Raw genomic sequence first — 115343 nt, 5'->3', positions numbered from 1 at the left:
CAGATCCTGCTGGCCGGCTCCGGCGCGACCGATGCAGCGCTCGCCTTCGGCCTGCCAGACGCGGGTGGCCGGGCGTTCGCCCAGGCTGGCAGCGAGACGGCGGCCCAGTTCGCCGCCACCGGTGCGGCTGTCGGGCAACAACCAGTGACGCGGTGCGAACTGGCTGTTGGCCGACCGCAGCGCCAGCACACATTGTTCCGGAGCGTAACCGTCGTATTCGTTGCCCTCGATCTGCAGCAGGCGGTCGACGCCGGCGGTGTCGAAGGCGGTTTCCTTGTGCTCGCCGAACACCACGGCCAGCACCGCACCGTCGCTGCCGGCCAGCTTGCGGGCCAGGCCGAGCAGGTCACGGTCGTGGCTGGAGAGGCGGCCGCCCACCATGTCCGGTACCACGGCAATCAGGAAGGCCGGCTGCTCGATGATCACCAGCGGCAGTTGCACCACCTCCGGCGCGCTGCTGCGCTTGCCGCCTGCCGTGCCTTGCTGGCTGCCGGAGCGGTCGATGCGCTTGACGCCATTGGGGCCGATGAAGCCGACAGCGTGGGGATTCTTGCGCACCACGCCGTTCGGCCCCATCCAGCGGCTCTCGCCACCCTGAGCCGATTGCATGGCCGCGTGCAGCGGGTGCAGGCGGTTGCGGGCGATCCACTCGGCGCGCGGGTCGCGGCGGATGATGTCGCTCATGCTCAATGCTCCGGGCTGGGGTAGGGCGAATAACGCGCAGCGTTATCCGCCGAAGTGGCCGAGGCGGCGGATAAAGCCTTCGGCTTTATGCGCCCTACGGGGCTACGCAGGACGTTCACAGGTGCACCTCCACCGCTTCTTCACGGCGCGCCAGCGAGGGCTTTTTTGCCGGCACCTCGGTGGCCTCGATGAGGACCTCGGCGACCAGTTCGGCGATGTCCTTGATCTCCGGGCGTGGCGCGACCACGCCTTCGAGCATGGCGGTGCATTGCGGGCAGCCCACGGCCACCAGCTCGGCGCCGGTTTCCTTGATGTCGACCATGCGCATGTCGGGAATCCGCTGCTTGCCGGGGATGTCGGTGATCGGCGCGCCGCCGCCACCGCCGCAGCAGCGCGAACGGAAGCCGGAGCGGGCCATTTCCTTGACCTCGATACCGATGGCCTTGAGCACGGCGCGCGGCGCTTCGTACTCGCCGTTGTAGCGGCCGAGGTAGCACGGGTCGTGGAAGGTCACGCTGCCGGCCTTGCTCTGGCCGAGGTTCAGCGCGCCCTTCTGCACCAGTTCATCGATGAAGGTCGTGTGGTGCAGCACCTGGTAGTTGCCGCCCAGCGCGCCGTACTCGTTCTTCAGCACGTGGAAGCTGTGCGGGTCGCAGCTGACGATGCGCTTGAAACGGTACTTGGCCAGGGTGGCGATGTTGCGTTGGGCCAGGGTCTGGAAGGTGGCTTCGTCACCCAGGCGGCGTGCCACATCGCCGCTGTCGCGCTCCTCCAGGCCGAGCACGGCGAAGTCGACGTTGGCGGCCTTGAGGACCTTCACGAAGGCACGCAGGGTGCGCTGGTTGCGCATATCGAAGGCGCCGTCGCCGACCCAGAACAGCACGTCGGCCTGCTGCTTGTCGGCCAGCAGTGGCAGGTTCAGGTCCGCCGCCCAGTTCAGCCGGCCGCCGGGGGCGAAGCCGCCGGGGTTGTCGGTGGCGATGAGGTTTTCCAGCACCTCGGCGCCCTTGTTCGGGGTCGCGCCCTTTTCCAGGGTGAGGTGGCGGCGCATGTCGACGATGGCGTCGACGTGCTCGATCATCATCGGGCATTCCTCGACGCAGGCGCGGCAGGTGGTGCAGGACCAGAGCGTCTCGGCATCCACCAGCGCCTTGCCGTCCAGCGCGACGATCGGCTGGTGCGGGCCGCCGCTGTGTTCGCCCAATGGCTTACCGGGATAGGGGGAGCCGGCGAAGTTGGCGTCACTGCCACCGGCCAGGCCGATGACCATGTCCTGGATGAGTTTCTTCGGGTTCAGCGGCTGGCCGGCGGCAAAGGCCGGGCACATGGCCTCGCACTTGCCGCACTGCACGCAGGCGTCGAAGCCGAGCAACTGGTTCCAGGTGAAATCGGTGGGCTTCTCGACTCCCAGCGGTGCCATGGGATCGTCCAGGTCCAGCGGTTTGAGGCCAGTGGAGCGGCCGCCACGCCCATCTTTACTGGAGAACCGTTCGGCGCGGCGATGCCACGCCAGGTGCAGGGCGCCGGCGAAGGCGTGCTTCATCGGCCCGCCCCAGGTCATGCCGAAGAACAGCTCGGACACACCCCAGACCACGCCAATGGCGAGGATGGCCGCGAGGAACCAACCGCCGAAACCCTCCGGCAGGATGCCGGCCACCGGCAGGGTGGCGATGAAGAAGCTCGCCGAGAACATCAGCAGGCTTTTCGGCAGGCGCATCCACGGGCCTTTCGACAGGCGCGACGGCGGGTCAAGGCGGCGCTTGGCGACGAACAGCGCACCACAGAACATCAGCGCGGTGGCCGCCAGCAGGGCGAAGCCAAGAATGCGGCTGTGCAGGCCGAAACCGTGCACGAGGATGGCCAGCAGCGCGGCCAGCACGAAGCCGCCAGCGGTGGCGACGTGGGTCTTCGACATGTACTTGTCGCGCTCGACCACGTGGTGCAGGTCGACCAGGTAGCGACGCGGCATCTTCAGCAGGCCGCCGATCCAGTCGACCTGCGCGGGCCGGCCACGGCGCCACATCGCGAAGCGCTTCACGGCGCCCAGCACGGTGAGGCCGAGGGCGGCGAAGAGCAGGATGGGGAGGATGATGTTAAGCATTGTCATTGGTCTCCTCGCAGGGACCGGAGTCGGTGCGGGACGACCGTAGGATGGGTGGAGCGCAGCGATACCCATGCTGCCTCGACAATCGATGGGTATCGCAAGCTCCACCCATCCTACGGGGGCGTTAGAAGTCCTTGCACAGCCTCAAGGCGTCGTAGATCGCCGCATGGGTGTTGCGCTGGGCCACGCAGTCGCCGATGCGGAACAGCAGATAGCCCTCTCCCGGCTCGCTGAGACACGGCTGCGGCTTGATCGCGAACAGCGCCTCGACGTCGATCTGGCCCTTGTTGCGCGAGCCCTGCTTGAGCGCGTAGTACAGGCTCTCGTCCGGGCGCACGCCGTTCTCGACGACGATCTGGTCGACCACCCGCTCTTCCTTCGCGCCGGTGTATTCGTTCTCCAGCACCGCTACCAGCTTGTCGCCCTCGCGGTAGACCTTTTCCAGCATCAGGTCGCCGGTCATGATCACTTCCTTGGGGTACATGCTGCGGTAGTAGGTCGGGAAGGTGGTGCCGCCGATGGCCACGCCGGGCTTGATGTCGTCGGTGACGATCTCAACCTGGGCGCCCTTGTCGGCGAGGAAATCCGCCACCGACATGCCGCTGAACTCGCAGATGGTGTCGTAGACCAGCACGTTCTTGCCCGGCGCGACCTTGCCGTCGAGTACGTCCCAGCTGCTGACCACCAGCCCGTCGGCGGCGCCCCAGTGTTCGTTCTGCTCGAGGAACGGATGGCCGCCGTTGGCCAGCACCACCACGTCGGGGCGCAGGTCGAGGATGGTGTCGGCATCCGCGCCGGTGCCCAGGCGCAGGTCGACGTTCAGCCGCGCCAGCTCCAGCTGGTACCAGCGGGTGATGCCGGCGATCTGGTCGCGCTGCGGGGCCTTCGAGGCGGTGGTGATCTGCCCGCCGAGCTGGTCCTTCTTCTCGAACAGGGTGACGTCGTGGCCGCGCTCGGCGGCAACGCGCGCCGCCTCCATCCCTGCCGGGCCGCCACCGACGACCACGACCTTGCGCTTCACGCCAGTGGTCTTCTCGATGATGTGCGGCACGCCCATGTACTCACGGGACGTGGCGGCGTTCTGGATGCACAGCACGTCGAGGCCCTGGTACTGGCGGTCGATGCAGTAGTTGGCGCCGACGCACTGCTTGATCTGGTCGATCTGGCCCATCTTGATCTTGGCGATCAGGTGCGGGTCGGCGATGTGCGCGCGGGTCATGCCGACCATGTCCACGTAGCCGCCTTCGAGGATGCGCGTGGCCTGGTTCGGGTCCTTGATGTTCTGCGCGTGCAGCACCGGCACGTTGACTACTTCCTTGATCCCGGCCGCCAGGTGCAGGAACGGCTCCGGCGGGAAGGTCATGTTCGGGATGACGTTGGCCAGGGTGTTGTGGGTGTCGCAGCCCGAGCCGACCACGCCGATGAAGTCGAGCATGCCGGTGTCGCTGTAGTACTTGGCGATCTGCTTCATGTCCTCGTGGGACAGGCCATCCGGGTGGAACTCGTCGCCGCAGATGCGCATGCCGACGCAGAAATCGTCGCCGACTTCGGCACGCACGGCCTTGAGCACTTCCAGGCCGAATTTCATGCGGCCCTCGAAGCTGCCGCCCCATTCGTCGGTGCGCTTGTTGACCCGCGGGCTCCAGAACTGGTCGATCATGTGCTGGTGCACGGCGGACAGCTCGACGCCGTCCAGGCCGCCGGCCTTGGCACGGCGGGCCGCTTGCGCGTAGTTGCCGATCACCCGCCAGATCTCTTCCGGCTCGATGGTCTTGCAGGTGGCACGGTGCACCGGCTCGCGCACGCCGGAGGGCGACATCAGGGTCGGCCAGTTGAAGCCGTCCCAGCGCGAGCGGCGGCCCATGTGGGTAATCTGGATCATGATCTTGGCCCCATGCTTGTGCATGGCGTCGGCCAGGTTCTGGAAGTGCGGGATGATGCGGTCGGTGGAAAGGTTCACCGAGCTCCACCATTCCTGCGGGCTGTCGATGGCGACCACGGAGGAACCGCCGCAGATGGCCAGGCCGATACCGCCCTTGGCCTTCTCCTCGTAGTACTTCACGTAGCGCTCGGTGGTCATGCCGCCGTCGGTGGCATACACCTCGGCGTGAGCGGTGGAGAGTACGCGGTTGCGGATGGTCAGCTTGCCGATCTGGATCGGCTGGAACATTGCCTCGAAAGCCATTGCGGCATCCTCACGGGATCAGAGGTTTCTTGTTGTCTGGCGGCCTTGCGGCTGCTTGTTCGCGAGCAAGCTCGCTCCTACAGGGAGCGAAAGATCAGAGGGGTTTGACGACGAACAGGCCGTCGTCGTGGCCTTCCTCGGCGCCGCTGTAGACCTGCTCGGCGACGGTGCGGATATCGCTGCCGCGCGCCTGGAGAATCTGGTCCATGGCGCCGGCGAACCAGCCGGTGAACATGTAGTCGACCTTGCGGTTGACCTTGCCGTAGACGTAGACGAAGGCCGAGTGCTTCAGGCGAACCTGGGCGGTGCCCTTGTCGAGGTCGATCTGCTCGATCTGGAACAGGCCCCAGCCGCGCTGGGACAGGCGCTTCATGTAGTGCTCGAAGACTTCCACGCCGACCAGGCCGTGGCACTCCGCTTCCTTCTCGCACCAGTGCCAGGCGGACTTGTAGCCGGCCTTGTAGAGGATTTCGGCGTAGCGCTCGGCGCCCAGCTCTTCCTCGATGCCCATGTGGTTGTTGACGAAGAAGTGCCGCGGTACGTAGAGCATCGGCAGGGCGTCGGTGGTCCAGACACCGGTTTCGCTGTCGACTTCGATGGGCAGTTCGGGGGCGTGTTTGGCCATGGTGGCAAGACTCCAGAATTCGTGTGTGCGGTTGCCCTCTCCCCAGCCCTCTCCCTTAAGGGAGAGGGAGCTATCCGTGCATGCGGAGGATCAGGTGCATGCCGGCGGCTCTGCTCCCCTCTCCCGCTTGCGGGAGAGGGGCTGAGGGAGAGGGCGCTGTTGAGGTTGAATCACTCGCCCCAGACGTCTTTGAGGACGCGCACCCAGTTCTCACCCATGACCTTGCGCACCACGCGCTCGGGCATGCCGCGCTTGAGCAGGGTTTCGGTGAGATTGGGGAATTCGCCCACGGTGCGGATGCCCAGCGGGTTGACGATCTTCCCGAAGTTGGTGAGGCGGCGGGCGTAACCCTTGTCGTGGGTCAGCCACTCGAAGAAGTCCTGGCCGTGGCCCTGGGTGAAGTCGGTGCCGATGCCGATGGCGTCCTCGCCGACGAGGTTCATCACGTACTCGATGGCTTCGGCATAGTCGTCGATGGTCGAGTCGATGCCCTTGGCGAGGAAGGGCGCGAACATGGTCACGCCGACGAAGCCGCCGTGGTCGGCGATGAACTTCAGCTCGGCGTCGGACTTGTTGCGCGGATGTTCCTTCAGGCCCGACGGCAGGCAGTGGGAATAGGTGACGGGCTTCTTCGACTCGAGGATGACTTCCTCGGACGTCTTCGAGCCGACGTGGGACAGGTCGCACATGATGCCGACGCGGTTCATCTCCGCAACGATCTCGCGGCCGAAGCCGGAGAGGCCGCCGTCCCGCTCGTAGCAGCCGGTGCCGACCAGGTTCTGGGTGTTGTAGCACATCTGCACGATGCCCACGCCCAGTTGCTTGAACACCTCCACATAGCCGATCTGGTCCTCGAACGCATGGGCGTTCTGGAAGCCGAAGAGGATGCCGGTCTTGCCCTGCTCCTTGGCCTTGCGGATGTCGGCGGTGGTGCGCACCGGGATGACCAGGTCGCTGTTCTCGCGGATCAGCTTCTGGCTGGCGACGATATTGTTCACCGTGGCCTGGAAGCCTTCCCACACGGAGACGGTGCAGTTAGCGGCGGTCAGGCCGCCCTTGCGCATGTCCTCGAACAGCTCGCGGCTCCACTTGGCGATGATCAGGCCATCGATGATGATGCTGTCGGCGTGGACTTCGGCTGGGCTCATCTTGGCGTACCTCTTCTCAGGCTTGGCGCGCCGGGGCTTGTGCCGACGCTTTGCAGGCAGGATATCCCTGCCCCCCGAGGCGACCCGGTTCGAAAACGACCAGGGTCGACCCGAAAGCGTCAACCTCACGACATGGGCGACAGCGTTTGCGTCGCGCTGGGGAATGTGTGGTGCGGAACCCCATGTGCTGCAGGGTTCGCAGTACCTGTAGGAGCGAGCTTGCTCGCGAATGCTCTTCGTTGCGGGACGCGGCGTGAGAGCTGAAAGCGCCCTCTCCCCAGCCCTCTCCCTGAAGGGAGAGGGAGCGGTCCTGATTTCGCGGAAAGACCAGCGTCAACCAGCGAGCACTTGATCTGCCCGCTGCACGAACAGTCCCCTCTCCCTTCAGGGGGAGGGTTAGGGAGGGGGTATTTCGTCGGCGGCACCTGGCCCGCCGGGGGACATTCGCGAGCAAGCTCGCTCCTACAAGTAACGCTGCACCAGGGCGATTTCAGCGCTTGCGCCAACAGGCGAAGAGGTTCCACGCCACCAGGCCGGTGACGAAGGCGGAGCTGCTGTAGAAGAGCATGGCGTCCAAGTGGATTCCTCTTCAACGGCAGCGCCCCCGCAAAGGGGGCGCTGGGTGGCGGGGGCTTACTTCTCGGCGACCAGGCGCGCGTGGGCGGATTCCTCGCCCAGGTTGTTGAGCATCCGCTCGCTGTACCAGTCGAGGAAGTTGATCACGCCGAACTCGTAGGTCTTGGAGTACGGCCCCGGCTGGTAGGCGGTGGAGTTGATGCCACGCTGGTTCTCTTCGGCCAGGCGCCGGTCCTGGTCGTTGGTGGCGTCCCAGACTTCGCGCAGGCGCGCCACGTCGTAGTCGACACCTTCCACCGCATCCTTGTGCACCAGCCACTTGGTGGTGACCACGGTCTCCTGCGCACTGATCGGCCAAACGGTGAAGACGATCAGGTGGTCACCCATGCAGTGGTTCCAGGAATGCGGCAGGTGCAGGATGCGCATAGAGCCCAGGTCCGGGTTCTGGATGCGGCCCATGAGCTTCTTGCTGCCCTGCTTGCCATCCATGGTCATGGACACGGTGCCCTGCAGCAGCGGCATGCGCACGATGCGGTTGCGCAGGCCGAAGCTGGCGTGGGCGTAGGGAATCTTCTCGGCATCCCAGGCGGTGGTGCAGGCCGCGACCTGGTCCTTGAACGCCTGGCTGGCGCGCGGGTCGGTAACGTCGTCCCACTCCAGCAGGGTGTTCAGCAGCTCCGGGTGCGAGCCGTTGCAGTGATAGCACTCGCGGTTGTTTTCCAGCACCAGCTTCCAGTTGGCCTTTTCCCGCAGCGTGGTCTGCACCGCTACCTTGGTGTTCTCCATGTCGTACGGCTCCATGTAGTGGTCGAGCGTACGCAGGAAGTCATCGATGGCCGGCGGGTTCTCCGACAGCGAGATGAAGATGTAGCCGCCGGCGGTCTTCACATTCACCGGCTTCAGGCTGTAGTCCTTCATGTCGAAGTCCGCGCCCATCTCGGTGCCGGCGAACAGCAGGCGGCCGTCCAGTTCGTAGGTCCACTGGTGATAGGGGCAGACCAGCTTGGCGACCTTGCCCTTGTCGCTGACGCACAGGCGCGAACCACGGTGGCGGCAGACGTTGTGGAAGGCGTGGATCTTGCCCTCGGCGCCGCGCAGCACGATGACCGGGTTGTCGCCGATCTGCAGGGTGAGGAAGTTGCCCTTGGCGGGGATCTCGCAGGTCATCCCGGCGATCAGCCACTCCTTGTGGAAGATCTCCTGCATGTCCAGCTGGAACAGGCGCTCGTCGTTGTAGAAGGGTTGCGGCAGCGAGAAGCTGTGGTCGCGAGTGCGCAGCATCTCGGCGGTGGCCTTGCGGGCCGGTTCCAGCGGATCGCCCAGACTCAGGGTAGTAGTGACGTCCATTGCTAGGTCCTCATGCCGCAGCCTGTTTGGCTGCCGGCGGAAATAAGTGGCTGATACGGTGTGCCACGCAGGGCATTTGCGGCAGGTGTCAGGCGCGCCGAGTGCGCCGTTTCCCGCCGTCTCGCTCAACCTGGGGGGTTGCTCGGCATGGAGCTGAGTGTGGGGCCGCGCCCCGTAGGAACCCTTATCCATGGGCGACACGGCCACATCATTTCCCGACGCGCAACGGCACGTCCCAGGCGGCAGGTCGCGATAAGCATGCAAATGTCGCTGGCAGGTAAATGCACCGGCCATCCTCGTGCACACAATCCGCCCTATCAGGCATGCCGACAGGCCCCGTGCTTGCTGCGTCCCTCGACGCCGGCAAGCGGGCCCCGGCGCTGCCCCATCAGGCCCAGCACGGCCCGCGTGCGCGGAGAGACAGCATGTCGACGAACACCTTCCTCAACCCGGTCAACACCCAGACCTGGGCCAACGGCCGCCACCTGGTGCGCTGCGTGAAAGCCATCCAGGAAACCTGGGATGTGCGCACCTTCTGCTTCATGGCCGACGCGCCGATCATGTTCTTCTTCAAGCCCGGCCAGTTCGTCACCCTGGAACTGGAGATCGACGGCCAGCCGATCATGCGTTCCTACACCATCTCCAGCTCGCCCTCGGTGCCGTACAGCTTCTCCATCACCATCAAGCGCGTGCCCGGCGGCAAGGTCTCGAACTGGCTGCACGACAACCTGAAGGAAGGCGACCAGATCCCGGTGCACGGTCCGGTGGGCAACTTCAACGCCATCGATTTTCCCGCGGAGAAGGTGCTGTTCCTCTCCGGCGGCGTCGGCATCACCCCGGTGATGTCCATGTCGCGCTGGTTCTTCGACACCAACGCCAACGTCGACATGGTCTTCGTGCACAGCGCGCGCACGCCCAAGGACATCATCTACCACCGCGAGCTGGAGCACATGAACTCGCGGATCAACAACTTCAAGCTGTACCTGGTCTGCGAGAAGTACGAGATGGGCGAGTCCTGGGCCGGCTACCGGGGCTTCCTGAACAAGGCGATGCTGCAGCTGATGGCGCCGGACTACCTCGAACGCGAGGTCTTCTGCTGCGGCCCCACCCCCTACATGCACGCGATCAAGCGCCTGCTCGAAGCCGAAGGCTACGACATGTCGCGCTACCACGAGGAAGCCTTCGGCCCGACCCCACCGGAAGTGCGCGCCGACGTGAAGGAACTGGCCGCCGAGGCCGCCGAAGCGCCAGCCGTGCCGCTGGCCGAGCAGAACCTCGTGGAATTCTGCGAAACCGGCAAAAGCATCCGCGTGGCGCCGGGCGAGACCGTCCACGCCGCCGCTGCCCAGCTCGGCCTGCACATTCCCAAGGCCTGCGGCATGGGCATCTGCGGCACCTGCAAAGTAATGAAGCGCTCCGGCGAGGTGGAGATGGAGCACAACGGCGGGATCACCGACGAAGACGTCGCCGAAGGCTACATCCTGTCCTGCTGCAGCGTGCCCAAGGGCGATGTGGTGATCGAGTACTGATCACAGGCTGCCCCCATCCGTCCCACACGTTACCCACCGAGTTATCCACAGGACAGAGGTGTCCCGGCGCAAGCCTGGAGACACCTCCGGCCGACCCGAATGGCCGCCTCGATCCCGCCTGCAACCCGCATGCCACGTGGCTTACAGCAGACTGGCGAAGCCATTGTGGCGACGCGTGAAAGCGCACAGGCACGGGCCTTTGCGGCGCCCGCCTGCGACAACTATCCACATTCGTTCAGTCTTCTTCCGGGGTTGCCTTGTAGCCACTGGACAGGCGCTGCTGCACGTCCTGTGGGACAGCGCTGTAATGGCTGGAGGAAAGGCTGTAGAGCCCCTGCCCGGCGGTAATGGATTTCAAGCGATTGGCGTAGCCGTCCATCTCCGCCAGCGGGACCTGGCCACGCACCAGCGCGACGCTGGCCGACAGCGACTCGGTACCCAGCACCTGGCCCCGGCGGCCGGTGAGATCGGCGGTGATATCGCCCAGATGCGACTCGGGCGTCGTCACCTCGATCTGCATCACCGGCTCCAGCACGATGCCCCCGGCATTGCGCAATGCATCGAGCATGGCCTTGCGCCCCGCGGCCTGAAAGGCGATGTCCTTGGAATCCACCGAATGGCTCTTGCCGTCGAACACCGTGACCTTGACGTCTTCCACCGGGAAGCCGGCCAGCGGCCCGGCTGCCAGCGCCGAGCGCACGCCCTTTTCCACCGAGGGGATGAAGTTGCCGGGGATCACCCCGCCCTTGATCGCATCGACGAAGGCGAAGCCCTCGCCGCGCGGCAGCGGCTCGATGCGCAGGTACACCTCGCCGAACTGCCCCGCTCCGCCCGTCTGCTTCTTGTGCCGGCTGTGGCCCTCTGCCGCTCGCGTGGCGGTCTCGCGGTAAGGGACGGCCGGCGCGCGGGTCTGCACCTCCAGCTTGTATTGCCCGGCCATGCGTTCCAGCAGGTAGCGCAGGTGCATCTCGCCCATGCCGCGCAGCACGGTCTGCTGAGTCGAGGCGTTGTAATCCAGGCGCACACAGGGGTCTTCGGCCTGCAGGCGCTGGAGGATTTCCGCCAGGCGCTGCTCGTCGCCGCGGCGGCTCGCCTCGATGGCCAGGCCCTGCATCGGCTCGGGAAAGTCCAGGGGCTTGAGGTGGATATGGTCCTCATCGTGGGAATCGTGCAGCACCACCCCGTACTCCAGTTCGTCGACCTTGGTCAGCGCGCCGAAGTCCCCCGGGATCAACCACGGCGCCTCCTCGTGCTTCTTCCCCTGCAGGCGCAACAGGTGTCCGACCTTGAACGGTTTGCGCCCGTCGCCGGCGAACAACTGCATTTCCCGGCGCACCGTGCCTTGGTGCACGCGGAATACGGCCAAGCGGCCGACGAAGGGATCGATCACCACCTTGAACACGTGGGCCAGCACATGGGCCTTGGGGTCCGGTTGGCAGGTCACCGGGTGTTCCTTGCCCTTGTCGTCGGTGCGCAGGAACAGCGGCGGGTTGCCTTCGCCGGGGTTGGGCGCGAGGCGCGCGAGCATGTCGGCCAGCTCCGGCACACCGGCACCGGTGCGGGCGGAAACGAAGCACAGGGGAATCAGGTGCCCTTCTCGCAGCGCGCGCTCGAAGGGTTCGTGCAGCGCCTCGGGCGCCACCTCACCCTCCTCCAGGTAATGCGCCATCAGCGCCTCATCCACCTCCACCACCTGGTCCACCAGCGCCTGGTGCGCCTCGGTCACGGAGGAGAAGTCAGCCTCGCCGTCGGGATTGAAGAAGCAATCCACAACCCGCGTGCCGCCCTCGGCGGGCAGGTTGAGGGGCAGTACTTCCTTGCCGAACGACTCGCGCAAACCCGCCAACAGGGCCGGCAGGTCAACGCGTTCGGCGTCGATCTTGTTCACTACCAGCATCCGGCACAGGCCGCGTTCGCCGGCCCAGTCCATCATCCGCCGCGTGGACAGCTCGATGCCGTTCTGCGCATTCACCACCACCAGCGCAGTTTCCACCGCAGCGAGCGCCGGCAGCGCGTGGCCGATGAAGTCGGGATAACCGGGGGTGTCGACCAGGCGGATGTGTGCGCCCGCGTGCTCGAAGTGCGCCAGTGCGGCGGCCAGGGAGTGGTGGTATTCGCGCTCCATGGGGTCGGAGTCGCAGAGGGTGTCGCCGCGCTCCAGCGAACCCATGCTGGGGATTGCGCCGGCATGCTGCAGCAGCGCCTCGGCAAGCAGGGTCTTGCCGCTGTCACCGTGGCCGACCAGGGCCACGGTGCGGATCTGTTCCACCGAGTAACTGGACATGCTGAATCTCCCGCCCCCAGGGTTTCTGCCCGCCGTGGCTAAATTATAGGCAGCCTCCCCCAGGGCCCTGGACAAATATTGATCAACCCCCGCGGGAGCCATAGGGAGCGGGGCTCGCAGCGATCCATCCACAACCCGCCCACAAGTTCCTGGCAGAACGCTGCACAGCCGATGTGGAAAACTCGTCCGAAAATCCGCTGAAAGCCAGTAACGACGCCACTTTCGCCATTTGATCAAAAAACGTACTGAGACGAGGACGGCGCGCCGTGCGCGGCCTCCAGCGATCTGGGTACAGCTTGTCCACAGCTTCCTCGAGATTCGCCCCACAGCCATTGTGGAAAGTTTTACGCCGCTCCCGCCGGCCGGGAAAAGTCGCTGTGGATCAATTGCTTGCCCCCTGGCTGGTCAATCCTTGAGCAAGGCGGTGAAACCCACGGCAGGCGTGGCACGGAGGATGTTTTCCACAGGAGGCACACAAACGGGTCAACACAAACCGGGGATAGCGGAGGAAAGATCGTGCACAGACTATTTGCCGAAATCGATACACAGGCTCCCAAGTGGTTGAAAAGAAGGAGTTGATCAGAAAACAGCCAGATCCAGGCAAGCCAGGCACCACCAGCTCCGCAGGCACCTCCCAACAGGTTTTCCACAGGTTGGGCAAGCGTGCCTCCACAGCAGCTGTGGAGATCTCCCCAACGCTCACTTCTACCTCTGCAAGCCACGAATAGCGGGCACCTTGCGAAAATGAGCGACGATTTTCCAGTCTTCACGAAAGTGCCACGGGACTGTCATTTTCCACCAGGTTGTCCACAGCTTTATCACAAGGTTTCCCCGGTATCTTCGCCAAATGCTGAAACACAGCCGGCGCGGCCTTCCCCAGGGTGCAGGGCTATGCTGGATTTCCCCAGCAGAGGAGCCAATCCCATGATCCTGACCACCACACCCACCATCGAGGGCAAGACCATCCAGGAATACCGCGGCATCGTGGTCGGCGAGGCGATCCTCGGCGCCAACGTGTTCCGCGATCTGTTCGCCGGCCTGCGCGACATCATCGGCGGCCGCTCCGGAGCGTACGAGAAGGAGTTGGGGCGGGCGCGGGAGATCGCCTTCGAGGAGCTGCAGGAACGCGCCGAGGAGCTGGGTGCCAATGCTGTGGTCGGCATCGACCTGGATTACGAGGTGGTGGGCCAGAACGGCAGCATGCTGATGGTCAGCGTGAGCGGGACGGCGGTGAAGATATAGAAACCCTGCTTGTGCTCCGGGAGGTCCGTGCCTTGCATTCCCCTCACCCCAGCCCTCTCCCTCAGGGAGAGGGGGCAATCCGTGCCGGCTGAGACCACCGTCTCATCCTGTGCCAATCGCTCCGTGGAGAGTGAGCCCCCTTGTAGGAGCGAGCTTGCTCGCGAACCGCAGTCCGCCTGATTCCACGGTGTGAAGCGAGGCTACGGATGTTCGCGAGCAAGCTCGCTCTTACCATCAACCCGCGCCGCTCAAATATTGACCAGACCTGTGCAGGCCAGTCCGCCCGCGGCCTGCAAGCATTCATCCACAGGTTGGGGACAGGTTGCCCGTGCAACCGTCCCCAGCGCCTGGGGACAACTCCGGCGCCCTTCAGCCTGCCGCCATGACCTTGCGAATGTCAGCGGCCAGTTCCTCGACCCGCTCGATCTCGGTGTCCCACGAACACATGAAGCGCGCGCCGCCGGCACCGATGAAGGTGTAGAAGCGCCAGCCGAGCTGACGCAGGGCTTCCAGCGCCGGTTCGGACATCTGCAGGAACACGCCGTTGGCCTCCACCGGGAACATCAGCTGCACGCCCGGCACGTCGGCGACGCGCTCGGCCAGCAGTTGTGCACAGCGGTTGGCATGGCTGGCGTAATGCATCCAGGCGTCGTCCTGCAGCACGCCCACCCAGGGCGCGGCGAGGAAGCGCATCTTCGAGGCCAGTTGGCCGGCCTGCTTGCAGCGGTAGTCGAAGCCTTCGGCCAGCTCGCGGTTGAAGAACAGGATGGCCTCGCCCACCGCCATGCCGTTCTTGGTACCGCCGAAGCACAACACCTCGACACCGGCCTTCCAGGTCAGCTCGGCCGGGGTCGCGCCGAGGAAGGCGCAGGCATTGGAGAAGCGCGCGCCGTCCATGTGCAGGTGCAGGCCCAGCTCGCGGCAGGTGGCACTGAGCGCCTGCAGCTCATCCGGGCGGTAGACGGTGCCGACCTCGGTGGCCTGGGTGATGGTGACCACGCGCGGCTTGGGATAGTGGATGTCCTGGCGCTTGAGTGCGATCTCGCGGATCGCTGCCGGGGTCAGCTTGCCCTGGGCGTCGGTGCGCGCCAGCAGCAGCTTGGAGCCGTTGGAGAAGAACTCCGGCGCACCGCACTCATCGGTCTCGACGTGGGCGGTCTCGGCGCAGATCACACTGTGGTAGCTCTGGCACAGGGCCGCCAGGGCCAGGGAGTTGGCGGCGGTGCCGTTGAAGGCGAAGAAAACTTCGCAGTCGGTCTCGAACAGCTCGCGGAAATAGTCGGAGGCACGGGCGGTCCACTGGTCGTCGCCGTAGGCGCGCTCGTGGCCGCGGTTGGCCTCGGCCATCGCCGCCCAGGCCTCGGGGCAGATGCCGGAATAGTTGTCGCTGGCGAACTGTTGGGTGTTGTCGGTCATGGGGCTGCCTCGGGACTGCGCAGAAATGTCAGTCAGCAGCGTAGCGAAAACCCCGCCTCTCGTGCAGCCGGACTCTTACAGCCGCTGGTTCACGTAGGCGCTGACGAACTGCTTGGCATCCTGGGTCGCCGACAGCTGCTGGTCGTAGCAGACTTTCCGGGCATTGCTTTCGCCGGGGAGCATCACTTCACCGCAGTCGCCACGCAGCACCAGGGCGATAGGTTCCCTGTCCTGGGAATGCAGCTTGAACAGGGATTCGTCGAGCAGGCTGAGGCCATCCATTCGATGGATGCGCATGTTCCATGCGTGGGCCACCCCGCCGATGCGCACCAGGAACATATTGGCCTTGCGCGGGCCAATCTGTTCAAGCCAGACCTTGACGCCGCCCGCACCGCTGTAGGCCTTGACCTCGGGTGCGGGTTGCGCAGGCATCTGCGTCGCATGGCCGGCCAGCGAAAACGCTGCTGCCAGCAGCAGGGGCAGGTTTCTCAATCTGCAGTTCATGGTCCTCCACCTCGGCCTCTGGCGATCGGTAATGAGCGATGCCGAGAATCTTCCTAAGAACTAGGTGAGATGGAGGATCAGAAACCGGGATGACTTCCTGTCAGATATCTCTCTATCTGTCAGGGCAGCTTGGTCAGCGCCATCTGCTCGGAAACCGGCATGAACAGCTCGCGCAGGGACTGGGCGGTGCCGCCGTTGGGCTTGTCCGGCGAGGTCATGTTGAGCACGTAGCGGCCCTTGATCAGCCCCGTCAGGCTCGATTCGCCGGCCTTGTCGTCCGGGCCCGGCACGCTGATGGCGAGCGGGTCGCCCATGCGGGTGCTGTCGATCACCGGCAGGTACTGCTCGCCGCCGAACTGCGCGGCGGTGCCGTTCTGCAGCGCGGCCTGGCGCGCCTGGTTGAGCAGCGAGACGTTCTTCGCGGTGGTGTCGCGCAGCTTGGCCTGGGCGGCCAGGTACTGCTTGGCGGCCTCACCCTGCTGGTCGGCGCCCGGCGCCGGCAGGCCGGTGTCGGTCAGGGTCACGACCAGTTGCTGGCTGCCATCGGCCTTGCCGTAGACGATGGTGGCACTGTCATAGCCGCATTCGCGGGACAGGTAGGGATAGCCGTAGACGGCCTTGGTCGGCGGCAATGCGCGCTCCAGTTCATGGCCGGAACAGCTGTCGCCAGCCGGGGTGGCGGCAGCGGCGGTGCTGGCAGCCTCGGGCGCTTCGGCCTTGGCGGGTTTGCTGTCGTCACCACAGCCCTGCAGCGTCGCGGTGAGCAGCAGGGCGGAAAGCAGAGTCAGGGAACGGTTCATGGCGTCCTCGCATTTCGTGAGGGCCGCAGTTTAGTCCCTTGGCCGGGCGGTTCCTATCCGCAGCTTCATTGCGCGGGTTTGCAGAGCCAGCGACCGGCTCTCTCGTCGAAGCCCGCGTCAATGACTGCGAGCCCATCGCCGCGCGACTCCAGGCAGAAGGTCTTCATGAACGTCGCCCGTGCGCCGTCCCCGCGGCTGTCGTGCCCACCAACGGTGACGCTGTACATGCCTGCTTCCAGGGGCCGGGCCGGAGTTTTCTCGGTGAAGCCGGGGATCGCCTGGCCGTAGGCGAAGCAGGTGTCGCTGCGCAGCGGCACGCCCTGGGCCGGCTCGATACTGGAAGACGCCCAGAACGGCTCGTAAGGCTCGCGGGAGACCTCGATGTAGTGCACCGCTACCTGTCGCTCATCCACCTTCAGCGTGCGGTTGAAGAACAAACCGGGCGACTTGAACGCCGCGCCGCCGAAGCACAGCGTCCCGCCCTGCATCCAGACATTGGCGTCGCCGTCGAACAGGCGCGACATGCCCCAGGCCGAACCCATCGACACCAGCAGGGCAAGGCCCAGCGACCCCCATAGAAAGAAGCGCTTCATCCGCATGACTCCACCAGCCACGCCGCCCTGGCGCAGGCATGTCGCATTCTGACCAGCCGCCGCGAGCAATTCCACGCACCCGGTCGCTTTTGCGCCTGTCGCGGCATGTCGCAAACGCACCTACCCGCGACGTGCGCAGGCATCTGGACCGGCTGGGCCAGTCATACCATCGCTGCCATGGGGGCCACTCGGCTCCGTACCGGCCATGGCGCTTCCGGGCGCCGCAGGGAGACCAGCGATGTTCAGCAAGCACGACCAGATCCAGGGCTATGACGACGAACTGCTCGCGGCGATGAATGCCGAGGAGTCCCGCCAGGAGGACCACCTCGAACTGATCGCCTCGGAGAACTACACCAGCAAGCGCGTCATGCAGGCCCAGGGCAGCGGGCTGACCAACAAGTACGCCGAAGGCTATCCGGGCAAGCGCTACTACGGTGGCTGCGAGCATGTGGATAAGGTCGAGCAACTGGCCATCGACCGCGCCAAGCAGCTGTTCGGCGCCGACTACGCCAACGTGCAGCCGCACTCCGGCTCCTCGGCCAACTCTGCCGTGTACCTCGCGCTGATCAACGCCGGCGACACCATCCTGGGCATGAGCCTGGCCCATGGCGGCCACCTGACCCACGGCGCCAAGGTGTCGTCCTCCGGCAAGCTCTACAACGCCGTGCAGTACGGCCTGAACACCGACACCGGGCTGATCGACTACGACGAAGTCGAGCGCCTGGCCGTGGAGCACAAGCCGAAGATGATCGTCGCCGGCTTCTCCGCCTACTCCAAGACGCTGGACTTCCCGCGCTTCCGCGCCATCGCCGACAAGGTTGGGGCGCTGCTGTTCGTCGACATGGCCCACGTTGCCGGCCTGGTCGCCGCAGGCCTGTATCCGAACCCGCTGCCCTACGCCGACGTGGTCACCACCACCACCCACAAGACCCTGCGCGGCCCGCGCGGCGGCCTGATCCTGGCGAAGTCCAACGAAGAGATCGAGAAGAAGCTCAACTCCGCCGTCTTCCCCGGTGCCCAGGGCGGCCCGCTGATGCACGTGATCGCCGCCAAGGCGGTGTGCTTCAAGGAGGCGCTGGAGCCCGGCTTCAAAGACTACCAGGCGCAGGTGATCAGGAACGCCCAGGCCATGGCCAAGGTATTCATCGAGCGTGGCTACGACGTGGTCTCCGGCGGCACCGACAACCACCTGATGCTGATCAGCCTGGTGAAGCAGGGCCTGACCGGCAAGGAAGCCGACGCCGCCCTCGGCCGCGTCGGCATCACCGTGAACAAGAACGCCGTGCCGAACGACCCGCAGAGCCCGTTCGTCACTTCCGGCATCCGCATCGGTACGCCCGCCGTCACCACCCGTGGCCTGAAGGAAGAACAGTGCCGCGAGCTGGCCGGCTGGATCAGCGACGTGCTGGACCACCTGGGTGACGCCGACGTCGAGGCCAAGGTGGCGACCCAGGTCGCCGGGCTGTGCGCGGACTTCCCGGTCTACCGTTGAGATTCCCGGCAGGGCTCTTGTAGGAGCGAGCTTGCTCGCGAACGGCCTCACAGCGGGGCTGGTTCGCGAGCAAGCTCGCTCCTACAGGGGCGGCACGGCGACTAGAGATTTTAGGAGCACCCCATGCAACGCTACTCCGGCTTCGGCCTGTTCAAGCACTCCCTGAGCCACCACGAGAACTGGCAGCGCATGTGGCGCACGCCCACGCCCAAGCCGGTGTATGACGTGGTCATCGTCGGCGGTGGCGGGCACGGCCTGGCGACGGCCTACTACCTGGCCAAGGAGCACGGCATCACCAACGTCGCGGTGGTCGAGAAGGGCTGGCTGGGTGGCGGCAACACCGCGCGCAACACCACCATCGTGCGTTCCAACTACCTGTGGGACGAGTCGGCGCTGCTCTACGAACACGCCATGAAGCTATGGGAAGGCCTGTCCCAGGACCTGAACTACAACGTCATGTTCTCCCAGCGCGGGGTCTACAACCTCTGCCACACCCTGCAGGACATGCGCGACGGCGAGCGCCGCGTCAGCGCCAACCGACTCAACGGCGTGGACGGCGAGTTGCTCAATGCGCAGCAGGTGGCCGAAGAGATTCCCTACCTGAACTGCACCAAAAGCGCCCGCTACCCGGTCATGGGCTCCACCGTGCAACGCCGTGGCGGCGTGGCCCGTCACGACGCCGTGGCCTGGGGCTTCGCCCGCGCCGCCGACGCCCTGGGCGTGGACCTGATCCAGCAGACCGAAGTGATCGGCTTCCGCAAGCAGGATGGTGCAGTGATCGGTGTCGAGACCAACCGCGGCTTCATCGGCGCCAAGCGCGTCGGCGTGGTCACCGCCGGCAACTCCGGGCACATGGCGATGCTCGCCGGCTTCCGCCTGCCGATCGAATCGCACCCGCTGCAGGCGCTGGTCTCCGAGCCGCTGAAACCCATCATCGACAGCGTGATCATGTCCAACGCCGTGCACGGCTACATCAGCCAGTCGGACAAGGGCGACCTGGTCATCGGCGCCGGCATCGACGGCTACAACGGCTACGGCCAGCGCGGCTCCTACCCGGTTATCGAGCACACCCTGCAGGCCATCGTCGAGATGTTCCCGGTGCTGTCGCGCGTGCGCATGAACCGCCAGTGGGGCGGCATCGTCGACACCACCCCGGATGCCTGCCCGATCATCGGCAAGGCCCCGGTGAAGAACCTGTTCTTCAACTGCGGCTGGGGCACCGGCGGCTTCAAGGCTACCCCCGGCTCGGGCAACGTCTTCGCCGCCACCCTTGCCAAGGGCGAGCCGCACCCGCTGGCCGCGCCCTTCTCCATCGAACGTTTCCACACCGGCGCACTGATCGACGAACACGGCGCTGCGGCCGTAGCTCACTAAGAGGGCACAACCATGCTGAACATCTTCTGCCCCCATTGCGGCGAGCTGCGTTCCGAAGAGGAATTCCACGCCAAGGGCCAGGCGCACATCCCGCGCCCGCTCGATCCCGCCGCCTGCACCGATGCCGAGTGGGGCGAGTACATGTTCTTCCGCGACAACCCGCGCGGCATCCACCACGAGCTGTGGGTGCACGCCGCCGGCTGCCGCCAGTACTTCAACGTCACCCGCCACACCGTGACCTACGAAATCCTCGAAACCTACAAGATCGGCGAAAAACCCAGCGTCACCGCCGCCGATGCTGACACCGAGAAGCAAGCCGCCGTCCAGCCCGCCGTGGAGAAGGCCTAATGAGCCAGATCAATCGCCTGTCCCGTGGCGGTCGCATCGACCGCAACAAGCCGCTGACCTTCAGCTTCAACGGCCAGAGCTACCAGGGCTTCGCCGGTGACACCCTGGCCGCTGCGCTGCTGGCCAACGGCGTCGACATCCTCGGCCGCAGCTTCAAGTACTCGCGCCCGCGCGGCATCGTCGCCGCCGGTGCCGAAGAGCCCAACGCCATCCTGCAGATCGGCTCGCGCGAATCCACTCAGGTGCCCAACGTACGCGCCACCCAGCAGGCGCTGTACAGCGGCCTGGTGGCGACCGCCACCAACGGCTGGCCGAACGTGCAGAACGACCTCATGGGGATCTTCGGCAAGGTCGGCGGCAAGCTGATGCCGCCCGGCTTCTACTACAAGACCTTCATGTACCCGCAGTCCATGTGGCTGACCTACGAGAAGTACATCCGCAAGGCCGCCGGCCTGGGCCGCGCGCCCACCGAAGTGGACCCGGACAGCTACGACTGGATGAACCACCACGCCGACGTGCTGATCGTCGGCGCCGGCCCCGCCGGCCTCGCCGCCGCCCTGGCCGCTTCGCGCAGCGGTGCACGGGTGATCCTCGCCGACGAACAGGAAGAGTTCGGCGGCAGCCTGCTCGACACCCGCGAGACCCTCGACGGCAAACCGGCCGAGGAATGGGTGGCCAAGGCCATCGCCGAGCTGGAAGGCAACCCGGACGTGATCCTGCTGCCGCGTTCCACGGTCAACGGCTACCACGACCACAACTTCCTCACCGTCCACGAGCGCCGCACCGATCACATCGGCGAGACCGCCCCACTGGGCCAGGTGCGCATGCGCGTGCACCGCGTTCGCGCCAACCGCGTGGTGCTGGCCGCCGGCGCCCACGAGCGCCCGCTGGTCTACGGCAACAACGACGTACCGGGCAACATGCTCGCGGGCGCCGTCTCCACCTATGTGCGCCGCTATGGCGTCGCACCGGGCAAGAAACTGGTGCTGTCCACCAACAACGACTACGCCTACCGCGTCGCCCTGGACTGGCAGGAAGCCGGTCTGCAGGTGGTCGCCATCGCCGACGCCCGCCCCAATCCGCGTGGCGAATGGGTCGAGGAAGCGCGCAAGCGCGGTATGCGGGTCATCACCGGCAGCGCAGTGATCGAGGCACGCGGCAGCAAACGCGTGAGCGGCGCGAAGGTGGCGTCCATCGACACCTTCCGCCACACCGTCAACGCACCCGGCGAATGGCTGGACTGCGACCTGATCGCCAGCTCCGGCGGCTACAGCCCGGTGGTGCACCTGGCCTCGCACCTGGGCGGCAAGCCGGAGTGGCGCGAGGACATCCTCGCCTTCGTGCCCGGCCTGGCCTTCCAGAAGCGCATCTGTGCCGGCGCGGTGAACGGCGTATTCCGCCTCGCCGATGCCCTGGCCGATGGCTACCAGGCCGGCAGCCAGGCCGCTGTCGACGGCGGCTTCAAGTCCGTAGAAGGCGAGTTGCCGGTGGTCGCCGAGCGCGCCGAAGACGCCACCCTCGCGCTGTTCCAGGTGCCCCACGAGAAATCCACGGCGCGCGCACCCAAGCAATTCGTCGACACCCAGAACGACGTCACCGCCGCCGCCATCGAACTGGCCTGCCGCGAGGGCTTCGAGTCCATCGAGCACGTCAAGCGCTACACCGCGCTGGGCTTCGGCACCGACCAGGGCAAGCTGGGCAATATCAACGGCCTGGCCATCGCCGCCCGTGCCCAGGGCAAGAGCATCGCCGACACCGGCACCACCATGTTCCGCCCGAACTACACCCCGGTGACCTTCGGCGCCGTCGCCGGCCGGCACTGCGGCCACCTGTTCGAGCCGGTGCGCTTCACCGCCCTGCACGCCTGGCACGTGAAGAACGGCGCCGAGTTCGAGGACGTCGGCCAGTGGAAGCGTCCGTGGTACTTCCCCAAGCGCGGCGAAGACATGCACGCCGCCGTGGCCCGCGAATGCCGCGCCGTGCGTGAGTCGGTCGGCCTGCTCGACGCCTCGACCCTGGGCAAGATCGACATCCAGGGCCCGGACGCCCGCGAGTTCCTCAACCGCGTCTACACCAACGCCTGGACCAAGCTGGACGTGGGCAAGGCCCGCTACGGCCTGATGTGCAAGGAAGACGGCATGGTCTTCGACGATGGCGTGACCGCCTGCCTGGCCGACAACCACTTCGTCATGACCACCACCACCGGCGGCGCGGCGCGCGTGCTGGAGTGGCTGGAGCTGTACCACCAGACCGAATGGCCGGAGCTGAAGGTGTACTTCACCTCGGTCACCGACCACTGGGCCACCCTCACCCTGTCCGGCCCCAACAGCCGCAAGCTGCTGGCCGAAGTCACCGACATCGACCTCGACAAGGACGCCTTCCCCTTCATGACCTGGAAGGAAGGCAAGGTCGCCGGCGTCCCGGCGCGGGTGTTCCGCATCTCCTTCACCGGCGAGCTGTCCTACGAGGTGAACATCCAGGCCAACTACGCCATGGGCGTGCTGGAGGCCATCATCGCCGCCGGCGCCAAGTACAACCTGACGCCGTACGGCACGGAGACCATGCACGTCCTGCGTGCCGAGAAGGGCTTCATCATCGTCGGCCAGGACACCGATGCCTCGGTCACCCCGGACGACCTGAACATGGGTTGGGCGGTCGGTCGTACCAAGCCGTTCTCCTGGATCGGCTGGCGCGGCATGAACCGCGCCGACTGCCAGCGCGAAGACCGCAAGCAGCTTGTGGGCCTGAAGCCGACCAACCCGATGGACCTGCTGCCCGAGGGCGCGCAGCTGCTGTTCACCCCGCAGCACACGGTGCCGGCGACCATGGTCGGCCATGTCACCTCCAGCTACATGAGCAGCAGCCTGGGCTACAGCTTTGCCCTGGCAGTGGTGAAGGGCGGCATCAAGCGCCTGGGCGAGAAGGTCTACGCCCCGCTGGCCGATGGCCGGGTGATCGAGGCGGAAATCTGCAGCTCGGTGTTCTACGACCCGAAAGGCGAACGGCAGAACGTGGATTGATTGAAAGCAGCCTCAGGCCGCAAGCCACGAGCTGCAAGCAAAAGCCGATCCGCCCCCTCTCCCTTCAGGGAGAGGGTTGGGGAGAGGGAAAGCGCCAGAATCCCAAGGTGAACAGAACATGAGCAAAGCCAACCTCTACCAGCAACGCCCCGCAGACGGTATCCAGGCCGAATCGCCCCTGCACCACGCCGAGCTGGACAAGCTCGCCGCGCGCAAGGTGGCCAACGCCGGTGTGACCCTGCGCGAGAAGAAATTCCTCGGCCACCTGACCCTGCGCGGCGACGCCCACGACCCGGCCTTCGCCGGCGGCGTGCACAAGGCCCTGGGCCTGGAACTGCCGGTCGCCCTGGGCCTGGTGGCCAAGGGCGAAACCTCGCTGCAGTGGCTCGGCCCGGACGAGTGGCTGCTGATCGTGCCCGGCGGCGAGGAATTCGCCGTCGAGCAGCGCCTGCGCGAGGCGCTGGGCGAAGAGCTGCACTACTCGGTGATCAACGTCAGCGGCGGCCAGACCCTGCTGGAACTCGAAGGCGCCAAGGTCCGCGAAGTGCTGATGAAGTCCACCGGCTATGACGTGCACCCGAGCAACTTCCCGGTGGGCAAGGCGGTGGGCACCAATTTCGCCAAGTCCCAGCTGGTGATCCGCCACACCGGCGAGCACACCTGGGAACTGGTGGTGCGCCGCAGCTTCTCCGACTACATCTGGCTGTGGCTGCAGGACGCCTGCGCCGAGTACGGGCTGCAGGTGGCGGCATAAGAAACGCTCTTCCCCCTCTCCCCCTGGGAGAGGGCCGGGGTGAGGGAAACCCCACTCCAACCTCTGCAACCAGAGGAAAACTTCGGAGCCAGACCATGAGCCGCACCCCCGATACCTGGATCCTCACCGCCGATAGCCCGAGCCTGCTGGGCACGGTGGACGTGGTTACGCGCTACCTGTTCGAGCAGCACTGCTACGTCACCGAACACCACTCCTTCGACGACCGCCTGGCCCAGCGCTTCTTCATCCGCATCGAATTCCGCGCTGGCGACGGCTTCGACGAAGCGGCCTTCCGCGCCGGCCTCGCCGACCGCGTCTCACCCTTCCAGATGAATGTGGAGCTGACCCCGCCGGGCTATCGCAGCAAGGTGGTGATCATGGTCTCCAAGGCCGACCACTGCCTGAACGACCTGCTCTACCGCCAGCGCATCGGCCAGCTGCCGATGGACGTGGTGGCGGTGGTCTCCAACCACCCGGACCTGGAACCGCTGGCGCGCTGGCACGGCATCCCCTACCACCACTTCACCCTCGACCCTAACGACAAGGGCGCGCAGGAGGCAAAGGTCTGGCAGGTGATCGAGGAAAGCGGCGCCGAACTGGTCATCCTCGCCCGCTACATGCAGGTGCTCTCGCCTGAGCTGTGCCGCCGCCTGGACGGCTGGGCGATCAACATCCACCACTCCCTGCTGCCCGGCTTCAAGGGCGCCAAGCCTTATCACCAGGCCTACCAGAAAGGCGTGAAGCTGGTCGGCGCCACCGCCCACTACATCAACAACGACCTCGACGAGGGCCCGATCATCGCCCAGGGCGTCGAGCCCGTGGACCACTCCCACTACCCCGAGGACCTGATCGCCAAGGGCCGCGACGTGGAGTGCCTGACCCTGGCCAAGGCCGTGGGTTATCACATCGAGCGGAGGGTGTTCCTGAACGCCAATCGGACGGTGGTGCTGTAACCACGGCACTCCCGTAGGGCGCATAACGCCACCGGCGTTATCCGCCATGACGCCTGCAACGGCGGATGGATGGAGCTCATCCGCCCTACGTTTCACCTCGGAGTGTGGCCCTCAGGCCCACTGCCAAGCAACGAGCAACACCGACAGCCCAGCCGGCTGCCAGCAATACCTACCGGCCCTGTCGCGCAACACACGACATCCCAGTGCAGAACCGCGCGCCGAAAGGCCCGCTTTTGTACCCACAAACACAATGAGGAATGCGTATGTCTGGCAATCGTGGTGTGGTTTATCTCGGCCCAGGAAAGGTCGAGGTCCAGAACATCCCCTATCCGAAGATGCAGGACCCGCAAGGCAAGCAGATCGACCACGGGGTAATCCTGCGCGTGGTCTCCACCAACATCTGCGGCTCCGACCAGCACATGGTCCGTGGCCGCACCACCGCGCCGGAAGGCCTGGTGCTGGGCCACGAGATCACCGGTGAAGTCGTCGAGATCGGCCGTGGCGTGGAAACCATGAAGATCGGCGACCTGGTCTCGGTGCCCTTCAACGTCGCCTGCGGCCACTGCCGCACCTGCAAGGAGCAGCACACCGGCGTCTGCCTGACGGTCAACCCGGCCCGCGCCGGCGGCGCCTACGGCTACGTCGACATGGGCGGCTGGGTCGGCGGCCAGGCGGAATACGTACTGGTGCCCTACGCCGACTTCAACCTGCTGAAACTGCCCAACCGCGACGCGGCGATGGAGAAGATCCGCGACCTGACCTGCCTTTCCGACATCCTGCCCACCGGCTACCACGGCGCAGTGACTGCCGGCGTCGGTCCGGGCAGCACCGTCTACATCGCCGGTGCCGGTCCGGTCGGCCTCGCCGCCGCTGCGTCGGCGCGCCTGCTGGGCGCCGCCGTGGTGATCGTCGGTGACGTCAACCCGACCCGCCTGGCCCACGCCAAGGCCCAGGGCTTCGAGATTGCCGACCTGTCCAAGGACACCCCGCTGCACGAGCAGATCGCCGACCTGCTGGGCGAGCCGGAAGTGGACTGCGCGGTCGACGCGGTGGGCTTCGAGGCTCGTGGCCACGGCCATTCGGGTTCGCAGCACGAGGCTCCGGCCACCGTACTGAACTCGCTGATGGGCGTGGTTCGGGTGGCCGGCAAGATCGGTATTCCGGGCCTCTACGTCACCGAGGACCCGGGCGCAGTGGACGACGCGGCCAAGCACGGCGCGTTGAGCATCCGCTTTGGCCTGGGCTGGGCCAAGTCGCACAGCTTCCACACCGGCCAGACCCCGGTGATGAAGTACAACCGTCAGCTGATGCAGGCGATCATGTGGGACCGCATCAAGATCGCCGACATCGTCGGGGTGGAAGTCATCACCCTGGACGACGCGCCGAAAGGCTACGGCGAGTTCGATGCCGGGGTGCCGAAGAAATTCGTCATCGACCCGCACAACCTGTTCCGCGCCGCCTGACGGCGTAACCGCTCCACGGCCGCGAACCACTTCCGCGGCCGTCTCTCCAGGGGAGCCGCAAGGCTCCCTTTTTTTGTGCCGCGCTCCTCGCAGCAGCGGACTCCGTCCGCGATGGCCAGTCTCGGCACCACATCGAATGAATCGCGGTGGGCCTGATCTGTAGGAGCGAGGGGGACGCCTAGTTCTTGCTCGCGAACCCGCCCAGCACCGGCGCAACCGGGACATCTGTTCGCGAGCAAGCTCGCTCCTACAGAAAGCCGGAAGCTACTCACCTCCATGGAGCCCGTAGGATGGGTGGAGCGCAGCGATACCCGTCAATCCGGCTGACCAACAGCATGGGTATCGCTCCGCTCCACCCATCCTACAAATCAGCTCACCGCTTGGGAGCGGGGCAGTTGAAGTCGCCTTCCTGGCAGTCGGACAGCGCCTGCAGCTCCTTGATGCGGTTATCGGTCATGGCCTTCAGGCAGTTGCTGTAGGCCATCGGGTAACCGGAGCCGCCCTCGACGCTGGACGTCTCGAACTTGCAGCTCAGGTCGCGGTAGTTCAGCCAGGCTTTCTGCGCGGCGGTGAGCGCTTTCTTCTGTCCGGCATCCAGGCGCTGGCGGTACTGCCCGTAGAGGTCGTTGAGGCGTTTGTCGCTGGCTTTGTACGCGGAGCCGATGCAGGCGTTGATATCCGCCTGGGTCTGGGCGTCGGCGCAGTCGGCAGCGGCCTGGGCGAGGGAGGAGAAGGCCAGCAGGCCGAGGGGAAGGAGCAGGAACTTCATGGGGACGCGATCCGTTGTTTTGGATGGAATCCCCACTCTAGCCGCTCGGGCAGGAAAACGTTGTAGGACGCAGGCCCAAGTTCGACCCAGGACCGGCGGCGGATAACGCCTGGGGCGTTATTCGCCCTACCTGGGGCCGAACCCCTGTCGTAGGGCGAATAACCGCTCGCGGTTATCCGCCGTTTCGTCGCCAGGCCCCATGCTAGCAACATCAGCCCAGCAGCTTCGCCGCCATCCGCTCCAGCGCCTGGCGCTGGAAGGCGCGGAAGTCGGCGTCCGGCTGCTGGCCTTCAAGCATCGGCAGGAAGGGGTCGACCACCTCGGTGCGCACGCCAACCATTTCCTCGATCACCGCGTGACCGCAGAACGGCACGTAGGCTTCCGCGTAGCCGCCCTCGTGCACCACCACCAGCTTGCCATCGCACAAGCGCTCGGCAGCGTCACGCACGGCGGCAGTCATGAAGCGGAAGGTCTCGCTGTGGGCGAGCATCCGCGCCAGTGGGTCCACGCCGTTGGCGTCGAAGCCGCTGGCGACCACGATCAGCTCGGGCTGGAAGCGTTCCAGCGCCGGCACGATGATGGTTTCCATGGTCGCGCGGTAGGCGTCGTCGCCGCTGCCCGGATAGAGCGGCACGTTGAGGTTGTAGCCCTTGCCCGCGCCTTCGCCGAAGTCGTCGACCGCGCCAGTCCCAGTGGGGTAGCAGTCGGCCTGGTGGATCGACAGCGTCAGCACGTCGTCACGGCCGTAGAAGATCGCCTCGGTGCCGTTGCCGTGGTGCACGTCCCAGTCCAGCACCGCCACGCGCTGGATGCCGTGGCGCGCCTTGGCTGTCTCCACCGCCACGGCGATGTTCGCCAGGTAGCAGAAGCCCATGCCGCGATCGGGCAGGCAGTGGTGGCCCGGCGGGCGGGACAGCGCATAGGCGTTGTCCAGCTCGCCGCGCAGCACCGCGTCGACGGCGGCGATAGTCAGGCCGGCGGATTGCCGGGCGATGTCGTAGGTGCCATGGCTGACCATGGTTTCCTCGCCCATATCGCCGTGGCCGGCTTCGCTGTACGCCTTGAAGCGCTCCAGGTAGCTCGCCGGGTGCACACGCAGCAGGTCTTCCTCGCTGGCCAGCGGCGCGCTGGAAAGCTTGAGCTGGTTGCTCAGGCCGGAAACGTCCATCAGGCTTTTCAGCCGGCGCTTGCTCTCCGGCGACTCGGCGTGGCCGGCGCCCACCGGCGGCTGCAGCCAGCCGCCGACCGTGAGGATCAGTGCGTGCAGCCCGGTCGCGTGCCAGAAGCAGCGCTCGTCGAAGAAGAACCCGGTACGACGGCTCATGCGCGGGCCGCCTTCAGGGCGCGCTGGCGCTTGCGGCTGAACAGCCAGTAGACCGGCGAGACCACACCCAGGCCGACGACCCAGGAGATGTCCGCGCCGTTCATGGCCTGCGCCGCAGCGCCGGTGTAGAGCGCGGTGGACATGAACGGAACCTGCACCAGGATGCCGAGGATGTAGCAGTTCACCGCGGTCCAGTTGAAGGTGCCGTAGATCCCGCCGTCACGACGGAAGAACGACAGCACGTCGTACTCACCGTGGGCGATCAGGTAGTAATCGACCAGGTTGATCGCGCTCCAGGGCACCAGCACGTAGAGCAGCAGCAGGATGAAGTTGGTGTAGTTGGCCATGAAGTTGTCCTGGCCGAGCAGGGCGATGGTCAGCGAGCCGCCGAACAGCGCCAGGGCGATCACCGCGCGCCAGCCGGCCTTGGCCGACCAGGCGGGAATCAGCGTCTGGCCGACAGTGATGGCCGAGAGCGTGCCGCAGTACAGGTTCATCGAGTTGGTGGCGGCGATGCCGATGGAGAACACCGCGACCATGATGGCGCTGAAGCCGCCGGTCATCTCGATCAAGCCGGCGATGACGTCGCCCTCGCCCACGGACAGGCCAACCAGCACGCCCAGCAGCATCGGCAGGATCGAGCCCAGGCAGCAGCCCCAGTAGCTGGACCAGAACGCGGTGCGCGAACCGGTGCCCTGCGGCATGTAGCGCGAGTAGTCGGAAACGTAGGGCGCGTAGGCCAGTTGCCAGAGCGCAGCGATGGACAGCGCGCCGAGGAAGCCGGGGATGTTGTTCTCGTTGCGCTGCAGCAGGTCCGCCGGCAGGCCGTGGACGAACACCAGCCAGACGAAGCTGACCAGCAGCACCGCGCCGGACAGCCAGGACATCACACGGGTGTAGCCGTGGATCAGGCGGTAGCCGAACACCGTGGCGATCACGCTGATCGCGCCCACCAGCAGGATGCCGGTGTTGGTGCCGATCACCTCGAAGCGCGCATGCAGCGCCTGACCACCGAGCACCAGGTTCGAAGCGAAGAAGCCCAGGTACATGATCACCACCAGGGCGACCACCAGCAACGAGCCGAAGGAGCCGAACTGGCCGCGGGTCTGCACCATCTGCGGCACGCCCAGCTGTGGGCCCTGGGCCGAGTGCAGGGCCATGAACACGCCGCCCACCAGGTTGCCCAGCACCAGCGCCAGCACGGCGGCGAAGAATGGCAGCTTGAACACGGTGACCGCCAGGGCGCCGGTGACCACGGTCAGCAGCATGATGTTGCTGCCGAACCAGATGGTGAAGAGGTCGCGGGCGCGGCCGTGTCGTTCGTGCGCGGCGATGGGCTGGATGGTGCTCAGCTCCAGCGTCGTCGCCTGGTTTTGCGTCGTTGTCATTGTGTTTCTCACGCGTCGTTGGCAAGGCAGGCCCGGCGCAAGCGCCGGGCGCGGATCAGGAAAGGGAAATCAGCGAGCAGCCCAGGCGTTGAAGCGCTGTTCCAGCTCTTCGCCGTGGTCGACCCAGAAGGCCGCGTCCACCGAGCGGGCGCCTTCGAGGTTGGCCGGCGCGGTGGGCAGCGCGTCGCGCACGTCCGCCGGCAGCAGGTCGAGGGTGCCTTTGTGCACGGGGCCGTAGGGGATGTTCTCGGAGAAGGTCTTCTGGGTCTGGGGCTGACTGGCGAAGGCGATGAACTTCTCGGCCAGCGCCTTGTTCGGCGTGCCTTTCACCACGGCCCAGTATTCCGGGTCGTACAGGCTGCCCGGCCAGACGATGCCGAGCTTCACGCCTTCCTTCTGCGCGGCGGCGATGCGGCCGTTGTAGGCGGCGCTCATCACCACGTCGCCGGCGGCCAGCCACTGCGGCGGTTGCGCGCCGGCTTCCCACCACTGGATGTTGCCCTTGAGCTGGTCGAGCTTGGCGAAGGCTCGATCAACGCCTTCCTTCGTGCCGAGCACCTTGTAGATATCTTCCTGCTTCACGCCGTCGGCCAGCAGGGCGATTTCCAGGGTGTACTTGGCGCCCTTGCGCAGGCCGCGCTTGCCTGGATATTCGGCGGTGTTCCAGAAGTCGGCCCAGGACTGCGGGGCCTTGGCGACCTTCGCGCCGTTGTAGGCCATGACCATGGACCAGACGTAGGTGGCCACGCCGCACTCGCTGAGGGTGCCGGGGACGAAGTTCTTCTCGTCGCCGATGGCCGCCGGGTCGATGCGCTCGAACAGGCCTTCCTCGCAGCCGCGCAGCAGCTCGGGGCTTTCCACCTCGACCACGTCCCAGGTGACTTTGCCGACATCGACCATGGCCTTCACCTTGGCCATCTCGCCGTTGTATTCGCCGGCAACGATCTTGCCGGCGCCACTGGCCTCGAAGGGCTTGAAGTAGGCCTGCTCCTGGGCCGCCTTGGTGGCGCCGCCGAAGGAGATGACGGTGATGCTTTGGGGCCCTGTTGAAGCTTGGGCATTGACGCTGCCGACAGCAGCGGCGAGGGCACAGGTGATGGAGATGCGCGTGAGCAAGGACACTTTCATGGAACGACTCCCACAGCCGGATTGGCGTTGTTGTGTTGCTGGGCAGTACCCCCGGCCAGAAGCCGGGCAAAAGGGTTCCATCGCGCGGGCGTCTTTGCGCTCGCGGCGTTGTTGTTGGTGTTCTTTTTTGTAGGAGCGAGCTTGCTCGCGAACCAGCCCCGCTGCGGGCTCTGTTCGCGAGCAAGCTCGCTCCTACAGGGAAAGCGGCTTACAGCACGCCGATTTCCTGGGCCGTGCGATCCACCGCGCGGCGGGTCTTGTCGACCAGCTCGTCGATCTCGGCACGGCCGGCGACCAGCGCCGGGGCCATGATCATGCGGCCGAGGGTGGAACGGATGATCACGCCTTCCTCGAAGCCGATGGTGCGGCAGCGCCAGGCGATGTCGTTCTCGTTGTCGAAGCGCTTGCGGGTAGCCTTGTCCTCGACGAACTGCAGCGCGGCGACAAAGCCGGTGCCCTGGATGTCGCCCACCAGCGGGTGGTTGCCGAAGACTTCGCGCAGGCACTGCTGCAGGTACGGGCCGGTGTCGTTCTTCACCGCAGTCACCCAGCCCTCGTCACGCAGCGCGCGCAGGTTGGCAACCGCCACCGCTGCCGCCACCGGGTGGCCGGAGTAGGTCAGGCCGTGGGCGAACACGCCGCCCTCTTCCACCAGCGCCTGGGCGATGCGCTTGCTCAGCACCAGGCCGCCCATGGGGATGTAGCCGGAGGTCAGGCCCTTGGCGATGGACAGGGTGTCGGGCTGGAAGCCGAAGTGCTGGTGGGCGAACCACTCGCCGGTACGGCCGAAGCCGCCGATCACTTCGTCGGCGCACAGCAGCACGTCGTACTGACGGCAGATGCGCTGGATTTCCGGCCAGTAGCTTTCCGGCGGGAAGATCATGCCGCCGGCGCCCTGGAACGGCTCGGCGATGAAGCCGGCGACGTTGTCGGCACCCAGTTCGAGGATCTTCTCTTCCAGTTGCAGCGCGCAGCGACGGCCGAACTCGGCCGGGGTCAGGTCACCGCCGGCAGCGAAGAAGTAGGGTTCGTCGATGTGCGCGATGTCCGGGATCAGGCCGCCCATTTCGTGCATGAACTTCATGCCGCCCAGCGCGGTGGCCGCCAGGGTCGAGCCGTGGTAGCCGTTCCAGCGGCCGATCATGATCTTCTTCTGCGGCTTGCCTTCGATCTGCCAGAAGCGGCGCACGGTACGGATCAGCACCTCGTTGGCCTCGGAGCCGGAGTTGGTGTAGATCGCGTGGCTGTAGTGGTCGGGCAGCAGGCTGAAGAGCGTCTCGGAGAGTTCGATCACCGCCGGGTGGGTGGTGTGGAAGAACATGTTGTAGTACGGCAGCTCGTCCAGCTGGGCGGTGGCGGCGGCGGTCAGGTCCTTGCGGCCGTAGCCCAGGTTGGTGCACCACAGGCCGGACATGCCGTCGATGTACTTGTTGCCGTCGTTGTCCCACAGATGCAGGCCTTCGCCACGCACCATCACGCGCGGGCCTTCGGCGTTCAGCGCCTTCTGGTCGAGGAAGGCATGGATGTGGTGCGCCGCATCCGCTTTCTGGTATTCACGGGTGTCGCGCGGGGCGCGGGTGTTGTCGGTCATCGACTTTCTCCTCTATCCCTCGGCGGTGCTCCGGCAGCCGGCCTGAGGGGTCTTCAGGGGATCGAGGGCGACGGACTTACCTGGGCAGTCTCACCGGCCGTCTCGAACGGTTCGGTTAGCAATCGGGGTGTTGCTCAAGCGCCGGGGTCGACCCCCGGCGGCCTGTGTTGTCTTCAGTCGCGCAGCTGGAACCAGGTGGTTTTCAACTGGGTGTACTTGTCGAACGAGTGCAGCGAGAGGTCGCGGCCAAAACCGGACTGCTTGCCGCCACCGAAGGGAATCGCCGGGTCCAGCGCGTCCACGGTGTTCACCGACACGGTGCCGGCGTTCAGCTTGCGGGCTACGCGGTGGGCGCGGTGCAGGTCGTCGCTCCACAGGGAGGCGGCGAGGCCGTAGATGCTGTCGTTGGCCATACGCACGGCTTCCTCTTCGCTGTCGAAGGGGATGACTGCAAGCACCGGGCCGAACACTTCGTCGCGGGCCAGGGACTGTTCCGGGCGCACGCCGGTGAAGATGGTCGGTGCGATGAAGTTGTCCGAGCCGTTGAAGCTCAGCTGGCGGCCACCGCAGGCGAGCTGCGCGCCATCGCTCTGGGCGCGGTCGATGCAGGCCATGATGCCGGCGGTCTGCTTGTTGTCGACGATGGCGCCGGCGCGGCTGGCCGGGTCCAGCGGGTCGCCCGGGGTCCAGTCGCGGGCCTTGGCGATCAGGCGTTCGACGAACTCGTCGTGGATCGAGCGCTCGACCAGCAGGCGCGAGTTGGCCGAGCAGACTTCGCCCTGGTTGAAGAAGATGCCGAAGGCGGCTTTTTCAGCGGCGAGGTCGAGGTCGCGGCAGTCGGCGAACACCAGGTTCGGGCTCTTGCCGCCGCACTCCAGCCAGACCTGCTTGAGGTTGGACTGCGCGGAATACTGCATGAAGTACTTGCCGACCTGGGTCGAGCCGGTGAACACCAGGGCGTCCACGTCCGGGTGCAGGCCCAGCGCCTTGCCGGCGGTTTCGCCCAGGCCCGGCACGACGTTCAGCACGCCTTCGGGGATGCCGGCTTCGAGCGCCAGCTCGGCCAGGCGCAGTGCGGAGAACGGCGACTGCTCGGCGGGTTTGAGCACCACGGAGTTGCCTGCGGCCAACGCGGGCGCCAGCTTCCAGGCGGCCATATCGAGAGGGAAGTTCCACGGCACCACGGCGCCGATCACGCCCAGCGGCGTGCGAGTGATGGTGGCCAGGGCATTCTGCGCGGTCGGGGCGACCTGGTCGTAGAGCTTGTCGAGGCTTTCGGCGTACCAGGAGAACACGCCAGCGGCGCCGGGCACGTCGATGTTCCAGGCGTCCATCACCGGCTTGCCCATGTTCAGGGTGTCGAGCAGGGCCAGTTCGTCGCGGTGGGCCATCATCAGCTCGGCGAGCTTCTGCAGCACGGCCTTGCGCTCACGCGGCGCCATGCGCGCCCAGGGGCCGGTCTCGAAGGCCTGGCGGGCAACCCGCACGGCGGCGTCGATCTCGGCCGCGCCACAGGCGGCGACATTGGCCAGCAGGCGATTGGTCGCCGGGTCGATGGACGCGAAGGTCGCGCCGTCCTGCGCAGCCACGCGGCGGCCGCCGATCAGCGCGCTGTCGATGAAGGTCTGCCGGGCAGCACGCTGCCGCCAATCGTTGAGCTCGTACACCAGGGCACTCCGTAGAGGATCGTTGTTGTTGGAATGTGGATTGGATGGTCGCCCAAGGCCTTGCCAAGGAAAATTATTAAATTTGTCTTCGGGGTATATGAAAAAGCTGGGCAGCCTCGCACCAGCCCGGAGCACGGCGCGCCATCGCAGTGCGCGCCTGCGCACCGCTGCAGGGCCCGTATTCAGCGGGTCAGCGCACCGTACAGCTCGGGGCGGCGGCACGGCAGGTAGGGGAAAGTGCCGGCCTGGCGGGCACGCTGCTGCGCGTCCAGGTCGACGATCAGCAGACTCTCCGCGGGCCCGGCGGCAGCCAGGCGCTCGCCGTCCGGCGCGACGATGCAGGAGCCGCCGAGAAAGGCCAGCCCGTCCTCCACGCCGCAGTGGTTGCAGTAGGCGACGAACAACTGGTTCTCCACCGCCCGCGCCGGGACGATCACGCCCGGAACCGCGCCGTACTCCGGTGTCAGCGCGGTGGGGATGAGGATCAGCCCGGCGCCGTTCAGTGCGTGGGTGCGCACCGCCTCGGGGTACTCCACGTCGAAGCAGATCAGCAGGCCGATGCGCCAGCCGGCGTAGTCGAACGGGGCTTCCAGCACATCGCCAGCGCTGAACACTTCGCGCTCCATGGCACCGAACAGGTGCGCCTTGCGGTAGTGCCCGATGGCCTTGCCGGAGGGGCCGATCACCTGCACCGAGTTGTACGGCTTGCCGCCCTGCGGGTGGCGTTCGGCGTAGCCGTAGGCGATGGCCAGCCCGAAGCGCTGCGCCAGCTCGCCGATACGCCGGGCGGATGGCCCGTCCGCCGCTTCGGCCAGCTCGTTCATCCGCTGCGGGACGTTGTAGCCGCCCAGCCACAGCTCCGGGCAGAGCAGCAGCTGCGCGCCGGTGGCGGCGGCCGCGCTCGCCTGGCGCTCGAGTTGGTCAAGGTTGCCGGCGACGTCGCCGGGAAGTCCGCAGGTCTGCCACAGGGCCATGCGCATGGGCTTTACTCCAGTCCGCGTGTATGGGATTTGCAGGGTGCATTTCGGGTTTGGGCGGAGTATGCCCGCGCCCGGAGGGACGCAGCAGGCGGCCAAGGCCATGAAAAATGTGGTCCCCGGCGAGGAAAATCTTCGCCACGGGCCGCCCCCGCCGGCCGGCTCAACGCGGTATCTTGTATAAAAAAGCATCAACGAGGCGTGCAGTGGCTTCCTATACCTTGCGGCAACTGAAGTATTTCGTGACCACCGTGGAGTGCGGCAGCGTGGCTGAAGCCTCGCGCAAGCTGTACATCGCGCAACCGTCCATTTCCACGGCGATCAAGGGGCTGGAAGAGAGCTTCGGCGTGCAGCTGTTCATCCGCCACCACGCCCAGGGCGTGTCGCTCACCCCCAGCGGCGCGCGCTTCTACCGCAAGGCGCAGGAACTGCTGCGCATGGCCCACGAGTTCGAGCAGAACGCCCTGGCGGACAACGACGTGGTCGCTGGGCAGATCGACATCGGCTGCTTCGAGACGGTCGCCCCGCTCTACCTGCCGCGCCTGATCTCGGGCTTCCGCGAGCGCTATCCGGGCGTGGAAATCCGCATCAGCGACGGCGAGCAGCAGGAACTGGTGCAGGGCCTCACCGCCGGCCGCTTCGACCTGGCACTGCTCTACGAACACGACCTCGACGCCACCATCTCCACCGACCCGTTGATGCCCGCCCAGCGTCCCTACGCGCTGTTGCCGGAGAACCACCGCTTCGCCAAGCAGGACAAGGTCTCCCTGCGCGACCTGGTGCTGGAACCGATGATCCTGCTGGACGTGCAACCCAGCCGCACCTACTTCGTGCGCATCTTCGAGGAACTGGGGCTGAACCCGCACATCGCCTTCAGCTCGCCCTCCATCGAGATGGTGCGCGGCATGGTCGGCCAGGGTTTCGGCTTCTCGGTGCTGGTCACCCGCCCGCATTCGGAGTGCACCTACGACGGCAAGAAGGTGGTGATGGTGAACATCGCCGAGGACGTCAGCGCCTCCGGCCTGGTCGCCGCCTGGCTCAAGCGCGCCCAGCTGACCAAGCCGGCGCAGCTGTTCGTCGACTTCGCGCGGGAGGAGTTGAGCGGGAAGCATTGAAGCCCGCTCTTCGTAGGAGCGAGCTTGCTCGCGAACCGACTTCGGCGCTGCGGCCTGCCCTCACCCTAACCCTCTCCCGGAGGGAGAGGGGACTGTTCGGTAGGCTCTGAATGCTCGGCACTCCCCGGCTGACTCCGTTACGACCCAACGCTGCGGACGGCTCCCTCTCCCTCAGGAGCGGGGCGCGCAGCCAGGGCTGGGGTGAGGGAAACGCCCGAGCACCGCGCCCCTCCCGTCACTCCCCGTGCCCCTCGCCGACATCCGGCGTTACAATCTCGCCCCCTTTCGTTTTCGTTGTCCCATCGTCCCCATGCTCATCTGGAAAGAGCGCGTGCAGCGCCTGATCACCCTCGTCCTCGGCCTGCTGCAGCGTTACCCGCGCCTGATCGCCCTCTTCGGTTTCTGCTCCGGGGTGTTCAGCTTCGTCATGGTCGACCGCCACCGCGCCGGTTTCGCCCGCGCCATGGCCATCGTCATGCTGGTCAGCTGGATCTGGCTGATGCTGGAGAACCTGCTCACCAAGCGCTTCAAGAGCCGCTTCGGCTGGGAAGTACCGCCCGGCCTGCTGCGCTACGCGACCCAGTTGATCCACCAGGAAAGCCTGTTCTTCTGCCTGCCGTTCTTCTTCGTCACCACCACCTGGAACAGCGGCCAGGCGCTGTTCACCGGCGTGCTGACGCTGGCGGGGCTCGCCGCGATCACCGACCCGATCTACTACAAATGGCTGTCGGTGCGGCGCTGGACCTTCCTCGGCTATCACACCCTGACGCTGTTCGCGGTGCTGCTCACCGCGCTGCCGATCATCCTCCACCTGAGCACCCCGCAGAGCTACGAGGCGGCGCTGGGCATCGCCGTGCTGCTGTCGTTCCCCAGCCTCGCGGTGACGGTGAAGATCCACAAATGGTGGCGCTGGTTCGCTCTCATCGGCCTGACCCTGTCCATCGGCGCGGTGGGTTGGTTCGCCCGCGCCTGGGTGCCACCCTCGACCCTGTGGATGACCGAGATGGCGGTGACCGAGAGCTTCGACAACGCCCAGCGCACCCCAGGCGACAGCCTGGAGACGGTCAGCGTCGCGCAGATCAAGAGCCAGGGCCTTTACGCCTACACTGCGATCAACGCTCCGCGCGGGCTGAACGAGCGCATCTATCACGCCTGGCGCAAGGACGGCCAGGAAGTCGACCGCATCGCCCTGGACATCAAGGGCGGCCGCGAAGCCGGCTACCGCGCCTGGACGCACAAGCAGAACTTCCCCAGCGACCCCAGCGGCAAGTGGCAGGTGCAGGTGCTCACCGAAGCCGGACAAGTCATCGGCACATTGCGGTTCGAGGTCACGCCCTGACCGCTCGGTATCCTTGACCCGCCTCGGCGCTTTCCTCTACATAGAGCCTCTCCCGAGAACAAAAAGCGCCGAGAGAGTCATGACCGATACCGCCTTGCACCCGTTCGACCGCGCCGTGGCCCTGCAACCCGTTGCCGGCCAACCCAACCTCTACGAAGGCCACACCAGCCAGGACTACTGGAACATGGTCGGCCCCTTCGGCGGCGTGACCGCCGCGGTCCTCCTGCAGGGCGCGCTGCGTCACCCGCAGCTGCTCGGCAGCCCGGTGTCGCTGACGGTGAACTACGCCGCGGCGGTCGTGGCCGGCGCCTTCCAGGTCGAAGCCATTCCGGTGCGCACCAACCGCTCCACCCAGCACTGGCTGCTGCAACTGACCCAGGCCGATGACGCCGGTGAACAGCAGGTCACCACCACCGCTACCCTGGTCACTGCGCTGCGCCGCGAGACCTGGAGCCTGACCGACCTGCCCTTCCCTGACCTTGCCCCCGCCAGCGACTTCGAGCCGATGAGTCCGGCCGCCAAGGGCGTGGCCTGGCCCAGACAGTACGAGATGCGCCCGGTCTCCGGCGCCTTCCCGACCAAATGGGACGGCAGCGGCGAGACCAGCCGCAGCCAGCTCTGGCTGCGCGATGCACAACCGCGCCCGCTGGACTTCCTGTCCCTGGCGGCGCTGAGCGACATCTTCTACCCACGCGTCTGGCTGCGCCGCGCCACGCCGGTACCGGCCGGCACCGTGTCGATCACCACCTACTTCCACACCGACGCTGCGCAACTGGCCGAGGTCGGCACCGGCTACCTGCTGGGCGACGCCCGCGCCCAGGAATTCCGCAATGGCTTCTTCGACCAGAGCGCCCAGCTCTGGAGCGAGTCCGGTGCGCTGCTGGCGACCAGCAACCAGATCGTTTACTACAAGGAATAAGTGCCTCAGACCCATTTTCGGAGGGGCATGGGTCGCCTGTAGGAGCGAGCTTGCTCGCGAACAGGGCTCCAGGCATGCACCGAAGCTGGGCGGTTCGCGAGCAAGCTCGCTCCTACAGAAAGCCGCCCGCGGCAAGGGGCAGGCAACAAAAAGCCCGGCACTTGGCCGGGCTTTTTCATCGCTGCGCAGAAGGCTCAGACCTTGCGCACGAACTCCGACTTCAGCTTCATCGCGCCGATGCCGTCGATCTTGCAGTCGATGTCGTGGTCGCCGTCCACCAGGCGAATGTTCTTCACCTTGGTGCCGACCTTCACCACCAGGGACGAGCCCTTGACCTTGAGGTCCTTGATCACGGTGATGGTGTCGCCGTCCTGCAGCAGGTTGCCGACCGAATCCTTGATCACGCGGGCGTCGCCGTCGGCCTCGGCGGATGCATCGGCGGACCACTCATGGGCGCACTCGGGGCAGACCAGCTGGGCGCCGTCTTCGTAGGTGTATTCGGAGTTGCATTTGGGGCAGGGCGGCAGCTGGCTCACGGCGGTTCTCACAGTGGAAACGGTAAAAAGACCGCAGAGTATATAAGGTTTCTCGTCTTCCCGCTGGGCACGCAGGCAAGGCACAAGGCCAGCAGCGTTACAAAAGCGTAAGAATCCATCGCTATAACAGGCGGCCACTTCGATAAGAAAAGGACGCCCTGCCATGCTGCACAAGCCCTCCCCGCTCGCGCTGAGCATCGCCGTCGTTCTGGCGAGCCTGGCCGCCGAAACCGCCCATGCCGTTCCGGTATCGCCCATCATCAGCGACGCGCAGACCAGCAGCCGCACCCTGGCCAACCAGGACACCCTGACGGTCACCCGCACCGGCAGCCTGGTCACCAGCGGCAAGAGCCTCGACCTCAAGGGCGCAGCCACCGGCAGCGGCGTGGTCATCGACAACAGCGGCCTGTTGCAGTCCAGCACCGGCCGCGTGGTCGACACCTCCGGAAGCGACGGCACCACGCGCTTCTACCAGATCATCAACCGCGAAGGCGGCCGTATCGTCGGCTACGACGACGCCATCCGCATGAACAACCCGTTCAGCGCCGGCAGCCTGCTGATCGACAACGCCGGCAGCATCACCTCGGCCACCGGCCAGGCGCTGGACCTGGACAAGCTGCAGAGCGCCGCCACCACCACGATCATCAACCGCGCCAGCGGGGTCATCCACAGCGACGGCAACGACGCGATTCGCCCCGGCGGCAACGCGAGCATCACCAACTACGGCGAGATCAGCAGCTCCGACATGGTCACCGCCGACACCAAGAACGACGGCATCGACTTCCAGGGTGCCGCGGGCGGCCACGTGGAAAACCACGGCCTGATCAGCGGCGGCCGCCACGGCATCACCACCGATGTGGGCGCCACCCTGATCAACTATGCGGACGGCGTGATCATCGGCCGCAACGGCTCGGGCTTCGGCTCGGACGGCGACGGCACCGTGATCAACTACGGGCGCATCAGCGGCGCCTACAACGGCCTGGTGCCGGATGGCGACGGCGATGGCGTGGACATCGACTACACCGGCCACATCGAGAACCACGGCATCATCGAAGGCCTCGGCGCAGCCGGCTCGAAGGACGGCTCGCCCAACGGCAGCGAAGGCATCGCCATGGGCGGCGGCACCATCATCAACTACGCCGGCGCCATCATCCGCAGCGTCGACCGCGGCATCCTGGTCGACGACGGCAACGGCAACAGCGGCTTCAGCTCCACCACCCTGGAAAACCACGGCACGATTTCCGGCGAATCCTCCTCGGGCGTGACGCTCTCGGGCGACCTCGACGACACCGTGATCAACGACGGCCTGATCCACGGCGGCAACGGCATCGCTCTGGAAATGGGCGGCGGCAACGACAGCCTGGTGCTGCTCTCCGGCAGCCGCTTCGAAGGCCTGGTGGACGGCGGCAGCGGCCGCGATACCGTCACCCTCGACGACGCCGCCGGCGGCAGCTTCGGCAACAGCAGCAACTTCGAATGGCTGGACGTGAAACAGGGCAGTTGGGCCCTCTCCAGCGTGAACGACTTCAGCGAAGGCGGCGAAGTCTTCAGCGGCGCCAGCCTGAGCAACACCGGCAGCATCCTCGGCACCCTGCAGGTCGACCAGGGCGCCACCTACTCGGGCAGCGGCAGTGTCGGCGGCCTGACCGTTGCCGGCACCCTGATCGCCTCGCCGGCCCTGGGCGCTGCACACGTCACCGGCAACCTCAGCCTGCAGAACGGCTCGACGCTGTCCTTCGGCGTGGAGCCCAGCGGCGCCCACGCCACCGTGCAGGTGGACGGCACCGCCAGCATCGCTGGCTCGCACCTCGCTGTGCAGGCCGGCAGCGGCAACTGGCCGTGGCAGAGCAGTGTGCAGGTCATCAGCGCTACCGGCGGCGTCAGCGGGCAGTTCGCCGACGTGAAGAGCAACTTCGCCTTCCTCACCCCGACGCTCAGCTACGGCACCAACAGCGTCGATCTGCAACTGACCCGCAACGACGTGCAGTTCGGCGACCTGGCCAGCAGCAGCAACGGCCGCAATGCCGGCGCCGCGCTGCAAAGCCAGAACGGCGGCGCGCTGTACAACGCGCTGGTCACCAGCGATGCGGGCAACGCCAGCGCTGCCCTGGAGCAGTTGGCCGGCGCCAGCAACGCCAGCCTCGCCGCCGCGACCATCGCCGGCAGCCAGCAAGTCGGCAGCGCCATGCTCAACGCCGTACGCCAACTGGGCAGCAACAGCTTGCTGGCTGCCACCGAGCGCAACGATACGCCGATGCTCGCCGCCACCGGCGTGCCCAGCGAAGCGCGCAACCTGAACGACCCGAACGCCGCCGGCCGCCTATGGGTGCAAGGCATCGGCAGCCACGGCAAGCTCGACGAACACGACAAGAGTGGCGACCTGCAACAGAACACCGGCGGCACCCTGCTCGGTGCCGACTGGGCGGTGACCCCGGACTGGCGCCTGGGCGTGCTGGGCGGCTACTCGCACACTGACCTGGATGGCAGCGGCGGTGTTTCCGGCGATATCGACAGCTGGCACCTGGGCGCCTACGCACTGCACCAGAGCGGCCCGCTGGCCGTGCGACTGGGCGCGGCCTACAGCAGCCACGACGGCGAGAGCAAACGCCGGGTCGAGTTCGACGGCTTCAGCGATCGCCCCAAAGGTGACTATGACGCCGACAGCTGGCAGGCCTTCGCCGAGACCGGCTACGCCATGGGCAGCGGCCGCCTGAGCGCCGAGCCTTACGCGCGCCTGGACTACCAGCGCTACGAGCGCGATTCGTACGACGAGAAAGGCGGCGCCGCCGCGTTGCACGTCGACTCCCAGGACCAGGACAACCTGAGCAGCACCCTGGGCCTGCGCATCGCCCGCCTGGACACCCTGAGCAACGGCATGAGCTTCACCCCGCGCCTGGGCCTGGGCTGGCATCACACCTTCGGCGACATCGACAGCGAAACCCGCCAGTCCTTCATTGCCGGCGGTGATGCCTTCAGCGTCCAGGGCACCGCGCTGGACCGCAACAGCCTGCTGCTGGACGTCGGCTTCGACCTTGGCGTGTCCGCGCGCAATACCGTCGGCATCGGCTACAGCGGGCAGATGGGCAGCAATGCGCAGAACCACGCGCTGATCGCCCAGTGGCAGATGGCGTTCTGATCTTCCGGATCACGTCACGAAAAGCCCGGCAGCCGCCGGGCTTTTTCGTCCCGCCCTGTTACGCGAGATTCGGAAACTTCCTGATCTTTCTCGGAGCAAGGCACATGGTCTCACCCGCCACTCGCGGCAAAGCTTGCGCCCCCGGTCAGCCGACCGGCATTTGCCTTTCGTTTGATGAGTGAGCACTCCATGAAAAAGCTTTGCATCCTGATCGCCGCCTGCACCGTCCTCGCCGCCTGCGACAAGAAACCCGAGCCGACCTCGCAAACCGCAGTGCCCGCTGCCGCCACCCAGCAGCAAGCCAAGCGTGCGCCGGCAGAGCAGCCCGCACCGACCTCCACCGAGGAACAAGCCGCCTCGACAGAGCAGCCAGCCGCCGAACAGGCCGCACCGCAAGCGCAAGTCGAGACCGCCAACAAGCCGGCCGAAGACAAGCAGCAGTAAGGGTTCATCGGCCTTTAGAGCACACTCCAGCCAGCCGCCGCAGGGCGGCTGGTTGATTCAGGGCTGCAGTTGGCTGACGTAAGCCGCCAGCGCCTTGATGTCGTCATCACTGAGTAGCCCGGCTACCGCCAGCATCGGCGAGCCAGCCCGGCTCGGGTCCTTGTCACGGTAGCGCTGCAGCGCGTGGGTCAGGTAAGGCCTGGGCTGCCCGGCAATACGCGGGAAGCCATCATGGCCCAGCGCCTGGGCACCATGGCAGGTCACGCAGACCGTGGCGAAGCGCTGGGCGCCCTGCTCGATCTCCGCCGCGTCAGGCACGGCTTCCGTGCGAGGCAGGACCGCCTGCTGGCTGAAGTAGTAAGCGATATTCACCCGCTCGTTGAGCGTCAGCAGCTTGGCCGCCTGGTTCATCACGAAGTCGGTGCGCTGGCCATCGACGTACTTCTCGAAGGCATCGAACAGGTACTGCGGATTCTGCCCGGCCAGGTTGGGGATGTAATCGCGCTTGCTGTTGCCGTCCTTGCCGTGGCACTTGCTGCACAGCAGGATGCGCTCCTCGGCGGCCGCATAGGCCTGCTCGCGCTTGGCCGGGTCCTTCTCCAGGGCAGCAAGCCGATCCATCATTTCCGATGACTGCGCCAATGCCTGGGCGCTCGCACACAGCAGCACCCACCACAGAACGACTCTCCCCATCACCGCACCCTGGTCAGTTTTCCCAGCGTCGACGCTAATGGGTTTCTGAAGGAAGTTTCCGACGCAGATCAAGCAAACGCGCCGTCGGCTGAAAAACCTGCGGGCAAAAAAAGGGGGAGCATCGTGCTCCCCCGTGGGACTGAACCTTAAAGACCCGTCTGTCCTTGGTCAGCCTTCAATTTCAACCAGGATCTCACCGGGGTTGACCCGGTCGCCCTTGGCTACGTGGATGGCCTTCACGGTGCCGGCGATGCCCGCCTGCACTTCGGTCTCCATCTTCATCGCTTCGGTGATCAGCACGGCCTGGCCGGCCTTCACGCTGTCGCCTTCCTTCACCAGCACATCGACGATGTTGCCCGGCATGGTGGTGCTGACATGGCCCGGCTCGCTGGCGTGCTTGCGCTTGTTGCCACCTCCGCCGACAAACTCGTTGAGCGGCTCGAACACCACTTCCTCGGGCATGCCATCCACCGACAGGTAGAAGTGGCGCTTGCCGTCGGTCTTCACGCCGACGCCGGTGATGTCCACGCGGTAGCTCTCGCCGTGCACGTCGACCACGAATTCGGTCGGCACGCCTTCACCGCCAGCCGCAGCGACGCCCTTGCCGTTGGGGATCGGCAGCAGTTCTTCCGGCTTCAGGGTGCCGGCCGCGCGCTCCTCGAGGAACTTGCGGCCGATGTCCGGGAACATGGCGTAGGTGAGCACGTCCTCTTCGGACTTGGCGACGCTGCCGATCTCTTCGCGCAGCTTGTTCAGCTCCGGCTTGATCAGGTCGGCCGGGCGCACGTCGATGACTTCCTCGTTGCCGATGGCCTGGCGGCGCAGTTGCTCGTTGATCTTGCCCGGCGCCTTGCCGTAACGGCCCTGCAGGTAGAGCTTCACCTCGTTGGTGATGGTCTTGTAGCGCTCGCCGGCCAGCACGTTGAAGAACGCCTGGGTGCCGACGATCTGCGAGGTCGGGGTGACCAGGGGCGGGAAGCCGAGGTCTTCGCGCACGCGGGGGATTTCCGCGAGTACTTCGGGCATGCGGTTCAGCGCGCCCTGTTCCTTGAGCTGATTGGCCAGGTTGGAAATCATCCCGCCCGGTACCTGGTTGACCTGCACGCGGGTATCCACGCCGGTGAACTCGCTCTCGAACTGGTGGTACTTCTTGCGCACGGCGTGGAAGTACATGCCGATTTCCTGGATCAGCTCCAGGTCCAGGCCGGTATCGAACGGGGTGTCGCGCAGGGCAGCGACCATGGATTCGGTGCCCGGGTGGCTGGTGCCCCAGGCCATGCTGGAGATCGCGGTGTCGATGCGGTCGGCGCCGTTTTCCACAGCCTTGAGCTGGCACATGCTGGCCACACCGGCGGTGTCGTGGGAGTGCACCACCACGTCCAGCGGCAGCGCCTCTTTCAGCGCCTTGACCAGTTGGCCGGTGGCATACGGAGTCAGCAGGCCGGCCATGTCCTTGATGGCGATGGAGTCCACGCCCATGTCGGCCATGGCCTTGCCCTGGGCAACGAAGGCATCGATGGTGTGCACCGGGCTGGTGGTGTAGGCAATGGTGCCCTGGGCGTGCTTGCCAGCGGCCTTCACGGCTTCGATGGAGACGCGCAGGTTACGCACGTCGTTCATCGCGTCGAAGATGCGGAACACGTCGATGCCGTTGACCGCCGCCTTGGCAACGAAGGCACGGACCACGTCATCGCTGTAGTGGCGGTAGCCCAGCAGGTTCTGCCCGCGCAGGAGCATCTGCAGGCGGGTGTTGGGCAGCGCGGCCTTGAGCTTGCGCAGGCGCTCCCACGGGTCTTCCTTGAGGAAGCGCACGCAGGCGTCGAAGGTAGCGCCGCCCCAGACTTCCAGCGACCAGTAGCCGACCTTGTCGAGCTTGTCGCAGATGGGAAGCATGTCCTCGGTGCGCATCCGGGTCGCCAGCAGCGACTGGTGGGCGTCGCGCAGGATGGTATCGGTGACGGTGACTTTCTTGGCAACGGTCATGTACGTGATCCTCACAGGCCAGCGTGGGCGGCAATGGCGGTAGCGATGGCGATGGCCAGGTGCGACGGGGTGCGTTTGATGGAGTACTGGGTCAGTTCCGGGTGGCTTTCGACGAAGCTGGTATTGAACTGGCCGTTACGGAATTCCGGGTTCTTGAGGATTTCCTGGTAGTAGGCCGCAGTGGTCTTCACGCCTTGCACGCGCATGTCGTCCAGCGCACGCAGGCCGCGGTCCAGCGCCTCTTCCCAGGTCAGTGCCCAGACCACCAGCTTCAGGCACATCGAGTCGTAGTACGGCGGGATGGTGTAGCCGGTGTAGATCGCCGTGTCGGTGCGCACGCCGGGGCCGCCGGGCGCGTAGTAGCGGGTGATCTTGCCGAAGGACGGCAGGAAGTTGTTCTTCGGGTCTTCGGCGTTGATGCGGAACTGCAACGCGAAGCCGCGGTGAATGATGTCTTCCTGCTTCACGGACAGCGGCAGGCCCGACGCCACGCGAATCTGCTCGCGGACGATGTCGATGCCGGTGATTTCCTCGGTGATGGTGTGTTCCACCTGCACGCGGGTGTTCATCTCCATGAAGTACACCTCGCCATCGGCGAGCAGGAACTCCACGGTGCCGGCGTTCTCGTAGCCCACGGCCTTGGCGGCGCGCACGGACAGGTCGCCGATGTAGGCGCGCTGCTCGGGGGTCAGCTGCGGGCTGGGGGCGATCTCGATGAGCTTCTGGTTGCGGCGCTGGATCGAGCAATCGCGCTCGAACAGGTGCACGGTGTTGCCGAAGGAGTCGGCGAGAATCTGTGCCTCGATGTGCTTGGGATTGACGATGCACTTCTCGAGGAAGACTTCCGCGCTGCCGAAGGCCTTGGTGGCCTCGGAGATCACGCGGGGGAAATTCTGCTCCAGCTCTTCGCGGCTGTTGCAGCGGCGGATACCGCGGCCGCCGCCACCGGAGGTGGCCTTGAGCATCACCGGGTAACCGATACGCTCGGCTTCGGACAAGGCTTCGGCCAGATCGGCGACGTTGCCTTCAGTGCCGGGGGTGCAGGGCACGCCGGCGGCGATCATGCTGCGGCGCGCCTCGGTCTTGTCGCCCATGCGGCGGATGACTTCCGCGGACGGGCCGATGAACTTGATCCCGCGCTCGGCGCAGATATCGGCCAGTTCGGCGTTCTCGGAGAGGAAGCCGTAACCGGGGTGCAGGGCGTCGCAACCGGTTTCCACGGCCAGGTTCACCAGCGCACGCGGGTTGAGGTAACCCGCCAGCGGGTCGGCGCCCAGGCTGTGCGCTTCGTCGGCACGCTTCACATGCAGGGCGTGGCGGTCGGCGTCGGAATAGACGGCCACCGAACGAATGCCCATCTCGGCGCAGGCGCGCACGATCCGGACAGCGATCTCCCCACGGTTGGCGATCAGGATTTTCTTGATCACTGCGGCTTTCCCTCGGCCCGGGCCTTGTGGACCCCGGCGTAAAGACCAATCGGCAGCCCCGTTCAGGCAGCTGGATTCTCTTGTGGATATTCGTGGCCGGAGCGGGTTCCGGCGTGTTTTTACCCTAGCGCGGGAGGGAGGATTAACCAAAATCAATAATTATTGGGGTAGCCATAAAGAATGCTTTATAGTCGCTGGAAAATGTCGCCATCGAGCAGGCTTCTATGCGTAAGTCATTGATGCGTATGACCCTTCGCCAGCTGCAGGTTTTCCGCGCGGTGTGCGAAAGCCGTTCCTACAGCCGCGCCGCCGAGGAAATGGCCCTGACCCAGCCGGCGGTCAGCCTGCAGATCCGCCAGCTCGAAGAACTGGTCGGCCAGCCGCTGTTCGAGTACATCGGCAAGAAGCTCTACCAGACCGATGCCGCCGACGCCCTGCTGCGCGCCACCACCGATATCTTCCAGCGCCTGGAAGTGCTGGACATGAACCTCTCCGACCTCAAGGGTTCGTTGCAGGGCCAGCTGCGCCTGGCGGTGGAATCCAGCGCCAAGTACATCACCCCGCACCTGTTCGCCGCGTTCCACGCGCAGCACCCGGATGTCAGCCTGAACCTCACAGTGGTCAACCGCGCCCAGGTGATCAAGCGCCTGTCGGACAACCGCGACGACCTGGTGATCATGTCCCTGGTGCCGCAGGACATGGCGCTGGAGTTCCTGCCCTTCCTGAACAACCCGATCGTTGCCGTGGCACCGCCGGACCACCCGCTGTGCAACGCCGCGAAGCTTTCGCTGAAGGACCTGGAGCCCTATCCGCTGCTGATCCGCGAGCCCGGCTCGGGTACGCGCAAGGCCTGTGAGGAACACTTCCAGCAGAAACGCGCGCACTTCGCGCAGACGCTGGAATTCGCCTCGCTGGAGGGATCACGGGAAGGGGTATTGGCGGGACTGGGACTGGCGCTGCTGCCGCGCCACGCGGTGAGCCGCGAGCTGCAGTCCGGGCTGCTGCACGAACTGCCGGTGGAGGAGCTGCCGCTCTACCGCAGCTGGTGTCTGGTGCACGCCCGCGGCAAGCGCCTGAGTCCGGTGGCCCAGGCGTTCGTCGCCTTCATCCGTGAAGAGCGGGCGCTGATCAGCCAGCTTGCCGAACGCTTCGCCGGCCCGCCTTCGCCGAAGTGAGGTAGGCGGCGGCGATCAGGTCGGGGTAATCGGAGGTTTCGAGGGCGAGGCGCTGGGCCTCCATGCGGTCCTCGATGGCGCGACGGAACTGCATGCGCCGCTGGTCTTCGAGCTTGCGGCGGGTCTTGCTATCCACTTGGAGCTGGGTGTCGTCGATATGGCGGGGCATCTCGCATCTCCCAAGGCCGAAGGGCTGGAGACGCCAGCATGCTGGGGGCGGATGACCGTTTGACGACGTGGTGGTGAAGCGCCGGTGACGCCGACGGGCGGTCGGCGAGCCGCTACATCGGCCAACCCAGGCGGCGGGCTTTTGTAGGAGCGAGCTTGCTCGCGAACCGCTCAGCCCTGGAACACCCGGCTAGCTCTGTTCGCGAGCAAGCTCGCTCCTACAGGTATGGTCTCAGGACGCCTCTTCCGGGCGCTCCTCGTGGTTCTTCACCACCTTGGGCGACAGGCGCAGGCTACGCAGGCTGCGCTTCACGCTCTTGAGGTGGTTCACCAGGTCCGGGCCGCGGGCCATGGCCACGCCCATCGCCAGCACGTCGATCACCACCAGGTGGGCAATGCGCGAGGTCAGCGGGGTGTAGATATCGGTGTCTTCGTGCACGTCCACCGCCAGGTTCACCGTGGCCAGGTCGGCCAGCGGGGTCTGGCTGGGGCAGAGGGTGATCAGCGTGGCGCCGGCTTCGCGCACCAGATTGGCGGTCACCAGCAGGTCCTTGGAGCGGCCGGACTGGGAGATGCAGATCGCCACGTCCGAAGGCTTGAGGGTCACCGCCGACATGGCCTGCATATGCGGGTCGGAATACGCCGCCGCCGACAGCAGCAGGCGGAAGAACTTGTGCTGGGCATCCGCCGCCACCGCGCCGGAAGCGCCGAAGCCATAGAACTCGACACGCTGGGCATGGGCAATGGCCGCGACGGCGCGCTCCAGGGCATGGGTGTCGAGGTGCTCGCGCACTTCCATCAGCGAGTGCAGGGTGGTGTCGAAGATCTTCAGGCTGAAGTCCGCCACCGAGTCGCTCTCGTTGATCGAGAACTGGCCGAAACTGGCACCGGCGGCCAGGCTCTGCGCCAGCTTGAGCTTGAGGTCCTGGAACCCGCTGCAGCCAATGGCGCGGCAGAAGCGCACGATGGTCGGCTCGCTGACGCCGACGCCATGGGCGAGGTCCGCCATGGAGCTGTGCATGACCGATGCAGGGTCCTGCATCACGTGATCGGCAACCTTGAGCTCCGACTTGCGGAGCAGATGACGCGACTGGGCAATGTGCTGCAAAAGGTTCACAGGGATAGGCTCGGTGATAGTTGTCTGAGAATTATGTAGTCTTGTTGTAGTTATACTACAAAACTACTCGCCAAGCCCAGGGAATAAGTCCTTGAATACGCCCGCCAGCCTTAGTCTTCCCAGTTCCTGCGATATCCTGGTGTTCGGCGGCAGCGGTGACCTGGCGCTGCACAAATTGCTGCCGGCGCTCTACCACCTGCATCGGGAAAACCGCCTGCCGGCCGATACGCGGATCTTCGCCCTCGCCCGCAGCCAGCGTGACAACGCGGCCTACCTCGAACTCGCCGAACGCAACTGCCGGGTCCAGGTGGCGCGCAGCGATTTCTCCGCCGAAGCCTGGCGCAGCTTTGCCCAGCGCCTGCAATACGTGGCGATGGACGCCTCGCAGAGCGCCGACTTCGGTCGTCTGGCCAAGGCACTCAAGCGCAGCGAAGGTCGCGTGCTGGTGCACTACCTGGCCACCGCGCCGAGCCTCTTCGCGCCGATTGCGCAGAACCTGAAGATCGCCGGCCTGGCCGGCCCGCTGGCGCGCATCGTGCTGGAGAAGCCGCTGGGGCATTCGCTGGAGTCGGCGCTGGCGATCAACCAGGCCATCGGCGAGGTGTTCGACGAATCCCGCGTCTTCCGCATCGACCACTACCTGGGCAAGGAGACGGTGCAGAACCTCATGGCCCTGCGCTTCGCCAACACCCTGTTCGAGCCGGTGTGGCGCAACGGTCCCATCGACCACGTGCAGATCACCGTCAGCGAAACCCTCGGCGTGGAAAACCGCGGCGGCTACTACGACCATGCCGGGGCCATGCGCGACATGGTGCAGAACCACCTGCTGCAGTTGCTCTGCCTGGTGACCATGGAAGCGCCGGTGCGCTTCGATGCCGAGGCGGTGCGCAACGAGAAGGTGAAGATCCTCCAGGCGCTCAAGCCGATCACCGGGCAGGACGTGCAGGACAAGACCGTCCGCGGCCAGTACACTGCCGGGCATATTGGCGGGCAGGAAGTGCCGGCCTACTGGTTCGAGAAAAATGTCGACAACGACAGCGATACGGAGACCTTCGTCGCCGTTCAGGCGGCGATCGACAACTGGCGCTGGTCTGGCGTGCCGTTCTACCTGCGCACCGGCAAGCGCATGGCGAAGAAATGCTCGGAGATCGTCATCCAGTTCAAACCGGTCCCCAACAGCCTGATCGGCAACGGTGCCGGCGCGGCCAACCGCCTGTGGATAAGGTTGCAGCCGGAGGAGCGCATCAGCGTGCAGCTGATGGCCAAGGCGCCGGGCAAGGGCATGCAGCTGGAGCCGGTGGAGCTGGACCTCAACCTCGCCCAGGCGTTCAGCACCAACAAGCGCCGCTGGGACGCCTACGAACGCCTGCTGCTGGATGTGATCGAGGGCGACTCCACGCTGTTCATGCGCCGCGACGAGGTGGAAGCGGCCTGGCGCTGGGTCGACCCGATCCTCGCCGGCTGGCACGAGCACTACCAGAGCCCGCGCCCCTATCCGGCCGGCAGCAACGGGCCGGAGCAGGCGCAGACCCTGCTGGAATTGCAGGGGCGCCGCTGGCTGGAATGATCCCCTCCGGACATTGCCGGAAGAACACTCCGTAGGATGGCGTGGAGCGTAGCGATACCCATCATTTTGGCGCGCCGACAGCATGGGTATCGCTACGCTCCACCCATCCTAGAAAGAGCACGTCGGGCCTATCACCACCGGGCGCGGATGCAAAATCCGTTGACCTCGCTCAGCACGCGCAACCCGCGGATTTCCTAGAGTGGCAGCCTTTTTCCCACTACCCGCTGCATTGCCATGTCCCCCACTCCGTTTGCCCCCGAACTGCTTTGCCCCGCCGGCTCGCTGAAGAGCCTGCGCCATGCCTTCGCCTATGGTGCCGACGCCGTCTACGCCGGCCAGCCGCGCTACAGCCTGCGAGTGCGTAACAACGAATTCGACCACGCCAACCTCGCCACCGGCATCAACGAGGCCCATGCGCTGGGCAAGCGCCTGTACGTAGTGGTCAACATCGCGCCGCATAACGCCAAGCTGAAGACTTTCCTGCAAGACGTCGAATCGGTGATCGCCCTGGGCCCGGACGCGCTGATCATGTCCGATCCCGGCCTGATCATGCTGGTTCGCCAGCATTTCCCTGAGGTTGATATCCACCTTTCGGTGCAGGCCAACGCGGTGAACTGGGCCAGCGTGGAGTTCTGGCGCCAGCAGGGGCTCAAGCGGGTAATCCTCTCCCGCGAGCTGTCGCTGGAGGAAATCGGCGAAATCCGCGAGCGCGTGCCGGGGATGGAACTGGAAGTCTTCGTCCACGGCGCGCTGTGCATGGCCTACTCCGGGCGCTGCCTGCTGTCGGGCTACATCAACCGCCGCGACCCCAATCAGGGCACCTGCACCAACGCCTGCCGCTGGGAATACCAGACCCACGCCGCCCATGAGGACGAACTGGGCCACGCCGTGCGCAACGTCGAGCCGACCCTGGGCATCGGCGCGCCGACCAAGGAGATCGTCCTGCTCGAAGAGGCCAACCGCCCCGGCGAGCTGATGGAGGCCTTCGAGGACGAGCACGGCACCTACATCATGAACTCCAAGGACCTGCGCGCCATCCAGCATGTGCAACGTTTGACGCAGATGGGCGTGCATTCGCTGAAGATCGAGGGCCGCACCAAGTCCCACTACTACGTCTCGCGCACGGCCCAGGCCTACCGCAAGGCCATCGACGACGCCGTCGCCGGGCGCGCCTTCGACCTCGGCCTGATGGACACCCTCGAATCCCTGGCCCATCGCGGCTATACCGAGGGCTTCCTGCGCCGCCACGTGCATGACGAGTACCAGAACTACCAGTACGGCCACTCCCTCTCCGAGCGCCAGCAATTCGTCGGCGAGTTCACCGGCGAGCGCCGTCACGGGCTGGCCGAGGTGCGGGTGAAGAACCGCTTTGAAGTGGGCGACAGCGTCGAGCTGATGACCCCGGCCGGCAACCGCACCTTCCGCCTGCATGCGCTGGAGAACACACGAGGCGAATCCATTGGCGTCGCGCCGGGCGATGGGCACGTCGTCTATATCCCGGTGCCAGAGGGGCTGGACCTGGGGTACGCGCTGCTGATGCGCAACCTCAACAGTGGCACCACACGCGATTCGCGCGAGCCGGCAGTGGCTGGTGGTTGCGGGAACGATTGCGGCAAGTGCGGGTGTGGCGGCAACTGATCCACCCACCTGTCGCTATGAACGTAGGATGGCGTGGAGCGCAGCGATACCCATCAATGTCGTGCACCGGGAGCATGGGTATCGCTCCGCTCCACCCATCCTACAAAGAGCGCCCTCTGCCCAGTCCGCCCTGCTCACGGGTTCTGCAGGAACACCACATACCCCCTGAACCACCGGCTCCTGGCCAGGTAGTCCGGCGCCTGCCACTCCCCGTATTGCGCCAGGCCGATGCGGAAGGGCAACTGCAGTCGCGCCACGCGAGGCAGGTAGGCCTGGTAGTTGGGGATGGTCTGGCGGCCCTGGTAGGTCTGCACCACCACTTCGTCCACTACGCCGGCCAGGCGGTTGATGGTGTCCGGTGCGCCATTGCTGCCCCAGTCCATCAGCCCGGTGATGCTCAGCTTGCAGTCCTCAGGCAGGCGCGTGCGCAGGTCCTGGAGGAAGTCGACGTACTCGTGCAGGTAACGCGTGCGGGCATCGAAATCGATTTGCACCCCCACGACCGGATTGCCCGCCGCACGCCAGCGGCGCAGTTGGGACAGCAGGGTGCGGTAGATGCCCTCGTTCCAGCGCAGGGTATGGGCGCGGTAGACCACCCAGACCTCGCCCTGCTTCAGGCGCGGAATGGCAATGCCCTGGGCGATCAGGCGGGCCTGGCCGTCGCGCTGGCGCGGCGCGCTGACCTGCCCCTGCAGTACATAGAGCGTGCGAGCCTGGGCCAGCACCGGTTGCGCGGCGACGCCGCTCCACAGCCAGAAGGCGTCGTGCTCGGCGGCATCCACGCCGGCCGCCGAGGCGTTGCCTGCGAGCAACGCCAGGGCCAGTGCCAGGGCGCGCCGCACAGGGCTTACCAGTAGTACTTCAGCGCCTTCGCCCAGGGCGTGGCGGAGTACTGGCCCTTGAGCGTGCGGAACCATTGCTTGCGCTGCGCCGGGGCAATGTCCTGGCTGCCGCAGCCATTGAAGCCGCTGGGCGCGAAGCAGTTGATGGCGCGGAACAGCGCGTACGCGCGGTCCTCTTCCACCGCCTGCTTGTCGGCGATGACCTTGAGGTAGCCGTCCATGCGCGAGTAGGGCGTGCCGGGGAACAGCGACTCGCCGCCACCCAGTTCGCGCTCGCTGGGCTGGGTGTCGAGCGGGAAGCCGTCCAGGCCGTTGCGCAGGATGAACTCGCCCAGGCAGTTCAGCGCCTTGGGCGGCTGCGGGGATTGCAGCAGTTCGCGGGCGACGTCGACGATCGCCGGGCACTCGTAGCCGCTGTCGTTCTTGCCGCCGGGCCACTGGAACAGCGACAGCGGCATGCTGCCGTAGAGGTAGCCGATGCTGGCGCCCAGCGGCTTGCCGCTACCGTCTGTGGGCAGCAGGGCGAGGTCGTCGATATAGGCCTGGTACTGGCCGTGCAGCAGGTCCTTGTAGAGCAGGGCGAACAGCGCGGTATCGCGCTCTTCCACCGAGACGCTGGTGGATTTCGCCTGCTGGCGCAGCAGTTCGGGCCCCGCGATGTGGCGCAGGAGGATTTCGCGGATGATCGGCGTGCGTACCGGCGAGCCTTCGGCGAACACCTTCACCAGTCGGTCGCTGCGCTCGTAGTTGAAGGCCAGCGCCAGCTCCAGCTGGTCGCGCTGCAGTGGCTGCACCGCCTGCGGCAACAGGCGCAGCCAGAGTTTCTCGGCGGCGATCCAGTCGTTGCCGGCCTCAAGGGCGAAACCGCGCAGGACCTGCTGGCTGAAGGCGAGGTAGTCGAGCCTGGAGGGCAGCTCTTCGGGCAGCGACTTCAGCGCCTCGGTGGGCTTTTCCTCGACGTAGAGCTGGTAGGCCGCCGTCAGGTAGTCATGCAGGCCGGGGTTCTTCGCGAAGAGGTCCTTCTGCGCAGCCAGTCCCGCAGCGTCCAGGGCGCGGGGCTCGCTGGGTTCGTGGTGACGCATCTGCATCAGGTCGAGCACCGCCAGCAGGCGCGCATCGCGCACGTCGGCCGGGTGCGCGGTGACCAGCAGCTTGTTGTCGACCTCCTGCACCAGTTGGGCGAGATCGTCGGCATCCTCGCGGGCGAACAACTCGGCGTACTCGCCGGCCAGCCGGCCTTCATCGCTCATCAGCCAGTAGACACGCCGCGTCAGGCCCTTGGCCGAGGCGCCGTAGCGGCCTTGTGGATAAGCCTTGAGGTAGTCGCCCAGCGCGGATTCGGCCTGGGCGAGGATTTTCTTGTCGACCTTGCGCAGGTCCGGGTAACCCATCTCGTCGAAGGCGTTCTGCTGCGCCTGGTTGAGCAGTGCGCGGGCGACCATGTAGCGCGAGGTTTCCTTCAGCCAGGCCTGGTCGCTGTCCTGCAGGCTTCGGAAGGATTTCAGCGCATCGGCGAAACGGCCGCTGTAGAAGTCTGCCGCACCCTTGAGGTAAGTGCGATAGGCCTTGGCCGGGGCGCTCTGCAGGTCGCCCGGCAGCAGCACGCTGAGCTGGGTTTCGTCCCACTGACAGGCCCCCAGCAGGGTCAGGCGAGCGCGGGCCAGGCCCTGGCGCTCGCCGGCGGTGAGACTGTCGGCCAGCAGCAGCTGGCTGAGGAAGTCCTGGGCGGTGAGCGGATTGTTGCTGCGGCAGCGGCTGCCTTCGCCACTGGCGAAGCTGTCGGCGGAGGACTGCACGGCATCCGCCGGCAGGCCGATGCGCGCGGCAAGATCGGCCAGGGATGCGGTGCTGGTGCTGTCGGTCGCATCTTCCGGTGCCGCGCCGTCGAGCCAGCGTGCCAGCGGGAAAGGCACCTGGCCGTAACCCAGCTGCTGCTCGTCGTCGGTCAGCGCGCGGTTGGGGATGCTGGCCTGGCCGGCGTCGGCCAACAGCAGTTGCAGGTTGACCCGGCTGTCGTTGCCCGGGCTCAGGAAGGGCAGGCTGTTGCACACGTCCAGCGTGTCACGCTTGAGGTTCCAGCTCGGATAACAGGAGTCATCGCTGCTCGCGTGCGCCTCCTGCATGCCGAGGCAACCGGTGATCAGGGCCAGCAGGGTCAGTCCGTACAGACGCATGAATGATCCTTGTCCGTTGGAGCCCGCACGCCGGGCTGGAATTCAGAGCAGGAAGAATCTTACCTCGCCGAGCCCGGTCTTGCCCGCCTGCATGGGGAGAAGACTGTAAACGCGATCTACCGCACAGCAGCACCTGCGACACGTTGTCCAGCTGAATCCTTCTTTGTTCCGGCTCAAAGAAGGAATTTGCCGACAGGGTATTTCTTCTCCAAACGACAGATCGTCGATTATGGAGAATTACCCATGCTTGATCAGGAAGAGATTTCGCTTTCCCGCCGTACCCTGCTGGCCGGCGCCGTGGTCCTTGGCGTCACCGGCAGCATGCTTGGCAGCAGTACGGCAATGGCCGACGGGGAAGCAGCGCCGAAGAACATGGGGCCGGCCGTGGACCTCTCGAAACTGGAGCACGTCCAGGTCGAACTGGTCGCGCCACCCTTCGTCCATGCCCACGAGCAGCGCGCCAAGGGCAAGCCCAAGGTCGTCCAGTTCCGCATGGTGATCGAGGAGAAGAAGCACGTCGTCGACGACGACGGCACCGAGATCCACGCCATGACCTTCAATGGTTCGGTGCCCGGGCCGATGATGGTGGTGCATCAGGACGACTATCTGGAACTCACCCTGGTCAACCCGGCGACCAACACCCTGACCCACAACATCGACTTCCATGCCTCCACCGGCGCCCTGGGCGGCGGCGCGCTGACCATCATCCAGCCCGGCGAGGAAGTGAAACTGCGCTTCCGTGCCACCCGCCCCGGCGTGTTCGTCTACCACTGCGCACCGGGCGGCGCGATGATCCCCTGGCACGTGGTCTCGGGCATGAACGGGGCGATCATGGTGCTGCCGCGCGACGGCCTGAAAGACCGCGACGGCAAGGCGCTGAAGTACGACAAGGTGGTCTATATCGGCGAGCAGGACTTCTACGTCCCGCGCGACAAGGACGGCAATTTCAAGCGCTATGGCACGCCCATGGAAAGCTACAACGACATGCAGCAGGTCATGAAGGGGCTGATTCCCAGCCACGTCGTGTTCAACGGCAAGGTCGGCGCCCTGACCGGCAAGAATGCGCTCAAGGCCAACGTCGGCGAGACCCTGCTGATCGTCCACTCCCAGGCCAACCGCGACACCCGCCCGCACCTGATCGGCGGCCATGGCGATCATGTCTGGGCCAGCGGCAAGTTCCACAATCCGCCGGAAGAAGACCTGGAAACCTGGTTCATCCCGGGCGGTGCAGCCGGCGCGGCGCTGTACACCTTCCTGCAGCCTGGCCTGTACACCTACCTCAACCACAACCTCATCGAAGCGGTGCTGCTGGGCGCCGCGGCGCACATCCAGGTCGAAGGCCAATGGAACAACGACCTGATGAGCCAGATCCAGCCGCCAACTGCGATCAAGTAAGCCCGAGGCCGGCCCCTGTGGGCCGGCCCTTTCCCAGTAAACGATACCGGCGACCGGGCAGACCATGCGCAAGACCATCCTGATCGGCGTACCCGTCGCGCTGCTGCTGGGCGGGGCATTCCTCCTCCTGCGGCCGCAGTACGCACCGGAACTCGCACCGCAAACCGTGAGACTCGAACCCCGCGACTTCGACTTCCGTCCGGCGGGCGACTACTGGCTGGAAAAACAGGCAGTGGACGCGCCTTCGCGGCGAGAACACCTCGCCCCGCGATTCGAAGTCATGAAATTCCAGGTCAGCCAGGGCGAGTACGCCCGCTGCGTGGCCGAAGGCGATTGCCTGGCACTGGACAACAGCGCTCCCCGCGACGACCTGCCTCTCACCGGCGCCAGCCTGCTCGATGCGCAGCTCTATGCCGACTGGCTGTCCAAACGCACCGGCCAGCAATGGCGCCTGCCGACCGACCGCGAGTGGGCCTTCTTCGCCGGCTCGCGCTGGGCCGACGATGCCCTGCGCATCGATGACGACGATGGCAGCAACCCGGCCCGGCGCTGGCTGGCGCGCTACCGGCTGGAAGCGGAGGCCCGCACCAGCGCTTCGGCGCTGCCGCTGGCGCGCGGCGATCACGGGCTCAACGAATACGGGGTGGCCGACCTGGGCGGCAATGTCTGGGAATGGACCCAGAGCTGCCACCAGCGGGTCAACCTCGACGTCCGGGGTGCCCAGACCGAACGCGCCGAGTACTGCTCGATCCGCATTGCCGAAGGCCGCCACCGGGCGGCGATCAACGATTTCGTCCGCGATGCCCGCGGTGGCGGCTGCAGCGCCGGGCAACCACCGGACAACCTCGGTTTCCGCCTGGTCAGGGACATCCCTTGATTCCCCTCAAGTCCTGCCACGGCCCTTAGCCGGTATGCTGCGGCGAACTGACGGGAATCATCGCCGTGACCGCCAATCTCTCGCTCCACCGCGCCTGGCTGGGCAGCTTGCCGCCCTTCGCCAACAGCAGCCGCGAGGAACAGGACGACATCCTCCGCCAGGCCAGCATCCTGCGCCTGATCAGCGGCGCGGCCGTGTTCGAGCAGGGCGCGCCGGCGAGCAACTTCTACCTGCTGGTGCACGGCCGCCTGAAGGCCACCCAGCTCACCGGCGATGGCCAGCGCGTGCTGGTGCGGGTGGTCAATCCTGGCGATCTGTTCGGCTTCGTGCGCGCCCTGGGCCTTAGCTGTTACCCCGCGACCGCCACCGCCAGCCAGGACAGCCTCGTGCTGGCCTGGCCCACCAGCCAGTGGGAACCGTTGCTGGCGCGCCACCCCGGTTTCGCCCTGAACACCGTCCAGGCCATCGGCGAGCGCCTGCAGGAAGCCCACGTACGCTTCTGCGAGCTGGCCACCGAAGAGGTCGAACGGCGCGTCGCGCATACCGTGCTGCGCCTGGTGCAGCAGTCCGGCCGAGCGGAAGCCGACGGCATCCGCATCGATTTCCCGGTCACCCGCCAGGACATCGCCGAGATGACCGGCACCACCCTGCACACCGTCTCGCGCATCCTCAGCGCCTGGGAAGAACGCGGCCTGGTGCGCGGTGGCCGGCAGAAACTGCTGGTGTGCAACCCGCAGCAACTGATGCGGGTGGCCAGCGGCGACGAGCGGGAAGTGCTGGTCGAGGGCCCTTGACTGCAATCAAGGAGCGCGACGCGCCCCCTTCCCTAGACTGGCCGCCTCCTTGCCAAGATTGACGGCCACGACGACTGCGGCCGCCGTGCTCACTCCACCCGAGGCCCGCCATGACCGAAACCCTCACCGAACGCACCCTGAGCGACCTGGCCTTCAGCCTGCCGGGCAGCTGTGCGCTGTTCCACGACTACAAGCTCGACTTCTGCTGCGCCGGCCAGCGCAGCCTGGGCGAGGCCGCCAGCGAGCAGGGCCTGGACGCCCAGCGCATCGCCGAAGAACTGCAGGCGCTGCCGCCGGCCAATGATCAGACCGACTGGCGCCTGACCAGCAACGACCAGCTCATCGACCACATCCTCGAGCGTTACCACAAGGTCCACCGTGAGCAATTGCCGGCGCTGATCCCGCTGGCCGAACGGGTGGAGAAGACCCACGCCGCGCACCCGCAGTGCCCCACCGGCCTGACGGCGCACCTGAAGACCATCCAGGAAGAGCTGGAATGGCACATGTGCAAGGAGGAGAGCGTGCTCTTCCCCTGGCTGCGCCAGGGCATCCCGCTGTCCCACGTGCAAGGCCCGATCGGCGTGATGCGCCATGAGCACGACGAGCACTCGCAATCCCTCGCCGTGCTGGCCGACCTGACCGACGACCTCACCGTGCCAGCGGACGGCTGCAACAGCTGGCGGCGTCTCTACAGTGGCCTGGAAGAGCTGCGTCGCGACCTGATGCAGCACATCCACCTGGAGAACAACCTGCTGTTCCTCGGCGCCAACCACCCGGCCTGAGCGCCGGACCGGGAGCCAGGAGGGCGACCAGTGACAGCTTGTCTCACCACGCTGCCCGGCGGCATCGCACATACTGGCGGGATTGTCCCCGCCCAGGAGCGCCCCGCCATGCAAGCGCATCGCGTCCACCACCAGATTCTGTGCGGCCACCACCTGTTCAACGTGCTCAACGAGGAACAGCTGGAGCAGTTGCTCGCCACCAGCACGCTGCTCAACCTGGAGAAGGGCGACAAGCTGTTCCTCCAGGGCGAGCCGGCCCATGCCTTCTACTTCGTGATTTCCGGGGCGGTGAAAATCTACCGCCTGACACCAGAGGGCCAGGAGAAGGTGCTGGAGGTGGTCGGCAGCCGGCAGACCTTCGCCGAAGCCATGATGCTGATGGACACCCCCGACTACGTGGCCTCGGCCCAGGCGCTGGAGCCCACGCAGGTCTACCGCTTCGCCAACCGCACCTACATGGAGCTGCTGCACAGCAACCCGCAGCTGCCCTTCTCCCTGCTCGCCACCCTCTGCGTACGCCTGCACCGGCGGATCAACGAGATCGAAACGCTGTCGCTGAAGAACTCCACCCACCGCGTGGTGCGCTACCTGATCACCCAGCTCAATCGCCAGGGCAGCGAAGGCAACCGCTTCGAGCTGCCGATGGCCAAGCAACTGGTGGCCGGGCACCTGTCGATCCAGCCGGAAACCTTCTCCCGCGTGCTGCGGCGGCTGATCGACGAAAAGATCATCGACCTCGACGGGCGCAACGTGCAGGTACTCGACGTCGCGCGGCTGGAACAGTTCGAGTAGGCCATGCGCCAGTGCCTGTATTGCCAGCACGAGAGCCCCGAGGACGCTGCCGATTGCCCGCAGTGCGGGATGCCTCTGCCGCTTGATCAGGAACTGGCAAAGCAGCGCCGGCTGAAGCGCTTCGCCTGGTACTGCGCGATGCTCGCGGTGTTCTGCGCGATGATGATGGTCTGGTTGCCGCGCTGAGCCCAATACCCGAATCCCTGTAGGAGCGAGCTTGCTCGCGAACCGAATCCCTCAGCGGGGCCAGGTTCGCGAGCAAGCTCGCTCCTACAGAATGCCCCATCAGCTTCGTAGGGCGCATAACGCCCAGGCGTTATCCGCCGTGGCGGATGAAGCGTTCCGCTTCATTCGCCCTACATTCCTTGCTGGTCATCCCTGGCGACGGGTGAGCTGCCGATACAGCTGCGGCAACTGCACCGGCAGCTGCGCCGGGTCGTTGAGCAGCAGGTAGCCCTGGCTGCCGAACAGGTGCGGCAGGTAATCCGCGGCCTCGCGATCGATGGTGATGCAGAACGGCACCAGTCCGGCGCGACGGGCTTCCAGCACCGCCTGGCGGGTGTCCTCGACGCCATAGCGCCCCTCATACAAATCCAGGTCGTTGGGCTTGCCGTCGGTGAGGATCAGCAGCACGCGCTGGCGTTCCTTGCGCTCCAGCAATAACTGCGTGGCCCGGCGGATCGCCGCGCCCATGCGTGTGTAATAGCCAGGACGCAGCGCGCGGATGCGCCCGCGCACGGTGTCGTTGTGGCGCTCGTCGAAGGTCTTCAGCTGGGTCAGGCGCACCTGCTGCCGGCGCAGTGAGGAGAACCCGTACAGGGCGAAACGATCGCCCACTGCCTGCAGCGCCTCGCCGAAGAGCAACAGGCTGTCGCTGATCAGGTCGATGACGCGGTGGTCGTTGTCGATGTGCGCGTCGGTGGACATCGACAGGTCCGCCAGCAGCAGACACGCCAGGTCGCGGCGGGTCTGCCGACGCTCAAGAAACAACCCCGGCTCGCTGCAAGCACCCAAGCGTCGTTCGACGCTGAAATCCAGCCAGGCCTCCAGATCCAGTTCGGCGCCCTGGGGTTGCCGACGCAGCCACTGCGGCTGCTGGCGCAGACTTTCGAATTGCCGGCGCAGCCGCCGCGCGATGGGCGCCAGGGCATCCGGCAGCGGCGCCGGCACGGCATCGCGAGGCAGCATCGGCTGCAGGCAGACGTGGTCTTCGATCAGTTGCTGACGCCGGTAATCCCATTCCGGCAGGCGGAAACCCTCGCCCAGCGGCACGTCGTCGAAGTCGGCGGCGGGCAAATCGAGATCGAGCTTCAACCCGCCGCCCTTCTTCTGCCGTTGCCGGGACAGGCTCAGGTGATCGAGGTCGTCGGCAACCTTCGCCGCATCGAGGTCTTCGCTGTCGTCACCAGCGCGATCCAGCTCGATGTGCTCGGACCAGCTGAACAGGTTCTCCAGTCGGAACAGCAGCAGCCCGCCACGGCCGGGGTCCTGTTCGACACGCTCGGCACGCTTGCGCGCCAGGCCCTTGGCTTCGCTGTGGGCGGAGCGGCCCTGCTCGTCGCCTTCAATCAGCTCGGTGTGCTGCGGCGCGGCCAGGCGCTGCGGCGGGTAGAGCCACAGCGGCACCGGCCAGGGCGCCTTTTCACTTCGAGGCAGACGTTCGATGCTGCCCGGATCGCGCAGCGCCTGTTGCAGCGCCAGCTCCAGCTCGGCTTCGGCAGGCGGCAGCGTGCCGAGATCGGGCCGCAGGCTGAGCAGGGCGCTCACCAGACGCTGATAGCGCGGGCGCAGCAGTGGGTAACGCTCCAGCACCGTTCGCGTCCAGGCCTGGTTATCACGGGCCCAGTGGCGCATCGGCTGGCTGTGGGCGGCGAGCAGCGCCAGCCAGCGGTAGAGTTCGCGGTTCAGCTCGGCGTCGGGGAACACCGCCAGTTGCGCGGGCAGGCGCAGGGAATCGGCGTCGAACCAGGCCACCGGCAATTGCTGGCAGGTCCCGGCAACCTGTTGCAGCAGGCTGCGGCGTACCAGCAGCTCACGGGCACTGGCCGCCTCCACGCCGACCCCGGCTTCGCCGCCGGTGCCACGGAACAGCAGCAGCAGGCTGCGCCGCACCTCCTCCAGGGCCACTGCCGCCTCTTCGAACTCCGGGCTGGCGCGGCGGGTGATGAAGCGGTGCCAGGCGCGGCCGAAGCCTTCTTCGATTTCGAGGTGGATGGTCATGACGCCCCCTGCAGAACGAAAAAGGCCCGCCGCAAAGCGGACGGGCCCGGGATGACGAGATCGATCAGCCCACCTGTGCCACGCCGGAAGCGACAGCCATACGACCGCGCTGACGGAAGCTAAGCAGGTAGCAGATCAGCCCGATGAAGAAGCCCACACCGGAGTACAGGCGCAGCCAGAAGAAGATCTTCAGCTGCTCGACCGTGGCCATGAACGGCATGGCAGCGCCATCGGCTGGCATGCGCTGCAGCCAGACCTGGACGATGCCGGCGGCGGTGAGCATCAGGGTGATCAGCAGCATGGAGATGGTCATCAGCCAGAAGCCCCAGATCTCCAGGCTCTGCGCACGGGCGTCAGGCGCCTCGCCGATGCCCCGCAGGCGCGGCATGGCGTAGCTGATCATGGTCATCACGATCATCGCGTAGGCGCCGTAGAAGGCCAGGTGCCCGTGGGCGGCGGTGAGCTGCGAACCGTGGGTGTAGAAGTTCACCGGGGCCAGGGTGTGCAGGAAGCCCCACACGCCGGCACCGAGGAAGGCGGTTACGGTGGTGCCCAGCGCCCACAGTGCGGCGGCCTTGTTCGGGTGCTCGCGACGGCGGCGGTTCACCATGTTGAAGGCGAACAGCACCATGGCGAAGAACGGCAGCGGCTCCAGTGCCGAGAAGATCGAGCCCAGCCACAGCCAGACCTGCGGCGCGCCGATCCAGAAGAAGTGGTGGCCGGTGCCGATGATGCCGGTGATCAGGGCCATGGCGATGATCACGTAGAGCCATTTCTCCACGACTTCGCGGTCGACGCCGGTGATCTTGATCAGCACGAAGGCCAGCATCGCGCCCATGATCAGTTCCCACACGCCTTCCACCCACAGGTGCACGACCCACCACCAGTAGTACTTGTCGCGCGACAGGTTCTCCGGGTTGTAGAAGGAGAACAGGAAGAACACCGCCAGGCCCACCAGGCCGGTCATCATCACCACGCTGACGGCGGTCTTGCGGCCTTTGAGCATGGTCATGCCGATGTTGAAGAGGAAGCCCAGCGCCACAACCACGATGCCCATCTTGGTGATGGTCGGCTGTTCGAGGAACTCCCGGCCCATGGTCGGCAGCAACTCGTTGTGGGTCAGCCTGGCGAGACCCGCGTACGGCACGAACAGATAGCCGAGGATGGTCAGCACGCCGGCGACGGCGAAGACCCAGAACAGCACGATGGCCAGTTTCGGGCTGTACAGCTCGCGGTCGGCCTCCTCGGGGATCAGGTAGTAGGCCGCACCCATGAAGGCGAACAGCAGCCAGACGATCAGCAGGTTGGTGTGCACCATCCGTGCGACGTTGAACGGGATGGCCGGGAACAGGAAGTCACCGACCACGTACTGCATGCCCATGATCAGGCCGAAGACGATCTGCCCGACAAAGAGCATCAGGGCGAACACGAAGTACGGCTTGGCCACCGACTGCGAGGCGAATTTCAGATAGGGATTGCCCGGGGTCATGCTCAACCCTCCTTGTTCGGCGGCCATTTGTTGGTGTCGATCTTCGAGGTCCACAGCAGGAACGCCGCGAGATCGGTGACCTCCTGGTCGCTCAGGTGGAACTGCGGCATCTGCCGGCGGCCGGGGACGCCCAGCGGCTGCATCTTCATCCAGGCCGCGAGGAAGGAGCCGAAGGCGGCGTCGCCGCCGCGGCGGATCGCGACGTTGCCCAACTCCGGCGCAAAGTAGGCGCCTTCACCGAGGATGGAGTGGCAACCCACGCAGTTGTTCTGTTCCCACACCAGCTTGCCGCGCACCACCGACTCGGTGAGCTCACTCTCGTTGGTGCGCTTGGGGAAGGTGGTTTCGGTGTGATAGGTCAGCGCGAGGAACACCAGGAAGAAGAAAACGCCTCCTCCCAGGTAGATGTTCCTCGCCATCCCTTTGGTAAATGTCTCTGACATGGGGCCCTCCTAGGTCACGGTCGGGGCCATTGTAGAAACCGTCCGTGGCCGCCTCGCTTGATGGCAATCAAGAAAGACCAATGCTTCTAGTCGGGTATTTTTCCTACATGAAATCAGTGAGTTGCATGTAGGACGAGGATCACCCCGGTGACCACCAGCGGCCAGCCAAGGAGCAGCGATTGCCACAGCCGCGGCCCATGACCAAGTTCCATGAAACGCAGCACGATGAGCCATGCCTTGCCCAGGCCCAGCAGCAGGATCACCGCCACCGGCAACAGGGCATCGGGCGCGTGGTGACCGAGCCAGACGGCGGCAACGGACATCGGCAGCATCAGCAACCAGGCAAGCAGCAGCGTGTTCACGGGCCAGGCGCCAGCACGTAGACCAGCGGGAACAGCACCACCCAGACCAGGTCGACCATGTGCCAATACAGCGCGCCGGACTCCAGCCCACCCAGGGCATCGCCGCGGTAGGCGCCGCGCAGGCAGCGCAAGGTCATCCAGCCGAGGATCACCAGCCCCAGCAGCACGTGCAGGAAGTGGAAGCCGGTGATCAGCCAGAACAGGGTGAAGAAGGTGCTGTATTCCAGGTCCAGCCCCTGCGCGGCGAGGTGATGGTATTCGCCGGACTTGAGCACTACGTGGACCAGCCCCAGCAACACGGCAACCCCCAGCAGTGCAGCCGCACGCCGCTGCCGGCCGTGGCGCACCTGCTCCACCGCCAGCGCTGCGCAGAAGCCGGCGGTAAGCAGTGTCAGGGTCAGCGCCAGGGCGGTGGACAGGTCAAGCTGCGCACGGCCGGCACGGAAACCTTCTACGTCCAGGTACTGGGCCACGGCGAAGACGATGATGAGGATGGCGAAGACGGTCAGCTCGGCGAGGATGAACAACCACATCGCCAGGTCGCCCGGCAGGTGCCGGGCATCGAGTGTCGCGTCAGGCGAAGTGGACATCGACCAGGTCCATCAGCGCGGCGACCGTGGCCTCGTCGTCCGACAACGGCTCGGCTAGCCCGGCGCGGCAGGCATCGCGGGGCGCCACGCCGGCGTTGAGCAGCCGCGCGGTAAGCACCAGCAAGCGTGTCGAGCAGACTTCCTCCAGCTCCTGCCGGCCCAGCCGGCGCAGGGCCACGCCCAGCTGCGTCAGGCGTTGCGCCAGTTCCGGCGCGACCCCGGCCTCGCGGACGATGATCGCAGTCTCCGCTTCCGGCGCCGGATAGTCGAAGCGCAGGGCGACGAAGCGCTGGCGGGTGCTGGGTTTCATGCCCTTGAGCAGGTTCTGGTAGCCGGGGTTGTAGGACACCACCAGCATGAAGCCGGGGGGCGCCACCAGGGATTCACCGGTGCGCTCGATGAACAGTTCGCGGCGATCGTCCGCCAGCGGGTGCAGCACGACCACGGTGTCCTGCCGCGCCTCCACCACTTCGTCGAGGTAGCAGATGCCGCCTTCGCGCACCGCGCGGGTCAGCGGGCCGTCCTGCCACCAGGTGCCGTCGCTGCCGATCAGGTGGCGGCCGACCAGGTCCGCTGCCGACAGGTCGTCGTGGCAGGCCACGGTGTACAGCGGCAGGTTCAGGCGCTGCGCCATGTGCTGGACGAAGCGGGTCTTGCCGCAGCCGGTCGGGCCCTTGATCAGCACCGGCATGCCCTGCGCGGACGCCTGCGTGAACAGCGCCACCTCGTTGCCGGTCGGCTGGTAGAAGAGCGGCGGATCGTTCTGCGCGGGGGCGTTCATGGCGGGCGAGTCTCGGTTGGCAGTTGTCGGCTCGCACGCTAGCCAGCGCGGCGCAATGCCTCAAGCACGGCGCGGGAACTTCTTGATTGGCATCAAGCGGAAGCCGCAGGGGCCGCTCCTAGAATCGCCACAGACGCCGGGCGGGAAGCCGGCGAAAACGATCGGCGCCTCGAAGCGCCAGCCTGTGAGGAGAAGCGTTCATGAACAAAGCCCTGGTAGCCCTGCTGTTCGGCGGCCTGCTGGTCCAGACAACCGCGATGGCCAGCACCGGCGAGGAGCTGTTCAAGGCGAAGGCTTGCGTGGCCTGCCATTCGGTCGACAAGAAGCTCGTCGGCCCCGCTTTCCATGACGTTGCCGCCAAGTACGGTCCACAGGCCGACGGCGTTGCCCACATCACCAACAGCATCAAGACCGGCAGCAAAGGCAACTGGGGCCCGATCCCGATGCCCGCCAACGCCGTGAGCCCGGAAGAAGCCAAGACCCTGGCCGAGTGGATCGTCACCCTCAAGTGACCCGTTGCGTGAGATCGGCGCCCACCGCCTTCTGACGCAGTTCCGCCCGACCGGGCGATGGAGGAAGGAGGCCCCATGGCGGGCGTTCGCGATCTGTACAGGGCGCTGCTCGGCTGCCTGTTGCTGATGCTTGGCCTGGCGGCGCACAGCGCCGACCTCAGCGATCTGGAGCGAACGCGCATCCAGCAGGTGTTCCCCCAGGCCGACCACATTGGCGAGCCCGAGGGCGAGTACGGCGTGCGGCGTCTGTCCCACGGCGACAAACTCTTGGGCTACGCCTTCCAGAGCATCCGTGTCACTCGTATTCCCGCGTATTCCGGCAAGCCGATCAACGTCCAGGTGATCCTCGATCCGCAGGCAGTGATCCGCGACAGCTACGTCCTCGAACACCACGAGCCCATCCTGCTGATCGGCATTCCCGAAGAAAAACTCCACGCCTTCACCGCCGGCTACAGCGGCCTGCGCGCCGACCAGCGCGTGGCCGTGGGGCGCTCCGGCGATCCGCAGACGGTGACCGTGGATGCTGTCGCCGGCGCCACCGTGACGGTCATGGTGGTCAACGAGATCATCATGCGTGCTGCCCGTACCGTGGCGGTGTCGCTCAAGCTGATCAAGGACGACGGCCAGGTGCGACCCAAGCCCGCTCTCGTCCGCACCGACGTTTATCAGCCGGCGAGCTGGCGCGAGCTGCTGGGCAATGGCGCGATCCGCCAACTGAAACTGACCCGCGGGCAGATCGACGACGCCTTCAAGGGCACCGCCGCCGAAAAGGTCAACCAGGCCCGCGATGCGCAACAGCGCGAAGACACCTTCATCGATCTCTACACCGCCCTGCTCAACCCGCCCAACGTCGGCCGCAACCTGCTCGGCGACAAGCAATACCGCGAGCTGATGGAGTCCTTGAAGCCCAATGAATATGCCGTCGTGGTACTGGGCAGCGGCGAGTACTCCTTCAAGGGCTCGGGTTATGTGCGCGGCGGCATTTTCGACCGGGTGCAGATTCGCCAGTTCGGCGACATCCTCAGTTTCCGCGACCTCGATTACCAGCGCCTGTCGGATACCTACGCAGACGGCATGCCGCATTTCGCCGAGATGGCGATCTTCATCGTCCGCGCCGCACAACGCTTCGACCCCGGCACACCCTTCGACCTGGAACTGCTGGTGCGGCGCCAGACCGGCCCGGTGGACAGCCTGTTCACCACCTTCGACCTCGGCTACCAGACGCCGGAGGGCTACCTCGACCGGCCGCAGCCCAGCGCGGCGGAACTGGAGGCCCTGGAGGATGCCAAGCGGCCAATGTGGCTGCGCGTCTGGTACCAGAAAAGCTTCCAGATCGGCGTGCTGCTCGGCGCCCTGGGGCTACTGGCGGGGATCCTCTTCCTGCAGGACAACCTGGCCCGTCGGCCGCAGCTGCTGCACTGGCTGCGCCGCGGCTATCTGCTGTTCACCCTGACCTACATCGGCTGGTACTGCCTGGGCCAGCTCTCGGTGGTGAACGTGCTGACCTTCGTCCACTCGCTGTTCGAAGGCTTCCGCTGGGAACTGTTCCTCATCGACCCGGTGCTGTTCATCCTCTGGACCTTCACCGCCGCCAGCATCCTGCTCTGGGGACGTGGCGTGTTCTGCGGCTGGCTGTGCCCGTTCGGCGCCCTGCAGGAGCTGCTCAACGAGGCGGCACGCAAGCTCAAGGTGCCGCAGTTCGAGCTGCCCTTTGCCGTCCATGAGCGGCTCTGGGCGATCAAGTACATCGTCCTGCTGGTGCTGTTCGGCCTCTCCCTGGAGTCACTGTCCACCGCCGAGCGCTTCGCCGAGGTCGAGCCGTTCAAGACCGCCATCACCCTGCACTTCGATCGCCAATGGTGGTTCGTCGCCTACGTGGTGGTGCTGCTGGTCATCAACCTGTTCACCCGCAAGGTCTATTGCCGCTACGTCTGCCCGCTCGGGGCGGCGTTGGCGATCCCCGGCAAGGCCCGCCTGTTCGACTGGCTCAAGCGGCGCAAGGAATGCGGCCAGCCGTGCCAGCTCTGCGCCAAGGAGTGCGAGATCCAGGCCATCCACCCCGATGGAAGGATCAACGCCAACGAGTGCCACTACTGCCTCGACTGCCAGATGACCTACCACAACGAGCACAAGTGCCCGCCGCTGGTGAACAAGCGCAAGAAGCGCGGCAAGCGCACGGCCACCAGTGACGACGACCAGCTGATCGCGGTGCAACAGATTTGACCATTTGCCTTAAGGAAGGAGCAGGACATGACTGACAAGAAGCAGCAACAGGACGAGATTGCCGGGCTCAGCCGGCGGGGATTTCTCGGCGCCTCCGCGGTAACCGGTGCCGCAGCGCTGGTAACGGCGGGCTCGATGGGTGCTTTCACATCGCGCGAGGCCTGGGCGGACGCGGTGAAGTCGGCGCAGGACAAGATCAATGTCGCCCCCGGCGAACTGGATGAGTACTACGGCTTCTGGAGCGGCGGCCACCAGGGCGAGGTGCGGGTACTGGGCATTCCCTCGATGCGCGAACTGATGCGCATCCCGGTGTTCAACGTCGACTCGGCCACTGGCTGGGGGCTGACCAACGAGAGCAAGCGCATCCTCGGCGACAGCGCACGGTTCCACAACGGCGACTGCCACCATCCGCACATCTCGATGACCGACGGCAAGTACGACGGCAAGTACCTGTTCATCAACGACAAGGCCAACAGCCGCGTCGCGCGCATCCGCCTGGACATCATGAAGTGCGACAGGATCACCACCATTCCCAACGTCCAGGCCATCCACGGCCTGCGCCTGCAGAAGGTGCCGCACACCCAATACGTGTTCTGCAACGCCGAATTCATCATCCCGCATCCCAATGACGGCTCGACCTTCGACATCACCGGCGACAACGCCTTCACCATGTACAACGCGCTCGATGCCGAAACCATGGAAGTCGCGTGGCAGGTCATTGTCGACGGCAACCTCGACAACAGCGACATGGACTACACCGGCCGCTTCGCCGCCTCCACCTGCTACAACTCGGAAAAAGCCACCGATCTTGCCGGCATGATGCGCAACGAGCGCGACTGGGTCGTGGTATTCGATGTCCCGGCGATCGAGAAGGAAATCAAGGCCAAGCGCTTCATCACCCTGGGCGACAGCAAGGTGCCGGTGGTCGATGGCCGCAAGAAGGATGGCAAGGACAGCGCAGTCACCCGCTACATTCCGGTGCCGAAGAACCCCCACGGCCTCAACACCTCGCCGGACGGCAAGTACTTCATCGCCAACGGCAAGCTCTCGCCCACCTGCAGCATCATCGCCATCGACAAGCTGCCCGACCTGTTCGCCGGCAAGCTCAAGGACCCGCGCGACGTCATCGTCGGCGAGCCGGAACTGGGCCTGGGCCCGCTGCACACCACCTTCGACGGGCGCGGCAACGCCTACACCACGCTGTTCATCGACAGCCAACTGGTGAAGTGGAACATCGATGACGCGATTCGCGCCTACCAGGGCGAGAAGGTCGACTACATCCGCCAGAAGCTCGACGTGCATTACCAGCCTGGCCACAACCACGCGACACTGACCGAGACCAAGGAAGCCGACGGCAAGTGGATCGTCGTGCTCAGCAAGTTCTCCAAGGACCGCTTCCTGCCCACCGGCCCGCTGCACCCGGAGAACGACCAGCTGATCGACATCTCCGGCGACGAGATGAAACTGGTGCACGACGGCCCCACCTTCGCCGAGCCGCATGACTGCATCCTGGCCCGCCGCGACCAGATCAAGACCCGCAAGATCTGGGCGCGCGACGATCCCTTCTTCGCCGAGACCGTGGCGATCGCCAAGCGCGACGGCATCGACCTGATGCAGGACAACAAGGTCATTCGCGACGGCAAGAAGGTTCGCGTGTACATGACCTCGTCCGCTCCCGCCTATGGCCTCACCGAGTTCACCGTGAAGCAGGGCGACGAAGTGACCGTCACCATCACCAACCTGGACGAGATCGAGGACGTCTCCCACGGCTTCGTCGTGGTCAACCACGGCGTCAGCATGGAGATCAGCCCGCAGCAGACCTCCTCCATCACCTTCACCGCCGACAAGCCCGGCCTGCACTGGTACTACTGCAGCTGGTTCTGCCATGCGCTGCACATGGAAATGGTCGGCCGCATGCTGGTGGAAAAGGCCTGATATCCGCGCCCCTGGCCCCGCCGGCAGCCGCTGGCGGGGCATCGACGAGAAGGTGTTGCATGGGACTCACCAGGCCTGGCCTTGCCCTGTCGCTGCTACTAGCGGCGAGCGCCCAGGCGCAACCACAAGCCATCGACCAGTTGCCGCTGCAGGGCGATGGCGACATCCGCACCCTGCCGGCCGGCACCTACACCGGCAACTTCACCATCGACCAGCCACTGCATCTGCGCTGTACGCCCGGCGCCGTGATCGACGGTCAGGGTGCCGGCAGCACGCTGCATGTGCGCGTGCCCGACGTGACCATCGAGAACTGCACCCTGCGCAACTGGGGGCGTGACCTGACGGCCATGGACGCGGCGATCTTCGTCGACAAGGCCGCGCGCGGCACCGTGGTGCGTAGCAATGACCTGCAAGGCGCCGGCTTCGGCATCTGGCTGGATGCAACGGCCGACGTGCAGGTGCTCGACAACCGCATCCAGGGCGACCCCAGCGTGCGCTCCCAGGACCGCGGCAACGGCATCCACCTCTACGCGGTGAAGAATGCCCTGGTGCGCGGCAACCAGGTCCGCCAGACCCGTGATGGCGTGTACATCGACACCTCCAACGACAGCGCCATCGAAGACAACCTCTTCGAAGACCTGCGCTACGGCGTGCACTACATGTTCACCCACAACAGCCGCGTCATCGGCAACACCACCCGACACACCCGCACCGGCTATGCGCTGATGCAGAGCCGCAAGCTCACCGTGATCGGCAACCGTTCGGTGGACGACCAGAACTACGGCATCCTGATGAACTACATCACCTATTCCACCCTCACCGGCAATCGTGTCGAAGCCGTGCGCAGCGGCGATGGCGGCGGCGACGCAATGATCGCCGGGGCCGAGGGCAAGGCCCTGTTCATCTACAACTCGCTGTTCAACCGCATCGAGAACAACCGCTTCGAAAGCAGCGCCCTGGGCATCCACCTGACCGCCGGCTCCGAGGACAACCGCATCAGCGGCAATGCCTTCATCGGCAACCGCCAGCAGGTCAAGTACGTCGCCAGCCGCACCCAGGAATGGTCCGCCGGCGGGCGCGGCAACTACTGGAGCGACTACCTGGGCTGGGACCGCAATACCGACGGCGTCGGCGATGTTGCCTACGAACCCAACGACAAGGTCGATCAACTGCTGTGGATGTACCCACAAGTGCAGTTGCTGATGACCAGCCCCGCCATCGAACTGCTGCGCTGGGTCCAGCGCGCGTTTCCCGTCACCCGTCCACCCGGCGTGCGCGACAGCTTCCCGCTGATGCGCGCCCCTGACCTGGAGGCGCAACCATGAACCCCGTCGAGATCCAAGACGCAACCCTGGACTACGGCGGCTTCACAGCGCTGCATGGCCTCGACCTGCAACTGGGCGCCGGCGAAGTCCTCGGCCTGCTGGGGCATAACGGCGCCGGCAAGACCACCACGATCAAGCTGATCCTCGGCCTGCTGCGTCCGACACGAGGCAGCGTGCGCGTCTTCGGCCAATCGCCGGGAGACCCGGCAGTGCGTCGGCGCATCGGCTTCCTGCCGGAGAACGTGACCTTCTACCCGCAGCTCAGCGGCCGCGAGACGCTGCAGCACTTCGCCCGGCTCAAGGGCGCACGGCCCGCCGAAGTGGACGAGCTGCTCGAACAGGTCGGCCTCAGCCACGCCGCGCAGCGCCGGGTGAAGACCTATTCCAAGGGCATGCGCCAGCGCCTTGGCCTGGCCCAGGCGCTGCTCGGCCAGCCGCAACTGCTGCTGCTCGACGAACCTACCGTCGGCCTCGACCCGCTGGCCACCATCGAGCTTTACCAGTGGCTGGACCGCCTGCGCGCCCAGGGCACCGGGATCATCCTCTGTTCCCATGTGCTGCCTGGCGTGGAGTCGCATATCGACCGCGCCGCCATCCTCGCCAAGGGCCGGCTGCTCACCGCCGGCAGCCTTGCCGACCTGCGCCGCGACGCCGGGCTGCCAGTGCGCATCCGCTACGCCGGCAGGCTCGACGGCGACTGGCCGCAACACTGGCGCGAGGCAGGTCATGGCGTTACCGCCCTGGATGGCCGGCGCGTGGAGTTGCGGGTCGGCGAAGCGCACCAGCACGAAGTGCTCAGCGTGCTGCTCGCCGAGCACGCACAGGAGCTCGAGGTGTTGCCGCCGTCGCTGGAAGACCTCTATCGGCACCACATGCAAAGCGCGCACGCGGGAGTCCCGGCATGACCATGATCTGGAACATCGCCCGCAAGGAGCTCGCCGACGGCCTGCGCAATCGCTGGCTGCTCGCCATCAGCCTGCTGTTTGCCCTGCTGGCCGTCGGTATCGCCTGGCTGGGCGCGGCCGCCAGCGGACAAGTGGGCTTCACTTCGCTACCGGCAACGCTGGCCAGCCTGACCAGCCTGGCAACCTTCCTGATGCCGCTGATCGCCCTGCTGCTGGCCTACGACGCCATCGTCGGCGAGGAGGAAGGCGGCACCCTGTTGCTCCTGCTGACCTACCCGCTGGGACGCGGGCAGCTTCTGGTCGGCAAGTTCCTCGGCCATGGCCTGACTCTCGGTCTCGCCACGCTGCTGGGCTTCTCCGCCGCCGCGCTGGCCATTGCCGTACTGGTGCCGGGCATCCCGCTGGGGCAACTGCTGGGCTCCTTCGCCCGCTTCATCCTCTCGTCCTGCCTGCTCGGCTGGACCTTCCTGGCCATGGCCTATGCACTGAGCGCCCGGGTCAGCGAGAAGTCCACCGCCGCCGGCCTGGCGCTGGGCGTTTGGTTCTTCTTCGTGCTGCTGTTCGACCTCGCCTTGCTCGCCCTGCTGGTGATCGGCAAGGGCCAGCTCAGCGCCAACCTGCTGCCCTGGCTGCTGTTGCTCAACCCCACCGATCTTTACCGGCTGATCAACCTGCCTGATTTCGGTGCCGAACTGGGCGGCGTGCTGACCCTCGGCCGGGATCTGGCCGTTCCCGTCGCGGCACTCTGGCTGGCGCTGTGTGCCTGGACCCTGGCCGCGCTGGCGCTGGCCTACGCGCTGTTCCGTCGGCGCCCGATCTGACTTTAGGAGTTTCCCCATGCTGCTGTCCCGCTCCCTTCGCCTGGGTTTCACCGCCGGCATCCTCGCCCTGCTGCTCGGCGGCTGCGACGATGCCGCCCAGCCAAACGCCAATCTCGCTCCGGTGCCTTTCCAGAACGGCGAGGAATGCCACGTCTGCGGCATGGTCATCAGCGACTTCGCCGGTCCCAAGGGAGAGGCGGTGGCCCCCGGCGCGGTGCACAAATTCTGCTCCACCGCCGAATTGCTGGGCTGGTGGCTGCAGCCTGAAAACCAGCACAGCGGCGCGCGCCTGTACGTGCACGACATGGCCCGCAGCGACTGGAACCATCCCGATGACCGCCACCTGGTCGACGCCACCAGCGCGTTCTACGTGGTCGGCGTGAAGCGCCCCGGCGCCATGGGCGCCACGCTCGCCTCATTCGCCGACCGCGCGGACGCCGACCGCATGGCCACCGCCGAAGGCGGACGTGTGCTGCGCTTCAGCGAAATCGACCAGAGCGTGCTACAGGGCGTGTCCGGCGACCACCAGCATCACTGAACCAGCCTGTCGCTTCTCTCCAGCAACGCCAGGCAGGCATCCGCTGGTACGGGCTGGCTGATCAGGTAACCCTGGATTTCGTCGCAGCCGTGGGCGCGCAGGAAGCGCAGCTGTTCGACGTGCTCGACGCCCTCCGCCACCACTTTCAGCTCCAGGCTGTGCGCCATGGCGATGATCGCGCGGGTGATGGCCGCGTCCTCGCCGCGCTCCGACAGGTCGCGGATGAAGGTCTGGTCGATCTTCACGTAGTCCACCGGGAAGCGCTTCAGGTAGCTGAGCGAGGAATAGCCGGTGCCGAAGTCGTCGATGGCCAGCTTCACGCCCATCTCGCGCAGCTGGCGGAAGGTAGCGGTGACGCTCTCGACGTTGTCCAGCAGTTGGCTTTCGGTCAATTCCAGCTCCAGCAGGTGCGACGGCAGGCCGGTTTCCTCCAGCACGGTACGCACCAGGTCGACCAGATTGCCGGTGCGCAACTGGTGCACCGACAGGTTGACCGACACCCGCAGCTCGCGCCCCTGGCGCTGCCACGCGCGGGCCTGCTGGCAGGCGCGGCGCAGGACGAACTCGCCGATGGCACCGATCAGCCCGGTCTCCTCGGCCAAGCCGATGAAGTCGCCCGGCGGCACCATGCCCATCTCCGGATGGCGCCAGCGCACCAGTGCCTCGGCGCTGTCCAGGCGCTCGTTGGCGAGGTTCAGCTTGGGCTGGTAGTGCACGTCCAGCTGCCCCTCGTCGATGGCCTTGCGCAGCCGCGTCTCCAGCTGCAGGCGCTCCAGGGTGCAGGCCTGCAGGTTGTCGGTGAAGAACTGGAAGGTATTCCCGCCCAGGTGCTTGGCATGCTGCATGGCCATGTTCGCCTGGCTCATCAGTGCGGAGATTTCCCAGGCGTTGTCCGGCAGCAGGCTGATGCCGACCGAGGCACTGACCACCAGTTCGTGGCCGCCCACGGTCATCGGCGTGCGCAGCTTCGCCAGCAGGCGGCTGGACAGCCGCGCCAGCGCGGCGAGGCTGGCGTAGGAGTCGATCAGCACGGCGAACTCGTCGCCGGACAAGCGGGCGATGGTATCGGCCTCGGGAACCGTCTGGGTCATGCGCCGCGACATCTGCCGCAGCAACTGGTCGGCGACCTCGTGGCCGAGGCTGTCGTTGAGCAGCTTGAAGCGGTCCAGGTCGATCAGCAGCAGCGCCGCCGTGCGGCCTTCCTGGCGCGCGCGCTGGCTGGCCTCGTGCAGGCGCTCCTTGAACAGCGTGCGGTTGGCCAGCCCGGTGAGTTCGTCGTAGTGCGACAGGTAGCGCAGGCGCTCCTCGGCATCGCGGCGAGCAGTGAGGTCGGCGAAGAAGCCGACCACATGGGCCACCGCTCCCCGGCTGTCGCGCACCACGTTGAGCTGCAGCCACTGGGGGTACAACTCGCCGTTCTTGCGCGTCTCGATCAGCTCGCCCTGCCAGGTGCCCTGACGCTCCAGCTCGGTGCGGATCGACTGGTAGCGCCGCAGGCTCTCCGTCGATCCCATCAGCCGCGCGACGTTGTGCCCCAGCAGTTCCTCGCGGCGGTAGCCGGTGAGTGAGGTGAAGGCTTCGTTGATGGCAATCAGGCGGTAATCGGGGTCGAGGATGATGATGCCTTCGCTGGCGGCCTCGAACACCGTGGCAGCCAGGCGCTGTTCTTCCTCACGCAGCTTGCGCGGGGAGATGTCGGCGCGGGTGCCGACCATCCGCGTGACCTGCCCGCGACCATCGCGCTCCATCACCCGGCCACGGTCTTCCACCCAGACCCAGTGGCCGGCGGCGTGGCGCACGCGGTATTCGATGCGGTAGCCGTCGGTGCGGCCCTTGAGGTGCTCGACCAGCGCGCGGCGCAGCAGCGGTACGTCGTCGGGGTGCAGGCGCGGGCGCAGGTCGTTGCGCACGCTCTTCACCGATTCCTGGGTGATGCCGAAGATCTCCTCCAGGTGCGAGTGGTGCACTTCATCGGTCAGCAGGTTCCAGTCCCACAGGCCCAGTTCGCTGGCCTCCAGCGCCAGGGCCAGGCGCGCCTCGGTGTGGCTGAGCTTGGCGCTGCCCGCCTCCACTCGCTCCTGCAGCGCGTCGCGGGCGCGGCAAAGTTCGCGCTCGGCGCGGCGGCGCTGCTCGACTTCACGCTCCAGGTCCTGGTTCAGCGCCTCGGTCTGTGCGTTGGCACGCTCCAGGTGCGCCACCAGCGCCTGGGCCTGGAAACGCCGCAGCAGGCCGACGTGGACGACCCGATGAATCTGCCAGGCCACCACCAGTAGCGCAGCCAGCAGGATCACCCCGAGCACGCCCCAGCCCTGCTGCAACGGGTTATCGCTGATCAATAAATAGGCAATGGACGGAAACAGGCAGGGCAAGGCAAAGGTGAGAAAGGCCGGCAGGCTGACCGCGTAGGCGACACTGGCGGACAGGATGGCCGCGGCGATCAGGCCGAACACCAGGGATTGCTGGAGGAAGGCATCCGGCGGGACCAGGGCGATCGCGGCGAAAGCCAGGGTCAGGCCCGAAGCCCCGGCGCCGAACAGGAAGGTGCGCTGCCAGTGCGGGCTGGCCTGGCGCTCGGCGGAAGCGGCATTAAAGGCGGAGACCTGGATCAGCCGCAGCACGGCCAGCAGCACCAGCCAGACCAGCCAGCCGGCCAGCAGCCCCGGCTGCACGTAGTCCCACAGCAACCCGGTGCAGGCCAGGCCATTGAGCAGCATGAGCAGGGTCGGCACCCGCGAGCCCTGGTAGAGCAGGCGCGTGCGTTCGACGGCAATTTCGTGAGCGTACTGCTGGCGGATCTCGGCATGGCTCACCGGGATCGCCGAAGGCTCTACATAAGCGGTCATAGGCGTTTTTCTTGTAGGTTCTGGCCTAGGCGTCGGCGGAGCATACCCGAGGAGGTAGCCCCACCCAAGCAGGATGATGGCAATTGGCTGCAAGCCCTCCCAACTTTCGTCGGGAAGACGCCGGACGGCGGCCCGGTTTGCCGGGGAAAACCGCCCGTCGGTAGAATGCCTCCCCATGAACGATGACATCTCCTACCTGCTCAACTCCCTCAATGACCCGCAGCGCCAGGCCGTGGCCGCGCCGCTGGGGCGCCAGCGCGTACTCGCCGGTGCCGGGTCCGGCAAGACCCGCGTGCTGGTGCACCGCATCGCCTGGCTGATCCAGGTCGAGAACGCCTCGCCGCACAGCATCCTGGCCGTGACCTTCACCAACAAGGCCGCCGCCGAGATGCGCGCGCGGATCGAGCAGTTGCTGGGGATCAACCCGGCGGGCATGTGGGTCGGCACCTTCCACGGCCTGGCGCATCGCCTGCTGCGCGCGCACTGGCAGGAAGCCGGGTTGCCGGAAAACTTCCAGATCCTCGACAGCGACGACCAGCTGCGCCTGGTCAAGCGCGTGGTGCGCGAGATGGGGCTGGACGAACAGCGCTGGCCGCCGCGCCAGGCGCAGTGGTTCATCAACGGGCAGAAGGACGAGGGCAACCGCCCGCAGAACATCCAGGCCGGCGGCGACCTCTACCTGTCGACCATGGTCAGCGTCTACCAGGCCTACGAAGATGCCTGCGCCCGTGCCGGCGTCGTCGACTTCGCCGAACTGCTGCTGCGCTCGCTGGACCTCTGGCGCGACCGCCCGAGCCTGCTGGAGCACTATCAGCGGCGCTTCCGCCACATCCTGGTGGACGAGTTCCAGGACACCAACGCCGTGCAGTACGCATGGCTGCGCTTCCTCGGCAAGGGCGGCGAGAGCCTGATGGTGGTGGGCGACGACGACCAGTCGATCTACGGCTGGCGCGGCGCGAAGATCGAGAACATCCAGCAGTTCGGTGACGATTTCGCCGGCACCGAGGACATCCGCCTGGAGCAGAACTACCGCTCCACCGGCACCATCCTCAAGGCCGCCAACGCGCTGATCGCCAACAACAGCGGGCGCCTGGGCAAGGAGCTGTGGACCGACGGCGTCGACGGCGACCCGATCACCCTGTATTCGGGCTTCAACGAGCACGACGAGGCGCGCTACATCGTCGAGACCATCGAGGACGCCCTGCGCAAGGATGGTCTGAAGCGCAGCGAAATCGCCATCCTCTACCGCTCCAACGCCCAGTCCCGCGTACTGGAAGAGGCGCTGCTGCGCGAGAAGATCCCCTACCGCATCTACGGCGGCCAGCGCTTCTTCGAGCGCGCCGAGATCAAGAACGCCCTGGCCTACCTGCGGCTGATCCGCCTGCGCGACGACGACGCCGCGCTGGAGCGGGTGATCAACGTGCCGCCGCGCGGCATCGGCGAGAAGACCGTCGAGGCGATCCGCAACGCCGCGCGCCTGAACGGCACCTCCATGTGGCGCGCGATCAACGACGTGATCGCCGCCAAGGCCGTGGCCGGCCGCGCCGCCAGCGCGCTCAATGGTTTCCTGGAAAGCGTCGACATGCTCGCGGTGAAAGTGGAAGGCATGCCGCTGCACCAGATGACCCAGATCGTCATCGAGCAGTCCGGCCTGGTCACCTACCACAAGGAAGAGAAGGGCGAGAAAGGCCAGGCCCGGGTGGAAAACCTGGAAGAACTGGTCAGCGCCGCCCGCGCCTTCGAGACCCCGGACGACGAAGACACCCCGCCGCTGGTGGCCTTCCTTGATCACACCGCGCTGGAATCCGGCGACACCCAGGCCGACGCCTTCGAGGACAGCGTACAGCTGATGACCCTGCACAGCGCCAAGGGCCTGGAGTTCCCGCTGGTGTTCCTTGCCGGCGTGGAAGAAGGGCTGTTCCCGCACAAGATGAGCCTGGAAGAACCCGGCCGCCTGGAAGAGGAACGCCGCCTGGCCTACGTGGGCATCACCCGCGCCATGCACCGCCTGGTCATGACCTACGCGGAAACCCGCCGCCTGTATGGCAGCGAGACCTACAACAAGGTGTCGCGCTTCGTCCGCGAAATCCCGCCGAGCCTGATCCAGGAAGTACGCCTGTCCAACTCGGTGAGCCGCCCGCTCTCGGGCAACCAGCGCAGCGGCAACCTGTTCAGCGGCGCCAGCGTGCCGGACACCCCGTTCAGCCTCGGCCAGTCCGTGCGCCACCCGCTGTTCGGCGACGGCGTGATCCTCAACTTCGAAGGCTCCGGCGCCCAGGCACGGGTGCAGGTGAACTTCGACAGCGAGGGCAGCAAGTGGCTGATGATGGGTTACGCGAAGCTGGAAGCGATCTGATCCGTCTGCTTCAGGACCGTAGGGCGCATAACCTGGATCAGGTTATGCGCCGGCACCTCTGAGCCGCTTTTTGTAGGACCGAGGGGGACGCCCAGTTCTTGCTCGCGTACGGATTCACCGGCAGCTGTAGTGCCGTGGGGTTCGCGAGCAAGCTCGCTCCTACAGATCACTCCCCCGCTCGACCGACGGGCTCAGTGATGCCCGCCGCCGTTCTGCTCGAAGGTCTCGATCAGCGCCACCTGCATCCGCGAATGCACGCGGATGAACCAGCGCCAGAACACCGCGATCACCAGCGCGGCAATCAGTGCCACCACCACCAGTAGCTCGCCCGGCGGCAGGATGCTCGAACTGAGCGCCGCCAGCAGCAGCATCATGCCGCCCAGCGACAGCAGCGGAATCAACTCGGAAATCACCCGGCGCACGCGGGCCGTATGGCGGCCGGCGCTTTCCGCCTTCACGCCCATTTCCGCCAGCAGCATCGCCAGCGCCTTGAGCTTGCGGTAGGCGGCGATCAGGAACGGCAGCGACAGCAGCAGGGCGGCGCCCCAGATCAGCGCCTTGTGCAGCGCTTCGGGCTCGACGAACTGCGCCAGCCACTGGCCGATCTGCCCGGCGAAAAACGCCAGGCCGAAGAAGATGCCGATCACCAGCGTCAGGTTGACCCCGACCTGCAGCAGGATGCGCCGGATCATCCCGGCGAGGATCGCCTTGTCGCCCCGCGGCTTGATGCTGCGCAACCACTCGCCGTACAGGCTGAACACCCGCACCATGGGTGACGGCAGGCTGCGGCCCAGGTACAGCGCCAGCGGGTCGGCGGAGCGGATCAGGTAGGGCGTCAGCAGCGTGGTGATGGCCGACACGCCGACCACCACCGGGTAGAGGAAGTCACTGGTCACGCCCAGGCTCATGCCCAGCGCGGCGATGATGAAGGAGAACTCGCCGATCTGCGAAAGGCCCATGCCCACGCGCATCGAGGTGCGCCCGTCGTTGCCGGCAATGAAAGCGCCGGCGCCGCAGGAAATCAGTTTGCCGGCGACCACCACCAGGGTGATCACCAGGATCGGCGCGGCATAGTCCACCAGCACCTTGGGGTCGATGGTCAGGCCGATGGCGACGAAGAAGATCGCGCTGAACATGTCGCGCACCGGCTCCATCAGGCGCTCGATCTGGATCAGTTGGCGCGACTCGGCCATGATCGCGCCGATCAGGAAGGCACCCAGGATCATGCTGTATTCCAGCTTCACCACCAGCAGGCAGAAGCCGAAGCACAGGCCGAGCACCGTCACCAGCAGCATCTCGTTGCTTTCGAATTTCGCCACGTAGGCCAACAGGCGCGGTACCAGCAGGATGCCGACGACCAGCGCGACGACCATGAACAGGCTCAGCTTGCCGACCGTGGAGAACACCTGGTCGGCCTCCACCGTGCCGCTCACGGCAATGCCGGAGAACAGCGCGATGATGCCGATGCCGAGGATGTCCTCGATGATCAGCACGCCGAAGATCAGCTGGGCGAAGCGCTCGTTCTTCATCTTCAGGTCGCCCAGGACCTTGATGATGATGGTGGTGGAAGACATCGCCAGGATCGCGCCGAGGAACAGCGAATCCATGGTGCTCCAGTCGAACAGGCGGCCGATCTCGAAGCCGGCCCAGATCATCAGGGTGATTTCCAGAAACGCGGCGATGAACGCCGTGGCGCCGACCTGGAACAGCTTGCGCAAGCTGAATTCCAGCCCCAGGCAGAACATCAGGAAGATCACCCCCAGTTCGGCGAGGGTCTTGATCGTATCCTCGTCGTGCACCAGCGCGAAGGGCGGGGTGTGCGGGCCGATGATCACCCCGGCGATGATGTAGCCCAGCACCACCGGCTGCTTGAAGCGGTGGCAGAGGATGGTGACGAAACCGGCGATCAGCATGATCACCGCGAGGTCCTGGATGAAGTCGATGGCATGCATGGTCGGCGGTCCTCGCGGCGTGGGGTCAGGGGATCGCGCGGCTGACGGCCTCGCTCAGCGAAGCCTACCATCCGAGCCTTCCGACAGGCGGCTCTGAAAGAATCAGTAACAGACTGATTTGGAAAGGGATTCAACCGCCCCCATATCAGGGGTCGGGCCCGGACAGGGCAACAGCACGAAACAAAATCCGGCTAGCCCTCACCGGCCCCGGCCTGCAACATGACGTGCGTCGTATACCAACCAAGAGAATGACAACGATGAAGCGCTTTCTCAGCCTTGCCATGGCCTTCTGTGTCGCCGTGACGCTCAGCCTCGACGTCAACGCCGCCAAACGTTTCGGTGGCGGCAAGAGCATGGGCTCTGCGCCGAGCCACCAGACCCGCCAGGCGCAACCCAACGCCGCGCCGAATTCCCCGACTGCCGCCGGCCCGGCCGCGACCGGTGCCGCCGCAGGCGCTGCCGGCGCCGCTGCCAAGAGCGGCGCTTCGCGCTGGCTCGGCCCGCTGGCCGGCCTCGCCGCCGGTGGCCTGCTCGCCTCCATGTTCATGGGCGACGGCTTCCAGGGCATGCAGTTCCTCGACATCCTGATCATCGCGCTGATCGCCTTCATCGCGTTCCGCTTCATCGCTTCGCGTCGCCGCCAGCAGCAGGGCCAGCAGCCCGCCATGGCCGGCGGCCACGCGCCGATGCAGCGTGAAATGCCGGCTGCTCCGCCGTCGATCTTCGGTGGCGCGTCCCGCCCGGTGATGGACAGCCGTCCGGTGATCAACGCCCCGAGCTGGTTCGATGAGACCCGTTTCATCGGCGCCGCCCGCGAGCACTTCATGTCCCTGCAGCAGCACTGGGACGCCAACGAGATGGACAAGATCGCCGAATTCGTCACCCCGCAGATGCTGCAGTTCCTCAAGCAGGAGCGCGCGGACCTGGGCGACAGCTACCAGTCCACCTACATCGACAACCTCGACGTGCAACTCGAGGGCGTGGACGACCAGGCCGACAAGACCATCGCCACCCTGACCTTCAGCGGCGTGTCGAAGTCCTCGCGCTTCGACCAGGGCGAACCCTTCAGCGAAAGCTGGCGCATGGAGCGCGCCCAGGGCGACAACCAGCCCTGGCTGGTGGCTGGCATCCGCCAGAACTGACCCTGCGCGTGAAGAAGAAGCCCGGCTATTGCCGGGCTTTTTCGTTTTTGCACATCGGCCACAGGCTTGCCCTGCCCACGCCGCTCGTCCGGACGGCGCCCGCGCAGTGGTCTTGCGCGGAGGGCCGGCTACTACTGTATAAAGCGCGCCATTCGTCGAATATAGAGAGGCCCCGTCTGTGGAAGATGTGATCGAGAAACTGCGTGAAGCGAACGAGCCGGTTCCGGTACCGCTGGAACTGCCCGACGAAGAACTGCTGGTGGAGATCGAGGAAGCACTACTGATCGGCATTCCGTCGGAATTCCGCGAATTCCTCCTGCTGGTCAGCGACGTCGTCTATGGCCGCCTGGAACCCGTCACGGCGACCGATCCACAGTCCCACACTTACCTGCCGGAAGTCGCGGCCGTGGCCTGGGCCAATGGCCTGCCGCGCGAGCTGATCCCGCTCTGCGCCGACGGTGACGACTACTACGCGGTCGCCGAGGACGGCGAGGTGATTCTCTGGGCCGACGGCGAGCTCACCGAGGAAACCTGGGACTCCGTCTGGACCTGGGCACGCGACGTATGGCTCGATACTTGAAGCCCCATGTCGGAATTTCCTGAAACTTCCATGGTCACACAGGCAACCCAGCGTACCTCCAGCCCTTGCTGCCCGGGCGGGTACGATGCCCCGTGGAGAAACTATGAAGTTGAAAGCCTTGTTCACCTGCCTGTTGCTGCTCGGCCTCGCCGGATGCGCCGACAAGGCCGTGGTGACGCTGCAGGACGGCAGCGAAATCCTGGTGAAGGATCACTCCGACTACGACAAATACAATGACTACTACGAGTTCGAGCAGTTGAACGGCGAGACGATCCTGATCAAGAAGGACAACGTCCGCTTCATCAAGACGCCGTGAAGAGCGCCAGTCGCGTCCTATCTGGCCTCTAGCGCAAAGGGCCGATCCGCGTGGAATCCTTCGCATACCAGACGTACGCAGCGCGACCGATCAGGTTGGCCCTGGGCACGTAGCCGAAGTAGCGGCTGTCCTGGGAGTTGTCGCGGTTGTCGCCGAGCATGAAGTACTGACCTTCGGGGACAACCTGCTCCTGCATCCGGCGCGAGTCCTCGCGCTGGTTCTGGCTCGCATCCAGGTAGGACTGGGTGACTTCCCGGCCATTCACGAACAGCTTCCCGCCGGTGATCCTCAGGCGATCGCCGGGGCGGCCGGCGATACGCTTGATGTAGATCTGCGCCGGATTGTCCGGCGGCCGGAACACCACGACCTCACCGTCGGCCGGCTCGCCAAAGGCATAAGTGGCCGCGTTGACCAGGATGTAATCGCCCGGCTGCAGACCCGGCGTCATTGACGACGACTTGATGGAAAAGGTCGAGCCACCCAGCAGTCGCAGGCGCGGGTCCTGGCTCGGCACGCCCAAGGGATTGAGGATGTAGAGGCCGCCCAGCAGGCATGCCGGGACAGCCATGTTCCGCCAGAAAGGAATGGTCACGGGCAAGCTCGAAATAGTGAAGTGGCTGCCGAATCTCGCGCGAGAGCGGCCGCATTCCTAGCGGACACATCCGATACACGGATACGCCCTTTCTGACGCTGCCCGCCGACCGTGAAATCTCAACGGGCCCCCAGCCTTCCCCCGCTTTCCAGCTCCAGCAGATTGAGCAGGTACTGGCCGCAGTAGCCCAGGTCCTGTTCGATGGCTTTGCGCGCGCCTGCGCCATCGCCACGCTCCAGCGCCTGCAGGGTGTCTTCGTGGAAGTCGTTGAGGCGCAGCGACAGGTCGGCCTCGGTGAACAGCCGGTTGAAGAACGGCCCCACCTGCAGCCACAGCGCCTCGATCATGCGCAGCAGCGTGGGGTTGCCACAGGCGCGGTAGAGCGTCAGGTGGAACAGGCTGTTGGCTTCCAGGTAGCCATGCACGTCACGGGCGTTCAGCGCGTTTTCCATGCGCTCGGTGCAATCACGCAGCACGGCCATGTCGGCGGGCCGCAGGTGCCGCGCCGCATCCTCCACCGCCAGCCCCTCCAGGGATTGCCGCACCTGCAGGATCTGCAGGTAGCGCTCGCGGGTCATCACCGGTACCCGTAGCGAGCGTTGCGGTTCGCCTTCCAGCGCGCCCTCTGCCACCAGGCGTTGCAGGGCGGCGCGGACCGGCATCGGGCTGGTTCCCCATTCGTCAGCCAGGTCGCGGATCTTGAGCCGCTCGCCAGGCTGGAAGCGCCCGCTCAAAAGGGCCTGGCGCAGGTTCTGGTAGAGCTGTTCCTGAAGGTTGTCGGCCATGGTTTCACTCCCGCCCGGCCGGCGGCGCCGGCAGTTGGGCGAAGGTCAGGCTGCAGTCGTGCTTCATCTCGCTTATCCCTTGTTTTCGATCAGACAGTTGCCGCCATCCACCACCAGCACTTCGCCGGTGATGTAGCTGGCCTCGGGCGAGGCGAGGAAGGCGATGGCGGCGGCCACCTCCTCCGGTCGCCCGGAACGACCCAGCGGCGTGCGCCGCCCGGCCTGGATTTCTTCTTCGCTGCTGGAGCCGGTGGCAATCCAGCCCGGCGCCACGCTGTTCACCGTCACCCCGCGCTGCGCCACTTCCAGCGCCAGCCCCATGCTCATGCCGAGCATTCCGGCCTTGGCCGCGCTGTAGGCCGACTCTCCCGGATTGCTGGCCCGCGTGCCGGTGGTGGAGCTGACGTTGACGATGCGTCCGTAGCCGCGCTCCAACATGCCCGGCAACAATGCGCGGGTGAGCAGGAAGGCGCTGGTCAGGTTGCGCGCCAGCGACAGGTTCCAGGTCGCGAGGTCCATCGCCGCCAGCTCGACGAAGGGTTCCGGGCTGCCCTGCATGGCCATGCCGGCGTTGTTCACCAGCACGTCTACCCTTCCCCATTGCGCCTGCGCCCATTCGGCCAGCCTGCGGACATCGCCTTCGTCCGTCAGATCGGCCGGTAGCGCGCGGACGTCGAAACCTTCGCCGCACAGTTCTTCCGCCCGCAGCAGGACGCGCTCGCTGCTGGCGGTGAGCAGCAACTTCACCCCATTGCGCGCCAGGCGGCGGGCACTGGCGAAACCGATGCCGGATTCGCTGCCGGCGCCGCTGACCAGGGCCACCTGGCCGACCCAGGGCGATACGTTCGTGACGTCATGCATGGATACGGCCCCATTCTGTGATCACAAAATTCGTTACAGGGCAGATTATCAGGCAGATGATTCGCTGTATTGACATTTTTGTGATCACAAATGGAAGATGTGCGAAATAACAAACGAGGTGTGCAACATGACCGCCAGCGGAATTGCCCAACAGGCCGTGGATCTCTTCACCGCCCGCGAGCGCCAGCGCTTCCTGGAACAGAACCCCAAGTCCGTCGCCCTCGCCGAGCGTGCGCACCAGTCGCTGTACGCCGGTGTGCCGATGCACTGGATGGCCGACTGGTCCACGCCCTGCCCGCTGTTCGTCGAACGCGCCCAGGGCGCCCGCTTCTACGACGTGGACGGCCATGACTACGTGGACTTCTGCCTCGGCGATACCGGCAGCATGTTCGGCCACTCGCCGGCGCCGATCGCCCGCGCCCTCGCCGAACAGGGCGCCCGTGGCCTGACCACCATGCTCCCCGGCGAAGACGCGGTGGTCTGCGGCGAGTTGCTCGCCGCGCGCTTCGGCCTGCCCTACTGGCAGGTAACCGCTACCGCCACCGACTCCAACCGCTACGTGCTGCGCTGGGCTCGCGCAGTGACCAAGCGCAAGACCCTGCTGGTGTTCGACGGCTGCTACCACGGCACCGTGGACGACGTGATGGTGCGTTACCGCGACGGCGAAACCGTGCACCGCTCCGGCCTGGTCGGCCAGGCCTACGACCTGACCCAGCACAGCCGTTCCATCCCCTTCAACGACGTCGAGGCGCTGGAAGCCGCGCTGGCCCAGGGCGACGTCTGCGCCCTGCTGTGCGAGCCGGCGATGACCAACATCGGCATGGTCCTGCCCGACCCGGGCTTCATGCAGAAGTGCCGCGAACTGACGCGCAAGTACGGTTCGCTGCTGATCATCGACGAAACCCACACCATCTCCACCAATATCGGCGGCTGCACCCAGCTGTGGAACCTCGACCCGGACTTCTTCGTGGTCGGCAAGCCGATCGCCGGCGGCGTGCCCTGCGGCATCTTCGGTTGCAGCGCGGAGATGGCCGACCGCATGGCCGCCTCGCGCCAGAGCGCCCAGGAAGACAGCCATGGCCACGGCCATAGCGGCATGGGCACCACGCTCTCGGCCAACGCCCTGGCCATGCACTGCATGCGTGCCAACCTGGAACAGGTGATGACCCAGGCGGCCTACGACCACATGCTGCCGCTGGCCAAGCGCCTGGCAGACGGCTTCCGCGCACTGATCGCCAAGCACGGCCTGAAGTGGTCGGTGACCGAGCTGGGCGCGCGCAGCGAATTCCAGTTCTGCCCCATCTCCCCGCGCACTGGCGCCGAAGCCGAAGCGGCGTTCCATGACGAACTGCAGATGGCCCTGCACCTGTACCTGATCAACCGCGGCATCCTGATCACGCCGTTCCACAACATGACCCTGTGCTGCCCGGACACCACCGCAGCGGACGTGGATCGCCTGATCGCGACGCTGGATGCCGGCATCACCGAGCTGCTGGCCATTCCCGGCGCGCGTGAGGCCTGATTGAAACTCCCCCTGTAGGAGCGAGCTTGCTCGCGAACCCGCCCCGCAGCGGATTTGCAAAAGAGCGTTCGCGAGCAAGCTCGCTCCTACGACAAGCATTCTGCGGCGCGCCCCGCGCCCACCGAGGACCACCATGCAATTCGCCGATCGAAAGGAAGCTGAAGCCTTCCTCGCCGCCCACCCGGACGTGCGCAGCATCGAACTCTTCATCATCGACTCCAACGGCATCCCGCGCGGCAAGCTGCTGCACCGCGACGAGCTGCTGGCGATCTACGACAACGGCCGCCCGCTGCCCAGCTCGATCCTCGCGCTGACCGTGCAGGGCGAAGACGTCGAAGGCACCGGGCTGGTCTGGGAAGTGGCCGACGCCGACTGCTGGACCTACCCGCTGCCCGGCAGCCTGACCCTGCAACCCTGGCGCAGCTCGCCCACCGGCCAGCTGCAGGTGAGCATGCACCCGACCCAGGGCCTGCCGGCCACCCCGGCCGATCCACGCCAGGCGTTGAGCCGCGTAGTCGACCGGCTGAAGGCCGACGGCTTCCACCCGGTGATGGCGGTGGAGCTGGAGTTCTACCTGCTGGACAAGCAGCGCGACGCCAACGGCCGCCCGCAGCCGGCGCTGCAAATGAACGGCATCCGTCCGGAAGCGCCGCAGGTCTATGGCGTCTACGAGCTGGAACAACTGCAGCCGTTCCTCGACGACCTCTACGACGCGTGTGAAGTGCAGGGCCTGCCGGTACGCACGGCGATTTCCGAATACGCCCCGGGCCAGGTCGAGCTGACCCTGGAACACCGCTTCGACGTCATGCAGGCCATCGACGAAGGCGTGCGCTACAAGCGCCTGGTGAAGGGCGTGGCGAACAAGCACGGGCTGCAGGCCTGCTTCATGGCCAAGCCGTTCGGCGACCGCGCCGGCTCCGGCATGCACCTGCACGTCAGCCTGGCGGATGCCGAGGGCAACAACCTCTACGCCAGCGAAGACATCCACGGCACCCCGCTGCTGCGCCACTCCATCGGCGGCATGATGGCGCGCCTGCTGGACTCCCTGGCGATCTTCTGCCCCAACGCCAACTCCTTCCGCCGCTTCCAGGCCAACAGCTATGCGCCGCTGGCCAAGAGCTGGGGCGTGAACAACCGCACCGTGTCGTTCCGCGTGCCTGGCGGCCCGGCGAAGAGCCGGCACATCGAGCACCGCATCTGCGGCGCCGACGCCAACCCCTATCTCGCGGCGGCGGCGATCCTCGCGGCGATCCATGAAGGCATCCGTGAGCAGATCGACCCGGGCGCGCCCATTGTCGGCAACGGCTACGAGCAGGCCACCGAATTCCTCCCCACTGACTGGCTCACCGCGCTGCGCGCGCTGGAGGCCTCCACCTGGGCCCGCGAGGCGCTAGGCAAGGAATTCCTCAAGGTGTTCCTGGCGATCAAGTGGGAAGAGTTCCGCCAGTTCATGGGCGAAGTCGGCGAGCAGGATTGGCGCTGGTATCTGCATCACGCCTGAACGACTGACCGAAACGGCGGATAACCGTGAACGGTTATTCGCCCTACGTAAGATGTCCCCTGGGCTCCCGTAGGGCGCATAACGCGAAGCGTTATCCGCCATTTTGCGCCCAACAATCAGCTCACCCGCTGACACGCGAAAGTCTTACGAAAAATTTACCCTGCCAGAGTGAAGATTCTGGTCTTTTCTTGGTCTGTAGTTGCACGGAGCGCCTGGCGCTCTGCGATCGATGCGGCGCCCGCCGGTCTGCCTGCCGGCCGCCGTCCTCTCTCAGGCAGGGAGAACCCGTAGACAATGAGCACTCCCGTCGTACTGATCACCGGCGCTGCCGGTGGCCTCGGAAAAGCCATCGCCAAACGTTTCGCCCAAAGCCACTGGCGCATCGCCGCCACCGATGTGGATAAAGCCGGCCTGCATGCGCTGAACGCGCAAGTACCGCTGGACGCCACCGCCGTCGGCGACCTGCGACGAGCGGACAACTGCCACAGCCTGATGTCCGACATCCTCGCCCGCACCGGCCGCCTCGACGCCCTGGTGAACGCCGCCGGCGTCTGGCGCGAAGGCCCGGTGGAGGACTTCAACGAGGACGACTTCGACCTGGTCATGGGGGTCAACCTCAAGGCAGCTTTCTACATGTGCCAGGCCGCCACGCCCTACCTCAAGGAAAACCACGGCAGCATCGTCAATATTTCCAGCGACTCCGGCCGCCAGGCTTATCGCGGTTCCGCTGCCTACTGTGCGAGCAAGGCGGCGCTGACCATGCTCACCCGCACGCTGGCCCTGGAACTCGCCGAATCCGGCGTGCGGGTCAACGCCATCTCGCCGGCCGACATCGCCACGCCGATGCTCGACTACCAGGCCGAACGCTACGGCCAGGGCAACCCGGCGGCCTACAAGCGCGAGCTGCTGAAGGATTATCCACAGGGCAAGGTGGCACGCTTCATCCGCCCGGAGGAAGTCGCCGAGCTGGTCTGGTACCTCTGCAAGCCGGAATCCGAAGCCATCACCGGTGCGGACCTGGCCATCGACTTCGGCCTCTCGGCCGGGCGCTGAAGCGCAGCGACGTGAACGGGCGGCCAGGGGTCGCCCGTTTTCGTTCAGGGCGTTGTTCGAACGGCAGATACACCCCTGGCGAATGGTCCACTGGCGCCGCTGGCCAATCAGGGATATAGAAAAAACTGTGTCGCCAGCCGCGCTCGGGTTGTCCAGAGTGAGGCCCTTTCCTTTTCCCCAGACAATTGCCCGAGAATTCCATGGAACCTGGCAACCACCAGCTCAGCATGACCGTCCTGATGACCCCCGACATGGCCAACTTCTCCGGCAATGTCCACGGTGGCACCCTGCTCAAGTACCTCGACGAGGTCGCCTACGCCTGCGCCAGCCGTTACGCCGGCTACTACGTAGTGACCCTGTCGGTGGACCAGGTGATCTTCCGCCAGCCGATCCACGTCGGCGAACTGGTCACCTTCCTCGCCTCGGTGAACTACACCGGCCGCACCTCCATGGAGATCGGCGTGAAAGTAGTGACCGAGAACATCCGCGAGAAGTCCGTGCGCCACACCAACAGCTGCTTCTTCACCATGGTGGCGCTGGACGACGAGCGCACGCCGATCGTCGTGCCGCAACTCGACCCGCAGACCAAGGACGAGAAACGTCGCTTCGCCCAGGCGCAACAGCGTCGGCAAATTCGCCAGGAACTGGAACAGCGCTACAAGGAGCTTCGCGACGAATGACGGACGTTCGCGACATTTCCTGAAAAGAAATCCCGCGTGTCGTGGAAATTTCCCAATGCGTCAACAGGTTACCCTTGCGTGAAAGCAAGGTAGGAATTCATTACTACGCCTAAACTTTTCACACGCGGGTTTGCCCCCGTGACCCACCGTCGAGCGGCCTGGTGCTGATACGCAGTCCGGCCGCTCCCTGAGTGCCCGGAGCCCAGACCATGCATCACACCCCGTTACTGACCACCCTCGCCGTCGGCTTCGTGCTGGCCTTCGTCCTCGGCGCCCTGGCCAACCGCCTGCGTATCTCGCCGCTGGTGGGCTACCTGCTCGCCGGCGTGCTGGCCGGGCCGTTCACCCCCGGCTACGTCGCCGACCAGGCGCTGTCCGTCGAGATCGCCGAACTGGGCGTGATCCTGCTGATGTTCGGCGTCGGCCTGCACTTCTCGCTCAAGGACCTGCTGTCGGTGAAAGCCATCGCCATCCCCGGTGCGGTGGTGCAGATCGGCGTGGCCACCCTGCTCGGCCTGGGCCTTGCGTGGATGATGGGCTGGAACTTCGGCGGCGGGCTGGTCTTCGGTCTGGCGCTGTCGGTGGCCAGTACCGTCGTGCTGCTGCGCGCACTGGAGCAGCGCCAGCTGATCGACACCAAGCGCGGGCGCATCGCCATCGGCTGGCTGATCGTCGAGGACCTGGCGATGGTCCTCACCCTGGTCCTGTTGCCGGCGCTGGCCGGCTCCCTGGGCGGCACCTCCGACGGTGGCGACGGCGGCCTGCTGATGCCGATCCTGCTGACCCTGGGCAAGGTCGCGGCCTTCGTCGCGGTGATGATCGTCGGCGGCCGCCGCTTCGTGCCCTGGGTGCTGGAGCGCGTCGCCAAGACCGGCTCGCGCGAGCTGTTCACCCTCGCTGTGCTGGCGATCGCGCTGGGCATCGCCTACGGCTCGGCGGTGATCTTCGGTGTGTCCTTCGCCCTGGGCGCGTTCTTTGCCGGGATGATCCTCAACGAGTCCGAGCTGAGCCACGAGGCCGCCGAGAACTCGCTGCCGCTGCGCGACGCCTTCGCCGTGCTGTTCTTCGTCTCGGTGGGCATGCTGTTCAACCCGGCGATTCTGATCCAGGAGCCGCTGCCGGTGCTGGCGACCTTCCTGGTCATCGTCTTCGGCAAGTCGGTGGCGGCCTACGTCATCGTGCGCATGTTCGGCCACCCCAACAGTACCGCGCTGACCATCGCCGCCAGCCTGGCGCAGATCGGCGAGTTCTCCTTCATCCTGGTTGGCCTGGGCGTCACCCTGAACCTGCTGCCCGAAGCCGGTCGCGACCTGGTGCTGGCCGGCGCGATCCTGTCGATCCTGGTCAACCCGCTGCTGTTCATCGCCATCGACCGCCTGCAGGCGCGCCAGGAGCAGAAGGCCGAGAGCGAGCCCGGCGTGGTCCAGGTGGAGCCCCAGGACCTGCCGCCGCCGGTGCTGGAGCACAACCACGCGATCCTCATCGGCCACGGCCGCGTCGGCGCGCTGGTGAGCGAGCGGCTGCGCAAGGACAAGGTGCCGGTGGTGGTCATCGAGGACAAGCGCGAGAAGGCCGCCGAACTGCGCGAGCACGGCCTCTGCGTGGTGGTGGGCAATGCCGCCAATCCCGATGTGCTGACCCAGGCCAACATCACTTCGGCGCGCTGGCTGCTGATCGCCATTCCCAACGGCTTCGAGGCCGGGACCATCGCCAGCCACGCGCGGGCGATCAACCCGAGCCTGGACATCATCGCCCGCGCCCACTTCGACGCCGAGGTGGATTACCTGGAGCAGAACGGCGCCAGCCTGGTGATCATGGGCGAGCGCGAGATCGCCCGCGGCATGGTCGAGCGGGTCGAACGCGAGGACGCCGCCGCGGCGCCGGGCGACGACCACCTGCCGCAGTCGGCCTGACGCCATGCTGCGCCGGCTGTACGACTGGACCATGCGCCTGGCGGGCCATCCGCGGGCGGAGCTGGCACTGGGCGGAGTGACCTTCGCCGAGAGTTCGTTCTTCCCCATCCCGCCGGACGCACTGCTGGTGCCAATGGTGCTGGCCAACCGCGCCAAGGCCTGGCGCTATGCGGCGATCTGCATCGTCAGCTCGGTGCTGGGCGGCATCGCCGGCTACTTCATCGGCCTGCTGCTGTTCGAAACGGTGGGCCAGGCGATCCTCGCCTTCTACGGGCTGCAGGAGAACTTCGCCGAGGTCGCCGAGCGCTACAACGAGCTCGGCTGGCTGATGGTGCTGCTGGGCGGCGGCTTCACCCCGCTGCCCTACAAGCTGATCACCCTCACCAGCGGGGTGACCCAGCTCGATCTGGTGCTGTTCATCGCCTTGAGCGTGGTGGCGCGTACCCTGCGTTTCGCGGCGACCTGCGCCCTGCTGTTCTGGGCCGGCCCGGCGCTGCGCGAGGCCATCGAGAAACGCCTGGGGCTGGCGTTCGGCCTGCTCACCGCGATGGTGGTGGGCGGCTTGCTGCTGGGCAAGTACATGCTCTGACCCGCTCTTCGTAGGAGCGAGCTTGCTCGCGAACGGAATCACCGGCAGTTCAGGCGCTGGGCGGTTCGCGAGCAATAACGATGGCGTCCCCCTCGCTCCTACAGGTCAGCCTCCGGCGCAAGGGCTTGCCCTCACCCCTGCCCTCTCCCACAGGGAGAGGGGGCCGTTCGGTGTTCTGTGGATATCTCAGAGTCAGCCGGCGAGCTTCGACATACCCACCCGCTCATGACAGTCCCCTCTCCCTCTGGGAGAGGGCTAGGGTGAGGGAACGCCCAGTGCAGGACTTCCCCAAGAACCCCGTACGGATCACCCCAGCTTCACCGCCTCGAACTTCACCCGCGGATGGGCAATGCGATCCTGGGCGCGCACCAGCTCCAGCTCGTAGCTGCCGCAGGCCTGGGTCTCCAGCAACACTTCGTGCACGGCGGCGGCGCAGAATTCGAAGGCTGTGCGCAGGTCATCGCCCAGCAGCAGGCGTGCGAGGAACAGCCCGGAAGTCAGGTCGCCCACGCCGACCGGCTGGCGCGGGAAGGCCAGCAGCGGGCGGCGCAGGTGCCAGGTCTCGTCGAGGGTCACCAGCAGCATCTCGAAGGCATCCGCCGGCTTGCCGGGGTAGTTCAGGTGCTTCACCAGGATCGCCTTCGGGCCGCGCACGAGGAGGCCACGGGCCATCGCCGCGCAGTCTTCCAGGGAGGTCGGCTGGCGGTCGCAGAAGCTGTCCAGCTCCAGCTGGTTCGGGCACAGGTAGTCAGCCACCGCGGCGGCCTCGTGGAGCAGGAACTCACCGACTTCCGGGGCGACGATGCAGCCCTTTTCCGGATGGCCCATCACCGGGTCGCACAGGTACACCGCACGCGGGTTCACCTCGCGGATACGGCGCACCACTTCGAGGATCGAACGGCCCTGCGCCGCACTGCCCAGGTAGCCCGACAGCACGGCATCGCAATTGCCCAGCTCGCCAATGGCAGCGATGCCGTCCACCAGTGCCGGAATCTGCTCCGGCGGCAGCACCTGGCCCGTCCAGTGGCCATACTGGGTATGGTTGGAGAACTGCACGGTGTTCAGCGGCCAGACGTTCACCCCGACGCGTCGCATGGGGAACTCGGCGGCGCTGTTGCCAGCGTGGCCGAAAACGACGTGGGACTGGATGGCGAGAACGTGGGGAGTGCGCGACATAACGGTGTCCTGCTACAGAATGGGGCAGTATGGGGCGCAATTCACACGCTGTGAACATCCCCCTCTCGCCGCCCGGCGGCGGAGTGAGTAAGCTGATGCGCCGATTCCGAGGAAGCCGAAGTGGACCTGGGCAATCTTTTCATTTTCATGCTGGTTGTCGCGGGCGCCGCCTGGTGGTGGCGCGCCCATGGCATCCGCGAGCGTGCGCTGGCCCTGGCCAAGCAGCACTGCGCGCGCGAGGGCGTGGAACTGCTCGATGACGCCATGGCCCTGCAGCGCTTCCGCTTCCAGCGCGACGGCCGGGGCAACCTGCGCCTGGCCCGCGAATACGCCTTCGAGTTCACCGCCACCGGCCAGGAACGCTACGCCGGCACTATCGCCATGTTCGGCCAGCACCTGGGCCGCGTCGAGCTGGCGCCGTTCCGCATGGAGCCCGAGCCGCGCATGCCGGTCTCGCCGGTCGCCACCTTCCATCCCGCCGCCCAGCCGGTGGACGAAGAGATAGTCGACGCGGTCTTCGACGATACCCCTGCACCGCCGCGCGCCAAGGCAGAAGTGGTGCGCCTGGACGAATGGCGCCGCGCGCACCAGGGCAAGAAGGTCGGCGACTAGAGCTGCGCGCGGATCTTCCGCCAGTCCTCTTCCACCGCCGCCGTCATGGCCTTGCGCAGCAGCCGGCAGCGCCCGCGATGCCAGAGTGAATAGCGCCGCTTCTGGTTGCGCCGGCAGCCCTCGAACAGCCAGTCGGGATCGAAGCCGTCCCACACCCCCGCCGTCACCCAGCTATTGCTCCAGACCACCGGCGCCACTTCCAGGCGATAAATCGCCTCCAGTTCTTCCGGCAGGTAGCCGCTGATTGCCAGGGTCCGAGCGATGGCGGCCCGGCCGCTGTCGTCCAGCTCGGTGTCCAGCCACAGCTCGGACAGCGCCAGCCAGACGGATTCGCGGGCCGGGTCGTTCATTCGTGGCCCAGCAGGAAGCGCGACACTCGCTCGGCGCTGTCTTCGGGAAACTCCTGCATGAAGCAGTGGCCACCGTCGACGCACTGGCCACTCACCACCGTGTTCGAAGCGCACCAGCGTGCCACCGACTTGGGCACGAACGGGTAGGTGCGCTCGCCGAACAACACCTGGGTCGGCGTCACCACCTTGCCCAGCGACGGCCACAGGCGCTTGGGGAAGGAACTGAAGATTTCCGCCTCGCGGCTGGGCCGGCATTTCAGTTCGACACCTGCTTCGGTGCGCTTCATCGCGTTCTCCACGTAGGCCCGGAGCGCAGCATCGGTCCAGCCCTTGAAGATGCCGCGGCCGTGCAGGCCGGCGTAGGCCGCCTCGCGGTCCGGCCACTGGCTGCGCCGCGAGCGCGCCTTCTGCACCATGGTGCGGCGCTTGTGCAGGCCGAGTACCTCGGAGAGCGCCATCACGCCGATCATTGCCGGGGTAAAGAGCACCGGGTCGAGCAGCACCGCGCGGCGGAATAGCTCGGGATGCCGGCCGAGGATCAGGCTGGTGAGCACGCCGCCAAAGCTGTGCCCGGCGGCGTAGTGCGGCACGTCGCCAAAGGCTTTGTTGCCGGCCTGGAAGGCCTCCACCGCCATCTCGGCATTGCGGTTCCAGCCATGGAAACGCCCGCCGTGGTCACTGTCGCCGTGGCCCTGGACGTCGCACAGCCAGAGGTCGAAATCCTCCGCCAGGACTTTCAGCATCGGCTCGTAAGCACGCCCACAGAAGCCATTGCCATGCAGGAAGTGCAGCAGCGGCTTGCCACTGGGCTCGCTGCGCCAGCCGCGCAGGGTGAAACCGGCGGACCCTTCGTGGGTCCAGGACGACAACTGCATCGAAGCTCTCCATCGGGATGCGGCAGTTTAGCGAGGCAGCGGGGCGCCGGACCAGCGCGCGGTCATGCTATTGTCGCCGACCCTTGGTCGAACACCGTCGAACATGTCGCCTACCCGCCCTCTTCGCCTGCTGCTGATCTGCCTGCTCCTGCTGGCCGGGCTGGTGCTGTCGGTGTTCTGGGCGGGCGAGAAGGCGCGGCACCGCGCGCTGCTCGCCGAGGCGGAAACCGCCCACGAGCAGTTGGGCCTCTACGCCAGTTCCCTGCATACCCTGATCGAGCGCTTCCGCAGCATTCCCTCCGTGCTGGCGCTGGACCCGGAACTGCGCGCGGCCATGCGCGGCCCGCTGACGGACGAAGTGCAGCACCGGCTCAACCTCAAGCTGCAGGAAATCAACGGCGCGGCACGCTCATCGACGCTGGAGCTGCTGGACCGCAGCGGCCTCGCCGTGGCCGCCAGCAACTGGAACCTGCCGACCAGCTACGTCGGCCACAACTACAGCTTTCGTCCGTACTTTCGCCAGACCATCGCCCAGGGCGCCGGGCGCTTCTACGCGGTCGGCGTGACCACCGGCATTCCTGGTTACTTCCTGTCCAACGCACTGCGTGACGACGCGGGCACCTTCCTCGGCGCCATCGTGGTCAAGCTGGAGTTTCCCGACCTCGAACGGCAGTGGAGCCAGACCCCGGACGTGGTGCTGGTGAGCGACAGCAAGGGCGTGGTGTTCCTCGCCAATCACCCCCGCTGGCGCTACCGCGAGCTGATGCCGCTGGACGCGGTGGCCCGCGCGGAACTGGCCGATACCCGCCAGTACCACAGGCAGCCGCTCAGCGCGTTGCCGCACCGGACGCTGGAAAGCCTTGGCGAGCATGCGCGCATGGTGCGTGTCGACGGCCAGGAAATCAGCGGCGACTACCTCTGGCAATCGGTCGGCCTGCCGGAAGAAGACTGGACCCTGCACCTGCTGCGCGACACCCGCGGCGTGCAGTCGGACGTCACCAGCGCCCGCCTGGCCGCCGCCGGTGCGTGGATGGCACTGGTATTCCTCGTCCTCTGGCTGCAGCAGCGACGGCGCCTGGCCCGCCTGCGCCAGCGCAACCAGGAAGAACTGGAGCGCCTGGTCGAGCAGCGCACCGCCGCCCTACGCACTGCCCAGGACGGCCTGGTGCAAGCGGCCAAGCTGGCGGCGCTGGGGCAGATGTCCGCCGCGCTGGCCCACGAAATCAACCAGCCGCTCACCGCCCAGCGCATGCAACTGGCCAGCGTGCGCCTGCTGCTGGACGCCGGCCGCCAGGATGACGCCCGCGCCGCGCTGGTGCGCGTGGACGAACTGCTTGAGCGCATGGCCGCGCTCACCGGGCACCTGAAGACTTTCGCCCGCAAGACACCCGGCGGCCTGCGCGAACGCATCGAGCTGGGCCACGTGGTCGAGCAGGCGCTGCAACTGCTGGCCGTGCGCATCCGTACCGAAGGCGTGGACATCCGCCAGGCGCTGGAGTCACCGGCCTGGGTGCTGGGCGACGCGATCCGCCTGGAGCAGGTGCTGGTCAACCTGATCCGCAACGCCCTGGACGCAGTGGCCAACAGCGCCCAGCCACGCATCGAACTGACCCTGCGCCGCGACGGCGAGCACTGGTGCCTGGAAGTCGCCGACAACGGACCGGGCATCGATGAGGCGCACCTGGCCAGCGTCTTCGACCCCTTCTTCACCACCAAGCCGGTGGGCGAAGGACTGGGCCTGGGGCTGGCGGTATCCTACGGCATCGTCCACGAACTCGGCGGGCGCCTCGGCGCCGCCAACCAGCCCTCCGGCGGCGCCGTATTCCGGCTCAGCCTGCCGGCCGCCAGCGAAGAATCCAGACCATGAGCGAGACCATTCTCTTCGTCGACGACGAAGCCGCCATCCGCGACGCCGTGCAGCAATGGCTGCAACTCTCCGGTTTCGAAGTGCGCCTGTGCAGCAGCGCCGACGAGTGCCTGAAAAGCGTCGCCCGCGAGCTGCCCGGCGTGGTCATCAGCGATGTACGCATGCCCGGCACCGACGGCCTGGCCCTGCTCGACCGCCTGCAGCAGCTCGACCGCGACCTGCCGGTGATCATGGTCACCGGCCACGGCGACGTGCCCATGGCGGTGCAGGCGATGCGCCAGGGCGCCTACGACTTCATCGAGAAACCCTTCACCCCCGAACGCCTGCTCGACAGCCTGCGCCGCGCCCTGGAGAAACGCCGGCTGGTGCAGGAGAACCGCCAGCTGCGCGAACAGGCGGCACTCAAGGACCAGATCGAATCGCGCCTGCTGGGCGTCTCGCGACCGATGGAAACCCTGCGCCGGCAGATCATGGCGCTGGCCGGTACGCCGGTGAACGTGCTGATCCGTGGCGACACCGGTAGCGGCAAGGAGCTGGTCGCGCGTTGCCTGCACGACTTCGGCCCGCGCGCCGGCAAGCCCTTCGTCGCGCTGAACTGCGCGGCGATTCCCGAGCAGTTGTTCGAGACCGAACTGTTCGGCCACGAAAGCGGCGCCTTCACCGGCGCCCAGAGCAAGCGCATCGGCAAGCTGGAGCATTCCAACGGCGGCAGCCTGTTTCTCGACGAGATCGAAAGCATGCCGCTGGCCCAGCAGGTGAAGCTGCTGCGCGTGCTGCAGGAACAGCAGCTGGAACGCCTGGGTTCGAACCAGAGCATCAAGGTAGACCTGCGGGTGATCGCCGCCACCAAGCCGGACCTGCTGGAAGAGGCCCGCGCCGGGCGCTTCCGCGAGGACCTCGTCTATCGCCTGAACGTCGCCGAGCTGCGCCTGCCGCCCCTGCGCGAACGCCGCGAGGACATCCCGCTGCTGTTCGAGCACTACGCGCTGCTGGCCAGCGAGAAGTTCGGCCGCGAAGCTGCGCCGCTTTCGGCAACCCAACTGGCCCGCCTGCTCGCCCACGACTGGCCGGGCAACGTCCGCGAACTAGCCAACGCCGCCGAGCGCCACGTGCTCGGCCTGGACCGCGCCGAGCTGCCGGAAGCGCCCGCCGGCAACGGCCTGTTCGAGCGCATGGAAGCCTACGAGGCGCAGTGCATCCGCCAGGCGCTGGGCCAGTGCAAGGGCGACATCAAGGCGGTGATGGAACTGCTCGGCCTGCCGCGCCGCACCCTCAACGAGAAGATGCAGCGCCACGGGCTGAGCCGTGGGGACTACCTGGGCGAGGACTGAGCCGGCAACGGCTCGGACTTCGTGCGCCGGGTCAACCAGAGGGCGCCTATGCAAGCCCAATGAACCAGCAGAAGCAACGGCCCGAGGATCGCGATTGACGCGACGAGGGGCAGACCGCTGGAAGCCTGCAGACGCATCACGGCTTCATGGAAAAAGACGTAGCCCAGCAGACCAAACATGGCGGTGATGCAAACCCAGCCGAAGAAAGTGCTTACGGCTGCGAGCAGAATTCGGCCCGTAGAATATCGGGGCAGCCATGGCGGAAGCTTCAGATAGACGCACGCCAGCACCACCGTGGCAGGAACCAGCCAGGACAGAATTTCCACCGCCAGCGCCCACTGCCCCACCTTGTTGAGCAGAAATACCCGCACCACACCCGACAGCGGCTTCGCGGCGAGTGCAGAAAAGCCCAGCGCTACACCCAATGCAACGTGCACCCGCGGAATCGGCAACGGCTCTGTCAGATGCTGGCGCGCACAACGCGACCGGATGGCCGCCAGCAGGATCCACAGAGGAACAAGGCAGAGCAGCAGGTGCGCCAACGTGCCGACAATCAGTACGGCCGGGATGACGAACATCGAGAAGTCACTGAGCTCGTTCAGCAGACGGGCGATCCCCTGGATCTTGCCCAGGAGGAATGCGCGGTACAACTCCATCGCAAGCGCCTGCAAGACCGCAAAGACCACTGCCAGTGTCACGAGGGGCATGAATTTTCGAATCCGATGGCGCTCGCGCTGTGCCTGCATGAACAGCACGACCACCGCTGCGCTGGCCACCAGCGAAGACAGCCAGGGCCCAAGCAAATCCGGTGCATCCGACAACAGCCGCATTATTGGGGCGCCTTCGCTCCAGCGTCGCAGTGTATCCAACAGCATGGCGCCCATGCCGACGAGAAACATCGCTGCCACCACGAGATATGGCTGCCAGAGCGCTGGCACGGAGGCCTCCGCCTCTTCCCCCAGTTCGGCCAGGGGGGTACTGAATGGGCTTTCCTGCACTTGTCGGGATCCTGAAAGTTTGCTGCTGATGACTATTGTGCCGGGCATCAGCAATCGACAGAGGGCTACCGGGGCGCGGCAGCCGCCATCTGCTCGGCGAAGAACCAGCCGGTACACCAGCGCGCCAGCGGCCAGAGCAGTGCGAGCAGCAGGATCGCTGGAGGCAGCAGGTAGAGCGGCAGGTTGCTGGAGTTGAGCGAGCTGTAGGCGGCGAAGGCCACTAGGACCGACGCCAGCACGATAGCGACCATCCACAACGCCAGCAGCACCAGCGCGCAGGCCAGCACGCGGCCAGCGGCGAAGCGCGAGAGCCGGGCGGGCAGGCGAGTCCGCACGGCCGTCATGACGATGACGAAAGGCAGTACGCAGCTCGACAGCATGAATACTGACTGCCAGCCGTCAGCGCCGCTGTACAGGTAGAGCACCCCGTAGCCGAGTGCCGTGACCAGCTTGTAGATCACCGCGGTGAAGCACAGCGCAACCGCCAGTGCCACATGCCAGGAAGGCAGCGCGGCGGCCTGGCCCGGTGCCATCGGCTCACAGCGCGAGCGCGCCAGGTGCAGGACCAGCCAGAGCGGCAGGAGGCAGCCAAGGACCAGGTTGATCAGCGAATTGACCTGGCCATACAGGGCTATCCAGAGGGTCCGGGAGCCCTGCTCGAACGCCCACTGGTAGAAGGACACGCTCAGGTAGGACACGGCGGTGCTGACGACCATGGTCGCGATCAGATAGGCCACGCCGAAGCCTACCAACAGTCCGGCCAGCGGCTGGAAGCGTGCGATACCGTGGCGCTCGCGCTGGTAATGCACCAGCAGCAGGACCGCTGCGGCATAGAACACCAGCCCACCCAGCCAGTTCGCCAGCATGGTCGGCAAGTACTGCGGCAGGCGTTCGCGGTAGCTGCCCAGGTTGAGTATCCACTGCACGGCATTGCTGCCGAAGAACACCACGGCCGCGGCCACGATCATGGCGGCGACGAACTGCAGGGGCTCGCGGCCGACCGGCGCCACAGCATCGAGCGGCGCGGTGAGCGGTGCCTGGGGTGTCGCAAAGGGATTGTCACTGGTCATCTCGGCATCCTTGTCGAATCCGGCCTGCGGCGCGGAGTGTGCCCAGCCTACCAGCCCGCCGGCGCTTTTCCACAGCGCATAAAAAAAGGCCGCTGACAGCAGCGGCCTTGAGACGGACGTCGATCTGGAGCAATCAAGAATCGGCGTCGGGAAGCTTGCCGGCGGTGAGGCCGGTAACAGCGCTGCTCGAAAGCCGCGCTGTTGGGTCAAGTATATTGACCGATCAGACAGGAATACAGATCACTGGCGGCGAAAGACTGTTACAGCATCTGTAACAGTCGCCTTCCGGTGGCGGAAACGCAGGCAAAAAAACGCCGCATATCGTATGCGGCGCAAGGTGTTGAGAAGCCCGGCTCACGCTCCGGACTTCCCGGGGGAAGCGGCCGATCAGGAATCGGCGTTGCTGCTGGCAGCGGCCTTGGCAGTCTGCTCGGCGGACTGGGCCTGCTGCTGGGCGATCACTGCTTCGTTGGCCTTGACCATCTTGTCGGTCATCAGGCGCGATTCTTCGGCGAAGCTCAGCTGAGTGAAGGACAGCGAGCAGACGGACAGCAGGGCAGCAACATAAAGCGAACGGGACATGACGGTGATCCTTTCTGAACACCCGATTGGTCGGGGTTGAAGAAAGGTTACGGCGCAACAGTGAGTAGAAAAATAGCTAGCTAACCAACAAAGCATTGCCTAAAAAGCAACAATCCGCGGCGATCATCCGAGAACGTTGATATAGAGCGGCTGCGACGATCTGCCGCGCCAGCGCCCAAGGTCCGAGATGGCCTTATGCCCAGTTGACGGGATCGTTGAGCGCTGCTTCGTCCTCTTCGAACATCTTCGGCAATTCCATCTTGAGGAACTCGACCCAGGTGCGGATCTTCGCGTCGAGGAAGCGTCGCGACGGGTACAGCGCGTAGATGTGCCTCACGTGCAGGCTGTGCCGGGGCAACACGCGCACCAGCGAGCGACGCCGCAGGGCGGGCGCGGCGACATAGCTGGGCAGCAGGCAGATGCCCATACCGGCGGCAGCTGCGCCGGTCAGCGCCTCGGCAACGTTGACCATGAAGGTGTCGCGCGGGCGGATCACGCTCTCCTCATTGCCCTCCTCGAAAGCCCAGCCTTCGGGGAAGGTCGGGTCCTGCAGGCGCAGGCACTGGTGCTGGTGCAGGTCGGCGACGCTGGTCGGGGTGCCGCGCCGCTTGAGGTATTCGGGGCTGGCACAGAGCACGCTGTAGATGGTGCCCAGGGTCTGGGCGACGAACTCGGAGTCGGGCAGTTCGCGGTCGCGGGTGATCACCACGTCCTGGCCTTCCTCGAGGATGTCCGGCTGGCGCTGGGCCAGGGTCAGCTCGATGTAGACCTCGGGAAAGGACTCGCAGTAGCGCGAGATCAGCGGGATCAGGTGTTGCTGGCCGAGGCCGGTGAGCGAGTGCACGCGCAGCCGGCCGCGCGGCTTGAGGTGCGCGCCGCTGGCCTCGGCTTCCGCCTCTTCGACGTCGGCGAGGATTTCCCGGCAGCGCAGCAGGTAGCGCTCGCCGGTTTCGGTCAGCGCCAGGCGCCTTGTCGTGCGGTGCAGGAGGCGGGCTTCAAGTTGCGCTTCAAGGTCGGAAACCACGCGCGAGACCTGGGCGGTGGACAACCCCAGGGCGTTGGCGGCGGCGGTGAAACTGCCAGCATCCACCACCCGGACGAAAGCCCGCATCGCGTGAAGTACGTCCATCCTTCCCCCTGCTTATCCGTCTTGTAGGAAACGACGACAATTATTGTCCGCGCCGCAAAACTGAATCGCAGTATAGGGTCGTTTTTTAGCGATTGTTACCACGTATAGTGCCGGACAAGTCGCTGCAGCAACGTTGGGCATACCAGGCTCATCGTACGGCCGCCGATACACCAATCGACGGCCCTCTCCCCCGCGCATACCTGGCTGCAGCGACTGACTCTTTCTCCAGGGGCGGCCTTCTTCGGATGGCCGCCCTTTTTCGTTTCTCCAGCGCTAGCTGCCCTTGTAGGAGCGAGCTTGCTCGCGAATACACTTCACTGCGGAGTCGCCGGGAATCTGTTCGCGAGCAAGCTCGCTCCTACAGGAAAGCCCTCAGCGCGGCAGCGGGTAGAGGCGCTCGTCGAACTGCTCCAGGCGCACGAACTCCAGCGGTTGGTCGTTTTCCAGCTTCTGCAGACGATCCTGGTACTGACGCAGGAAGTCCTGGCGCGCGTCGTTGCTGATGTAGGGCACATGCCAGGCCACGAACGGCGGCAGCACGCTCATGCCGGTGTAGGCCAGGGTGCCGCGCAGGATCGGCCGCAGCATGTCTTCCAGCGGACCGTGGACGGCGCCGTCGCCGAACATGTGGTCGCGCCCGCCGAGGGTCACGGTCACCAGCGCCTTCTTGCCGGCAAGGCCGCCCTGGTCGTAGAAGCGCTTGCCGCCGTAGCAGATGCCCGAGACCAGCACGCGGTCGAACCAGCCCTTGAGGATGGCCGGCGCGGAAAACCAGTAGATCGGGAAGTTGAAGATCACCAGGTCGGCCCAGAGCAGCTTGTCCAGCTCGGCCTGGATGTCGGCAGCGATGGTCTTGGCCTTGGCGCCTTCGCGCTGTTCCAGGGCGTAGACCAGGTACTCGGGGTTGGCGCGGGCGCCGAAGTCGGCGGCGCTGGCCACCGGGTTCCAGTTCATCGCGTAGAGGTCGGAGACCTGCACTTCGTGGCCCTGGCCGCGGAGGGTTTCCTCGGCAAGCTGGTACAGCGCGGTGCTGAAGGATTGCGGTTCGTTGTGGGCGTGGACGATCAGTACGTTCATGGGAGTTCCTTGATGATCTGACTTCGGGGCTCGTGGCTACCCTCTCCCCCCCAGCCCCTCTCCCTGAAGGGAGAGGGGAGCTACCCGTGCCACCGCGAGATTTCGCCGCCGCGCCGAACCGCTTGGCTCCTTCTCCCGCTTGCGGGAGACGACTGCATGGATGCAGGAGGTAGAGCGACGCAGGATGCCAAAGCCGAGGGCTGGGGAGAGGGTGCTGTTCAGGCGCTCAGAGTTGGATGGCCTTGAGCTCGACGAACTCGTGCAAGCCCTGCTCGCCCCATTCGCGGCCGTTGCCGGACTGCTTGTAGCCGCCGAAAGGCGCACGGTAGTTGAAGGCACCGCCGTTGACGAAGCATTGGCCGGCGCGCATCTGCCGGGCGAGGCGCAGGCCATCTTCGCGGTCGCCCGCCCAGACGGCGCTGGACAGGCCGAACGGCGAGTCGTTGGCGATTGCGATGGCTTCCGCTTCATCGGCATAGGGAATCAGGCACAGCACCGGGCCGAAGATTTCCTCGCGGGCGATGCGCATCTGGTTGTTCACCCCGGCGAAGATCGTCGGCTGCACATAGTGCCCGCGCTCCAGACGCGCCGGGCGTTCGGCGCCGCCGCAGACCAGCTGCGCGCCCTCTTCCTGGCCAACGCGAAGGTAGTCGAGCACGGTGCGGCGCTGGCTGCCCGAGCACATCGGGCCGAGGAAGCTGTCAGCGTCCAGCGGGTCGCCCATCTTCAGCGCGAGGGTTTCGGCACGGGCGATTTCCACGGCTTCGGCATAGCGATGGGCCGGCAGCAGCATGCGCGTGAGCGCGGTGCAGGTCTGCCCGGAGTTGATCATCACGTCCTGCACACCATGGCGCACGGCGGCGGCGAGGTCGGCATCGGCGGTGATCAGGAACGGCGACTTGCCGCCCAGCTCCAGGCACACGCGCTTGACCGTTGGTGCCGCGGCTTCGGAGACCTTGACGCCCGCGCCGGTGGAGCCGGTGAACGAGACCATGTCCACGTCCGGATGCCGTGCCAGCGCTTCGCCGACCTTGGAGCCGGGGCCGCTGACCAGGTTGAACACACCGGCTGGCAGGCCGATGGCGTGGACCATGTCGGCCAGCAGGAAGGCATGCAGCGGGGTGTCCTGGCTCGGCTTGACCACCACGGTGCAGCCGGCGGCCAGGGCCGGGGCGAGCTTGCCGATCAGCTGGTGCAGCGGGTAGTTCCAGGGGTTGATGAAGGCGCAGACGCCCACCGCTTCCTTGACGATCAGCGAGTTGCCGACCTCGCGCACTTCGTCCATGTGCGCGGCCATCACGGCATAGCTTTCCAGGCCCTCGATCGGCCCATCGACCTGCACCATGCGGCACCACTGCACCGGCATGCCCAGCTCGGCGGTGATCAGCGCGGCCATTTCGTCGGCGCGGTTCTTCAGTTGTTCGGCGAGGGCGCGGATGTAGCCGGCGCGCACGTGGGACGGCGTCTGCGACCAGGCCGGGAAGGCACGGCGGGCGGCGTCCACCGCGCGGTTCACGTCGCCTTCGCCGCCCAGCGGCACGCGGCCGACGCAGTCCTCGGTGGCGGGGTTCTGTACCTCGGCCACGCCCTGCCCTTGCGGCGCCACCCAGGCGCCATCGATGTAGAGCTGAGAACGATCACGCATAACGTTTCTCCTGGAGCAGTTCGGCGGCGCACAGGGCGATGCGACGGCAGGCTTCGCGCAGCGGCTCGGCGCCGAGCACCAGGCCCAGGCGGATGTGCCCGGCGGCGCTGGGGCCGAAGGCTTCGCCGGCCAGCAAGGAGACGCCGTGGCGATCCAGCAGCACGTCGGCGAAGTCCTGGGCGGAGAGCCCGGTGGCGCGGATATCCACCATCACGAACATGCCGCCGTCCGGGCGCAGGGCGCGCACGCCGACGCAATCGGCGAGGCAGTCGAGCACCAGGTCGCGGCGCTGGCGGTAGGCCTCGCGCATGGCTTCCAGTTCCGGCAGCTTCGCTTCCAGCGCGGTGCAGGCGGCGTCCTGGATGAAGTCCGGTGAGCCGTAGAGCATGCACAGGGCGAGGTTTTCCAGGTGCGCGCAGAGCTCGCACGGGCCGACCACCCAGCCCACGCGCCAGCCGGTCATGGCATGGGATTTCGACAGGCTGTTGAGGGTCGCGGTGCGCTCGGACATGCCCGGCAGGCTGGCGGGGCTGATGTGTTCGCCGTCGAACAGCAGCTCGCTGTAGACCTCGTCGGAGATCATCCACAGGTCATTGTTCACGCACAGCTCGGCGAGCTTTTCCCAGGTGGCGCGAGGCAGGCTGGCGCCGGAGGGGTTGTGCGGGCTGTTGATGGCCAGGGCACGGGTGCGCGGGGTGATCAACGCGGCAACGTCCTCGGCCTGCACGCGGAAGCCGTGCTCGGAGCGCACCGACACCGGGATGACCTTGGCGCCACAGGCACCGAACACCGCTTCGTAGGTGACGTACATCGGCTCGGCGACAATCACTTCGTCGCCGGGGTTGAGCACGCACTGCGCCACGGCATACAGCGCGCACTGGGCGCCAGCCAACACCACCACGTCATCGGCGGTGACGGCCTGACCGCTGCGCTGGGTATGGCGGCTGGCGATGGCTTCGCGCAGCGAACGCTTGCCGCGCACGTCGGCGTAATGGGTGTTGCCGGCCAGCAGGCTGTCGATGGCCGACTGCACGATGGGCACGGGAGTATCGAAATCGGGGTCGCCCACCGACAGCAGCAGGATGTCGTCGCCCTGCTCCATGCGCGCCAGGGCGCGGTAGTGGATGTCCCAGGCGGCGGCGCCGTCGCCGGCGATACGTTGGGTGAAGTTCGAGTAGCGCATGGTGTTCATCCTTCAAGGCGCCAGGGCCCAGGGGCCCCGGCGGGTGCAACAGGTCCTACTGGGCGCAGGCGTGTTTCAGCTCGATCAGCGTCACGCCCGGATGGGCGAAGCCGCTGCGCAGGTCGCGCTCCAGTTCGTCCAGGCTCTGCGGCTGTCGCATCTCGCAGCCGTAGGCGCGGCCGAGCAGGGCGAAGTCCGGGTTGCGCGGCAGGACGCCGATGGGCTCGATGTCCAGGCCGATCATGTCGTCGCGGATCTGCCCCAGCGCATCGTTGTTCCACAGCAGCACCACCAGCGGGCTGTCCAGTTCCTCGGTCGCGGTGGCCAGTTCCTGCGCGGTGTAGAGGAAGCCGCCGTCGCCCACCAGCACCAAGCCGGGGCGCTCAGGCGCACCGAACTTGGCGCCGATGCCGGCCGGCACGCCGTATCCGAGGGTGCCGTAGCCGGTGGGATGCAGCCAACCGCGCGGGGCCTTGCTCGGGTACAGGTAGTTGGCGGTGTAGGCCAGCTGGGTCATGTCGCTGGCGATGAAGGCGTTGTCCGGCAGGACCTTGGCGATGCGCTCCAGAATCGACTTGTGGATACGTTGCAGTGGGGCGTGGCCGCCGTCGATCTGCGCGCGCAGTTCGGCGATCCGCGACTGCGCTTTCGCCGCGTCACGGGCTGCGCTCGGCAGTGCAGCGAGCAGGGCTTCGGCGGTGGCTTTCGAATCGCCCAGTAGCGCCACGGCGCTCGGGTAGAAGTCGTTGAACTTGCGCGAATCGACATCGACGCGGATCACCTCGCCGTTGACCGGCAGGCGGTCGCGCCAGAAGTCGGTGTCGGCCATCTCGGTGCCAATGGCGAGGACCACGTCGGCCTCGGCGATCATGTCCCAACCGGCCTGGGTGCACAGGGTGGCGCCCGCGGACAGCGGCGCTTCCGGTGCCAGCAGGCCCTTGCCGGCGACGCTGGTGAACAGCGGCGCGGCCAGGCGCTCGCTCAGCGCGGCCAGGGCATCGGCGGCGTGCAGCGCGCCGCCGCCGGCGATGATCATCGGGCGCTGGGCCGCCTTGAGTTTATCCACAGCCTGCTGGAGCGCCTCGGCGCTGGGCTGACCGCGGCCGGCGCGGCGCACGACTTCATGGGTCCAGTCGCGCGCGACGGGGTTGGCGAGCACGTCCAGCGGCACCGAGATGTGCACCGGGCGCGGGCGTTCGCTGTCGAACACGGCGAAGGCGCGGGCGATCAGTTCGGGCAGGTCTTCGGCGCTCAGGGCGACGGCGGAGAATGCGGTGATCGGCGCGGTCATGGCGCGCTGGTCCTGGGTCTCGTGCAGGCAGCCCCAGCCCTTGCCCAGGCTGGCGGTGTGGTTGACGCTGGAAATCACCAGCATCGGGATCGAGTCGGCGTAGGCCTGGCCAATGGCGGTGGCGGCGTTGGTCACGCCCGGCCCGGTGATGATGAAGGCCACGCCCGGCTTGCCGCTGACGCGCGCGTAGCCGTCGGCCATGAAGCCGGCGCCCTGCTCATGACGCGTCAGCACATGGCGGATGCCGCTGCCGGGCAGGCCGCGGTACAGCTCCAGGGTGTGCACGCCGGGAATGCCGAACACGGTGTCGACGCCATAGTTGGCCAGCAGGCGCACAAGGGCCTGGCCGCCGGTGAGGGTTTTGTCGTTTTGCATTAACGATCTCCCGAACTGTTCTTCGGCGGATAACCGCAAGCGGTTATTCGCCCTACTCGTGGGGGCCTACGCCGAGTGTCCGGCGTGCGCCGCTTTTACCCCCTCTCCCTTCAGGGAGAGGGCTGGGGAGAGGGGCTCTTGTCGGTGGCACCGAATTCCGGGCCCACCACCCTCTCCCCCAGCCCCTCTCCCGCAAGCGGGAGAGGGGAGCGTTCGTATTCGTCCTTCAAGTACCGAATTGCTCTTTGTAGGAGCGAGCTTGCTCGCGAACCACGCCCCGCAGCGGGGTTTGTTCGCGAGCAAGCTCGCTCCTACAGGGCACGGAGTGCTCATTCGGCGACGCGGATCAGCGCATCCACCGCCACGGCGCCATCGGCGTCTGCCAGCAGCGGGTTCACGTCCAGTTCCAGCAGGTTGTCCACGTGTTCGCAGGCGTAGTCGGCCACCGCACGGATCGCCTCGACCAGCGCCTCCAGGTTCACCGGCGCGCGGCCACGGAAGCCGGTGAGCAGCGGTGCGCTGCGCAGGCTCAGCAGGGCATCGCGGATCGCCGCGTCGGTGGTCGGTAGCAGCAGGCTGCGGCTGTCCTTGAGCAGCTCGACGAGGATGCCGCCGGCGCCCAGCACCAGCGCCAGACCGAAGCCGTTCTCGCGCTTGATGCCAACGATCAGCTCGGCCAGCGGCGGGTTGGCCATGCGCTCCAGCAGCACCTGATCGAACGGCACTTTGGGCGCGTGGCGGGCGATGTTCTCGCGCATATCGAACAGTGCGGCTTCCAGCGCCGCCTCGTTGCGCAGGTTGAGCGCCACACCGCCGGCTTCAGTCTTGTGCGGCAGTTGCGCACTGACCACTTTCAACGCCAGCGGGAAGCCGACATCGGCGGCCGCTTCACGGGCCTGGGTCGGAGTGCTCAGCGCGGCGCGTGGCAGCGGCAGGCCGAAAGGTTTCAGCGCCTGCTTGGATTGCCACTCGTCCAGCAGGCGGCCTTCGCCTTCCAGCGCCTGCGGGCAGAGCGGCACCAGTGCGGCTTCGCCACGGGCCAGCAGCGCTTCGCGGCGCTGGCGGTAATGGGCGATGCGGCCCCAGGCGGCGAGGCCGTCTTCCACGCCTTGCAGCGCGGCGACGCCGTGGGAGTGCAGCAGTTCGCGGGCGTGCCTGGGCAGCAGTTCCGGCAACGCGGAGGCGATGAAGCCGACCTTGCCGTGGCGCTCCAGCGCGGCGCAGTACAGCTCCAGCAGCAGATCGCACTGCGGGCGTTCGCCGGTCTCTTCGCCGGGGTAGTCGAGCACCAGCAGGGCGGCGTCGGCTTCAGTCTGCAGGGCGCTGTCGAGCATGCGCTCCAGCGCCGGGCCGTCGCCCCAGATGGCGGTGGTGAAGTCCAGCGGGTTGGCGATGTTGGCGTAGTCGGGCAGCACCTGCGCCAGCTCGGCACGCTGGGCATCGACCAGTTTGGGCAGGCTCAGGCCGTTGCGTTCGGCGTAGTCGGCGATCAGCCCGGCGTCACCGCCGGAGCAGGCCAGCGCGGCGAGGCTGGGGCCGGCCGGCAGGTTGCCGCAGGCGGCGGCTTTCAGCGTTTCGATGAAGCTCACCGGGCCGCTGACGCGGATCACGCCGAGGCGGTCGAACAGCGCGTCGTACAGCGCATCGGAGCCGGCCAGGGAGCTGGTGTGGCTGAGCGCAAGCTCGGCACCGATCTCGGAAACGCCGGTCTTCAGGGCGATCACCGGGATGCCTTTCTGCAGCGCCTTGAAGGCGGCGCGGGCGAAGCCGGGAACGTTCTTCAGGCCTTCCAGGTGCAGGCCGATGGCGGTGACGCGCGGCTCGTCGAGCAGCACGTCCATCAGTTCGGCCACGCCCAGCTGCGCCTGGTTGCCCACCGAGGCCATGTAGGCGATGGGCAGCGAGCGGTCGCTCATGGACAGGTTGTAGGCGAAGTTGCCGCTCTGGGTGAGCACCGCCACGCCCTTCTCGACCATGTGCCCGCCGTGGGCCACCGGCCACAGCGCGGAGCCGTGCAGGTAGTCGAGCAGGCCGTAGCAGTTGGGGCCGAGCAGGGCCATGTCGCCAGCGGATTCGAGCAGGCGGCGCTGCAGCGCTTCGCCTTCGGCGCCGGTCTCGGCGAAGCCGGAGGCATAACAGATGGCGCCGCCGGCATCCTTGGCGGCCAGCTCGGCGACGGCCTGCAGGGTCAGGTCGCGGTTGGTGGCGACGAAAACCGCGTCCGGGCCTTCCGGCAGGTCGGCGACGCTGCGCACGCAGGGCACGCCTTCGAGTTCGTCGTACTGCGGGTTGACCAGCCACATCGCACCCGGGAAGCCGCCTTCGGCGCAGCGCTTGAGCGCGCGCGCCATGCTGCGGCCGCCGATGAAGGCGACGTGACGGGGAGCCAACAGGCGCTGGAGGTTTTCTCTTTTCATGTCTTGTCTCGGCAATGTCGATCCCTCACCCCAACCCTCTCCCAGAGAGAGAGGGAGCGAAGGATTCAGCGCAGCAACGGACGCAGCAGTTCACGGGAAATGATGTGGCGCTGGATTTCCGAGGTGCCCTCCCAGATGCGCTCGATGCGCGCGTTGCGCCAGATGCGCTCCACCGGGCCTTCGTCCATCAGGCCCATGCCGCCGAAGATCTGCACGGTCTCGTCGGCAACCTTGCCCAGCACTTCGCTGGCGAACAGCTTGGCCATGCCGGCCTCGCCGTCGGTCATGGTCCCGCGGTCCATCTTCCAGGCGGTGTGCAGGGTCATCAGTTCGGCGGCGCGGATCTGCGTGGCCATGTCGGCGAGCTTGAAGGAGATGCCCTGGTAGCTGCCGATGGCCGCGCCGAACTGCTTGCGGTCGGCGGACCATTGCAGCGCCAGGTCCAGCGCGCGCTGGGCCTGGCCGACGCAGTTGGCGGCAACCATCACACGGCCGGCGGTCAGCCAGGCGTTGGCCACTTCCCAGCCCTTGTCGACTTCGCCCAGGACCTGGGAGGCCGGTACGCGGCAGTCGTCGAAGAAGATTTCGTAGGTGTGGTAGCCCTTGTTGCTCACGCATTTCGGACCGCGGCGCACGGTCATGCCGGCGGTGCCCTTGTCCACCAGGAAGGCGGTCACGGCGTTGCGCTTCTTGCCGTTGCGCTCGAAGGTGTCGGTCACCGCGAAGACGATGGCGAAGTCGGCGTGGCCGGCATGGCTGATGAAGTGCTTGGAGCCATTGATCACGAAGTCTTCGCCATCACGCACGGCGCGGGTCTTGATCGAGTTGGCGTCGGAACCGGCGCCCGGCTCGGTGAGGGCGAAGCAGTCGATCTTCTCGCCCTGCACCACCGGCAGCAGGTAGTTCTGGATCTGCTCGCCCTTGCAGGCCATGAGGATCTTGGACGGGCGCGCGACGAACACATGCAGCGCCCAGGAGACCTTGGACAGCTCGCGCTCGACCAGCGCCTGGGACAGGTAGTCCAGGCCGCCGCCGCCCACTTCCTCGGGCATGTTGAAGGCATAGAAGCCGGCCGCCAGGGCTTTGCCACGAATCTTCGCGGCCAGCTCCGGGGACACCGCGTCGGCGCGGTCCACTTCTTCTTCGTACGGCAGCAATTCCTTCTCGACAAAAGCCTTGACCGCCTCGACGAGCATTTCCTGTTCTTGTGTCAGTTGGAAATCCATCACATCACCTGCAGCCGTCAGCGGCCTTTGAATTGGGGGGAGCGTTTCTCGGCCACGGCACGCAGTGCCTCGGCAGCATCTTCGCTGCGGCCGCAGAGCAGTCCGGCGGCCTGTTCGGCTTCCAGCTGCTGGGCCAGGGTGCGGCTGGCGCCTTCACGGATCAGGCGCTTGGTGTGGCCGAAGGCGTAGGTCGGGCCGGCAGCCAGGCGTGCGGCGAATTGGCCGACGTGAGCCTGCAATTGATCGTCAGCGACCACTTCGCCGACCAGGCCGGCGTTCAGCGCGCGCTCGGCGTTCCACAGTTCATCGAGGAACAGCAGGCGCTTGGCCGCTTCGCTGCCGATCAGGCGCGGCAGGTGCCAGCTGGCGCCAGCGTCCGGGCAGTAGGCCATTCCGGTGTAACCGGCCTTGAAGCGCGCGGAGGCGCCGGCGATGCGGAAGTCGCAGCACAGGGTCAGGTCCATCCCGGCGCCGACGGCGGTGCCGTTGACGGCGGCGATGGTCGGCTTGTCCAGGCTGTGCAGGCGGCGCATCAGGGCGTGGGCGGTTTCGGTCCAGCCGTAGGTTTCCAGTTCGCCACGGGCTTCGGCCTCGGCCCATTCGGCGAGGTCGGCGCCGGCGCAGAAGCTGCGGCCCTCCCCGGTCAGCACGATGACGCGCACGGCCGCATCGGCCTCATAGGCGTCGAGCAGGGCCAGCAGGTTCTTGAGCGTGGGGACGTCGAGCGCGTTGCGCTGCTCGGGGCGGTTCAGGGTGATCCAGGCGATACCGTCCTGGACCCGGCTGAGCGGGGATGGCTGAGTCATGCTGCCCTCGTTCTTGTAGTCGTTTGCTGAGGCGGATGAAGCGTTGGAGCCAATACTAAACAAGTGTTCAGCAAGCTCGCAATCCACCCGAATGGGTGGCTTGTAACGTGCCGCCGAACGGCGGGAAGGCCGCGCGACGCGGGGGCTGAGGGGTTTCCACAGGGTTTTCCCCGAGAGCTTGTTACAACTTCGAACAAACGGCCCTGCGGGCCTTCGCGGACAGAGTCCGCTCCTGCGCCTCCGGGAGCGGTGGAATCCTTGTAGGAGCGAGCTTGCTCGCGAACAGATTTTCCGGCGGTTCCGGAGTTGGGCGGGTTCGCGAGCAAGAACTAGGCGTCCCCCTCGCTCCTACAAAGAGCCAAAGAAAAAGCCCCGCGAGGCGGGGCTTTTCCGATGCAGGACGACTCAGCCGATACTCGGCAGCGCCTCCTCGCTCAACACCTGGCCACGCTTGCGCTTGAGCAGGTAGTAAGCCAGGTAGCACGCACCCATGAAGCCGAAGCCCCAGTACAGCGACGGGCGCTGGGTCGGGTCCATGGCGAGGAACACGAACAGCGAGCAGCAAATCGCGATGCACGCCAGCGGGATCAGCGGGAACAAGGGCGCTGCGTATTTCAGGTCGGCCACGGTGCCGCCCTTGGCCATGTGCTCGCGGCGGAAGCGGTACTGGGCGTAGGCGATGACGATCCAGGTGACGGTGCCGGCCATTCCGCTCACCGCCATCAGCACCATGAACAGGGTGTCGGCGGCGACCACGCTGGTGAGCAGCGACAGCAGGGCGAAGCCGAGGCTGATCAGCAGCGCGTAGAGCGGCACGCCACGGGCGCTGAGCTTGGACAGCTTGCGCGGCGCCATGCCGGTCTTGGACATGGCCCAGAGGATGCGGGTCGACGCGTAGAGGCCGGAGTTACCCACCGAGAGGATCGCGGTGAGGATCACGAAGTTCATCAGGTCGGCGGCGTAGGGAATGCCGACCATGTCGAACACCTGCACGAACGGGCTTTCCATCAGCCCGGCCTGCTTCCACGGCACGATGCAGGACAGCACGGCAATCGCCAGCACGTAGAAGATCAGCACGCGGAACACCACGTTGCGCACGGCGCGCGGGATGCTCTTTTCCGGCTGGTCGGTCTCGCCGGCGGCGACGCCCATGATCTCGCAGCCCTGGAAGGCGTAGACCACCGTCATCATCACCGCGAACACGGCGGACAGTCCGTTGGGGAACAGGCCGTCGCCGACCAGGTTGGACAGGCCCGGCGCGGCCTCGCCGCTGTTCAGCGGAATGGCGCCGAAGATCACCAGCAGGCCGACCACGATGAAGCCGAGGATGGCCGCAACCTTGATCCCGGAGAACCAGTATTCGGCCTCGCCGAAGGCGCGGGTGGCCAGAGCGTTGAGAGAGAACAGCACGACCACGAAGAAGCCCGACCACAGCCAGATCGGCACTTCGGGGAACCAGCGGGTCATCAGCATGCCGGCGGCGGTGAATTCCAGGCCGACGGTGGAGGCCCAGCTCATCCAGTAGACCCAGCCGATCATGAACCCGGTGGCCGGGCCGATGAAGCGCGTGGCGTGGGCCTGGAAGGAGCCGGAGACCGGCATCTGTACCGACAGCTCGCCCAGGCAGACCATCACCAGGTACATCAGCAGGCCGGCGACCAGGTAGGCGAGGATGGCGCCCATCGGGCCGCCGGAGCTGATGGTGACGCCCGAGCCCATGAACAGGCCGGTGCCGATCACGCCGCCCAGCGACAGCATGAAGATGTGGCGGCTCTTGAGCGCGCGGGTGAGCTGGATTTTTTCGCCGTTCGTGGCGTGATGGGGCTCAGACATGGCGCACCTCCGGGAAACGGCGGGCGCGACGGAGCGGAACTCTACGTTGGATCATTATTGTTATCTCCAATCAATCAGAGGCCGTGGCTCGGGCACGGATGCCACCGGATTATTGGAAGGCGATGTAAGACCCCGTTGTTCCTACGGATCGAAGTTGTAGAAAGATGTAAGGATTTTGTGCAGGACCCGCGTGGCGGGCGCTCCAGCGTTTTTGATTTTGTAGGAGCGAGCTTGCTCGCGAACGGATTCAGCCAGCTATAACGGCCTGAATTCAACACATAAGTGCAACGCTCACCCCTGTATGCACTTCGTACGGCGTCTTCCAGCCCAAGCGCTTGCGCGGGCGTAGATTGATCCTCGCTACTGTCCGATTGACGGCTTCGACGGTCAGCTTGCTGAAGTCGCTGCCCTTGGGGAAATACTGGCGGAGCAGACCGTTGGTGTTTTCATTGGTGCCACGTTGCCAGGATGAA

General features: G+C 66.2%; 96 protein-coding genes and 1 pseudogene (1 of these 97 running past the window's edge). 43 read left to right on the top strand and 54 right to left on the bottom strand.

The annotated features are described in order from the left end of the window. The 6 genes from A6723_RS00555 to gbcA form a co-directional block, all read right to left on the bottom strand. Positions 1-684, bottom strand: partial view of an electron transfer flavoprotein subunit alpha/FixB family protein gene (locus A6723_RS00555; RefSeq protein ID WP_054909632.1) — the 5' portion only. It extends 552 nt beyond the left edge of the window; 684 of the gene's 1236 nt are visible here — the first part of the coding sequence; its start codon is at positions 682-684; its stop codon lies off the left edge, out of view. Positions 685-799: 115 nt separating this feature from the next. Further along, a complete protein-coding gene (gene dgcB, locus A6723_RS00550; protein ID WP_054909633.1) occupies positions 800-2785 on the bottom strand; it encodes a dimethylglycine demethylation protein DgcB in 1986 nt (661 codons plus the stop codon). Positions 2786-2912: 127 nt separating this feature from the next. Then, complete coding sequence (gene dgcA / locus A6723_RS00545) at positions 2913-4973, bottom strand: dimethylglycine demethylation protein DgcA (RefSeq protein WP_054909634.1); 2061 nt, start codon at positions 4971-4973, stop codon at positions 2913-2915. A 94-nt stretch (positions 4974-5067) separates the two neighbouring features. Next, entirely contained in the window at positions 5068-5598 is a 531-nt protein-coding gene (locus A6723_RS00540; protein WP_015479613.1) for a 4-vinyl reductase, read from the bottom strand. A gap of 170 nt (positions 5599-5768) precedes the next feature. Continuing rightward, complete coding sequence (locus A6723_RS00535) at positions 5769-6746, bottom strand: dipeptidase (protein ID WP_054909635.1); 978 nt, start codon at positions 6744-6746, stop codon at positions 5769-5771. Positions 6747-7379: 633 nt separating this feature from the next. Further along, positions 7380-8669, bottom strand: a complete 1290-nt coding sequence (gbcA, locus tag A6723_RS00530; protein WP_054909636.1) for a glycine-betaine demethylase subunit GbcA — start codon at positions 8667-8669, stop codon at positions 7380-7382. A gap of 425 nt (positions 8670-9094) precedes the next feature. Between gbcA and gbcB the strand changes: the two genes are divergently transcribed. Next, entirely contained in the window at positions 9095-10198 is a 1104-nt protein-coding gene (gbcB, locus tag A6723_RS00525; RefSeq protein WP_054909637.1) for a glycine-betaine demethylase subunit GbcB, read from the top strand. A gap of 235 nt (positions 10199-10433) precedes the next feature. Here the strand turns inward: gbcB and fusA are convergent, their stop codons facing one another. Beyond that, positions 10434-12482 (bottom strand): elongation factor G, encoded by a 2049-nt coding sequence (gene fusA / locus A6723_RS00520; RefSeq protein WP_054909638.1) that lies wholly within the window; start codon positions 12480-12482, stop codon positions 10434-10436. 924 nt (positions 12483-13406) lie between these two features. Between fusA and A6723_RS00515 the strand changes: the two genes are divergently transcribed. Further along, on the top strand, positions 13407-13724 hold the full coding sequence (locus A6723_RS00515) for a heavy metal-binding domain-containing protein (RefSeq protein WP_037012683.1): 318 nt from the start codon (positions 13407-13409) through the stop codon (positions 13722-13724). A 369-nt stretch (positions 13725-14093) separates the two neighbouring features. Here the strand turns inward: A6723_RS00515 and A6723_RS00510 are convergent, their stop codons facing one another. The 4 genes from A6723_RS00510 to A6723_RS00495 form a co-directional block, all read right to left on the bottom strand. After that, a complete protein-coding gene (locus A6723_RS00510; protein ID WP_024767033.1) occupies positions 14094-15140 on the bottom strand; it encodes a low specificity L-threonine aldolase in 1047 nt (348 codons plus the stop codon). A 75-nt stretch (positions 15141-15215) separates the two neighbouring features. Continuing rightward, a complete protein-coding gene (locus A6723_RS00505; RefSeq protein ID WP_139092868.1) occupies positions 15216-15644 on the bottom strand; it encodes a hypothetical protein in 429 nt (142 codons plus the stop codon). A gap of 119 nt (positions 15645-15763) precedes the next feature. Then, positions 15764-16444: a hypothetical protein gene (locus A6723_RS00500; RefSeq protein WP_054909640.1), complete on the bottom strand. Its 681-nt coding sequence runs from the start codon at positions 16442-16444 to the stop codon at positions 15764-15766. Between the two features lie 65 nt (positions 16445-16509). After that, positions 16510-17037, bottom strand: a complete 528-nt coding sequence (locus A6723_RS00495; protein WP_054909641.1) for a hypothetical protein — start codon at positions 17035-17037, stop codon at positions 16510-16512. Between the two features lie 238 nt (positions 17038-17275). Between A6723_RS00495 and glyA the strand changes: the two genes are divergently transcribed. From glyA to fdhA, 7 genes are all read left to right on the top strand, one after another. After that, the gene (gene glyA, locus A6723_RS00490) at positions 17276-18529 is read left to right on the top strand and encodes a serine hydroxymethyltransferase (RefSeq protein WP_054909642.1); all 1254 of its coding nucleotides are present in this window, start codon (positions 17276-17278) and stop codon (positions 18527-18529) included. A gap of 123 nt (positions 18530-18652) precedes the next feature. Continuing rightward, positions 18653-19903, top strand: a complete 1251-nt coding sequence (locus tag A6723_RS00485; RefSeq protein ID WP_024766973.1) for a sarcosine oxidase subunit beta — start codon at positions 18653-18655, stop codon at positions 19901-19903. Positions 19904-19915: 12 nt separating this feature from the next. Continuing rightward, positions 19916-20251: a sarcosine oxidase subunit delta gene (locus A6723_RS00480; RefSeq protein WP_054909643.1), complete on the top strand. Its 336-nt coding sequence runs from the start codon at positions 19916-19918 to the stop codon at positions 20249-20251. Continuing rightward, the gene (locus A6723_RS00475) at positions 20251-23271 is read left to right on the top strand and encodes a sarcosine oxidase subunit alpha (protein ID WP_054909644.1); all 3021 of its coding nucleotides are present in this window, start codon (positions 20251-20253) and stop codon (positions 23269-23271) included. The genes A6723_RS00480 and A6723_RS00475 overlap by 1 nt, the downstream gene beginning before the upstream one ends. Positions 23272-23389: 118 nt before the next feature. Next, entirely contained in the window at positions 23390-24025 is a 636-nt protein-coding gene (locus A6723_RS00470; RefSeq protein ID WP_054909645.1) for a sarcosine oxidase subunit gamma, read from the top strand. Between the two features lie 95 nt (positions 24026-24120). After that, on the top strand, positions 24121-24978 hold the full coding sequence (locus tag A6723_RS00465; RefSeq protein ID WP_054909646.1) for a formyltetrahydrofolate deformylase: 858 nt from the start codon (positions 24121-24123) through the stop codon (positions 24976-24978). Between the two features lie 263 nt (positions 24979-25241). Next, positions 25242-26441, top strand: a complete 1200-nt coding sequence (fdhA, locus tag A6723_RS00460) for a formaldehyde dehydrogenase, glutathione-independent (protein WP_054909647.1) — start codon at positions 25242-25244, stop codon at positions 26439-26441. A gap of 373 nt (positions 26442-26814) precedes the next feature. Here the strand turns inward: fdhA and A6723_RS00455 are convergent, their stop codons facing one another. The 8 genes and pseudogenes from A6723_RS00455 to A6723_RS00425 all read right to left on the bottom strand — a co-directional run bounded on the left by A6723_RS00455 (position 26815) and on the right by A6723_RS00425 (position 35288). Then, entirely contained in the window at positions 26815-27210 is a 396-nt protein-coding gene (locus A6723_RS00455; protein WP_054909648.1) for a lysozyme inhibitor LprI family protein, read from the bottom strand. Between the two features lie 211 nt (positions 27211-27421). Next, on the bottom strand, positions 27422-28534 hold the full coding sequence (locus A6723_RS00450) for a class II histone deacetylase (protein WP_054909649.1): 1113 nt from the start codon (positions 28532-28534) through the stop codon (positions 27422-27424). Then, complete coding sequence (locus A6723_RS00445; RefSeq protein WP_054909650.1) at positions 28531-29922, bottom strand: cytosine permease; 1392 nt, start codon at positions 29920-29922, stop codon at positions 28531-28533. Before A6723_RS00445 ends, A6723_RS00450 begins: the two co-directional genes overlap by 4 nt. Positions 29923-29991: 69 nt before the next feature. Next, the gene (locus A6723_RS00440; RefSeq protein WP_054909651.1) at positions 29992-31050 is read right to left on the bottom strand and encodes an ABC transporter substrate-binding protein; all 1059 of its coding nucleotides are present in this window, start codon (positions 31048-31050) and stop codon (positions 29992-29994) included. Between the two features lie 208 nt (positions 31051-31258). Further along, positions 31259-32641 (bottom strand): aspartate aminotransferase family protein, encoded by a 1383-nt coding sequence (locus A6723_RS00435; RefSeq protein WP_037013498.1) that lies wholly within the window; start codon positions 32639-32641, stop codon positions 31259-31261. A gap of 12 nt (positions 32642-32653) precedes the next feature. Further along, positions 32654-32754: pseudogene (locus tag A6723_RS32600) on the bottom strand (hypothetical protein); the annotation flags it as partial. Between the two features lie 60 nt (positions 32755-32814). Beyond that, entirely contained in the window at positions 32815-34308 is a 1494-nt protein-coding gene (locus tag A6723_RS00430) for an aldehyde dehydrogenase (RefSeq protein WP_054909652.1), read from the bottom strand. A 182-nt stretch (positions 34309-34490) separates the two neighbouring features. Next, positions 34491-35288 carry a carbon-nitrogen hydrolase family protein gene (locus A6723_RS00425; RefSeq protein ID WP_054909653.1) on the bottom strand — a complete coding sequence of 266 codons (798 nt, stop codon included), beginning with the start codon at positions 35286-35288 and terminating at the stop codon, positions 34491-34493. Positions 35289-35491: 203 nt separating this feature from the next. On the opposite strand from A6723_RS00425, the gene A6723_RS00420 reads away from it, so the two are divergent. From A6723_RS00420 to A6723_RS00410, 3 genes are all read left to right on the top strand, one after another. Continuing rightward, a complete protein-coding gene (locus tag A6723_RS00420) occupies positions 35492-36400 on the top strand; it encodes a LysR substrate-binding domain-containing protein (RefSeq protein WP_024766981.1) in 909 nt (302 codons plus the stop codon). A 310-nt stretch (positions 36401-36710) separates the two neighbouring features. Next, positions 36711-37739, top strand: coding sequence for a DUF5924 family protein (locus A6723_RS00415; protein ID WP_054909654.1), 1029 nt, complete (start codon positions 36711-36713; stop codon positions 37737-37739). Between the two features lie 79 nt (positions 37740-37818). Further along, positions 37819-38658, top strand: coding sequence for an acyl-CoA thioesterase II (locus tag A6723_RS00410; protein ID WP_054909655.1), 840 nt, complete (start codon positions 37819-37821; stop codon positions 38656-38658). Positions 38659-38852: 194 nt separating this feature from the next. Here A6723_RS00410 and A6723_RS00405 read toward each other — a convergent pair whose 3' ends face one another. Beyond that, entirely contained in the window at positions 38853-39194 is a 342-nt protein-coding gene (locus A6723_RS00405; RefSeq protein WP_054909656.1) for a zinc ribbon domain-containing protein YjdM, read from the bottom strand. Between the two features lie 163 nt (positions 39195-39357). Here A6723_RS00405 and A6723_RS00400 point away from each other — a divergent pair, with 163 nt between their 5' ends. After that, entirely contained in the window at positions 39358-42330 is a 2973-nt protein-coding gene (locus A6723_RS00400) for an autotransporter domain-containing protein (protein ID WP_054909657.1), read from the top strand. A gap of 189 nt (positions 42331-42519) precedes the next feature. Continuing rightward, positions 42520-42774 carry a hypothetical protein gene (locus tag A6723_RS00395; RefSeq protein ID WP_054909658.1) on the top strand — a complete coding sequence of 85 codons (255 nt, stop codon included), beginning with the start codon at positions 42520-42522 and terminating at the stop codon, positions 42772-42774. A gap of 57 nt (positions 42775-42831) precedes the next feature. Here A6723_RS00395 and A6723_RS00390 read toward each other — a convergent pair whose 3' ends face one another. The 3 genes from A6723_RS00390 to A6723_RS00380 form a co-directional block, all read right to left on the bottom strand. Further along, positions 42832-43467: a c-type cytochrome gene (locus tag A6723_RS00390; RefSeq protein ID WP_054909659.1), complete on the bottom strand. Its 636-nt coding sequence runs from the start codon at positions 43465-43467 to the stop codon at positions 42832-42834. A 168-nt stretch (positions 43468-43635) separates the two neighbouring features. Then, positions 43636-45450, bottom strand: coding sequence for a sodium-extruding oxaloacetate decarboxylase subunit alpha (oadA, locus tag A6723_RS00385; RefSeq protein ID WP_054909660.1), 1815 nt, complete (start codon positions 45448-45450; stop codon positions 43636-43638). 11 nt (positions 45451-45461) lie between these two features. Beyond that, entirely contained in the window at positions 45462-46877 is a 1416-nt protein-coding gene (locus A6723_RS00380; RefSeq protein WP_024766119.1) for an acetyl-CoA carboxylase biotin carboxylase subunit, read from the bottom strand. 239 nt (positions 46878-47116) lie between these two features. Between A6723_RS00380 and A6723_RS00375 the strand changes: the two genes are divergently transcribed. Then, on the top strand, positions 47117-48052 hold the full coding sequence (locus tag A6723_RS00375; protein WP_139092869.1) for a LysR family transcriptional regulator: 936 nt from the start codon (positions 47117-47119) through the stop codon (positions 48050-48052). Here A6723_RS00375 and A6723_RS00370 read toward each other — a convergent pair. Both A6723_RS00370 and hexR read right to left on the bottom strand, forming a co-directional pair. Then, the gene (locus A6723_RS00370) at positions 48006-48221 is read right to left on the bottom strand and encodes a PA3496 family putative envelope integrity protein (RefSeq protein WP_024766117.1); all 216 of its coding nucleotides are present in this window, start codon (positions 48219-48221) and stop codon (positions 48006-48008) included. The genes A6723_RS00375 and A6723_RS00370 overlap by 47 nt on opposite strands. A 231-nt stretch (positions 48222-48452) precedes the next feature. Next, positions 48453-49337, bottom strand: a complete 885-nt coding sequence (gene hexR, locus A6723_RS00365; protein ID WP_054909661.1) for a transcriptional regulator HexR — start codon at positions 49335-49337, stop codon at positions 48453-48455. 91 nt (positions 49338-49428) lie between these two features. Here hexR and zwf point away from each other — a divergent pair, with 91 nt between their 5' ends. Then, entirely contained in the window at positions 49429-50904 is a 1476-nt protein-coding gene (gene zwf, locus A6723_RS00360) for a glucose-6-phosphate dehydrogenase (RefSeq protein ID WP_054909662.1), read from the top strand. Between the two features lie 234 nt (positions 50905-51138). Beyond that, positions 51139-52542: a tRNA 5-hydroxyuridine modification protein YegQ gene (gene yegQ / locus A6723_RS00355; RefSeq protein WP_054909663.1), complete on the top strand. Its 1404-nt coding sequence runs from the start codon at positions 51139-51141 to the stop codon at positions 52540-52542. Positions 52543-52676: 134 nt separating this feature from the next. Here the strand turns inward: yegQ and A6723_RS00350 are convergent, their stop codons facing one another. Further along, positions 52677-53384 (bottom strand): DUF3142 domain-containing protein, encoded by a 708-nt coding sequence (locus A6723_RS00350; RefSeq protein WP_054909664.1) that lies wholly within the window; start codon positions 53382-53384, stop codon positions 52677-52679. Between the two features lie 5 nt (positions 53385-53389). Next, positions 53390-55558 carry a hypothetical protein gene (locus A6723_RS00345; protein WP_054909665.1) on the bottom strand — a complete coding sequence of 723 codons (2169 nt, stop codon included), beginning with the start codon at positions 55556-55558 and terminating at the stop codon, positions 53390-53392. A gap of 243 nt (positions 55559-55801) precedes the next feature. Between A6723_RS00345 and nirK the strand changes: the two genes are divergently transcribed. From nirK to A6723_RS00315, 6 genes are all read left to right on the top strand, one after another. Further along, entirely contained in the window at positions 55802-56953 is a 1152-nt protein-coding gene (gene nirK, locus A6723_RS00340; RefSeq protein ID WP_054909666.1) for a copper-containing nitrite reductase, read from the top strand. A gap of 64 nt (positions 56954-57017) precedes the next feature. Then, positions 57018-57830 carry an SUMF1/EgtB/PvdO family nonheme iron enzyme gene (locus A6723_RS00335; protein WP_054909667.1) on the top strand — a complete coding sequence of 271 codons (813 nt, stop codon included), beginning with the start codon at positions 57018-57020 and terminating at the stop codon, positions 57828-57830. A 65-nt stretch (positions 57831-57895) separates the two neighbouring features. Beyond that, the gene (locus A6723_RS00330) at positions 57896-58624 is read left to right on the top strand and encodes a Crp/Fnr family transcriptional regulator (RefSeq protein WP_054909668.1); all 729 of its coding nucleotides are present in this window, start codon (positions 57896-57898) and stop codon (positions 58622-58624) included. Between the two features lie 110 nt (positions 58625-58734). Continuing rightward, positions 58735-59406, top strand: a complete 672-nt coding sequence (gene ytfE / locus A6723_RS00325; protein ID WP_065348177.1) for an iron-sulfur cluster repair protein YtfE — start codon at positions 58735-58737, stop codon at positions 59404-59406. A gap of 108 nt (positions 59407-59514) precedes the next feature. Continuing rightward, positions 59515-60198 (top strand): Crp/Fnr family transcriptional regulator, encoded by a 684-nt coding sequence (locus A6723_RS00320; protein ID WP_054910304.1) that lies wholly within the window; start codon positions 59515-59517, stop codon positions 60196-60198. Between the two features lie 3 nt (positions 60199-60201). Next, on the top strand, positions 60202-60384 hold the full coding sequence (locus A6723_RS00315; protein ID WP_054910305.1) for a hypothetical protein: 183 nt from the start codon (positions 60202-60204) through the stop codon (positions 60382-60384). Between the two features lie 186 nt (positions 60385-60570). Here the strand turns inward: A6723_RS00315 and A6723_RS00310 are convergent, their stop codons facing one another. From A6723_RS00310 to A6723_RS00285, 6 genes are all read right to left on the bottom strand, one after another. Then, a complete protein-coding gene (locus A6723_RS00310) occupies positions 60571-62418 on the bottom strand; it encodes a nitric oxide reductase activation protein NorD (RefSeq protein WP_054910306.1) in 1848 nt (615 codons plus the stop codon). Between the two features lie 64 nt (positions 62419-62482). Continuing rightward, positions 62483-63907, bottom strand: coding sequence for a cbb3-type cytochrome c oxidase subunit I (locus tag A6723_RS00305; RefSeq protein WP_054910307.1), 1425 nt, complete (start codon positions 63905-63907; stop codon positions 62483-62485). 2 nt (positions 63908-63909) lie between these two features. After that, complete coding sequence (locus tag A6723_RS00300; RefSeq protein WP_024766105.1) at positions 63910-64350, bottom strand: cytochrome c; 441 nt, start codon at positions 64348-64350, stop codon at positions 63910-63912. A gap of 113 nt (positions 64351-64463) precedes the next feature. Further along, positions 64464-64712 (bottom strand): cytochrome C oxidase subunit IV family protein, encoded by a 249-nt coding sequence (locus A6723_RS00295; RefSeq protein ID WP_256234930.1) that lies wholly within the window; start codon positions 64710-64712, stop codon positions 64464-64466. Further along, positions 64709-65302, bottom strand: a complete 594-nt coding sequence (locus A6723_RS00290; RefSeq protein WP_054910308.1) for a cytochrome c oxidase subunit 3 — start codon at positions 65300-65302, stop codon at positions 64709-64711. Before A6723_RS00290 ends, A6723_RS00295 begins: the two co-directional genes overlap by 4 nt. Further along, positions 65286-66083, bottom strand: coding sequence for a CbbQ/NirQ/NorQ/GpvN family protein (locus tag A6723_RS00285; protein ID WP_054910309.1), 798 nt, complete (start codon positions 66081-66083; stop codon positions 65286-65288). Before A6723_RS00285 ends, A6723_RS00290 begins: the two co-directional genes overlap by 17 nt. A gap of 200 nt (positions 66084-66283) precedes the next feature. Here A6723_RS00285 and A6723_RS00280 point away from each other — a divergent pair, with 200 nt between their 5' ends. From A6723_RS00280 to A6723_RS00250, 7 genes are all read left to right on the top strand, one after another. After that, positions 66284-66595 carry a c-type cytochrome gene (locus A6723_RS00280; protein ID WP_054910310.1) on the top strand — a complete coding sequence of 104 codons (312 nt, stop codon included), beginning with the start codon at positions 66284-66286 and terminating at the stop codon, positions 66593-66595. A gap of 75 nt (positions 66596-66670) precedes the next feature. After that, positions 66671-68818, top strand: a complete 2148-nt coding sequence (gene nosR, locus A6723_RS00275; protein WP_054910311.1) for a transcriptional regulator NosR — start codon at positions 66671-66673, stop codon at positions 68816-68818. 27 nt (positions 68819-68845) lie between these two features. After that, positions 68846-70753 carry a TAT-dependent nitrous-oxide reductase gene (gene nosZ / locus A6723_RS00270; RefSeq protein WP_054910312.1) on the top strand — a complete coding sequence of 636 codons (1908 nt, stop codon included), beginning with the start codon at positions 68846-68848 and terminating at the stop codon, positions 70751-70753. 59 nt (positions 70754-70812) lie between these two features. Next, positions 70813-72078, top strand: coding sequence for a nitrous oxide reductase family maturation protein NosD (locus A6723_RS00265; protein WP_054910313.1), 1266 nt, complete (start codon positions 70813-70815; stop codon positions 72076-72078). Beyond that, positions 72075-72983, top strand: coding sequence for an ABC transporter ATP-binding protein (locus tag A6723_RS00260; RefSeq protein WP_054910314.1), 909 nt, complete (start codon positions 72075-72077; stop codon positions 72981-72983). Before A6723_RS00265 ends, A6723_RS00260 begins: the two co-directional genes overlap by 4 nt. Continuing rightward, complete coding sequence (locus tag A6723_RS00255; RefSeq protein ID WP_054910315.1) at positions 72980-73804, top strand: ABC transporter permease; 825 nt, start codon at positions 72980-72982, stop codon at positions 73802-73804. The genes A6723_RS00260 and A6723_RS00255 overlap by 4 nt, the downstream gene beginning before the upstream one ends. A 16-nt stretch (positions 73805-73820) precedes the next feature. Further along, the gene (locus tag A6723_RS00250; protein WP_054910316.1) at positions 73821-74342 is read left to right on the top strand and encodes a nitrous oxide reductase accessory protein NosL; all 522 of its coding nucleotides are present in this window, start codon (positions 73821-73823) and stop codon (positions 74340-74342) included. Here A6723_RS00250 and A6723_RS00245 read toward each other — a convergent pair. After that, positions 74336-77185, bottom strand: a complete 2850-nt coding sequence (locus tag A6723_RS00245) for an EAL domain-containing protein (protein WP_054910317.1) — start codon at positions 77183-77185, stop codon at positions 74336-74338. The two genes, A6723_RS00250 and A6723_RS00245, sit on opposite strands and share 7 nt — an antisense overlap. Before the next feature lie 175 nt (positions 77186-77360). Between A6723_RS00245 and uvrD the strand changes: the two genes are divergently transcribed. Beyond that, the gene (gene uvrD / locus A6723_RS00240) at positions 77361-79541 is read left to right on the top strand and encodes a DNA helicase II (protein ID WP_054910318.1); all 2181 of its coding nucleotides are present in this window, start codon (positions 77361-77363) and stop codon (positions 79539-79541) included. Positions 79542-79732: 191 nt separating this feature from the next. Here the strand turns inward: uvrD and A6723_RS00235 are convergent, their stop codons facing one another. After that, the gene (locus A6723_RS00235) at positions 79733-81493 is read right to left on the bottom strand and encodes a cation:proton antiporter (protein WP_024766093.1); all 1761 of its coding nucleotides are present in this window, start codon (positions 81491-81493) and stop codon (positions 79733-79735) included. A gap of 257 nt (positions 81494-81750) precedes the next feature. Here A6723_RS00235 and A6723_RS00230 point away from each other — a divergent pair, with 257 nt between their 5' ends. From A6723_RS00230 to A6723_RS00220, 3 genes are all read left to right on the top strand, one after another. After that, positions 81751-82635 carry a Tim44 domain-containing protein gene (locus A6723_RS00230; RefSeq protein ID WP_054910319.1) on the top strand — a complete coding sequence of 295 codons (885 nt, stop codon included), beginning with the start codon at positions 81751-81753 and terminating at the stop codon, positions 82633-82635. A 178-nt stretch (positions 82636-82813) separates the two neighbouring features. Then, a complete protein-coding gene (locus A6723_RS00225) occupies positions 82814-83215 on the top strand; it encodes an SMI1/KNR4 family protein (RefSeq protein WP_024766840.1) in 402 nt (133 codons plus the stop codon). 103 nt (positions 83216-83318) lie between these two features. After that, a complete protein-coding gene (locus A6723_RS00220; RefSeq protein WP_017521498.1) occupies positions 83319-83531 on the top strand; it encodes a YgdI/YgdR family lipoprotein in 213 nt (70 codons plus the stop codon). A gap of 28 nt (positions 83532-83559) precedes the next feature. On the opposite strand, the gene lepB is transcribed toward A6723_RS00220, so the two are convergent. From lepB to A6723_RS00205, 3 genes are all read right to left on the bottom strand, one after another. Then, complete coding sequence (gene lepB, locus A6723_RS00215; RefSeq protein WP_256234948.1) at positions 83560-84123, bottom strand: signal peptidase I; 564 nt, start codon at positions 84121-84123, stop codon at positions 83560-83562. Positions 84124-84242: 119 nt separating this feature from the next. Next, on the bottom strand, positions 84243-84908 hold the full coding sequence (locus A6723_RS00210; protein WP_024766839.1) for a GntR family transcriptional regulator: 666 nt from the start codon (positions 84906-84908) through the stop codon (positions 84243-84245). A 72-nt stretch (positions 84909-84980) separates the two neighbouring features. After that, entirely contained in the window at positions 84981-85769 is a 789-nt protein-coding gene (locus A6723_RS00205) for an SDR family NAD(P)-dependent oxidoreductase (protein WP_054910321.1), read from the bottom strand. A 127-nt stretch (positions 85770-85896) separates the two neighbouring features. Between A6723_RS00205 and A6723_RS00200 the strand changes: the two genes are divergently transcribed. The 6 genes from A6723_RS00200 (at position 85897) to A6723_RS00175 (ending at position 93027) form a co-directional block, all read left to right on the top strand. Next, entirely contained in the window at positions 85897-87291 is a 1395-nt protein-coding gene (locus A6723_RS00200; RefSeq protein WP_054910322.1) for an aspartate aminotransferase family protein, read from the top strand. 133 nt (positions 87292-87424) lie between these two features. Beyond that, on the top strand, positions 87425-88792 hold the full coding sequence (locus tag A6723_RS00195; protein WP_054910323.1) for a glutamine synthetase family protein: 1368 nt from the start codon (positions 87425-87427) through the stop codon (positions 88790-88792). Between the two features lie 294 nt (positions 88793-89086). Continuing rightward, positions 89087-89845, top strand: coding sequence for an SDR family NAD(P)-dependent oxidoreductase (locus tag A6723_RS00190; protein ID WP_054910324.1), 759 nt, complete (start codon positions 89087-89089; stop codon positions 89843-89845). 200 nt (positions 89846-90045) lie between these two features. After that, on the top strand, positions 90046-90525 hold the full coding sequence (locus tag A6723_RS00185) for an acyl-CoA thioesterase (protein WP_054910325.1): 480 nt from the start codon (positions 90046-90048) through the stop codon (positions 90523-90525). A gap of 209 nt (positions 90526-90734) precedes the next feature. Then, on the top strand, positions 90735-92438 hold the full coding sequence (gene ybaL / locus A6723_RS00180; protein WP_054910326.1) for a YbaL family putative K(+) efflux transporter: 1704 nt from the start codon (positions 90735-90737) through the stop codon (positions 92436-92438). Positions 92439-92442: 4 nt separating this feature from the next. Beyond that, the gene (locus tag A6723_RS00175; RefSeq protein WP_024766834.1) at positions 92443-93027 is read left to right on the top strand and encodes a YqaA family protein; all 585 of its coding nucleotides are present in this window, start codon (positions 92443-92445) and stop codon (positions 93025-93027) included. Between the two features lie 306 nt (positions 93028-93333). Here A6723_RS00175 and pdxY read toward each other — a convergent pair whose 3' ends face one another. Continuing rightward, the gene (pdxY, locus tag A6723_RS00170; protein ID WP_054910327.1) at positions 93334-94203 is read right to left on the bottom strand and encodes a pyridoxal kinase PdxY; all 870 of its coding nucleotides are present in this window, start codon (positions 94201-94203) and stop codon (positions 93334-93336) included. 147 nt (positions 94204-94350) lie between these two features. Between pdxY and A6723_RS00165 the strand changes: the two genes are divergently transcribed. Beyond that, the gene (locus A6723_RS00165; protein ID WP_267918924.1) at positions 94351-94815 is read left to right on the top strand and encodes a DUF3301 domain-containing protein; all 465 of its coding nucleotides are present in this window, start codon (positions 94351-94353) and stop codon (positions 94813-94815) included. Here A6723_RS00165 and A6723_RS00160 read toward each other — a convergent pair. Both A6723_RS00160 and A6723_RS00155 read right to left on the bottom strand, forming a co-directional pair. Continuing rightward, positions 94812-95165 carry a hypothetical protein gene (locus A6723_RS00160; RefSeq protein WP_054910329.1) on the bottom strand — a complete coding sequence of 118 codons (354 nt, stop codon included), beginning with the start codon at positions 95163-95165 and terminating at the stop codon, positions 94812-94814. The two genes, A6723_RS00165 and A6723_RS00160, sit on opposite strands and share 4 nt — an antisense overlap. Beyond that, positions 95162-96040 (bottom strand): alpha/beta fold hydrolase, encoded by an 879-nt coding sequence (locus A6723_RS00155; RefSeq protein WP_024766831.1) that lies wholly within the window; start codon positions 96038-96040, stop codon positions 95162-95164. Before A6723_RS00155 ends, A6723_RS00160 begins: the two co-directional genes overlap by 4 nt. 103 nt (positions 96041-96143) lie before the next feature. Here A6723_RS00155 and A6723_RS00150 point away from each other — a divergent pair, with 103 nt between their 5' ends. Together A6723_RS00150 and A6723_RS00145 are read left to right on the top strand one after the other, a co-directional pair. Beyond that, positions 96144-97907, top strand: a complete 1764-nt coding sequence (locus A6723_RS00150; RefSeq protein WP_037012776.1) for an ATP-binding protein — start codon at positions 96144-96146, stop codon at positions 97905-97907. Then, the gene (locus tag A6723_RS00145; protein ID WP_054910330.1) at positions 97904-99238 is read left to right on the top strand and encodes a sigma-54 dependent transcriptional regulator; all 1335 of its coding nucleotides are present in this window, start codon (positions 97904-97906) and stop codon (positions 99236-99238) included. The genes A6723_RS00150 and A6723_RS00145 overlap by 4 nt, the downstream gene beginning before the upstream one ends. On the opposite strand, the gene A6723_RS00140 is transcribed toward A6723_RS00145, so the two are convergent. From A6723_RS00140 to A6723_RS31050, 13 genes are all read right to left on the bottom strand, one after another. Then, entirely contained in the window at positions 99220-100236 is a 1017-nt protein-coding gene (locus tag A6723_RS00140) for a hypothetical protein (RefSeq protein WP_054910331.1), read from the bottom strand. The genes A6723_RS00145 and A6723_RS00140 overlap by 19 nt on opposite strands. Positions 100237-100301: 65 nt before the next feature. After that, positions 100302-101306, bottom strand: a complete 1005-nt coding sequence (locus A6723_RS00135; RefSeq protein ID WP_054910332.1) for a hypothetical protein — start codon at positions 101304-101306, stop codon at positions 100302-100304. Positions 101307-101693: 387 nt separating this feature from the next. After that, a complete protein-coding gene (locus A6723_RS00130) occupies positions 101694-101888 on the bottom strand; it encodes a hypothetical protein (protein WP_024766827.1) in 195 nt (64 codons plus the stop codon). Between the two features lie 193 nt (positions 101889-102081). Further along, entirely contained in the window at positions 102082-103017 is a 936-nt protein-coding gene (locus tag A6723_RS00125; RefSeq protein ID WP_037007681.1) for a LysR family transcriptional regulator, read from the bottom strand. A gap of 372 nt (positions 103018-103389) precedes the next feature. Further along, positions 103390-104094, bottom strand: a complete 705-nt coding sequence (locus A6723_RS00120) for an NAD(P)H-dependent oxidoreductase (protein WP_054910333.1) — start codon at positions 104092-104094, stop codon at positions 103390-103392. A gap of 226 nt (positions 104095-104320) precedes the next feature. Beyond that, on the bottom strand, positions 104321-105739 hold the full coding sequence (locus A6723_RS00115) for an aldehyde dehydrogenase family protein (RefSeq protein WP_054910334.1): 1419 nt from the start codon (positions 105737-105739) through the stop codon (positions 104321-104323). Continuing rightward, complete coding sequence (locus A6723_RS00110; RefSeq protein WP_054910335.1) at positions 105732-106922, bottom strand: pyridoxal phosphate-dependent aminotransferase; 1191 nt, start codon at positions 106920-106922, stop codon at positions 105732-105734. The genes A6723_RS00115 and A6723_RS00110 overlap by 8 nt, the downstream gene beginning before the upstream one ends. A gap of 55 nt (positions 106923-106977) precedes the next feature. Continuing rightward, the gene (locus A6723_RS00105; protein ID WP_054910336.1) at positions 106978-108588 is read right to left on the bottom strand and encodes a 5-guanidino-2-oxopentanoate decarboxylase; all 1611 of its coding nucleotides are present in this window, start codon (positions 108586-108588) and stop codon (positions 106978-106980) included. 329 nt (positions 108589-108917) lie between these two features. Next, on the bottom strand, positions 108918-111005 hold the full coding sequence (locus A6723_RS00100) for an acetate--CoA ligase family protein (RefSeq protein ID WP_054910337.1): 2088 nt from the start codon (positions 111003-111005) through the stop codon (positions 108918-108920). A gap of 65 nt (positions 111006-111070) precedes the next feature. Continuing rightward, a complete protein-coding gene (locus tag A6723_RS00095; protein WP_054910338.1) occupies positions 111071-112231 on the bottom strand; it encodes an acyl-CoA dehydrogenase family protein in 1161 nt (386 codons plus the stop codon). Between the two features lie 17 nt (positions 112232-112248). Beyond that, positions 112249-113037 (bottom strand): enoyl-CoA hydratase/isomerase family protein, encoded by a 789-nt coding sequence (locus tag A6723_RS00090; RefSeq protein WP_054910339.1) that lies wholly within the window; start codon positions 113035-113037, stop codon positions 112249-112251. Between the two features lie 405 nt (positions 113038-113442). Then, a complete protein-coding gene (locus tag A6723_RS00085; RefSeq protein WP_054910340.1) occupies positions 113443-114870 on the bottom strand; it encodes an amino acid permease in 1428 nt (475 codons plus the stop codon). A 271-nt stretch (positions 114871-115141) separates the two neighbouring features. Next, the coding region (locus A6723_RS31050) for an IS30 family transposase (protein WP_139092866.1) at positions 115142-115343 on the bottom strand (202 nt) is incomplete at its 5' end.

The organism is Pseudomonas sp. AU11447 (assembly GCF_001672555.2).
In the GTDB taxonomy this organism is placed as follows: domain Bacteria; phylum Pseudomonadota; class Gammaproteobacteria; order Pseudomonadales; family Pseudomonadaceae; genus Pseudomonas; species Pseudomonas nitroreducens.
This window is presented reverse-complemented; position numbering and strand designations above follow the sequence as displayed.

Coding starts and splice junctions, on each gene's coding strand:
- dgcB (WP_054909633.1), bottom strand. CDS start 2,785: ATGCTTAACATCATCCTCCCCATCCTGCTCTTCGCCGCCCTCGGCCTC.
- dgcA (WP_054909634.1), bottom strand. CDS start 4,973: ATGGCTTTCGAGGCAATGTTCCAGCCGATCCAGATCGGCAAGCTGACC.
- A6723_RS00540 (WP_015479613.1), bottom strand. CDS start 5,598: ATGGCCAAACACGCCCCCGAACTGCCCATCGAAGTCGACAGCGAAACC.
- A6723_RS00535 (WP_054909635.1), bottom strand. CDS start 6,746: ATGAGCCCAGCCGAAGTCCACGCCGACAGCATCATCATCGATGGCCTG.
- gbcA (WP_054909636.1), bottom strand. CDS start 8,669: ATGGACGTCACTACTACCCTGAGTCTGGGCGATCCGCTGGAACCGGCC.
- gbcB (WP_054909637.1), top strand. CDS start 9,095: ATGTCGACGAACACCTTCCTCAACCCGGTCAACACCCAGACCTGGGCC.
- fusA (WP_054909638.1), bottom strand. CDS start 12,482: ATGTCCAGTTACTCGGTGGAACAGATCCGCACCGTGGCCCTGGTCGGC.
- A6723_RS00515 (WP_037012683.1), top strand. CDS start 13,407: ATGATCCTGACCACCACACCCACCATCGAGGGCAAGACCATCCAGGAA.
- A6723_RS00510 (WP_024767033.1), bottom strand. CDS start 15,140: ATGACCGACAACACCCAACAGTTCGCCAGCGACAACTATTCCGGCATC.
- A6723_RS00505 (WP_139092868.1), bottom strand. CDS start 15,644: ATGAACTGCAGATTGAGAAACCTGCCCCTGCTGCTGGCAGCAGCGTTT.
- A6723_RS00500 (WP_054909640.1), bottom strand. CDS start 16,444: ATGAACCGTTCCCTGACTCTGCTTTCCGCCCTGCTGCTCACCGCGACG.
- A6723_RS00495 (WP_054909641.1), bottom strand. CDS start 17,037: ATGAAGCGCTTCTTTCTATGGGGGTCGCTGGGCCTTGCCCTGCTGGTG.
- glyA (WP_054909642.1), top strand. CDS start 17,276: ATGTTCAGCAAGCACGACCAGATCCAGGGCTATGACGACGAACTGCTC.
- A6723_RS00485 (WP_024766973.1), top strand. CDS start 18,653: ATGCAACGCTACTCCGGCTTCGGCCTGTTCAAGCACTCCCTGAGCCAC.
- A6723_RS00480 (WP_054909643.1), top strand. CDS start 19,916: ATGCTGAACATCTTCTGCCCCCATTGCGGCGAGCTGCGTTCCGAAGAG.
- A6723_RS00475 (WP_054909644.1), top strand. CDS start 20,251: ATGAGCCAGATCAATCGCCTGTCCCGTGGCGGTCGCATCGACCGCAAC.
- A6723_RS00470 (WP_054909645.1), top strand. CDS start 23,390: ATGAGCAAAGCCAACCTCTACCAGCAACGCCCCGCAGACGGTATCCAG.
- A6723_RS00465 (WP_054909646.1), top strand. CDS start 24,121: ATGAGCCGCACCCCCGATACCTGGATCCTCACCGCCGATAGCCCGAGC.
- fdhA (WP_054909647.1), top strand. CDS start 25,242: ATGTCTGGCAATCGTGGTGTGGTTTATCTCGGCCCAGGAAAGGTCGAG.
- A6723_RS00455 (WP_054909648.1), bottom strand. CDS start 27,210: ATGAAGTTCCTGCTCCTTCCCCTCGGCCTGCTGGCCTTCTCCTCCCTC.
- A6723_RS00450 (WP_054909649.1), bottom strand. CDS start 28,534: ATGAGCCGTCGTACCGGGTTCTTCTTCGACGAGCGCTGCTTCTGGCAC.
- A6723_RS00445 (WP_054909650.1), bottom strand. CDS start 29,922: ATGACAACGACGCAAAACCAGGCGACGACGCTGGAGCTGAGCACCATC.
- A6723_RS00440 (WP_054909651.1), bottom strand. CDS start 31,050: ATGAAAGTGTCCTTGCTCACGCGCATCTCCATCACCTGTGCCCTCGCC.
- A6723_RS00435 (WP_037013498.1), bottom strand. CDS start 32,641: ATGACCGACAACACCCGCGCCCCGCGCGACACCCGTGAATACCAGAAA.
- A6723_RS00425 (WP_054909653.1), bottom strand. CDS start 35,288: ATGCGCATGGCCCTGTGGCAGACCTGCGGACTTCCCGGCGACGTCGCC.
- A6723_RS00415 (WP_054909654.1), top strand. CDS start 36,711: ATGCTCATCTGGAAAGAGCGCGTGCAGCGCCTGATCACCCTCGTCCTC.
- A6723_RS00410 (WP_054909655.1), top strand. CDS start 37,819: ATGACCGATACCGCCTTGCACCCGTTCGACCGCGCCGTGGCCCTGCAA.
- A6723_RS00400 (WP_054909657.1), top strand. CDS start 39,358: ATGCTGCACAAGCCCTCCCCGCTCGCGCTGAGCATCGCCGTCGTTCTG.
- A6723_RS00395 (WP_054909658.1), top strand. CDS start 42,520: ATGAAAAAGCTTTGCATCCTGATCGCCGCCTGCACCGTCCTCGCCGCC.
- A6723_RS00390 (WP_054909659.1), bottom strand. CDS start 43,467: ATGGGGAGAGTCGTTCTGTGGTGGGTGCTGCTGTGTGCGAGCGCCCAG.
- oadA (WP_054909660.1), bottom strand. CDS start 45,450: ATGACCGTTGCCAAGAAAGTCACCGTCACCGATACCATCCTGCGCGAC.
- A6723_RS00375 (WP_139092869.1), top strand. CDS start 47,117: ATGCGTATGACCCTTCGCCAGCTGCAGGTTTTCCGCGCGGTGTGCGAA.
- A6723_RS00370 (WP_024766117.1), bottom strand. CDS start 48,221: ATGCCCCGCCATATCGACGACACCCAGCTCCAAGTGGATAGCAAGACC.
- yegQ (WP_054909663.1), top strand. CDS start 51,139: ATGTCCCCCACTCCGTTTGCCCCCGAACTGCTTTGCCCCGCCGGCTCG.
- A6723_RS00345 (WP_054909665.1), bottom strand. CDS start 55,558: ATGCGTCTGTACGGACTGACCCTGCTGGCCCTGATCACCGGTTGCCTC.
- nirK (WP_054909666.1), top strand. CDS start 55,802: ATGCTTGATCAGGAAGAGATTTCGCTTTCCCGCCGTACCCTGCTGGCC.
- A6723_RS00335 (WP_054909667.1), top strand. CDS start 57,018: ATGCGCAAGACCATCCTGATCGGCGTACCCGTCGCGCTGCTGCTGGGC.
- ytfE (WP_065348177.1), top strand. CDS start 58,735: ATGACCGAAACCCTCACCGAACGCACCCTGAGCGACCTGGCCTTCAGC.
- A6723_RS00320 (WP_054910304.1), top strand. CDS start 59,515: ATGCAAGCGCATCGCGTCCACCACCAGATTCTGTGCGGCCACCACCTG.
- A6723_RS00315 (WP_054910305.1), top strand. CDS start 60,202: ATGCGCCAGTGCCTGTATTGCCAGCACGAGAGCCCCGAGGACGCTGCC.
- A6723_RS00310 (WP_054910306.1), bottom strand. CDS start 62,418: ATGACCATCCACCTCGAAATCGAAGAAGGCTTCGGCCGCGCCTGGCAC.
- A6723_RS00305 (WP_054910307.1), bottom strand. CDS start 63,907: ATGACCCCGGGCAATCCCTATCTGAAATTCGCCTCGCAGTCGGTGGCC.
- A6723_RS00300 (WP_024766105.1), bottom strand. CDS start 64,350: ATGTCAGAGACATTTACCAAAGGGATGGCGAGGAACATCTACCTGGGA.
- A6723_RS00290 (WP_054910308.1), bottom strand. CDS start 65,302: ATGTCCACTTCGCCTGACGCGACACTCGATGCCCGGCACCTGCCGGGC.
- A6723_RS00285 (WP_054910309.1), bottom strand. CDS start 66,083: ATGAACGCCCCCGCGCAGAACGATCCGCCGCTCTTCTACCAGCCGACC.
- A6723_RS00280 (WP_054910310.1), top strand. CDS start 66,284: ATGAACAAAGCCCTGGTAGCCCTGCTGTTCGGCGGCCTGCTGGTCCAG.
- nosR (WP_054910311.1), top strand. CDS start 66,671: ATGGCGGGCGTTCGCGATCTGTACAGGGCGCTGCTCGGCTGCCTGTTG.
- nosZ (WP_054910312.1), top strand. CDS start 68,846: ATGACTGACAAGAAGCAGCAACAGGACGAGATTGCCGGGCTCAGCCGG.
- A6723_RS00265 (WP_054910313.1), top strand. CDS start 70,813: ATGGGACTCACCAGGCCTGGCCTTGCCCTGTCGCTGCTACTAGCGGCG.
- A6723_RS00260 (WP_054910314.1), top strand. CDS start 72,075: ATGAACCCCGTCGAGATCCAAGACGCAACCCTGGACTACGGCGGCTTC.
- A6723_RS00255 (WP_054910315.1), top strand. CDS start 72,980: ATGACCATGATCTGGAACATCGCCCGCAAGGAGCTCGCCGACGGCCTG.
- A6723_RS00250 (WP_054910316.1), top strand. CDS start 73,821: ATGCTGCTGTCCCGCTCCCTTCGCCTGGGTTTCACCGCCGGCATCCTC.
- A6723_RS00245 (WP_054910317.1), bottom strand. CDS start 77,185: ATGACCGCTTATGTAGAGCCTTCGGCGATCCCGGTGAGCCATGCCGAG.
- uvrD (WP_054910318.1), top strand. CDS start 77,361: ATGAACGATGACATCTCCTACCTGCTCAACTCCCTCAATGACCCGCAG.
- A6723_RS00235 (WP_024766093.1), bottom strand. CDS start 81,493: ATGCATGCCATCGACTTCATCCAGGACCTCGCGGTGATCATGCTGATC.
- A6723_RS00230 (WP_054910319.1), top strand. CDS start 81,751: ATGAAGCGCTTTCTCAGCCTTGCCATGGCCTTCTGTGTCGCCGTGACG.
- A6723_RS00220 (WP_017521498.1), top strand. CDS start 83,319: ATGAAGTTGAAAGCCTTGTTCACCTGCCTGTTGCTGCTCGGCCTCGCC.
- A6723_RS00210 (WP_024766839.1), bottom strand. CDS start 84,908: ATGGCCGACAACCTTCAGGAACAGCTCTACCAGAACCTGCGCCAGGCC.
- A6723_RS00205 (WP_054910321.1), bottom strand. CDS start 85,769: ATGCATGACGTCACGAACGTATCGCCCTGGGTCGGCCAGGTGGCCCTG.
- A6723_RS00200 (WP_054910322.1), top strand. CDS start 85,897: ATGACCGCCAGCGGAATTGCCCAACAGGCCGTGGATCTCTTCACCGCC.
- A6723_RS00195 (WP_054910323.1), top strand. CDS start 87,425: ATGCAATTCGCCGATCGAAAGGAAGCTGAAGCCTTCCTCGCCGCCCAC.
- A6723_RS00190 (WP_054910324.1), top strand. CDS start 89,087: ATGAGCACTCCCGTCGTACTGATCACCGGCGCTGCCGGTGGCCTCGGA.
- A6723_RS00185 (WP_054910325.1), top strand. CDS start 90,046: ATGGAACCTGGCAACCACCAGCTCAGCATGACCGTCCTGATGACCCCC.
- ybaL (WP_054910326.1), top strand. CDS start 90,735: ATGCATCACACCCCGTTACTGACCACCCTCGCCGTCGGCTTCGTGCTG.
- A6723_RS00175 (WP_024766834.1), top strand. CDS start 92,443: ATGCTGCGCCGGCTGTACGACTGGACCATGCGCCTGGCGGGCCATCCG.
- pdxY (WP_054910327.1), bottom strand. CDS start 94,203: ATGTCGCGCACTCCCCACGTTCTCGCCATCCAGTCCCACGTCGTTTTC.
- A6723_RS00165 (WP_267918924.1), top strand. CDS start 94,351: ATGCTGGTTGTCGCGGGCGCCGCCTGGTGGTGGCGCGCCCATGGCATC.
- A6723_RS00160 (WP_054910329.1), bottom strand. CDS start 95,165: ATGAACGACCCGGCCCGCGAATCCGTCTGGCTGGCGCTGTCCGAGCTG.
- A6723_RS00155 (WP_024766831.1), bottom strand. CDS start 96,040: ATGCAGTTGTCGTCCTGGACCCACGAAGGGTCCGCCGGTTTCACCCTG.
- A6723_RS00150 (WP_037012776.1), top strand. CDS start 96,144: ATGTCGCCTACCCGCCCTCTTCGCCTGCTGCTGATCTGCCTGCTCCTG.
- A6723_RS00145 (WP_054910330.1), top strand. CDS start 97,904: ATGAGCGAGACCATTCTCTTCGTCGACGACGAAGCCGCCATCCGCGAC.
- A6723_RS00135 (WP_054910332.1), bottom strand. CDS start 101,306: ATGACCAGTGACAATCCCTTTGCGACACCCCAGGCACCGCTCACCGCG.
- A6723_RS00130 (WP_024766827.1), bottom strand. CDS start 101,888: ATGTCCCGTTCGCTTTATGTTGCTGCCCTGCTGTCCGTCTGCTCGCTG.
- A6723_RS00125 (WP_037007681.1), bottom strand. CDS start 103,017: ATGGACGTACTTCACGCGATGCGGGCTTTCGTCCGGGTGGTGGATGCT.
- A6723_RS00120 (WP_054910333.1), bottom strand. CDS start 104,094: ATGAACGTACTGATCGTCCACGCCCACAACGAACCGCAATCCTTCAGC.
- A6723_RS00115 (WP_054910334.1), bottom strand. CDS start 105,739: ATGCGTGATCGTTCTCAGCTCTACATCGATGGCGCCTGGGTGGCGCCG.
- A6723_RS00110 (WP_054910335.1), bottom strand. CDS start 106,922: ATGCGCTACTCGAACTTCACCCAACGTATCGCCGGCGACGGCGCCGCC.
- A6723_RS00105 (WP_054910336.1), bottom strand. CDS start 108,588: ATGCAAAACGACAAAACCCTCACCGGCGGCCAGGCCCTTGTGCGCCTG.
- A6723_RS00100 (WP_054910337.1), bottom strand. CDS start 111,005: ATGAAAAGAGAAAACCTCCAGCGCCTGTTGGCTCCCCGTCACGTCGCC.
- A6723_RS00095 (WP_054910338.1), bottom strand. CDS start 112,231: ATGGATTTCCAACTGACACAAGAACAGGAAATGCTCGTCGAGGCGGTC.
- A6723_RS00090 (WP_054910339.1), bottom strand. CDS start 113,037: ATGACTCAGCCATCCCCGCTCAGCCGGGTCCAGGACGGTATCGCCTGG.
- A6723_RS00085 (WP_054910340.1), bottom strand. CDS start 114,870: ATGTCTGAGCCCCATCACGCCACGAACGGCGAAAAAATCCAGCTCACC.